The sequence below is a fragment of the Rhizobium beringeri genome, from assembly GCF_004306515.1.
Lineage (GTDB): Bacteria > Pseudomonadota > Alphaproteobacteria > Rhizobiales > Rhizobiaceae > Rhizobium > Rhizobium beringeri.
The window spans coordinates 1,547,712-1,659,550 of sequence record NZ_SILG01000001.1; the positions used below are offsets into that span (position 1 = coordinate 1,547,712).

The 111,839-nt window shown below is 60.5% G+C and carries 110 protein-coding genes and 8 tRNA genes (1 of these 118 only partly in view); 70 read left to right on the forward strand and 48 right to left on the reverse strand.

Annotated features, from left to right (window positions below):
• The first annotated feature begins 13 nt into the window (after positions 1-13).
• Genes ELH03_RS07920 through ELH03_RS07935 form a run of 4 tightly spaced genes read left to right on the forward strand, consistent with a single transcriptional unit; the run spans position 14 to position 3,810 of the window.
• Positions 14-1,843 carry a TRAP transporter large permease gene (locus ELH03_RS07920; protein WP_128410325.1) on the forward strand — a complete coding sequence of 610 codons (1,830 nt, stop codon included), beginning with the start codon at positions 14-16 and terminating at the stop codon, positions 1,841-1,843.
• 16 nt (positions 1,844-1,859) lie between these two features.
• Positions 1,860-2,858, forward strand: coding sequence for a TRAP transporter substrate-binding protein (locus ELH03_RS07925; RefSeq protein ID WP_128404523.1), 999 nt, complete (start codon positions 1,860-1,862; stop codon positions 2,856-2,858).
• A 41-nt stretch (positions 2,859-2,899) separates the two neighbouring features.
• Entirely contained in the window at positions 2,900-3,154 is a 255-nt protein-coding gene (locus ELH03_RS07930; protein WP_233942182.1) for a hypothetical protein, read from the forward strand.
• Positions 3,151-3,810, forward strand: a complete 660-nt coding sequence (locus ELH03_RS07935; protein ID WP_018073338.1) for a peroxiredoxin — start codon at positions 3,151-3,153, stop codon at positions 3,808-3,810. The genes ELH03_RS07930 and ELH03_RS07935 overlap by 4 nt, the downstream gene beginning before the upstream one ends.
• A 67-nt stretch (positions 3,811-3,877) precedes the next feature.
• Here ELH03_RS07935 and ELH03_RS07940 read toward each other — a convergent pair whose 3' ends face one another.
• Together ELH03_RS07940 and ELH03_RS07945 are read right to left on the reverse strand one after the other, a co-directional pair.
• Positions 3,878-4,648, reverse strand: a complete 771-nt coding sequence (locus tag ELH03_RS07940) for a gamma-glutamyl-gamma-aminobutyrate hydrolase family protein (protein WP_128404524.1) — start codon at positions 4,646-4,648, stop codon at positions 3,878-3,880.
• A gap of 174 nt (positions 4,649-4,822) precedes the next feature.
• On the reverse strand, positions 4,823-5,545 hold the full coding sequence (locus ELH03_RS07945) for a glutathione binding-like protein (protein WP_128404525.1): 723 nt from the start codon (positions 5,543-5,545) through the stop codon (positions 4,823-4,825).
• Between the two features lie 221 nt (positions 5,546-5,766).
• Between ELH03_RS07945 and ELH03_RS07950 the strand changes: the two genes are divergently transcribed.
• Both ELH03_RS07950 and ELH03_RS07955 read left to right on the forward strand, forming a co-directional pair.
• Complete coding sequence (locus ELH03_RS07950) at positions 5,767-6,726, forward strand: lytic transglycosylase domain-containing protein (RefSeq protein ID WP_130658832.1); 960 nt, start codon at positions 5,767-5,769, stop codon at positions 6,724-6,726.
• Positions 6,727-6,819: 93 nt separating this feature from the next.
• Positions 6,820-7,776 (forward strand): NAD-dependent epimerase/dehydratase family protein, encoded by a 957-nt coding sequence (locus tag ELH03_RS07955; protein WP_197729754.1) that lies wholly within the window; start codon positions 6,820-6,822, stop codon positions 7,774-7,776.
• A gap of 20 nt (positions 7,777-7,796) precedes the next feature.
• Here ELH03_RS07955 and ELH03_RS07960 read toward each other — a convergent pair whose 3' ends face one another.
• The 6 genes from ELH03_RS07960 to ELH03_RS07985 form a co-directional block, all read right to left on the reverse strand.
• Positions 7,797-9,062, reverse strand: a complete 1,266-nt coding sequence (locus ELH03_RS07960) for a glycerate kinase type-2 family protein (RefSeq protein ID WP_128410323.1) — start codon at positions 9,060-9,062, stop codon at positions 7,797-7,799.
• A gap of 165 nt (positions 9,063-9,227) precedes the next feature.
• Positions 9,228-10,625, reverse strand: coding sequence for a dipeptidase (locus ELH03_RS07965; protein ID WP_128410322.1), 1,398 nt, complete (start codon positions 10,623-10,625; stop codon positions 9,228-9,230).
• Between the two features lie 17 nt (positions 10,626-10,642).
• Positions 10,643-11,701: an ABC transporter ATP-binding protein gene (locus ELH03_RS07970; protein ID WP_128402567.1), complete on the reverse strand. Its 1,059-nt coding sequence runs from the start codon at positions 11,699-11,701 to the stop codon at positions 10,643-10,645.
• Between the two features lie 7 nt (positions 11,702-11,708).
• Positions 11,709-12,500 carry an ABC transporter permease gene (locus ELH03_RS07975; protein WP_128402566.1) on the reverse strand — a complete coding sequence of 264 codons (792 nt, stop codon included), beginning with the start codon at positions 12,498-12,500 and terminating at the stop codon, positions 11,709-11,711.
• Entirely contained in the window at positions 12,497-13,321 is an 825-nt protein-coding gene (locus ELH03_RS07980; protein WP_128402565.1) for an ABC transporter permease, read from the reverse strand. The genes ELH03_RS07975 and ELH03_RS07980 overlap by 4 nt, the downstream gene beginning before the upstream one ends.
• Before the next feature lie 114 nt (positions 13,322-13,435).
• Positions 13,436-14,476 (reverse strand): ABC transporter substrate-binding protein, encoded by a 1,041-nt coding sequence (locus ELH03_RS07985; protein WP_128410321.1) that lies wholly within the window; start codon positions 14,474-14,476, stop codon positions 13,436-13,438.
• A 73-nt stretch (positions 14,477-14,549) separates the two neighbouring features.
• Between ELH03_RS07985 and ELH03_RS07990 the strand changes: the two genes are divergently transcribed.
• Positions 14,550-16,568, forward strand: coding sequence for an adenine deaminase (locus ELH03_RS07990; protein WP_128410320.1), 2,019 nt, complete (start codon positions 14,550-14,552; stop codon positions 16,566-16,568).
• 109 nt (positions 16,569-16,677) lie between these two features.
• Positions 16,678-16,977: a DUF6074 family protein gene (locus ELH03_RS07995; RefSeq protein WP_024320638.1), complete on the forward strand. Its 300-nt coding sequence runs from the start codon at positions 16,678-16,680 to the stop codon at positions 16,975-16,977.
• A 36-nt stretch (positions 16,978-17,013) separates the two neighbouring features.
• On the opposite strand, the gene ELH03_RS08000 is transcribed toward ELH03_RS07995, so the two are convergent.
• On the reverse strand, positions 17,014-18,102 hold the full coding sequence (locus ELH03_RS08000; RefSeq protein ID WP_128402562.1) for an extracellular catalytic domain type 1 short-chain-length polyhydroxyalkanoate depolymerase: 1,089 nt from the start codon (positions 18,100-18,102) through the stop codon (positions 17,014-17,016).
• Between the two features lie 221 nt (positions 18,103-18,323).
• On the opposite strand from ELH03_RS08000, the gene ELH03_RS08005 reads away from it, so the two are divergent.
• Positions 18,324-18,731 (forward strand): low affinity iron permease family protein, encoded by a 408-nt coding sequence (locus ELH03_RS08005; protein ID WP_128402561.1) that lies wholly within the window; start codon positions 18,324-18,326, stop codon positions 18,729-18,731.
• Between the two features lie 95 nt (positions 18,732-18,826).
• On the opposite strand, the gene ELH03_RS08010 is transcribed toward ELH03_RS08005, so the two are convergent.
• The 3 genes from ELH03_RS08010 to ELH03_RS08020 form a co-directional block, all read right to left on the reverse strand.
• A complete protein-coding gene (locus tag ELH03_RS08010) occupies positions 18,827-19,186 on the reverse strand; it encodes a low affinity iron permease family protein (RefSeq protein WP_128402560.1) in 360 nt (119 codons plus the stop codon).
• A gap of 151 nt (positions 19,187-19,337) precedes the next feature.
• Positions 19,338-21,455, reverse strand: coding sequence for a catalase (katE, locus tag ELH03_RS08015; protein WP_128410319.1), 2,118 nt, complete (start codon positions 21,453-21,455; stop codon positions 19,338-19,340).
• 192 nt (positions 21,456-21,647) lie between these two features.
• A complete protein-coding gene (locus ELH03_RS08020) occupies positions 21,648-22,544 on the reverse strand; it encodes a hypothetical protein (protein WP_128410318.1) in 897 nt (298 codons plus the stop codon).
• 333 nt (positions 22,545-22,877) lie between these two features.
• Between ELH03_RS08020 and ELH03_RS37880 the strand changes: the two genes are divergently transcribed.
• Positions 22,878-23,057, forward strand: coding sequence for a hypothetical protein (locus ELH03_RS37880; protein ID WP_128402557.1), 180 nt, complete (start codon positions 22,878-22,880; stop codon positions 23,055-23,057).
• Positions 23,058-23,260: 203 nt separating this feature from the next.
• On the opposite strand, the gene ELH03_RS08030 is transcribed toward ELH03_RS37880, so the two are convergent.
• A complete protein-coding gene (locus tag ELH03_RS08030) occupies positions 23,261-23,515 on the reverse strand; it encodes a hypothetical protein (RefSeq protein ID WP_018241779.1) in 255 nt (84 codons plus the stop codon).
• A gap of 183 nt (positions 23,516-23,698) precedes the next feature.
• Positions 23,699-23,773, reverse strand: a tRNA-Asn gene (locus tag ELH03_RS08035).
• 117 nt (positions 23,774-23,890) lie between these two features.
• Here ELH03_RS08035 and ELH03_RS08040 point away from each other — a divergent pair.
• Together ELH03_RS08040 and ELH03_RS08045 are read left to right on the forward strand one after the other, a co-directional pair.
• Positions 23,891-24,208 (forward strand): hypothetical protein, encoded by a 318-nt coding sequence (locus ELH03_RS08040; protein ID WP_128402556.1) that lies wholly within the window; start codon positions 23,891-23,893, stop codon positions 24,206-24,208.
• A gap of 96 nt (positions 24,209-24,304) precedes the next feature.
• Positions 24,305-24,628: a hypothetical protein gene (locus ELH03_RS08045; RefSeq protein WP_128402555.1), complete on the forward strand. Its 324-nt coding sequence runs from the start codon at positions 24,305-24,307 to the stop codon at positions 24,626-24,628.
• Here ELH03_RS08045 and ELH03_RS08050 read toward each other — a convergent pair.
• On the reverse strand, positions 24,625-24,963 hold the full coding sequence (locus ELH03_RS08050) for a KTSC domain-containing protein (protein WP_128402554.1): 339 nt from the start codon (positions 24,961-24,963) through the stop codon (positions 24,625-24,627). The genes ELH03_RS08045 and ELH03_RS08050 overlap by 4 nt on opposite strands.
• A 261-nt stretch (positions 24,964-25,224) precedes the next feature.
• Between ELH03_RS08050 and ELH03_RS08055 the strand changes: the two genes are divergently transcribed.
• Positions 25,225-25,298, forward strand: a tRNA-Cys gene (locus ELH03_RS08055).
• Positions 25,299-25,364: 66 nt separating this feature from the next.
• On the opposite strand, the gene ELH03_RS08060 is transcribed toward ELH03_RS08055, so the two are convergent.
• A complete protein-coding gene (locus ELH03_RS08060) occupies positions 25,365-25,667 on the reverse strand; it encodes a hypothetical protein (protein WP_128410317.1) in 303 nt (100 codons plus the stop codon).
• Between the two features lie 486 nt (positions 25,668-26,153).
• Here ELH03_RS08060 and ELH03_RS08065 point away from each other — a divergent pair, with 486 nt between their 5' ends.
• From ELH03_RS08065 to exoR, 6 genes are all read left to right on the forward strand, one after another.
• Positions 26,154-26,819 carry a protein-L-isoaspartate O-methyltransferase family protein gene (locus ELH03_RS08065; RefSeq protein ID WP_197727728.1) on the forward strand — a complete coding sequence of 222 codons (666 nt, stop codon included), beginning with the start codon at positions 26,154-26,156 and terminating at the stop codon, positions 26,817-26,819.
• Positions 26,820-27,151: 332 nt separating this feature from the next.
• Positions 27,152-28,012 carry a PopZ family protein gene (locus ELH03_RS08070; RefSeq protein WP_128410316.1) on the forward strand — a complete coding sequence of 287 codons (861 nt, stop codon included), beginning with the start codon at positions 27,152-27,154 and terminating at the stop codon, positions 28,010-28,012.
• 115 nt (positions 28,013-28,127) lie between these two features.
• On the forward strand, positions 28,128-30,971 hold the full coding sequence (locus ELH03_RS08075) for a valine--tRNA ligase (RefSeq protein ID WP_128410315.1): 2,844 nt from the start codon (positions 28,128-28,130) through the stop codon (positions 30,969-30,971).
• A gap of 395 nt (positions 30,972-31,366) precedes the next feature.
• The gene (locus ELH03_RS08080) at positions 31,367-32,641 is read left to right on the forward strand and encodes an OmpP1/FadL family transporter (protein WP_128402550.1); all 1,275 of its coding nucleotides are present in this window, start codon (positions 31,367-31,369) and stop codon (positions 32,639-32,641) included.
• Positions 32,642-32,870: 229 nt separating this feature from the next.
• A complete protein-coding gene (locus tag ELH03_RS08085; protein WP_128402549.1) occupies positions 32,871-33,341 on the forward strand; it encodes a hypothetical protein in 471 nt (156 codons plus the stop codon).
• Between the two features lie 19 nt (positions 33,342-33,360).
• A complete protein-coding gene (exoR, locus tag ELH03_RS08090; protein WP_003558862.1) occupies positions 33,361-34,164 on the forward strand; it encodes an exopolysaccharide production regulator ExoR in 804 nt (267 codons plus the stop codon).
• A gap of 15 nt (positions 34,165-34,179) precedes the next feature.
• Here exoR and xth read toward each other — a convergent pair whose 3' ends face one another.
• Positions 34,180-34,971 (reverse strand): exodeoxyribonuclease III, encoded by a 792-nt coding sequence (gene xth, locus ELH03_RS08095; RefSeq protein ID WP_128402548.1) that lies wholly within the window; start codon positions 34,969-34,971, stop codon positions 34,180-34,182.
• Positions 34,972-35,199: 228 nt separating this feature from the next.
• Positions 35,200-35,532, reverse strand: a complete 333-nt coding sequence (erpA, locus tag ELH03_RS08100; protein ID WP_003538958.1) for an iron-sulfur cluster insertion protein ErpA — start codon at positions 35,530-35,532, stop codon at positions 35,200-35,202.
• A 222-nt stretch (positions 35,533-35,754) separates the two neighbouring features.
• On the opposite strand from erpA, the gene ELH03_RS08105 reads away from it, so the two are divergent.
• The 13 genes from ELH03_RS08105 to ELH03_RS08165 all read left to right on the forward strand — a co-directional run bounded on the left by ELH03_RS08105 (position 35,755) and on the right by ELH03_RS08165 (position 51,385).
• Positions 35,755-36,972 carry a deoxyguanosinetriphosphate triphosphohydrolase gene (locus ELH03_RS08105; RefSeq protein ID WP_128410313.1) on the forward strand — a complete coding sequence of 406 codons (1,218 nt, stop codon included), beginning with the start codon at positions 35,755-35,757 and terminating at the stop codon, positions 36,970-36,972.
• A gap of 65 nt (positions 36,973-37,037) precedes the next feature.
• Entirely contained in the window at positions 37,038-38,795 is a 1,758-nt protein-coding gene (argS, locus tag ELH03_RS08110; protein WP_128402546.1) for an arginine--tRNA ligase, read from the forward strand.
• 62 nt (positions 38,796-38,857) lie between these two features.
• On the forward strand, positions 38,858-42,151 hold the full coding sequence (locus ELH03_RS08115) for an SPOR domain-containing protein (RefSeq protein WP_197729987.1): 3,294 nt from the start codon (positions 38,858-38,860) through the stop codon (positions 42,149-42,151).
• Between the two features lie 114 nt (positions 42,152-42,265).
• Positions 42,266-43,279, forward strand: a complete 1,014-nt coding sequence (gene nagZ / locus ELH03_RS08120; protein WP_128410310.1) for a beta-N-acetylhexosaminidase — start codon at positions 42,266-42,268, stop codon at positions 43,277-43,279.
• Between the two features lie 18 nt (positions 43,280-43,297).
• Positions 43,298-44,155 (forward strand): segregation and condensation protein A, encoded by an 858-nt coding sequence (locus tag ELH03_RS08125; RefSeq protein WP_018241794.1) that lies wholly within the window; start codon positions 43,298-43,300, stop codon positions 44,153-44,155.
• Positions 44,152-44,868, forward strand: a complete 717-nt coding sequence (scpB, locus tag ELH03_RS08130; protein WP_128402543.1) for an SMC-Scp complex subunit ScpB — start codon at positions 44,152-44,154, stop codon at positions 44,866-44,868. The genes ELH03_RS08125 and scpB overlap by 4 nt, the downstream gene beginning before the upstream one ends.
• Before the next feature lie 182 nt (positions 44,869-45,050).
• The gene (locus ELH03_RS08135; protein ID WP_017960199.1) at positions 45,051-45,242 is read left to right on the forward strand and encodes a twin-arginine translocase TatA/TatE family subunit; all 192 of its coding nucleotides are present in this window, start codon (positions 45,051-45,053) and stop codon (positions 45,240-45,242) included.
• A 51-nt stretch (positions 45,243-45,293) separates the two neighbouring features.
• Positions 45,294-45,905: a Sec-independent protein translocase protein TatB gene (tatB, locus tag ELH03_RS08140; RefSeq protein ID WP_128402542.1), complete on the forward strand. Its 612-nt coding sequence runs from the start codon at positions 45,294-45,296 to the stop codon at positions 45,903-45,905.
• A complete protein-coding gene (tatC, locus tag ELH03_RS08145; protein ID WP_128402541.1) occupies positions 45,902-46,729 on the forward strand; it encodes a twin-arginine translocase subunit TatC in 828 nt (275 codons plus the stop codon). Before tatB ends, tatC begins: the two co-directional genes overlap by 4 nt.
• Positions 46,730-46,830: 101 nt before the next feature.
• A complete protein-coding gene (serS, locus tag ELH03_RS08150; protein WP_128402540.1) occupies positions 46,831-48,114 on the forward strand; it encodes a serine--tRNA ligase in 1,284 nt (427 codons plus the stop codon).
• Between the two features lie 4 nt (positions 48,115-48,118).
• Positions 48,119-48,892 carry a 5'/3'-nucleotidase SurE gene (surE, locus tag ELH03_RS08155; RefSeq protein WP_128402539.1) on the forward strand — a complete coding sequence of 258 codons (774 nt, stop codon included), beginning with the start codon at positions 48,119-48,121 and terminating at the stop codon, positions 48,890-48,892.
• Positions 48,889-49,542: a protein-L-isoaspartate(D-aspartate) O-methyltransferase gene (locus tag ELH03_RS08160; protein ID WP_003558888.1), complete on the forward strand. Its 654-nt coding sequence runs from the start codon at positions 48,889-48,891 to the stop codon at positions 49,540-49,542. Before surE ends, ELH03_RS08160 begins: the two co-directional genes overlap by 4 nt.
• Before the next feature lie 244 nt (positions 49,543-49,786).
• Positions 49,787-51,385, forward strand: coding sequence for a peptidoglycan DD-metalloendopeptidase family protein (locus tag ELH03_RS08165; RefSeq protein ID WP_128402538.1), 1,599 nt, complete (start codon positions 49,787-49,789; stop codon positions 51,383-51,385).
• A gap of 146 nt (positions 51,386-51,531) precedes the next feature.
• On the opposite strand, the gene ELH03_RS08170 is transcribed toward ELH03_RS08165, so the two are convergent.
• A complete protein-coding gene (locus ELH03_RS08170) occupies positions 51,532-52,404 on the reverse strand; it encodes an ATP-binding protein (protein WP_130766218.1) in 873 nt (290 codons plus the stop codon).
• A gap of 310 nt (positions 52,405-52,714) precedes the next feature.
• Here ELH03_RS08170 and yajC point away from each other — a divergent pair, with 310 nt between their 5' ends.
• From yajC to ELH03_RS08195, 5 genes are all read left to right on the forward strand, one after another.
• Positions 52,715-53,062, forward strand: a complete 348-nt coding sequence (gene yajC, locus ELH03_RS08175; protein WP_003558894.1) for a preprotein translocase subunit YajC — start codon at positions 52,715-52,717, stop codon at positions 53,060-53,062.
• A gap of 45 nt (positions 53,063-53,107) precedes the next feature.
• Positions 53,108-55,648: a protein translocase subunit SecDF gene (gene secDF, locus ELH03_RS08180; protein ID WP_128402536.1), complete on the forward strand. Its 2,541-nt coding sequence runs from the start codon at positions 53,108-53,110 to the stop codon at positions 55,646-55,648.
• 4 nt (positions 55,649-55,652) lie between these two features.
• A complete protein-coding gene (locus tag ELH03_RS08185; protein ID WP_018481191.1) occupies positions 55,653-56,039 on the forward strand; it encodes an Mth938-like domain-containing protein in 387 nt (128 codons plus the stop codon).
• Positions 56,040-56,041: 2 nt separating this feature from the next.
• Positions 56,042-56,899: a phytoene/squalene synthase family protein gene (locus ELH03_RS08190; RefSeq protein ID WP_128402535.1), complete on the forward strand. Its 858-nt coding sequence runs from the start codon at positions 56,042-56,044 to the stop codon at positions 56,897-56,899.
• A gap of 71 nt (positions 56,900-56,970) precedes the next feature.
• A complete protein-coding gene (locus ELH03_RS08195; protein ID WP_112902768.1) occupies positions 56,971-57,438 on the forward strand; it encodes a hypothetical protein in 468 nt (155 codons plus the stop codon).
• 110 nt (positions 57,439-57,548) lie between these two features.
• Here the strand turns inward: ELH03_RS08195 and trmFO are convergent, their stop codons facing one another.
• From trmFO to ELH03_RS08210, 3 genes are all read right to left on the reverse strand, one after another.
• Entirely contained in the window at positions 57,549-58,982 is a 1,434-nt protein-coding gene (gene trmFO / locus ELH03_RS08200) for a methylenetetrahydrofolate--tRNA-(uracil(54)-C(5))-methyltransferase (FADH(2)-oxidizing) TrmFO (RefSeq protein WP_128402534.1), read from the reverse strand.
• A gap of 166 nt (positions 58,983-59,148) precedes the next feature.
• The gene (locus ELH03_RS08205; protein WP_003573524.1) at positions 59,149-59,292 is read right to left on the reverse strand and encodes a DUF1127 domain-containing protein; all 144 of its coding nucleotides are present in this window, start codon (positions 59,290-59,292) and stop codon (positions 59,149-59,151) included.
• Positions 59,293-59,585: 293 nt separating this feature from the next.
• Entirely contained in the window at positions 59,586-59,732 is a 147-nt protein-coding gene (locus ELH03_RS08210) for a DUF1127 domain-containing protein (RefSeq protein WP_003558908.1), read from the reverse strand.
• Between the two features lie 871 nt (positions 59,733-60,603).
• On the opposite strand from ELH03_RS08210, the gene ELH03_RS08215 reads away from it, so the two are divergent.
• From ELH03_RS08215 to ELH03_RS08235, 5 genes are all read left to right on the forward strand, one after another.
• A complete protein-coding gene (locus ELH03_RS08215; RefSeq protein ID WP_128402533.1) occupies positions 60,604-61,707 on the forward strand; it encodes a DUF2157 domain-containing protein in 1,104 nt (367 codons plus the stop codon).
• On the forward strand, positions 61,704-62,294 hold the full coding sequence (locus tag ELH03_RS08220; RefSeq protein WP_128402532.1) for a GDYXXLXY domain-containing protein: 591 nt from the start codon (positions 61,704-61,706) through the stop codon (positions 62,292-62,294). Before ELH03_RS08215 ends, ELH03_RS08220 begins: the two co-directional genes overlap by 4 nt.
• 153 nt (positions 62,295-62,447) lie before the next feature.
• Positions 62,448-62,532, forward strand: a tRNA-Leu gene (locus tag ELH03_RS08225).
• A gap of 200 nt (positions 62,533-62,732) precedes the next feature.
• Positions 62,733-64,217 (forward strand): trigger factor, encoded by a 1,485-nt coding sequence (gene tig, locus ELH03_RS08230; RefSeq protein ID WP_018241811.1) that lies wholly within the window; start codon positions 62,733-62,735, stop codon positions 64,215-64,217.
• 175 nt (positions 64,218-64,392) lie between these two features.
• A complete protein-coding gene (locus ELH03_RS08235; protein ID WP_105005831.1) occupies positions 64,393-64,815 on the forward strand; it encodes a nuclear transport factor 2 family protein in 423 nt (140 codons plus the stop codon).
• A 136-nt stretch (positions 64,816-64,951) separates the two neighbouring features.
• Here ELH03_RS08235 and ELH03_RS08240 read toward each other — a convergent pair whose 3' ends face one another.
• The 5 genes from ELH03_RS08240 to map form a co-directional block, all read right to left on the reverse strand.
• Positions 64,952-66,721 carry a B12-binding domain-containing radical SAM protein gene (locus tag ELH03_RS08240; protein ID WP_130766219.1) on the reverse strand — a complete coding sequence of 590 codons (1,770 nt, stop codon included), beginning with the start codon at positions 66,719-66,721 and terminating at the stop codon, positions 64,952-64,954.
• Positions 66,722-66,882: 161 nt separating this feature from the next.
• Positions 66,883-67,692: an endonuclease/exonuclease/phosphatase family protein gene (locus tag ELH03_RS08245; protein ID WP_197729988.1), complete on the reverse strand. Its 810-nt coding sequence runs from the start codon at positions 67,690-67,692 to the stop codon at positions 66,883-66,885.
• A gap of 58 nt (positions 67,693-67,750) precedes the next feature.
• Positions 67,751-69,157, reverse strand: coding sequence for a Si-specific NAD(P)(+) transhydrogenase (gene sthA, locus ELH03_RS08250; RefSeq protein WP_128402529.1), 1,407 nt, complete (start codon positions 69,155-69,157; stop codon positions 67,751-67,753).
• A 118-nt stretch (positions 69,158-69,275) separates the two neighbouring features.
• Positions 69,276-70,103 carry a RadC family protein gene (radC, locus tag ELH03_RS08255; RefSeq protein ID WP_130766220.1) on the reverse strand — a complete coding sequence of 276 codons (828 nt, stop codon included), beginning with the start codon at positions 70,101-70,103 and terminating at the stop codon, positions 69,276-69,278.
• Between the two features lie 7 nt (positions 70,104-70,110).
• Positions 70,111-70,947 (reverse strand): type I methionyl aminopeptidase, encoded by an 837-nt coding sequence (gene map, locus ELH03_RS08260; protein WP_012757260.1) that lies wholly within the window; start codon positions 70,945-70,947, stop codon positions 70,111-70,113.
• 248 nt (positions 70,948-71,195) lie between these two features.
• Between map and ELH03_RS08265 the strand changes: the two genes are divergently transcribed.
• From ELH03_RS08265 to ELH03_RS08270, 3 genes are all read left to right on the forward strand, one after another.
• Positions 71,196-71,855 carry a TetR/AcrR family transcriptional regulator gene (locus ELH03_RS08265; RefSeq protein ID WP_128404784.1) on the forward strand — a complete coding sequence of 220 codons (660 nt, stop codon included), beginning with the start codon at positions 71,196-71,198 and terminating at the stop codon, positions 71,853-71,855.
• Between the two features lie 130 nt (positions 71,856-71,985).
• A complete protein-coding gene (locus tag ELH03_RS37335; protein WP_164902173.1) occupies positions 71,986-72,159 on the forward strand; it encodes a hypothetical protein in 174 nt (57 codons plus the stop codon).
• Entirely contained in the window at positions 72,156-72,488 is a 333-nt protein-coding gene (locus ELH03_RS08270) for a DUF6105 family protein (RefSeq protein ID WP_018445606.1), read from the forward strand. Before ELH03_RS37335 ends, ELH03_RS08270 begins: the two co-directional genes overlap by 4 nt.
• Here ELH03_RS08270 and ruvX read toward each other — a convergent pair.
• A complete protein-coding gene (ruvX, locus tag ELH03_RS08275) occupies positions 72,425-72,919 on the reverse strand; it encodes a Holliday junction resolvase RuvX (protein WP_128410303.1) in 495 nt (164 codons plus the stop codon). The two genes, ELH03_RS08270 and ruvX, sit on opposite strands and share 64 nt — an antisense overlap.
• Positions 72,920-73,098: 179 nt before the next feature.
• Between ruvX and ELH03_RS08285 the strand changes: the two genes are divergently transcribed.
• The 5 genes from ELH03_RS08285 to ELH03_RS08305 all read left to right on the forward strand — a co-directional run bounded on the left by ELH03_RS08285 (position 73,099) and on the right by ELH03_RS08305 (position 76,487).
• Positions 73,099-73,803 (forward strand): metal-dependent hydrolase, encoded by a 705-nt coding sequence (locus ELH03_RS08285; RefSeq protein WP_128404788.1) that lies wholly within the window; start codon positions 73,099-73,101, stop codon positions 73,801-73,803.
• Positions 73,804-73,871: 68 nt separating this feature from the next.
• Positions 73,872-74,159, forward strand: a complete 288-nt coding sequence (gatC, locus tag ELH03_RS08290) for an Asp-tRNA(Asn)/Glu-tRNA(Gln) amidotransferase subunit GatC (protein WP_003558942.1) — start codon at positions 73,872-73,874, stop codon at positions 74,157-74,159.
• Between the two features lie 57 nt (positions 74,160-74,216).
• Positions 74,217-75,698, forward strand: a complete 1,482-nt coding sequence (gene gatA / locus ELH03_RS08295; RefSeq protein WP_128404789.1) for an Asp-tRNA(Asn)/Glu-tRNA(Gln) amidotransferase subunit GatA — start codon at positions 74,217-74,219, stop codon at positions 75,696-75,698.
• Complete coding sequence (locus tag ELH03_RS08300) at positions 75,689-76,189, forward strand: GNAT family N-acetyltransferase (protein ID WP_130766221.1); 501 nt, start codon at positions 75,689-75,691, stop codon at positions 76,187-76,189. Before gatA ends, ELH03_RS08300 begins: the two co-directional genes overlap by 10 nt.
• A gap of 22 nt (positions 76,190-76,211) precedes the next feature.
• On the forward strand, positions 76,212-76,487 hold the full coding sequence (locus ELH03_RS08305; protein WP_128404791.1) for a hypothetical protein: 276 nt from the start codon (positions 76,212-76,214) through the stop codon (positions 76,485-76,487).
• Between the two features lie 50 nt (positions 76,488-76,537).
• On the opposite strand, the gene ELH03_RS08310 is transcribed toward ELH03_RS08305, so the two are convergent.
• Complete coding sequence (locus ELH03_RS08310; protein WP_011651684.1) at positions 76,538-76,795, reverse strand: YjhX family toxin; 258 nt, start codon at positions 76,793-76,795, stop codon at positions 76,538-76,540.
• A 310-nt stretch (positions 76,796-77,105) separates the two neighbouring features.
• Between ELH03_RS08310 and ELH03_RS08315 the strand changes: the two genes are divergently transcribed.
• Complete coding sequence (locus tag ELH03_RS08315) at positions 77,106-77,615, forward strand: GNAT family N-acetyltransferase (protein ID WP_128404792.1); 510 nt, start codon at positions 77,106-77,108, stop codon at positions 77,613-77,615.
• Between the two features lie 13 nt (positions 77,616-77,628).
• Here the strand turns inward: ELH03_RS08315 and ELH03_RS08320 are convergent, their stop codons facing one another.
• Positions 77,629-77,931 carry a DUF1294 domain-containing protein gene (locus tag ELH03_RS08320; protein ID WP_128404793.1) on the reverse strand — a complete coding sequence of 101 codons (303 nt, stop codon included), beginning with the start codon at positions 77,929-77,931 and terminating at the stop codon, positions 77,629-77,631.
• A gap of 129 nt (positions 77,932-78,060) precedes the next feature.
• Here ELH03_RS08320 and gatB point away from each other — a divergent pair, with 129 nt between their 5' ends.
• The 5 genes from gatB to ELH03_RS08345 all read left to right on the forward strand — a co-directional run bounded on the left by gatB (position 78,061) and on the right by ELH03_RS08345 (position 81,606).
• Entirely contained in the window at positions 78,061-79,563 is a 1,503-nt protein-coding gene (gene gatB / locus ELH03_RS08325) for an Asp-tRNA(Asn)/Glu-tRNA(Gln) amidotransferase subunit GatB (RefSeq protein ID WP_128410302.1), read from the forward strand.
• Between the two features lie 3 nt (positions 79,564-79,566).
• Positions 79,567-80,070, forward strand: coding sequence for a GNAT family N-acetyltransferase (locus ELH03_RS08330; protein ID WP_128404795.1), 504 nt, complete (start codon positions 79,567-79,569; stop codon positions 80,068-80,070).
• A gap of 4 nt (positions 80,071-80,074) precedes the next feature.
• Positions 80,075-80,548 (forward strand): GNAT family N-acetyltransferase, encoded by a 474-nt coding sequence (locus ELH03_RS08335; RefSeq protein ID WP_128410336.1) that lies wholly within the window; start codon positions 80,075-80,077, stop codon positions 80,546-80,548.
• A 103-nt stretch (positions 80,549-80,651) separates the two neighbouring features.
• Positions 80,652-81,050, forward strand: coding sequence for an NADH:ubiquinone oxidoreductase subunit NDUFA12 (locus tag ELH03_RS08340; RefSeq protein ID WP_033182512.1), 399 nt, complete (start codon positions 80,652-80,654; stop codon positions 81,048-81,050).
• A gap of 115 nt (positions 81,051-81,165) precedes the next feature.
• Complete coding sequence (locus tag ELH03_RS08345) at positions 81,166-81,606, forward strand: DUF2155 domain-containing protein (RefSeq protein WP_027684885.1); 441 nt, start codon at positions 81,166-81,168, stop codon at positions 81,604-81,606.
• Between the two features lie 87 nt (positions 81,607-81,693).
• Here the strand turns inward: ELH03_RS08345 and ELH03_RS08350 are convergent, their stop codons facing one another.
• From ELH03_RS08350 to ELH03_RS08375, 6 genes are all read right to left on the reverse strand, one after another.
• Positions 81,694-82,623, reverse strand: coding sequence for a DUF2167 domain-containing protein (locus ELH03_RS08350; protein WP_105005847.1), 930 nt, complete (start codon positions 82,621-82,623; stop codon positions 81,694-81,696).
• 76 nt (positions 82,624-82,699) lie between these two features.
• On the reverse strand, positions 82,700-83,311 hold the full coding sequence (gene aat, locus ELH03_RS08355; RefSeq protein WP_130766222.1) for a leucyl/phenylalanyl-tRNA--protein transferase: 612 nt from the start codon (positions 83,309-83,311) through the stop codon (positions 82,700-82,702).
• Positions 83,312-83,318: 7 nt separating this feature from the next.
• Positions 83,319-84,674, reverse strand: coding sequence for an acetyl-CoA carboxylase biotin carboxylase subunit (gene accC / locus ELH03_RS08360; protein ID WP_197727731.1), 1,356 nt, complete (start codon positions 84,672-84,674; stop codon positions 83,319-83,321).
• Positions 84,675-84,678: 4 nt separating this feature from the next.
• Positions 84,679-85,149: an acetyl-CoA carboxylase biotin carboxyl carrier protein gene (gene accB, locus ELH03_RS08365; RefSeq protein WP_128410448.1), complete on the reverse strand. Its 471-nt coding sequence runs from the start codon at positions 85,147-85,149 to the stop codon at positions 84,679-84,681.
• A gap of 20 nt (positions 85,150-85,169) precedes the next feature.
• Positions 85,170-85,607, reverse strand: coding sequence for a type II 3-dehydroquinate dehydratase (gene aroQ / locus ELH03_RS08370; protein WP_011651695.1), 438 nt, complete (start codon positions 85,605-85,607; stop codon positions 85,170-85,172).
• A gap of 262 nt (positions 85,608-85,869) precedes the next feature.
• Positions 85,870-86,628: a DsbA family protein gene (locus tag ELH03_RS08375; RefSeq protein WP_027684879.1), complete on the reverse strand. Its 759-nt coding sequence runs from the start codon at positions 86,626-86,628 to the stop codon at positions 85,870-85,872.
• A 211-nt stretch (positions 86,629-86,839) separates the two neighbouring features.
• Here ELH03_RS08375 and ELH03_RS08380 point away from each other — a divergent pair, with 211 nt between their 5' ends.
• Complete coding sequence (locus ELH03_RS08380; protein ID WP_130766223.1) at positions 86,840-87,997, forward strand: pyridoxal phosphate-dependent aminotransferase; 1,158 nt, start codon at positions 86,840-86,842, stop codon at positions 87,995-87,997.
• 39 nt (positions 87,998-88,036) lie between these two features.
• Here the strand turns inward: ELH03_RS08380 and ELH03_RS08385 are convergent, their stop codons facing one another.
• Positions 88,037-89,377 (reverse strand): tlde1 domain-containing protein, encoded by a 1,341-nt coding sequence (locus ELH03_RS08385; RefSeq protein WP_130766224.1) that lies wholly within the window; start codon positions 89,375-89,377, stop codon positions 88,037-88,039.
• A 206-nt stretch (positions 89,378-89,583) separates the two neighbouring features.
• Positions 89,584-91,419 carry a PHA/PHB synthase family protein gene (locus ELH03_RS08390; protein WP_222313395.1) on the reverse strand — a complete coding sequence of 612 codons (1,836 nt, stop codon included), beginning with the start codon at positions 91,417-91,419 and terminating at the stop codon, positions 89,584-89,586.
• A gap of 148 nt (positions 91,420-91,567) precedes the next feature.
• On the opposite strand from ELH03_RS08390, the gene ELH03_RS08395 reads away from it, so the two are divergent.
• The 5 genes from ELH03_RS08395 to recJ all read left to right on the forward strand — a co-directional run bounded on the left by ELH03_RS08395 (position 91,568) and on the right by recJ (position 97,096).
• Positions 91,568-91,981, forward strand: a complete 414-nt coding sequence (locus ELH03_RS08395) for a hypothetical protein (protein ID WP_128405285.1) — start codon at positions 91,568-91,570, stop codon at positions 91,979-91,981.
• A gap of 221 nt (positions 91,982-92,202) precedes the next feature.
• Entirely contained in the window at positions 92,203-93,420 is a 1,218-nt protein-coding gene (locus ELH03_RS08400; protein ID WP_024320683.1) for an LL-diaminopimelate aminotransferase, read from the forward strand.
• A gap of 61 nt (positions 93,421-93,481) precedes the next feature.
• Positions 93,482-94,807, forward strand: a complete 1,326-nt coding sequence (locus ELH03_RS08405; RefSeq protein WP_128405286.1) for a homoserine dehydrogenase — start codon at positions 93,482-93,484, stop codon at positions 94,805-94,807.
• A 160-nt stretch (positions 94,808-94,967) separates the two neighbouring features.
• Entirely contained in the window at positions 94,968-95,213 is a 246-nt protein-coding gene (locus tag ELH03_RS08410) for a hypothetical protein (RefSeq protein WP_128405287.1), read from the forward strand.
• Positions 95,214-95,293: 80 nt separating this feature from the next.
• On the forward strand, positions 95,294-97,096 hold the full coding sequence (gene recJ, locus ELH03_RS08415; RefSeq protein WP_128405288.1) for a single-stranded-DNA-specific exonuclease RecJ: 1,803 nt from the start codon (positions 95,294-95,296) through the stop codon (positions 97,094-97,096).
• Between the two features lie 24 nt (positions 97,097-97,120).
• Here recJ and ELH03_RS08420 read toward each other — a convergent pair whose 3' ends face one another.
• A complete protein-coding gene (locus ELH03_RS08420) occupies positions 97,121-99,100 on the reverse strand; it encodes a CgeB family protein (protein ID WP_130658855.1) in 1,980 nt (659 codons plus the stop codon).
• Positions 99,101-99,411: 311 nt separating this feature from the next.
• On the opposite strand from ELH03_RS08420, the gene ELH03_RS08425 reads away from it, so the two are divergent.
• Positions 99,412-100,521 (forward strand): DegT/DnrJ/EryC1/StrS family aminotransferase, encoded by a 1,110-nt coding sequence (locus ELH03_RS08425; protein ID WP_128405290.1) that lies wholly within the window; start codon positions 99,412-99,414, stop codon positions 100,519-100,521.
• Positions 100,522-101,070: 549 nt separating this feature from the next.
• Here ELH03_RS08425 and ELH03_RS08430 read toward each other — a convergent pair.
• The 5 genes from ELH03_RS08430 to gloA all read right to left on the reverse strand — a co-directional run bounded on the left by ELH03_RS08430 (position 101,071) and on the right by gloA (position 103,419).
• Positions 101,071-101,145: transfer RNA gene (locus ELH03_RS08430), tRNA-Glu, on the reverse strand.
• A gap of 177 nt (positions 101,146-101,322) precedes the next feature.
• Positions 101,323-101,397, reverse strand: a tRNA-Glu gene (locus ELH03_RS08435).
• A 76-nt stretch (positions 101,398-101,473) separates the two neighbouring features.
• A tRNA-Glu gene (locus ELH03_RS08440) sits at positions 101,474-101,548 on the reverse strand.
• 197 nt (positions 101,549-101,745) lie between these two features.
• Positions 101,746-102,813 (reverse strand): YcbK family protein, encoded by a 1,068-nt coding sequence (locus ELH03_RS08445; RefSeq protein WP_130766225.1) that lies wholly within the window; start codon positions 102,811-102,813, stop codon positions 101,746-101,748.
• A gap of 165 nt (positions 102,814-102,978) precedes the next feature.
• On the reverse strand, positions 102,979-103,419 hold the full coding sequence (gene gloA, locus ELH03_RS08450) for a lactoylglutathione lyase (protein ID WP_018073425.1): 441 nt from the start codon (positions 103,417-103,419) through the stop codon (positions 102,979-102,981).
• 195 nt (positions 103,420-103,614) lie between these two features.
• On the opposite strand from gloA, the gene ELH03_RS08455 reads away from it, so the two are divergent.
• Positions 103,615-104,193, forward strand: coding sequence for a cold-shock protein (locus tag ELH03_RS08455; protein ID WP_128410457.1), 579 nt, complete (start codon positions 103,615-103,617; stop codon positions 104,191-104,193).
• Between the two features lies 1 nt (position 104,194).
• Positions 104,195-104,683, forward strand: coding sequence for a DUF192 domain-containing protein (locus ELH03_RS08460; protein ID WP_130658856.1), 489 nt, complete (start codon positions 104,195-104,197; stop codon positions 104,681-104,683).
• A gap of 60 nt (positions 104,684-104,743) precedes the next feature.
• Here the strand turns inward: ELH03_RS08460 and ELH03_RS08465 are convergent.
• Positions 104,744-104,820 (reverse strand) — tRNA-Pro (locus ELH03_RS08465).
• Between the two features lie 670 nt (positions 104,821-105,490).
• Between ELH03_RS08465 and ELH03_RS08470 the strand changes: the two genes are divergently transcribed.
• From ELH03_RS08470 to ELH03_RS08480, 3 genes are all read left to right on the forward strand, one after another.
• Positions 105,491-105,796, forward strand: a complete 306-nt coding sequence (locus tag ELH03_RS08470; protein ID WP_128405293.1) for an ETC complex I subunit — start codon at positions 105,491-105,493, stop codon at positions 105,794-105,796.
• Positions 105,797-105,853: 57 nt separating this feature from the next.
• Positions 105,854-105,930, forward strand: a tRNA-Arg gene (locus ELH03_RS08475).
• Positions 105,931-106,098: 168 nt separating this feature from the next.
• Positions 106,099-106,674 (forward strand): DEAD/DEAH box helicase family protein, encoded by a 576-nt coding sequence (locus ELH03_RS08480; protein ID WP_128405294.1) that lies wholly within the window; start codon positions 106,099-106,101, stop codon positions 106,672-106,674.
• A gap of 228 nt (positions 106,675-106,902) precedes the next feature.
• Here ELH03_RS08480 and ELH03_RS08485 read toward each other — a convergent pair whose 3' ends face one another.
• Entirely contained in the window at positions 106,903-108,975 is a 2,073-nt protein-coding gene (locus tag ELH03_RS08485; RefSeq protein WP_128405295.1) for a choice-of-anchor Q domain-containing protein, read from the reverse strand.
• A gap of 602 nt (positions 108,976-109,577) precedes the next feature.
• Between ELH03_RS08485 and ELH03_RS08490 the strand changes: the two genes are divergently transcribed.
• Positions 109,578-110,417 (forward strand): isocitrate lyase/PEP mutase family protein, encoded by an 840-nt coding sequence (locus tag ELH03_RS08490; RefSeq protein WP_128405296.1) that lies wholly within the window; start codon positions 109,578-109,580, stop codon positions 110,415-110,417.
• Positions 110,418-110,737: 320 nt separating this feature from the next.
• Here the strand turns inward: ELH03_RS08490 and ELH03_RS08495 are convergent, their stop codons facing one another.
• Entirely contained in the window at positions 110,738-111,028 is a 291-nt protein-coding gene (locus ELH03_RS08495) for a DUF982 domain-containing protein (RefSeq protein WP_018241867.1), read from the reverse strand.
• A gap of 400 nt (positions 111,029-111,428) precedes the next feature.
• Here ELH03_RS08495 and ELH03_RS08505 point away from each other — a divergent pair, with 400 nt between their 5' ends.
• Complete coding sequence (locus ELH03_RS08505; protein ID WP_003559012.1) at positions 111,429-111,608, forward strand: hypothetical protein; 180 nt, start codon at positions 111,429-111,431, stop codon at positions 111,606-111,608.
• Positions 111,609-111,747: 139 nt separating this feature from the next.
• Here the strand turns inward: ELH03_RS08505 and ELH03_RS08510 are convergent, their stop codons facing one another.
• Positions 111,748-111,839: the 3' portion of a hypothetical protein gene (locus tag ELH03_RS08510; protein WP_128410533.1), read on the reverse strand. Its footprint extends 220 nt past the window's final position; only the last 92 of its 312 coding nucleotides appear in the window; its start codon lies off the right edge, out of view; it ends in the stop codon at positions 111,748-111,750.

The following is a 111,839-nucleotide window of genomic DNA, read 5'->3' on the forward strand; positions in this document are numbered from 1 at the left end:
GAAGGTAAGTTTTGTGGCCACCAGTGAATTTCATCCGATCGAACGGGCTGCTCCGGACAGCGGGGTGGCAGCGCGCCTGCTGCGGGCGATCGAGGCGATTCTCGGCATTGCCGCGGCCCTCGTTCTGGCCGTGCTGCTCTTGATGGTGCTCGTCACAGTCTGCCTGCGCTATTTCTTCAGCGCCGGCTTCATTGGTGCCGAGGATCTCGGCATCTGGCTGCATGTGGGCCTGATCGCGCTCGGCGCGCCGCTCAGCCTTAACAGCGCGCTTGCCATGCGCCTCGACGTCTTCGTCAAGATGCTGCCGGAAAGCCTGCAGAAGGTCACGCCGATCGGCGCCGATGTTTTCACGGTGCTTTCGGCACTGATTCTGAGCTTCGGCGGCAGCGAGATCATGACGATGCTCGGCGGCGTCTCACCGACGCTCGGCGTGCCGGAATGGATCCGCTTCGGCTTCCTCGGCGCCGGCGGCGCGCTGATCCTCGTCGTGCTGCTTCTGCAGCGCATCGCCGAAGGCAAGATCCTGCCGGTTGTGATCTCGCTTGCCGTCGGCGTTGCGCTCTATGCCGGTATCCCGCATGTCGCGCTCGATCTCGATTGGCCGCCGAGCATCTTCCTCGGGCTGATCGCGGCAATCGGTCTCGTGCTTGCTGCGCCGCTACCGCACGCCTTTCTTGCCGCAGCCTATGTCGTCATCGCCTTCGGCAGCAGCCTGCCGGAGCCGGCGATCGTCTCAGCCACCGTCACCGGCATATCAAAATTCCTGCTGCTCGCCATTCCGTTCTTCCTGCTCGCTGGCGGTCTCCTCACTGCCTCCGGCGTCGCCAACCAGCTTGTGCGCTTCGCCGCCGCCATGGTCGGCCACCGCAGGGCCGGACTGGCGCAGACGACACTGCTCACCAGCGTTCTCTTTTCCGGCGCCTCCGGCTCGTCGGTCGCAAATGCCGCTTTCGGCGCATCGACCTTCCAGCCCGAGCTGGTCAAACACGGCTATCGGCCGGCGCAGGCGGCGGCGATCATCGCCTCGACATCGGTTCTCGATAATGTCATCCCGCCGTCGATCGCCTTCCTGATCCTTGCCACCGCGACCAATCTTTCCGTCGGCTCGCTGCTCGTCGGCGGCTTCTTCGCCGGCGGCCTGATGGCCATATGCCTGGCAGTCGCTATCCATCTGACAGTCAGCGAACAGGTGCCTTTGCCTCGCGCAAACGCCAGACAGCGCTGGCAATCGGCGGTCCAGGCGATTCCGGCCTTCGGGCTCGGCGTCATCGTCGTCGTCGGCATCCGCATCGGCATCGTCACGACCACAGAGGCGGCAGCGCTTGCAGCTTTCTACACACTGCTGCTCGGCATCGGCGCGCGCCTCGGCATTATTTCACTTTATGCCGCTTTTCGTCAGGCGGCTGTGGAGGCGGCAGCGATCGGTCTCCTCATTGGCACGGCCGGCCCCTTTGCTTTCCTGCTGGCGGTCGACGACGTGTCCGGGCTGATCTCGCATCTGACGACAGCACTCGGTGGCAGCGCGATTGCGGTCATCCTGCTGTCGAATGTCATTCTGCTGGTCGTCGGTCTCGTTCTCGATATCGGCGCCGCGATCCTGCTCTTCGGCCCGATCCTGCTGCCGGCAGCGGTTGCCGCCGGCATCGATCCCATCCAGTTCGGCGTGATCATCGTCGTCAACCTGATGATCCACGGGCTGACGCCGCCCCTCGGCATGCTGATCTTCGTCGTCAGCGGCGTCACGCGCATTCCCGCCTCAGAGCTCTTTCGGGCGGTGGTTCCCTATCTGCTCGCCCTCCTGGTCTCGCTCGCAATCCTCTGCGCTTGGGCCATCATCTCCTAGTAAACAGGACAACCCCATGGACAATCTCAACCGACGCAATTTCCTGAAGACCGCAGCTCTCGCCGGAACGGCGCTTGCAGCGCCCGCTTACGTCCGCACAGCCGCTGCCCGCACGACGACGATCACGATCGCTTCGCTGCTCGGCGACGACAAGCCGGAAACGAAGATCTGGGTGAAGATCGGCGAATTGGTCGAAGCGAAGCTTCCCGGCCAGTTCAAGTTCAATATCGTCAGAAACGGTGCGCTCGGCGGCGAGAAGGAAGTGGCCGAAGGCGTGCGCCTCGGCTCCATCCAGGCCAGCCTTTCGACGGTCTCATCGCTCTCCGGCTGGGCGCCGGAACTGCAGATCCTCGATCTGCCTTTCCTCTTCCGCGATGCCGACCATGTCCGCCGGACCGTTGGCGGCGATGTCGGCGCCGATCTCAAGCAGAAACTGCAGGCGCAGAATTTCGTCGTCGGGGATTTCATCAATTACGGCGCCCGCCATCTCCTGACCAAGGAACCGGTGACGCGGCCGGAGCAGCTCAAGGGCAAGCGCATTCGTGTCATCCAGAGCCCGCTGCACACCAAGCTCTGGAGCGCATTCGGCACGACGCCGATCGGCATTCCGATCACCGAGACCTATAATGCGCTCGCAACCGGTGTCGCCGACGCGATGGATCTGACCAAATCGGCCTATGCCGGCTTCAAGCTCTATGAGGTCGTGCCTGACATGACCGAGACCGGTCACATCTGGGCATCCGGCGTCATCTATTATGCCTCGACCTTCTGGGCCGGTCTCAATGATGAGCAGAAGGCGGTGTTCCAGCAGGCCTCCAGCGAAGGGGCCGCCTATTTCAACCAGCTGATCGTCGACGACGAGTCCAAATCCGTCGAGACGGCGCTTGCCAACGGCGGAAAGCTCTTGAAGCCGGAAGCCTTCGAGGAATGGCAGAAGGGCGCCCAGGGTGTGTGGGACGATTTCGCGCATGTTGTCGGCGGCATCGACAGGATCAAATCCGTCCAGGCCGCCTAAGCGAGCGGCGGGCGGTTCTCCTGCCGCTTTTGACGAGACCGATGGAAAAACCATCGGTCTCTTCGTCGCGCGCACTTGCCGGAAAAATAATGCCGGAGCAGGCCGGAAATCGAAAGAGCATGCCTTCGGTGATCGTGGTATATAACTTACTTAAAATCCTGGAATGGGAAGTTTTTACCTTCGGCCGGTGCGATCCTGTTGACCGCAATCTCGCGACCGCTTCCGGCGGACGGATCCCATGGCCTCGATTTGAGACGAACAACATTGAACACAAGGCTTTGGAGGGCCGACCATGAGCTTACGCATCAACGATATTGCCCCCGATTTTACCGCCGACACCACCCAGGGACCGATCAGCTTCCATGAGTGGATCGGCAACGGCTGGGCCGTCCTGTTCTCGCATCCGAAGAATTTCACGCCTGTTTGCACGACCGAACTCGGCGCCATGGCCGGCTTGGCGGGGGAATTTTCCAAGCGTGGGGCCAAGGTCATCGGCATCTCCGTCGATCCTGTGGAAAGCCATGCCAAGTGGAAGAACGACATCAAGACCGCCACCGGCTTCGACGTTGAATATCCCTTGATCGGTGACAAGGACCTCAAAGTCGCCAAGCTCTACGACATGCTGCCGGCCGGCGCCGGCGAGAGCTCGGAAGGCCGCACGCCTGCCGACAACGCGACGGTGCGTTCGGTCTTCATCATCGGTCCCGACAAGAAGATCAAGCTGATCCTGACCTATCCGATGACGACGGGCCGCAATTTCAATGAGATCCTGCGCGCCATCGACTCCATCCAACTGACGGCCAAGCACCAGGTGGCGACACCAGCGAACTGGAACCAGGGCGAGGACGTCATCATCACCGCCGCGGTTTCCAACGAAGACGCGATTACGCGTTTCGGCTCCTTCGATACGGTTCTGCCCTATCTCAGGAAGACCAAGCAGCCGACGGCCTGACTGCTGCTTTCAAGCCATTCCACAAGCCGCCGCGAAAGCACTTCGCGGCGGCTTTTTACTGATCAGACTAAGCGATGGCTTTATGGGCTCTCACCGCATCGCCGAATGCCTGAAACAGCGCACGATTAACAGGGTTGGTTTGGGGATCGTATTCGGCATGCCATTGCACGCCGAGCGCAAATCCCGGCGCGTCTTTGAACCGTATCGCCTCGATCGTCCCGTCCTCGGCTATGCCTTCGGCAACGACCCTCTCGCCAAGTTCGAGGATGCCCTGTCCATGCAGGGAGTTAACCCGGATCGTCTCCCGGCCGAGGATGCGCGCAAACATCCCGTCCTGGGTAAGTCGAACATCGTGACGATCGCCGAAAACGATGGCGGGATCGGGATGGATCTCGCCGGTCTCCAGGCGCGGCATCCGGTGGTTCATGCGTCCTGGCAATTCCCGGATTTCAGGATGCAACGAGCCGCCGGCCGCGACGTTCATTTCCTGAAAACCTCGGCATATGCCGAAGACAGGAACGCCCCGTGCAACACAGGCTTCGATCAACGGCAGTGCCAGCTCGTCACGATCCTCGTCGTATGGCTCATGCTTGGGATCCGGCACCATGTTGAAGCGGCTGGGATGGACATTGGCCCTGGCGCCCGTCAGTAGAACGCCATCGACGATGGCCAGCAGCTCCGTGATATCGGTCAGTTTAGGATTGCCGGCAAACATCAGCGGCAAGGCTTCGGCGACATCGGCCACGGCTCGCAGATTATTTTCTCCGACAAGCTGGGCCGCAAATCGGCTTTCGACGATGCGGGCGTTCCCGATGATGCCGATTACAGGTCTCGTCATTGCTGGCCACACCCCAAGTCGCAACGCCAGCCGCTGCCCAAACCGTCAGGATCCGCGGGCAGGTGATCTGGAACGCCGCGAAGCGGGAACCGGCCTTTGGCTGGCTGCGGGCTCGGTTGTCACTATGGATATCCTTTGCCGCGATGACGGTGCAAGAGCTATTGCAGCCGATGCTCAATCCGGAACGGGAAGGGCGCGCTGGTTGTAGAGGATCTTGCGGATGCGTGCCTGTTCCTCTTCTGAGAGCTTGCTGTTGTCGGTGCTAAGATCGGCGCCGACCGCAAGGCCGCGCTGGACGCCAGGTCTTGCGCTGACCTCCTCGAACCATCGCTTGAAATGCTTGAATTCGGCGATGTCCTGACCCTGCGCCTGCCAGTTGACGGTCCAGGGATAGCTGACGATATCGGCGATGGTGAATTCGTCGCCGGCAAGGAAGCGCCGGTCGCGTAGCCGCATGTTGAGAACGCCGTAGAGACGGTTGGCTTCGTCGGTGAAGCGCCGCACCGCATAGGACTGGTCGCCTTCGCGATCGCCAAGGCGACGGAAATGACCGGCCTCGCCGAGTTTCGGCCCCTGGTTGGCCATCTGCCAGATCACCCATTGCGTGACCTCGTATTTGCCGCGCAGATCCTGCGGCCAGAATTTGCCGGTCTTTTCGGCGAGGTAGAAGAGGATGGCGCCGGATTCGAAGACGCTCAACGGACCGCCGCCATCGGCAGGCTCGTGGTCGACGATGGCAGGCATGCGGTGATTGGGGTTGAGTCTGAGATAATCAGGCTTGAACTGGTCGCCCCGGCCGATATTGACCGGCACCAGCCGGTAGGGTGTGCCGGTTTCCTCCAGGAAGATCGAAAGCTTCTTGCCGTTCGGCGTCGGCCAGTAGTGGAGATCAATCATCTGCGTATCCTCGTTTGCTCGGGATTTCCTGGCAAACAGGATGACGCTACGACCATGGCAGGTCGAATATGTTTGTTCCAAAATCGATGGCGAAATTAGAAACCTGTGACCGTCCGTGCCAACAACTGAAGTGCAGATATGGAAATGGGGAAGCGTCGCGCCTTGATCGATGGTATCTAGAATCCAGCATCGCGATGGACGTTCAAACCTCATGAGATCCGATGACACGCCGAAAACGTCAGTCCGACATTGGGAAGAGATCGGCCAAGGCCATGCTTTCGCTCTGTCTTCTGTTTTCCCAAGTGGACACGATCATGGCTCAGCCGGAAGGAAGCGCTGGGGCGCCGGCCTGTCTCTATTCAGGTCCTTCGGCGGCGGGTTCGGGTGAGACGCTCTGCATCCGGAGAGATAGTTTCAACCGCGACCTTTGCGTCGCGATCGAGCATTTCGCCAGCGCCAATCAATTGCCGCCGGATTATTTCGCCCGTCTCATCTGGCGGGAAAGCACCTTTCGCCCCGATGCTGTCAGCTTCAAGGGAGCGCAGGGGATTGCACAATTCATGCCCGGAACGGCGAAACTGCGCGGTCTTGAAGACAGCTACCAGGTGTTGGAAGCCCTGCGGAAATCGGCGCAATATCTTGACGAATTGCGCAATCGTTTCGGCAATCTCGGCCTTGCCGCCGCCGCCTATAATGCCGGCGAAAACGGACTTTCATCTTACCTTACGTCAGGGAGATTACCTTACGAGACGCGCGGCTACGTCCTGGCAATCACCGCGCATTCAGTCGAGGAATGGAAGGATAACCCGCCGGAAGATGCCGCCGCTCCGCTCGACAAGGACAAGTCCTTCCTCGATGCTTGCGTGGCGCTTGCGGAGAGACGGACGTTGAAGGAGACGCCGCCCTGGCGTCAGGAGGGTGAGTGGGCGCCCTGGGGCGTCCAGCTTGCGGCGAATGCGAATGTCGCGGTGGCCCGGCGCATGTTTCTCGATGCCGTGCAGGGTCTGCCCGCGCCCCTGAATGCGGAGCAGCCGCTGATCCTGCGCCAGCGCGATCGCAGCTTCGGTTTTCGCCCACGTTATGCCGCCCGCATCGGCCGGCAGACACGCATAGAAGCCAACAACCTCTGCAGCCAGATCCGCAAACACGGCGGCACCTGCCTAGTGTTCAAGAATCGATAGGGGCGCGGTCCAGCCCTTTGATCACGAAAAGTCTGCTTGCAGGATCACCTGAGGGCGCAGCATATTCGACACGGAAATACCAAGGGAGGAACGATGATGCGGGTTTTGGTAATCGGGGCAACGGGCCATGTCGGAACCTATCTCGTTCCCCGTCTGGTGGAAGCCGGTCACGACGTCGTCACGATCAGCCGCGGCACGGCAAAGCCTTATACGGCAAACCACGCCTGGGCTGCCGTCGATCGGCGTCAGATGGATCGGGCCGCCATGGAGCGGACGGGTGATTTCGGCCCGGCCGTGCGTGCTGTGAAAGCCGACATCGTCATCGACATGATCTGCTTCTCGCTGGAAAGTGCAGAGCATCTGCTGACGGCGCTGTCGGGCCATGTCGGTCACTTCCTGCATACCGGCACGATCTGGACGCATGGCCACTCGACTGCCGTGCCGACACTGGAAGAGGCGCCGAAATCTCCCTTCGGCGATTACGGGACGCAGAAGGCGGCGATCGAAACCTACCTGCTGCAGCAGGCAAGGCTTAGCGGATTTCCGGCAACCATCATCCATCCCGGGCATATTGTCGGTCCCGGCTGGGCGCCGCTCAATCCGGCCGGCAATTTCAACCTGCAGGTCTTTTCAACCCTTGCCCGCGGAGAGACCCTGGCGCTGCCTCATTTCGGCTTGGAGACCGTTCATCACGTCCATGCCGATGACGTGGCGGCGATGTTCATGGATGCGATCGCCAACTGGAATGCGTCGACCGGCGAAAGTTTCCACGCGGTTTCGGAGCAGGCATTGACCCTTCGCGGCTATGCCGAATCCATGTCTCGCTGGTTCGGGCACGAGCCGAAACTCAGCTTCGCCCCATTCGACGCCTGGGCCGAAAGTCAGACGGCTGAGGATGCGAAGGCGACCTGGGAACATATTGCCCGCAGCCCGAATTGTTCGATCGCAAAAGCGGGACGCCTGCTGGGTTACGTCCCAAGATACACCTCCCTGCAGTCGGTGCAGGAATCAGTCGGCTGGCTGGTCGAGCAGGGGCGGATCGAGACCTGATCCGCCAGCGCCGCCGCGTCCTAACGGATCAGGATGGCCCTGAAATCATTGACATTGGTTCCGGTCGGGCCGGTTTCGAAGAGATCACCGGTGGCCGCAAAGCCAGAATAGCTGTCATTGCCGTCGAGCAGCCGGCGCGGATCGAGCCCTGCGGCGCGAAGGCGCCTTGCCGTGCCGCCATCGGCAAAGGCGCCGGCATTATCCTGCGAGCCGTCGATCCCGTCCGTGTCGGCGGCGAGGATATGAATGCCCTCCTGTCCGTCGATCGCAAGCGCCATGGCGAGCGCGAATTCGCCGTTGCGTCCGCCCTTGCCACCTTTCGCTTTCAGCGTCACCGTCGTCTCGCCGCCGGAAAGGATGACGACCGGCTTGGAAAACGGCCTGTCGCGGGCTGACACCTCGCGGGCAATCGCCGCATGCACCAGCGCCACGTCACGCGATTCCCCCTCCATCGCATCTGAAAGGATCGCCGGCTCGATCCCCTGCGATTTCGCCAGGGCCGCCGCGGCCTCCAGCGACACGCCGGCCGAGGCGATAATATGATACTCGTGGCCTGCGAAGACAGGATCGTCGGGCCGCGGTGCATCGGCCTTCGGCGAGTTCAGATGGTCGAGTGCGGCCTGCGGCAGCTGCAATCCGTATTGCCGGATGATCTCGCGCGCATCGTGCCGTGTCGAACCATCAGGGACCGTCGGCCCGGAGGCGACATGGGCCGGGTTGTCGCCGGGAATGTCGGAGACGATCAGACTGACGACCCTCGCTTTGGTCGCTGCTGCAAGTCTTCCGCCCTTGATGGTGGAGAGATGCTTGCGCACGACATTCATCGCCGAAATCGGCGCGCCCGAGGCAAGCAGCATTTCGTTGAGTGCAATCTCGTCTTCGAGGGTCAGTCCGTCCGGCGGAGCGGGCAGCAGCGCCGAGCCGCCGCCGCAGATCAGCGCGATCACCAGATCGTCTTCCGTCAATCCGTTCACCGTCTCCATCAGCCGCGTTGCGGCGGCAAGCCCCGTCGCATCGGGTACCGGATGGGCGGCCTCGATGATCTCGATGCCGCGTGTCTCGCAGCCATAGCCATAGCGGGTGACCACCAGACCCTCGAGCGCTCCGTCCCAGACGCTTTCGAGCGCCTGCGCCATCTGCGCCGCGCCCTTACCGGCGCCGATCACCACGGTCCTTCCCTTCGGCCTATCGGGCAGATGCGCCTTGATGCCGGTCAGCGGATCGGCGGCGCGAACCGCCGCGTCGAACAGGCTTTTCAGGAAATCGTGGGGAGCGGTTATCGTCATCGGTGGTCTCTGCTGCCTCGGTGTCGATGGGGATGTGGGATTGTCCGTTATTCTCGGCCTGCAGCATCAGCAGGGTGCGCTGGCCGCACCACAGCCTACGGCATAATTCCTCAAATCGGAATCGTTCGAAGGATAAATTACGCAGCAATTCAAAGTGCTACAGCGTCAGTCGGCGAGGGCCGCCAAGATGCGAACCCAGGATCGTATGCCTTTATGGAAGCTGGAGAGATCGTATTTTTCGTTCGGGCTGTGGACGCGGTTGTCGAAGCGGGCGAAGCCGACCAGGAGGGCATCGCATCCGAGCCGGCGTTTGAAGTCGCCGACGATGGGGATCGAGCCTCCCGTGCCGGCAAGGGCAGCTTCGCATTGCCATTCTGTCGAAAGCGCCTGAAGCGTCCTGGTGAGAAACGGACTATCGATCGGCATGACGGTTGCCGGCGAAAGCCCGTAATCCCTGAAGTTGACCGAACAATCCCTGGGGATACGTGCGCGCACGTGCCGCTGGAAGGCATCGCGGATCGCCTGGGGATACTGTCCTTCAACCAGGCGAAACGAAATCTTGGCGCTTGCCTTCGCCGGAATGACCGTCTTGAAGCCTTCGCCTGTATAGCCGCCAATCATACCGTTGATCTCGCAGCTCGGCCGCGCCCAGATCTGTTCGAGGACGGAACGGCCTGCCTCGCCGGCCGGATCTTTCAGGCCGATATCGCCGAGAAAGGCCTCCTCGTCGAAAGGCAGTCTTTTCCACAACGCCTTGATGGCGTCGGGGAGCTCTTTCACGCCATCATAGAACCCCTCGACCGCAACGCCGCCATCGGCTCGCCGCAGGCTCGAAACGACGTCTGACAGCACTTGCAGCGGATTGCGCGCGGCATTGCCGAACATGCCGGAATGCAGGTCTAGATTGGCGCAGGTGACCTCGATTTCCGTGGTGTAGATACCGCGCAGCATCGTCGTGACGGCTGGCGTTTCGCGATCCCACATATCCGTGTCGCAGACGAAAACCGCATCGGCCTTCAACTCGTCCGCCGTGGCATCCAGAAAGGGTGCGAGGCTCGGGCTGCCGGCCTCTTCCTCGCCTTCGAACAGCATACTCACCTGCACCGGCAGTTTTCCGGTGACGCTCTTCCAGGCGCGGCAGGCTTCGACGAAGGTCATCAACTGTCCCTTGTCGTCGGACGCGCCGCGCGCCACAATCGCGGTATCGCCATTCGGCATGGCTTCCATGCGCGGCTCGAACGGATCGCTCGTCCACAGCGCCAGCGGATCGACCGGCTGGACATCGTAATGGCCGTAAAACAGCAGATGCGGTCCGGACGCCGCCTTTTCATGGGCGACGACCATCGGATGGCCCGTCGTTTTGCGCACCGATGCTTCGAAGCCGATCGCAGTCAGATCCCGGCTCAACCATTCGGCAGCAGCCCGGCAGTGATCGCGATAGGCCGGGTCTGTCGAGACGCTCGGAATGCGGATCAGCTCGAAAAGCCGCGCCAGGCTACCGTCGAGGCATTGGTCCACATGGGCAAGAACGGCATCGATATCTTGGTCCATGGCACTAGTCATCGTCTCTCCTCAGCGTTTCAATCTTCCGGATCGAGAATGCAGCATTGCTCTGCTACAGGTGTCAGCACGGCGGACGCCCCTGTTTCCAGTGGATCGGACAGCGCCCCATTGGCGGTGATCTCTCCCGCGGCTGTCGTGCATTTGTACTGATAGGCCCGGCCGAGATAGGTGCGCGTGCCGAGCACGGCCGCGATGCCATCACCGTCACGGCTGACGGCAAGACCGTCTGCACGGCAGGCCAGCACGAAGTCGTCCTTGATCGGCCCGAATGTTTCCTGGGACAGCTGCAGCCGCGCTCCGCCCGTTGTTTCGGCGGTCACAAGCGCGCCGTTGCGCGCGGTCACCTTCATGCCGATCAGGTTCTCGAATCCGACGAAGCGAGCGACGAAAGCATTGGCCGGCTGGCGATACAGCACCTCCGGCGCATCGAGCTGCATGATGCGCCCGGCATTCATGATCGCCACCCTGTCGGAGATCGAGAATGCCTCCTCCTGATCGTGGGTGACGTAAAGTGATGTCGTGCCGTTGGCGCGTTGGAGCTGTCTGATTTCGACGCGCATGTCGATCCTGAGCTTTGCATCCAGATTGGAAAGCGGCTCGTCGAACATCAGAAGCGGAGGCTCGATGACCAGTGCCCGGGCGAGAGCCACGCGCTGTTTCTGGCCGCCTGACAGGGCCGATGGCAGCCGGTCGGCGAAGGCCGAAAGGCCGACGCGGTCCAACATCGCCATCGTTCTTTTCGCCCGTTCCGGCTGGGGAATGCGACGCTGCCTCAGGCCGAAGGCAACATTGTCCTGGACGCTCAGATGGGGAAAAAGCGCGTAGTTCTGAAAGACCAGGCCGATGTCGCGCGCATGCGCGGGAAGGCCGGTCAGGTCGCGCTCGCCGAGCTTGATGCTGCCGCTGCTCGGCTGCAGAAAACCGGCCACGAGGCGCAATGTCGTCGTCTTTCCGCAGCCGCTGGAGCCGAGCAGGGACACCAGCTCCCCGGCCATGACTGAGATCGACAGGTCCTTGAGCACCTGCGTGCTACCGTAATGGGCGGAGATAGAATCGATGGTGAGGGATACGGTCAAGAGTGTTCTACTTTGTCAGGAAGGTGAGACCGAGCGTGGCTTCGACGATGGCCATGACGCCGACTGTCACGAACATCAGCAGCACCGATACCGATGCGATCGTCGGATCGAAGAACTGTTCCATATGTGCAAGGATCTGGATCGGCAGCGTCGAGATGCCCGGCCCGGTCAGGAAGACCGAAACCGACACGTCGTTGATCGAGGTGATGAAGGCGAGGATGAAGGCGGCAATGACCCCGGCGCGGATATTCGGCAGGACCACGGTCAGGAAGGTCTTCAGCGGCGAACAACCCAGGCTGATCGCCGCCTCCTCGACGGAAAAATCGAAGGCCGCCAGGCTGGCGCCGACGACACGCACCGAATAGGGCAGGATCAGCAGGGCATGGCCGACAAGCAGGCTGATGAAGATCGGCAGCCCGAGGCCTATCGTGACCGATTTCATCAGCGAGAAGCCGAAGACGATCTCCGGCACCAGGATCGGCAGGACGAAAATGGTGGAAAGCCAGCGCGGCAATTCCACCCGGTAGCGGTTGATCGCATAGGCCGCCGGGACGCCGATCAGCAGGGACAGCGCCGTGCCGAAAAAGGCGACCTGCAGGCTGGTGAGCGCGGTCGTGCGGAAGGCCTCGATCTCGAAGATATTGACGAACCATCGCAATGTCAGGCCCTGCGGCGGGAAAGTCAGATAGGTCGTGTCGCTGACGGCTGCACCGATGATGATGACGAGCGGCGCCAGCAGGAAGAAGAAAACGCAGGCCGCGAAGGCGGCAAGGATCGGGTGAATGCGCCTGTCCATCACACCGCCATCGGATTGAGCCGGCGTGCGATGCGGCTCATGATGAGGACGACGCCGAGCGTCAGCACCACCATGATGGCGGCAATCGTCGATGCGCCCACCCAGTCGAAAGTCACCATGGCGCGCTGGTAGAGGAAGGTCCCCATCATCATCTGCTTTTCTCCGCCGAGCAGTTGTGGTGTCGCATAGGAGGTGAAGCTGCCGGTGAAGACCAGGACCGCGCCGACGATGAGGCCGGGTGTCGCGAGCGGCAGGATCACCTGAAAGAATGTCATCAGCGGTCTCGCGCCGAGCGAGGCGGAGGCATCGATCAGATCGCGCGGGATGCCTTCAAGCACCCCGACCAGCGTCAGGATCATCAGGGGAACGAAGAGATAGACCATTGCGACGATCACCGAGCCTTCGGTGTAAAGCATCGAAAGCGGCTCACTGACGATGCCGGTCGAGATCAGCATGGCGTTCAGGATGCCGTTCTTCCCGAGAATGATCAGCCATGCGAAGGATCGGACGACAACGCCGGTCAGCAACGGAAAAACCGCCGCGATGATCATGATGCTCTTTGCGCGACCGGGCATCTGCGCGATGACATAGGCGGTGATGAAACCCACGGTGAGGGAGATCGCCGTCGTGACCAGGGCGACTTCCAGCGTCCGATAAAGAACCGCCCGCCGAAAACCGCTGCTGAAGAATGTCACATAGGGCGCAAACACGCCCTTCGGTTCCGCAAACGTCGCGGCGATGGTGATGGCCACGGGAACGATGAGAAGCACAACGACCGCAATCGTCGCTGGCATCGTCAATCCCCATCTGGCAAAATGCTTCATCTTAAAACTCGTGGCATGTCCTGATATCGGGAGCGCCGCATCTCGGATTCGAATGTGCGGCACTTCCATGTCTGGCAGTCAACTGGCCTCAGGTCAGGCCGGGATATCAGGCACTTACTGACCGAAGACTTCGTTCCAGCGATCGATCCAGTCGGCCTTGGCAGCATTCATCTTGGCATAGTCGATGCGGGTGAGGCTTGCGACCATATCCGGGCCATAGGTCCAGATCTTCGCCTGGTCCGGCGTCAGGCTGACCTTTGTCGAGATTGGCGCGTCGACGCCTTGTTCGGCTTCAGCCTGCTGGACTTCTTTGGACAGGATGAAGTTGATGAACTGATGGGCGAGTTCGACATTTTCGGAACCCTTTGGGATGTTGACGGTGTTCAGCGTCGCGATGTCGCCGTCCTTGAGCTTCGCCCATGTCATCGTCGGAACGGCCGCCTGCATCGATGCCAGGGTAAAGTCCTGGGCCAGCGCTACGCGCACTTCGCCTGTTGATATCAGGTTCACCAGCTCCGAGCCGGTGTTGTAGTTCTTGACGACATTGGGCTTCAGCGCCTCGATTTCCGAGAAGGCCTTGTCGGTGTCTTCATAGGCATCCGCGCCGCCATGCTTGCCGGCTTCCAGCACGACCAGCGGGCCGGCCGTAGTGGTGATGCCGGGCAGGGAGACGGAGCTTTTCAGGTCGTCGCGCCACAGGTCGCCCCAGGCGGTGATCGGCGGATTGACCTTGGCGGAATCATAGACGATGCCGACGCGCCCAATCGTGTAGGCGGGACCATATTTGCCCTGAGGAGCCTTGCCCAGCTCGTAGATATCCGCGAGGTTGGGGATCTTCGACGCATCGACTTCCTGGAACAATCCCTGTTCGATACCGAGCTGCGAGAAGCTGTCGGTGAGATAGATGACATCGACGCCCTTGCCATCGCGCAATTTCAGCTTGTTGAGCCGGTCGGCATTGTTGCCGGTCTCGAACACGATCTCGCAGCCACAGATCTTCTTGAAGGGCGTGATGATGTTCGCATTCATCTTCTCGCCGTTATAGCCCCACCAGGAGATGGTCAGCGTCTTCGATTGCGCATGTGCGGCAGCGGTGCCGCCGATGGCGGCCAGCAGCGCAAGAGACAGGATTCGGGCAAAATGGCTGGCCTTCATGAGCAATGTCCTTCTGTGAAAAACGGCGTTGATAATCGGGATCATACCCCCTGGATTTGAGGGATACTATTTTTTGATCGGCCGGGTCGCAAGCTCAATAATTGGGCAAATACGCTCTTGTGCCGGGAATTTTCCAAGACCGGAGCATCGCTTTACACATCGGCGTGTGGTCTTTACGGTCCGGCGGTTCCAGCATCTTACGGGCATTTCATTCATGGCCACTTCACGCACTGCTCTTCCCGACGATCTGCTGATCAACGCGTCCGACGAGGTTCTGACGCGCCAGGATCTTGTGCTGACGGCGCTCGGACGCCGGCCCGCCGACAGGCTGTTGCGAGTGGGCAGGTTGCTTGATGTCCATTCGAGGACATGGCTCGACGATCAGGAGATCGTCATCAAGGGGCGCCGGATCGCCTATGTCGGCCCCGCCGGCAGTTACGCAGGCGAGGTGAGCGAACGGTTCTCCGAGCCGGATCTTGCGGCCGTGCCGGGCTTCGGCGAGGCGCATAAACATATTGAAAGCTCCCATCTGACGCCTGAGTGGGAGGCGGCTCTGGTGATGCCGCATGGCGTGACCTGGACATGCGAGGCGAGCCACGAATTTTCTAACGTCAACGGCGCCCGCAATCTGGAATTCTGGCTGGAGGCGCGCCGGCGCGGATCGCCGATGAAAATCTTTCCCCTGCCGGGCTCCGCCGTCCCTCCGACCGCCTACGAGTGGGGTGGCGGCTGGTTCGGCTACGATGAGCAGAAGGCCTTCCTTTCCGAAAGCCTGATGGTCGCCGGGCTCGACGAGGTCATGGACTGGCCGTCCATATCCGATCCCGGCAATCCTTCCTACGATCGTCTCTGGGGCATGATCGGCGCGACTTTCGAGCAGCGCGGCGTGGTCGAAGGCCATGGTGCCGGACTGCGCGACATGGCCTCGATCAATGCGTTCGCCGCAGCGGGTCTCGCCTCCGATCACGAAGGCTGGTTTCTCGATGAGATCTGGCAGAAGCTCCTCCACGGTCTTTTCATCGAGCTCAGGCCGCATTCCCTGCCGGAGGTCATCCGCGGGCTGATCGACAAGGGGCTGACGGACTGGTCGCAGATCGCTCTGGTGACCGACGACCGCAGCGCCTCGGACACACTGAAAATCGGTGCGACCGACCACAATGTCCGCCTCGCCATTGAAAACGGCCTTGCGCCGGAGACAGCCATCCAGTGCGTCACCCTCAATCCGGCACGCCATATGCGGCTGACGCCGTGGGTCGGATCGATCGCACCGGGCCGTTTCGCCGATTTTGTTCTTCTCAGCGACGTCGCCAGCCTGTCGATCGAAAAAGTATGGGCGGACGGGCGTCCCGTGTCCGAGGGTGCGACCTTCATTGGCGTGCGTCCTGAAATCGATTGGCCGCAATGGGCGACGCGCACCGTGAAAATGGACAGGACGGTCACGGCTGACGATTTCCGTATCGAGGCGCCGTCGAACCGGACCACGGTCAACGCAGCACTTTTGCGGCCGTTTCACTGGCACGACGATTTCATCACCATGGAATTGTCGGTGGAGGATGGCGCCGTACAGCGGGATCCCGCGCGCAATGTCACCAAATTCTCGATTGTCGACCGGTTCTCCGGGGAGGCCAAGGTCTCCAGGATGTTCTGGCTGGGCACCGGACCACGCACGCCGGAGACGGCGCTCGCTTCCACGCTCGGGCACGACAAGCACAATATCTGGACTGTCGGCTCATCGGACGAGGCGATGGCGATATCAGTCAATGCCCTGAACGAGCAGCAGGGCGGCTGGGCGCTGGTCTCCGGCGGCAAGATTCTCGCCCGCGTCCGCTACGAGGTTGGCGGCCTGATGACGGCGCGTTCTGCCGAAGTGCTCGATGCGGAGATGCAGGCCCTTTATGCGGCCGGCGCCGGGATCGACTGGATGTACGAGCCGACCTTCTCGCCCCGATGGTGGCCGGGATTTCCCGAACGCCTGTCGTTTGCGACGCTGACCTGCTCGCCCTGGCGCTGGGTCCTGGTCGCGCCCTCGGAGCTGGCGCCGGAGGGGTTCGTGAACGTGCTCACTGGCAAAACCCATCCGATCGTCTGGTGACGTTGTGGCCCGCCAAAATTCCACCTGATTGATCTTCTTACTGCAGCAAATAGAAAGCATTAACCATAGTCCCGTAGACAACGAACAGGATCAATGGAACCTGTGTTCGATGGCTACTGAAATGACCCGCCGGCCTGCCGGCGCCAATGAAGGCAGAATTATTGCCTTTCCCGCTGGAACCGGAACTGCGAATATTGAGCGCTGCGCTCGCGAACTCGGCCGGCGGCATGGCGCAGATGCGATAGAATTCTGGAAGGCCGAATGCCGCAGGCTTGCCGATCAGCTTCTGGCGGCCGGGATGCCGGAGAGCGATGTCGGTCAGCGGGTGCTGCAGTTTCAGCAAGACGTCCAGAGCGAACTCGTCTTCAGCCATCAAAACGGACCACTGCCCAAGTCTCAAAACCGATAGTGGTAATCTCGCCGATCGCCGTGCGATGCCCTGCGATTAGCGCATCAGCCCAGCGGACCGGAGGGCATCTTCAATGACCTTCTGAATGCCGCCACGATCGCTACCTGTGCCGAATGGGTCTGCGGCGTTTTCCGGTTGCGCAGAGGGTTTCGCGTTGCGCCGCTTTTCAAATGAGGGAACCAGACCCCAGGATCTGGCAATTTCGACGGTCGAGGAAATTCCGACATCAAGCATGAAGGGGCCGCTTGCTCCGTAGCCGGTGCCGACATCGAGTGGCGTGCCGTGATCCATCCCGGCAATCGTATAGAGCTCGATCACTTCGACACCGTGAGCATCGGTCCAAACCTTTCGCTGATGTCGTCCGATATCTTCGACGCGCGCCGGCGATGCGTCGACGCCGTGGATATTTTTCCATTGCTCCACGATCGCATTCGCATTGGATGGCACGACGGTTCTGTCTGCGGTTCCCTGCCATATTGCTAATGTCGGCCATCGGCCCTTGTGCCCTGAAGCGTTTCTCAACCGCCGTTCCAGCTCTTTGGCAGTCGGGCCGCCATGGCCGCGCATTCGGTCGAACGCCTCGGGAATAGTTGCAGCACTTGCATATGGCAGGCCGGCAATGATCGCGCCGCCCGCAAAAACCTCCGGATAGGTGGCGAGCATGGCGGCTGTCATGGCGCCGCCGGCCGAAAGCCCGGTCACGAACACGCGCCTGCTGTCGATACCGTGTTCCGCAACGACTTTTGCGATCATCTGGCGAATGGAAAAGACCTCGCCGTGATCCCGGCGGATGTCCTCCGGGTTGAACCAATTGAAGCAGAGATTTGGATTGTTTGCCCTTCGCTGCTCGGGAAACAGCAGCGCAAAGCCATAATCCTCGGCCAATCGCGACCACCCCGATCCGATATCATAGCCGGCGGCAGTCTGGGTGCAGCCGTGCAGGACGACGACCAGGGGCATGTCTTTCCCGCGCTTCGACGGCAAATAGGTGTAGGCCGCTAAGGCGCCTGGGTTTGAGCCAAATGCGTCCAAGGCGACGATATCGGCGTCTTCCTGCATAGGTTGGGCGCGAAGGGTTCCTCGCAGCGCAGCAAGGCGTGCGAGGGTGTCTGACATAGATCTCATAAAAGTCTCCGCCAATCAGCAGCCGGGATGGCGGTGATGCTGAACTAAACGCGTCACTCTACGAAAAGGTTGCTGCGGTGCACAATGTTTTTCGATGGTGCAAACGGATGGGCGTCCGACTGCTGGGATTGAGCTCGGCGGCGCGAGGAACTTCGGGCCAGATGTGGAGTTGATGTTGTCGATTGACAGCATTGACGCTGCGACCCAATGAGGCCTTTCAGATGTCGAACAAATCCAACTTCTTCTCTTCCTTTGCGACCGCCGTCGCCGATCTCTCGGGAAAGCCGTTCACCTTCGTAGCGGCTTTGGCGCTGGTCCTTGTCTGGGCGGTTTCCGGCCCTTTTTTCGGCTATTCAGAAACCTGGCAGCTCGTGATCAACACCACTACGACCATCATTACCTTCCTGATGGTGTTTGTGTTGCAGAACAGCCAGAACCGTGACGGAAAGGCTCTGCAGGCCAAACTTGACGAACTCATCCTGACGAGCCAGGCGGCCAACAAGTTTGTCGGCATCGAAAAGCTGGACGAGAGCGAACTCCGGGAAATGAGCAAGACCCTCGCCGAGAAAGCCGAATGCGTTGAGGAAAAGGCGGATGAGAAATCTGCCGCAGAGGCAGCGTCTGCCTAAGGCATGTCGCGCAAAACTGTGAAGCGGTTTTGCGCGACATGCGTAAAACAAAGACCTAAAGCGCGAGGAGCGAATCTGAACGAGTGCGACGTGCTTTAGGTCGAGGTCTCTGAAGTTTGGCCGTGGTGTTGCTGGCGCATTCCCTCTATCGCGTCGGCATCTTTCTTCTCAGCCGCAATCCAGTGGTTTCCTGCCTCGCTCGATCGGATCAGTTCGTCGAGCTTGGCATGGAGCGCCGTCATGTCCCGGTTTTGGGAGTGCTGCACCAACAGCAAGATAAAAAATATAATGAGGGTACCGACCATATTAGTCAGCAGAAACCACTGCCTTGGGAAGGAAAAGCTGAGACCCACTGCCGTCCAAATGGCTGTGAACGCGATCAGCGTGACAGGGACCACACGATGGCCTGCCCATAGGACGGCCAAGTCAGAGATCTGTCGAAAGTGCCAGCGCATACGGCTCTCCACAGCGCGTAAAACTGAAGATGGAGCAGCTTCCATCACCTCAGCTCAATAAATAGGGCTCGGCCAACGACATAAAACCCGCGTTTCCGCGGGTTTTATTCTGACGACTAACCACTCTCGTGCGGAGATGACGACGAGACGGTCAATTCAATTTGACCGATGGCTCCCGACCCCAGATCCGCAGTTTGCCAAGCGCCTTGATGAAGACGCTGACATCTTTCGCCGCTCCGAGCGCAATGACGCCCTCATCCAGGGAATCGGCAATTCCGGCCTTCTGCATGAGCGGCAGCGCTGTTTCTACATAACCGATGAACTTGCAGTGCACGAAGGCATCCGCCACGAAATCGCGGGCCGTGGCCTCCTTCAGCAGATCGCCGGTTCCCTCGGCTGAGGGGAGGAGGGCGACGGCGTCGTAAAGCACCGAAGGTCCGCCGTCGATCATCTGATGCGCCTCGATCCAATTGCCGTCCGAGAGTGTCACGCCGCCGATCTTTGGCGCGATCACCTCGAACGTTGCCCTCTGCTCGGTGATCTCGGCAAGCAGCGCCTTGAAGATAGCGGCATCAGCGCCATCGCTGACAAGAATGCCGAGCTTGCGTCCTTCGAACCGCTTCGGACCTTGCTCTATGATGCTGAGCGCCGGCGACGGCTCGAGATCCTGCCTCGTCGGCATGGCGGCATCGGCAGGCTTCGGCATCGATTTGAAGCCGAGTGCGTGGCCGACCTTGCTGGCCAGCGTCTCATCGATGTTCATCAGATGCGAGACCATACGCTCACGAATGACCGGCGTTTCGACCTTGCTCAGTTCGAAGATCAGCGACGCAGCGATATGGCGTTGCTCTGGCGGAGTCTGGCTGATGTAGAACTGTCGGGCCTGGCTGTAATGATCGGCAAAGCTTTCCGGCCGCAGCCGAACCTTGGGACCCTGCTCCTCGGCCGGGAAGTGCCGGTAGCCCTGAGCCGGGGATTCCCGCGGCCCCTGATTCCAGGAATTCGGCTGGTAATTGACGCGTCCGACAGGATTGCGCATCGCCATGTGGCCATCCTGCTGAAAATTGTGGAAGGGACACTTCGGCGCGTTGATCGGCAGATGGGTGAAATTCGGACCGCCCAGACGTTTCAACTGCGTATCGAGATAGGAGAAGTTTCGTCCCTGCAGCAGCGGATCATTGCTGAAGTCAATGCCGGGAGGAACATTCTGCGTCATGAACGCGACCTGCTCGGTCTCCGCAAAGAAATTCTCGGGCATTCGGTCGAGCACGAGACGGCCGATCGGTTTGACCGGAAGGATCTCCTCCGGGATGAGCTTCGTCGGATCGAGGATGTCGAAGTCGAACGTGTCGGCGAAGTCCTGATCGAAAAGCTGCACACAGAGCTCCCATTCCGGGAAGGCTCCCGACTGGATCGACTGCCAGAGGTCGCGGCGATGGAAATCCGGATCGGCCCCATTGATCTTGACTGCCTCGTTCCAGGCGACGGACTGCAGCCCGAGCTTCGGTTTCCAATGGAATTTGACGAAGGTCGATTCATCCGCTGCATTGACGAAGCGGAAGGTGTGAACGCCGAAACCCTCCATGAAGCGGAACGATCGCGGAATGGCCCGGTCCGACATCACCCACATGATCATGTGCATGCTTTCAGGCGTGAGGGTGATGAAGTCCCAGAAATTGTCATGCGCCGACTGCGCCTGTGGAAATTCCTTGTCGGGTTCCGGTTTTACGGAATGGATGACGTCGGGAAATTTGATCGCATCCTGAATGAAGAAGACCGGGATGTTGTTGCCGACCAGATCCCAATTCCCCTGCTGGGTGTAGATCTTCACTGCGAAGCCACGCACGTCACGCGCCAGATCGAAGGAACCCTTGCTGCCGGCAACGGTCGAAAACCGGACAAAGGCCGGCGTCTTTTCGCCGGGCCGCTGGAAAAGATCGGCCCGGGTATAGGCGGCCAGGGATTCATATGTTTCGAAGTAGCCATGGGCGCCGTAACCGCGCGCATGCACCACCCGCTCGGGAATGCGCTCGTGGTCGAAATGAAAGATCTTCTCACGGAAGTGGAAGTCGTCGATGAGGGCAGGGCCACGGGCGCCAACGCGAAGCGTATTCTGATCGTCGGAAACGGGGCCACCTTGCGCTGTGGTCAGCACCGGCATGCCGTCTTCGGCAAACTGATGAAGCTCGCCGCCTGCACCTCGCTGCAGTTTCTGATCATGGATCGTTGCTTTGTCCGAGGGCGAGGTTTGGGAGGTCTTCTTGGCCATCTATATTCTCCGGAAAGGGTTTTACCTAACCGAAGCTCCCCAACGGCCACATGTTCCGCTCAATGCGAAATAAACCGCCACTGAGAAAAAGGCCTGGGGGCAGACGATGATCCAACCACAGCAGAGCCGGGGATGGCCCTACATAAAGGGGGCGCGTGGCCTTTCGACCCTGCGCCCCGATTTCCATCGATCTTAGATCCGGGAGGTAATGATGAGATCTTCCTCTTCGTCGCGTTGCGACCCACCAAACGCTGCGGCGGCAGCAGCGATGAAAGCCCCGATCAGAAGTGACAACGCGCCGAGCAATGCCGTGGTGGAGGCAGCCTTGCGTGCTTCATCGGCGGCTTTCTGCGCGGCGACCTTGGCGTCGTCGATGCGCTTCAGCACGGTGTCGACCCGAGTGCGTGCATCGGCTTCGGAAAGACCGGTGCGAGCAGAGACGATGGTGGCAAGATAGGCCTTGTCGTCATCCGGGATCTGGCCGGCGGCAGCACCGTTGAGGAGGATGCGGGAGACCTCGGCCGTTGCAGCAGTATCATCGGATGTTGCTCCTGCACGGGCCTGTTCAGGACGCAGCAAAGCGTCGGTAAAATAGGCGGTGGGCAGATCCGCGGCCGATGCCGTCGATGACGCCGCCGTACCTGCGGCGGTGGCTGCCGAGCCGACGGCTTGTGCGCCCGCACCGGCAAGAGAGGTCAGCGACGAGGCTAGAAATCCGGCGACGAAGATCGTCGCCAGCGCCCAGCTGATGAAGCCATGCGCGGTGTCGCGGAAGAATACCTCGTCGGTATGGACAGCCGCCCACTTCGTGCGCAGCCGGCCGGTGATATAGCCTCCGAGCCCGGAGGAGAGCCATTGGACGACAACGAGCCAGATCGCTGCCGTCACCCCGACCGTGCCGAGCGAGCTGCTTTGCCCCGACCAGGGCGACACCATCGTCAACCCCACCCCGGATCCAAGCAGCAAAAGAATGAGGGTCACTCCGATGGCAGCAGCGGCGCCTCCGAAGATAGGCCCCCATGTCATGGCGGATTTGGAGGATTCGACCGGAGTAGCAATCTCTCCGGAACCTGTCATTGAAACCGACATGATCTGTCCCTATCGCATAAACAGAGCAAGAAGGATGATGATCGGCAGTGGAACACCAAGCAGCCAAAGCAGAATACCGCGACCCATGAAAGACCTCCTGTCAGAAACTGACGTTACGTGGTTGATGCCACTCAACTTTGAACCACGGTCTTTGTTCCCGGCCGGCTTGGTCATCGACGATCCTCATGCGGACTGATCGAGATCGATAAGAATCTTGCGTTCGGAGCTGACGTCCGGCGATGAGAGCGCCATATCTTGAGGGACAAGGTGATCTTGGCAGGAGAGAGCAGAAGCTCTCGTCACTCGGTCACAGCCTAAACTGGAGAGGCATCGATGAACAAATTTCGGGCATTTGTAGCAGCCGGAGCAATCAGTCTTGCCACCATGACTTCGGCCTGCTCGACACCGCCGAATTCATATGGCTCGGCATCGGGATATCAGCCGGGAGATTCAATGAACCCGGCCTGCGCCGATGGATTCCGACCCGGCGACGGCCGTTCGTGCAGCTATTAAAGGTGGCCGTCTCTTTGCCCGTCCAAGAAGCGGGATCGTGCGGAGCGACTGGCAGGCGCTCCTTAAGCGGTCATCGCCATAGCGGATCAGAGGGCTCGACCGATTTGACGCTGGCTGGATTGCCGACGATGAAGGGCACGAGTGAGGCAGATCCAGATGCTGACCTCGCCAGCCGGTTCTTATTTGACTGCCAATCTACCCCATTACCGTTTTTTCCGGAGGTCACCTGGCAAAGCGTCAATGAGTTGATGCACTTTTCCGGTGGCGAATACGATGTCCTCGCGCGGCAGATGGACAGTTATCTCAATCTCTTCCCACCTGCCGCCATGGTCTTTTGCGAACCTGACGGCGGCTTCCAAAGACGTGAATTGCACGGCCGGTGCGTTGGCGGTCCAGAACTGCACGCTGCAGTCTGCCGCACTGTAATCTAAAAATGCTTTTTCAGGATCTAGCGCCATGGCCTTGCTGTACACCGCCGGCGTTTGGTTGGCTAGTGAATGCCTACCCGTCGCAAAAAGCGCGTTGTCCGCGATGCCCAACGCGAAAAGCCCTCATGGGAGCATTCAAAAGCGGGGAGGGACAGTGGGGACGAAAACGCCTGCTTTCGGATTTATCAACGAAACAGGCGATTACTTGAAAAATGGCTCCCCGGGCCGGATTCGAACCGGCGACCTGTCGATTAACAGTCGAATGCTCTACCGCTGAGCTACCAGGGATCACTGCTTGGCGCGGTGTGAGTGGGCTAATACAAACGCTTTCCCGATTTGCCAAGCGGTTTTTTCAAAAAAGTGAAATGAACTTGTATTTGGGGTGCCTGCGCCCATCTCTGGGGAATGACAAACGTGAATGATCGTCAGGAGACGAGAAGCGGCGAGAAGCGCAAGGCACGGGCAGTGCGCTTCGGCATCGATCATGCAAGCGGCAGGCTTGTGCTCGGCTCTTTCAGCATCGGCATGCCACGCTCGCGCATCGCGCGGATGGCGCTCGGCATGGCCCTCATTTTCTGCGGCGTGTTGGGTTTCCTGCCCATCCTCGGCTTCTGGATGCTGCCGCTCGGCTTCCTCGTGCTCTCGCACGATCTGCCGTTCGCGCGCCGGCTTCGGCGGCGGCTGGCGGTCTGGTGGCACAGGCGGCGAAAACCGGCTGGCTGATCGGCAAGGAGGGCGTGGAACTGTGGGTCGCTTTTCGCATTCGTGGTTTATGGAATGTAAAATGCAAAATCGCGTCACAATGGTCCAGGTGAGGAAATGAAGGTATCTTTTGTTGTCGTCCTGTCGGCAGCGGCACTTCTGTCAGGCATCTCTGCCGAGGCCCAGGTAGACAGCGGCGGTTTCGACGCTCGCGGCATCTGTCGCCGTCCCGAAGGCTGCGTGGTCGATCACGGTCAAGGCGGCAGCTACAACGGGCCTCGCAACTATCGCAATTTCAACGGCCGGAATGAGCGCGATGGGAGGAACGACCGTGAGCGGGACAATCGGCGCTACCGTTCTCAGAACAGGAGCGACAATTTCGACGCCGGAACCAGCCGCCTTGTCGCAGGCCTTGAGATTGGGCTGCAAATTCGCGTCTAGTTGGATCTGAGTTCGCTTTCCTCGAAAGTTCCGCCGTGGTCCGGATCGAGGCCGGTCGTCATCAGCAGGCTCAAGGCGGCAAGGAGAAGGACGAGCTTCACTGCGTAGGACGCCACGGAGGCCGGTTGTCGAGGGCCCGGTGATACGCGAGACGGCGCTATATAGTACTGGTAATAGAAATATGGATCGTCCGTTTCCAGCAGGTTCTGGTGGACGTGCGGCGGAATATCCGCATGTTTCACCGGCGGAGAACCAGGGAATTTTACATGCAGATCCCGGGTTTCGGCGTCGTATGCTGCACGCACGCGCTTCGATTTGAGGGCAGCCCAATCCATCTCAAGCTCCTATACCCTCCCGTGGTAATTGAGTCCCGGACGGTGATCGAAGTCAAGTCAAGAATTTGTTTCAAATGCCATCATTGGCAGGAAATGGGGCATCGTCACGGCCGTGGAAATTCCAGCCCGCGCCCGCTCCGTTTCGGGATGGAAAAATGGTCGTTTCGGCAACCGCGGAATAGCGTTTTTCCGAAATGCCCTCTTGCGATTTCCTTACGATCATTCTAAACGCTCGCCACGGCTCAGATAACGAGCGCGTGAGGCCTCGTGGCGGAGTGGTGACGCAGAGGACTGCAAATCCTTGTACCCCGGTTCAATTCCGGGCGAGGCCTCCAACAAATTCCACATGTACAGAATCTATACGAAACGCTGCTGGCGGTGCGGCATCGGCGTTTGCGATGCTACCAGACCCGCTGGCCGGGCGAAAAATCGAACTGTGGCGGATTGATTCCCGTGAGGCGGTAGAGTGCCCTCATGCCGCCTTTGCGGATTTCAGCCTGATATTCCAGATCGCTCAATTCAGGCCCGTCATCGATTTCGGGGCCGACGCCAAGTAGCCGTCGCATGCCCTGCGGCGATATGCGGGTGAAGCTGCGAATGTCGCCGTTGCTGTATTTGATCAGCAGCAGGCGGACCTCGGCGTTGTAGTGAAGCGCTTCTATACCGCGCGATTGGATCAGAAAGGTTTGCATGCGCACACCCATAGCGGGAGGTGAGGGCGCTGCAACATAATGGTTGACGTAACGTTAATGCGTATGCGGCTGTCGAGGGCTGGATTTCAAAAGGAAAGAACGCATGTCAGACCAGCGCTCGCCGACATGAATTGCCGCAGACGCGATGCGGGGGATATCTCCGAGTGCGCTTCGGCGCCCTATCGCCTCCAGGTCGTTTCGCCGTCCAGCAGCCCGCAGCAGAATATGCCAATGAGCGCTGCGACGATGAAAAAGTCGAACAGCGTGAAATATTCGAAAATCGCAGACATGGCCTGCTCCTCCTATTTCCTCCGATGGAGATCATAACATGAAGGGGCGGAAGGTTCCACGCTGGAGTTGCAACGTCCATCCTGTCTTCTGTGGCACGGAAGAGGCGCCGGCCGGATTCTTTTCGCCGGCGGCTGCCAAGCCTTGAAAGCATCCGTGGCGGAGATTAAGAGACGAGGGACAGGAACCGCTTTTTAAGAGCGAGAGGACATGATGGATTTCGAAGCAGCGCGCGCAAAGATGGTCGATACCCAGGTTCGCACGACGGACGTTACCTCGCATTCCGTGCTGACGGCGTTTCTCACGGTGCCGCGTGAGACTTTTGTGCCGGAGAAGGCGAAGCTGCTGGCTTATATCGACAACGATGTCGAGATCTCCGCCGCTGCACCGGGAAAGCCGGCCCGCTTCCTGATGGAGGCGTCGCCACTCGCCAAGCTGCTGCAGCTGGCCGCGATCACCAAGGATGATTTCGTGCTCGAAGTCGGTTGCGGCACGGGTTACACATCGGCGCTGCTGTCGATCATTGCCGGCTCCGTCATCGCGCTTGAATGCGACGAGACGCTGGCCGCCGAGGCAAAGGCGCAGCTTGCCGGCTACGCCAAGGTTGAAGTCGTGACGGGCCTGCTCGAAAATGGCTACGCTGCCGGCGCTCCTTATGATCTGATCTTCGTCAACGGCGCCGTCGAAGAGGTTCCGGCGGCCCTTCTCGGTCAATTGCGCGATGGTGGCCGCCTGATCACGGTCGAAGGTTATGGCAATGCCGCCCGCGCCAAGGTCTTTGTCGCCGAGCGGGGCGCCGTTTCGGAAAATGTCTTCTTCAATGCCTCGGTCAAGCCGCTGCCGGGTTTCGCCAAGGCGCGCGAATTCGTTTTCTGACATCGTTCTTATCGACGAAATTCAGCGACGGGCGCCATCGGCGCCCGTTTTTTATCGATGCCGCTGGAAAGCCTTCACAAACATCATTTACGTTGACGCGACCACGGCGGACCGGATGGAGGCTGTGCGCTAAAGTTCTGTTTCATGGATGTCGCCGCCGCAAAAACGCGACAGGCTTTGCGGGTGGCAAACATTGGGTAACAAAACTGTGCATGGCGGCATTCATTTGATTCGCGATGATTTTTTTCACGCCTGGGGTATTCTAAGGTCGTGGTGATTCGGATGAATGCTCCACACCATCCGGTCGTTGTTTTGGGATAACGGGGATAGAAATGGCTCAGCCAAGTGTAGCGCGTGAACCGTCCATGGAAGAAATTCTGGCCTCCATCCGCCAGATTATCGAAAGCAATGAGCCCGGCGCCGGCAAGGCGATTTCCGCATCCCTGCCGCCGGTCTACGGCGCCGACGAGGATGAGAACGGCTCCGAAATACATCTGACGGTCGACGACACCTATGCCGGCGTGGAATTCCCCGAGCCGGTCATGCGCTCCTCCGATCCGCGTTTCGTCGCCGCCAATTCGGCCGGCACCGCCCCCGAAGCAGAAGTACCGGCCCGCGCGCTGTCGCTTGCCGATGTCGCCGCCCGCGTGCGCGCCGCCTCCGAGCGCAGCGCCGTGCAGGCCGGTCAGGCCCTGCGTGAAATTCCGAGCGGCTTCCGTCAGCCCGAACCGCAGCCGGCCGTGATGCCGGAACCGCCGCGCGCCGCAGCACCGCCACCACAGCCTATTTTCCCCGCTGCCGCAGCGCCCACTCAGCATGTTGCGATCCAGCGGCCAGCCGAGCCGGTGCTTGAGGAAACGCCTGGGGTGGCCGTCGCCGAGTCGGCGCCTGCCGTCGAAACAGCGCCGCCGGCTATGGAGCCCGCTCAGTCTTCGACCGAGCGTTTCCTGCCGAGCGTTATGGACGAGGTCCAGCCGACGCTGCTTTCCGAGGATGCCGGCCTGCAGATCAGCCGCTCCTTCGAGGAACTCGCCGCGGCAATCGACGGCGCAGAGCGCCGGTCGCTGGACGAGATCGCAGAGGACATGCTGCGCCCGATGCTACGCGAATGGCTTGATGATAATCTGCCGACACTGGTCGAGCGGTTGGTGCGCGAAGAAATCGAGCGCGTGGCGCGCGGCCCGCGCCGCTGATCGGATTGCTTTTTCCTGAAAAGCCGCTCCGGTCTCCGGGGCGGCTTTTTTATTGACTTGGCCGTGACCATCCTATTTACAAACGCCACCCTCGAACCTCGAAATTGGTCAGAAAATGCTCGACAAGACCTATGATTCCGCCGCCGTCGAACCGAAAATCGCCGCGATATGGGACGAGGCGGATGCCTTCCGTGCCGGCGCGAACGCCAGGCCCGGGGCTGAGACCTTCACCATCGTGATCCCGCCGCCGAACGTCACCGGTTCGCTGCACATGGGCCATGCGCTGAACAACACGCTGCAGGACATACTGGTCCGCTTCGAGCGGATGCGCGGCAAGGACGTGCTCTGGCAGCCGGGCATGGACCACGCCGGCATCGCCACGCAGATGGTCGTCGAGCGCAAGCTGATGGAACAGCAGCTGCCCAGCCGCCGCGACATGGGCCGTGAAGCCTTCATCGACAAGGTCTGGGAGTGGAAGGCTGAATCGGGCGGCCTGATCTTCAACCAGCTGAAGCGCCTGGGTGCATCATGCGACTGGTCGCGTGAACGTTTCACCATGGACGAGGGCCTGTCGAAGGCCGTTCTCGAAGTTTTCGTCACGCTCTACAAGGAAGGGTTGATCTACAAGGACAAGCGCCTCGTCAACTGGGATCCGAAGCTGCTGACGGCGATCTCCGACCTTGAAGTCGAACAGCATGAGGTCAAGGGCAATCTCTGGCATCTTCGTTATCCGCTCGAGCCGGGTGTCACCTACCAGTACCCGATCGCTTTCGACGAGGAAGGCAAGCCGACCGAATGGGAAACGCGCGACTATCTGGTCGTTGCCACCACGCGTCCGGAAACGATGCTGGGCGATACCGGTGTTGCCGTCAATCCGGAGGACGAGCGTTACAAGTCGATCATCGGCAAGCATGTCATCCTGCCGATCGTCGGCCGCCGCATTCCGGTCGTTGCTGACAGCTACGCCGATCCGACGGCAGGTACCGGTGCCGTCAAGATCACGCCGGCGCATGACTTCAACGACTTTGACGTCGGCAAGCGGGCAGGCCTGCGCTCGATCAACATCCTGAATATCGACGGCACGATCACCATCAAGGACAATGAGGATTTCCTCGAAGGCCTCGACAATCCGGCGGCACTGCATGGCGCCTGGGACCGCCTGGAAGGGCAGGACCGCTTCTATGCGCGCAAGGTCATCGTCGAGATTTTCGAAGAGGCCGGCCTTCTCGACAAGATCGAACCGCACAAGCACATGGTCCCGCACGGCGACCGCGGCGGCGTGCCGATCGAGCCGCGGCTGACCGAACAATGGTATGTCGACGCCAAGACGCTCGCCGAACCGGCGATCGCCTCGGTCCGCGAAGGTCGCACCAGGATGGTGCCGAAGAGTTGGGACAAGACCTATTACGAATGGATGGAAAACATCCAGCCCTGGTGCGTCTCCCGTCAGCTCTGGTGGGGTCACCAGATTCCCGCCTGGTACGGCCCGGACGGTCAGGTCTTCGTCGAAAAGACTGAGGAAGAGGCGCTGCAGGCGGCGATCCAGCATTACCTCTCGCATGAGGGGCCGATGAAGGCCTATGTCGAGGATCTGCTCGAAAACTTCAAGCCGGGCGAGATCCTGACGCGTGACGAGGACGTGCTCGACACCTGGTTCTCCTCAGCACTCTGGCCCTTCTCGACGCTCGGCTGGCCGGACGAGACGCCGGAGCTTGCACGTTATTACCCGACCAACGTTCTTGTCACCGGCTTCGACATCATCTTCTTCTGGGTCGCCCGCATGATGATGATGGGCCTGCACTTCATGAAGGACGAGGATGGCGAACCCGTCGAGCCCTTCCAGACCGTCTATGTTCACGCGCTAGTGCGCGACAAGAACGGGCAGAAGATGTCGAAATCGAAGGGCAACGTCATCGATCCCTTGGAACTGATCGACGAATATGGCGCCGATGCGCTGCGATTCACCCTGGCGATCATGGCGGCGCAGGGCCGCGACGTGAAGCTCGATCCGGCCCGCATCGCCGGCTACCGCAATTTCGGCACCAAGCTCTGGAACGCCACGCGCTTCGCCGAGATGAACGGCGCGAAGAGCGACCCGCATTTCGTACCGGAAGCCGCCGAACTCACCATCAATCGCTGGATCCTGACGGAACTTGCCCGTACGGAACGTGACGTTACGGAAGCACTCGAAGCCTTCCGCTTCAACGATGCTGCCGGCGCGCTCTATCGCTTCGTCTGGAACGAGGTCTGCGACTGGTATCTCGAGCTTTTGAAGCCGGTCTTCAATGGCGAGGACGAGGGCGCCAAGGCCGAAGCCCAGGCCTGCAGCGCTTATATTCTCGAAGAGATCTACAAGCTGCTGCATCCCTTCATGCCCTTCATGACCGAAGAGCTCTGGGCCCATACGGCAGGCGAAGGCAAAGAGCGCGACACACTGGTCTGCCATGCCGAATGGCCGGCGCCGTCCTATGCCGACGACGGGGCCGCCGACGAGATCAACTGGCTGATCGATCTTGTCTCCGGCATCCGCTCGGTGCGCGCCGAAATGAATGTGCCGCCGTCGGCAACAGCGCCGCTCGTCGTCGTCAAGGCCAACAACCTGACGCGTGAAAGGCTGTTCCGCCACGACGCCGCCATCAAGCGACTTGCACGCGTCGAGGCGATATCGCTGGCTGACGATGCGCCCAAGGGTGCCGCTCAGATCGTCGTCGCTGAAGCGACCATCTGCCTGCCGCTCGGCAATCTGATCGACCTTTCCGCCGAAAAGGCTCGTTTGGAAAAAGCGATTGCCAAGATGGAAGGCGAGATCTCCCGCATCGACGGCAAGCTCTCCAACGAGAAGTTCGTCGCCAACGCCAATCCCGAAGTGGTCGAGGCCGAGCGCGATCGGCTTGAGGAACTGAAGGGGCAGATCGCAAGCCTGAGGACCGCTCTTTCCCGGATGAGCGAAGCCGGGTAAGTTCACGGACCCATTTGGTAAGTTATTTCAAAGACGCGCCCTCCGCCGGCGCGTCTTTTTTTGTTGTGATTCGTGCGGTTCGCGCGTTAAACGGCACTTTTCAGCATTTCATCCTGTGGATTGCTCTCATGCGAACCTCCAGCGGGCGAAAACTGCCACTGTTGTCGGATTGATACAGCTTCTGCAATGTTTGGAATGAAAACCCAAAAGCCCACCTGAAATTCGATAAGCCTGGAATAAAATTTTATTAACCAGGTTTTTTGACGTGTCCGTCAATTTCTTTACGTAAGTTAGCCACTGCAATGCCTGGGAGCGCTGCCGTGGGGCGCGTTGCCATATCACGCGAACGCTTACTAGAGTGGGGTCACATCAATTGCTGGAGTGGGGGAGACACAATGGCATCTCGTAGGTTTTCCAAGGGCATAACATCGCTCGTTCTTCTTTCGTCGCTTGCATCGCCGTCCTTCGCCGGTGGTCTGGAGCGCGGCGGATACAATATCGACCTTCTCTTCGACAATTCGAGGTTCGCCGTCCAGTCCGGCGCGACCTATGTCATGCCGCAGCGCAAGCTGAAGAACGTCAAGGACACCGATGCCACCGATGGCCTCGGCACGAACGGCATTGGCGGCGGTTCGACCACGGCGGATGATACCGAGGATTACTGGATCCCCTATCTCGGGGTGAAGGTTGGTCTCGGCGACTCCATCGACTGCATGGGCGATTTTTCGACACCCTTCGGTGCACACACCAATCCCGGCGCTGATTGGCTGGGCGTCAACGACAACATCGAAACCAAGATCAGCACCCGCAACTACGGCGCCACCTGCTCCTATCGTTTCGATATGGGCCCCGGCCAGCTTCGCCTGATCGGCGGCGGCTTCTATCAGACGGTCGATGGTTTCAAGACACGCCTCGTCGCGCCGATCACAGGGGCGGCCGCGCTGGTCTATGACGGCACCGGCCGTCTGGATCTTGCCGACCAGGCCATGGGATGGCGGGCGGGTATCGCCTACGAAATCGAGGAATATGCCTTCCGCGCCAGCCTGGTCTACAACAGCAAGGTCAAGTATGACGATCTCACCGGCACGGTCGACCTGACCGAGGTGCCGAAGGCCGCCAATCCTGCCAATCCCTACCTCGGTGTGGTGACGCCGGTCTATGGTTCGGCTGAGGCGCCGGATTCCGTCGAACTCAAGCTGCAGAGCGGCATTGCGCCCGACTGGCTCGCCTTTGGTTCGGTCAAGTGGACGAACTGGAGCGTGCTGCAGTCGATCGCCTTCTGCCCGAAGGCCACCAAGGGCGTCGTCGCCTGCTCCGCCAGCAGCCAGCTCACCTCGCTCGATCTCTTCTATCGCGACGGCTGGACGATCAGCGGCGGCGTCGGCCACAAGTTCAATGAGCAATGGGCCGGCGCCCTCAGCCTGACCTGGGATCGCGGCACGAGCCAGGGCTACGGCGCTCAGACCGACACATGGACGCTCGGCGCAGGTGTCTCCTATACGCCGGTGGAGAATGTCGAGTGGCGTCTGGCCGGCGCGCTCGGCATCATGACCGGCGGGGAATCCGGCACCTACGTCTATAATGGCCGGACCTATGGCAACGACGTCTCCTATTCCTTCGGCGACGATCTGGTGGCGGCTCTTTCCACCAGCGTAAAGGTCAAGTTCTGATCCTGCGATCCAAGTAGAAGTCTTCAAGCCCGGCAGTTTGCCGGGCTTTTCTTTGGGCGGTCGGCAAGACAAATCGACGTTCCAATTTGTGACGATTCAGCAACACATTTTTACGACGTTTGGCGTATGGTGGCGGTGGGGTGAATTTGTCCATTTCCCGCCACAAAGAGGGCGCAGCGCTATTTGCAGGCGAGGAGATGGCAGGCGTACGGTGCGTGTAAATAGTAGCATGGGTCGATTTTTTTCCGGGTACATCAGATCGTACGGCGCGATTGGCGACATTCGTTTGATTGCGGTCGTTTCGCTTTCCGAACAAGGCAGTTCCGGCCGCCAATCCGGCCTCGCGATGAAGTCGTCGATCCGTTCATTGTCGCTGTTTTCGACCCGCTCGGATGAGCAGCCCGGCTTTGCCGAAAATGTCGATACCGGTTTCGTCACATTTACCGTTTACGAATGCGATAAAGGCGGGAAGGCGAATACCGCACCTGCCGAAAGAGTGCCACGGAGATTGCAGTCGAGCCATGCCGGGAGCCGGGTGGTTCTGAAGGATGGACTGAGAATATCCCCTTTGAGAAAAGGCCAGTGGGCTGGATGCGACGCGGGTAAAGGAGCCATGGAGCTCGCCGCGGGATCGCTCGCCTCGAAGAAATACATCCGCGGGATGCACGGTGCGAGCGCCGTTGCCGCCTGCCTGAGATGAGCGAAAGAAATCGGTTGAAATGGTGACGTCCGAGTTCAAACTGTTCAAATTCATGCTGATGGGCATGTCGATAGCCGTAGCGCTGGCACTGTCCGGTCCGTGCCGTGCATTCGACATCAAAGGTGGCGTCAGCAAGGAATCCGGACCCTTCGATCTCTTCAAGTTCGGCTTCAAAGCCTATAAGAACGGCCAGAAGGAAGAGGCGGTCGAAGCCTATAAATACGCCGCCGAAAAGGGCCACACCGGCTCGCGCTGGGCGCTCGCCAACATGTATGCCGATGGTGACGGTGTCACGCAGGACGATTTCGAAGCCTTCAAGATCTACAGCGAGATTGCCCAGCAGGGCGTCGAACCCGGCTCGGAAGATACCGGCTTCTTTGTCAATGCGCTGCTCTCGCTCGCCAGCTATTACAAGCACGGCATTGCCGGCAGTCCGGTCAGGATCGACCTCAGCCAGGCGCGCCAACTTTATTTCCAGGTGGCTTCCACCTTTGGCGTCCCCGAGGCGCAGTTCCAGCTGGCGCAGATGATGCTGGCCGGCGAGGGCGGCAATGCCAGCCCGCAGCAGGCGAAGAAATGGCTGAACCAGGCACGCAAGAGCGGCCATCCCGGCGCCATGGCGGTCTTCGGCAATATTCTGTTCGATGAAGGCCAGACGGCCCGCGGTCTGGCGCTGATGACGGCAGCACTCGACCGCTGCAAGCCCAAGGACTGCAGCTGGATGGAAGCGCTGCAGGAGCAGGCCTTCTCGGTTGCGAACGAGGCCGACCGCCGCACGGCGGTATCCCTCTCGCACACCATCGCGAGCGGTTCCGACGACTAAGCGCCTATCGGGCGCTCAGCCCGCGAAATCGAAATAAGCGATGACAGGCACGTGGTCGGACGGCTTTTCCCAGGCCCGCACATGTTTTTCGATCGCAGCCGATGTCATCCGGTCGGCAGCTTCCGGCGACAGCAGCAGATGGTCGATACGGATGCCGTTGTTCTTCGGCCAGGCGCCAGCCTGATAATCCCAGAAGGAATAGAACTGCGTCGCATCCGTCGTCGCGCGCACCGCATCCGTCAGCCCGAGATTTTCGAGCCTGCGGAACGCCTCCCGCGTCTGCGGCAGAAACAGCGCATCGTTTTCCCAGACCTTGGGATCGAAGCAGTCGTGCGGTTCCGGGATGACATTGTAATCGCCGGCAAGAACCAGCATGTCCTCATAGGCCAGCCGTTCGGCCGCGAACGTCCGCAGGCGCTCCATCCAGGCGAGCTTGTAGGGATATTTCTCCGTTTCGACAGGATTGCCGTTCGGCAGGTAGATGCAGCAGACGCGCAGGATGCGCATGTCGGACAGCGTGAACGCCGCTTCGAGGAAACGCGCCTGTTCGTCCAGCGGATCGCCTGGCAGGCCGCGGTTCACTTCGAAAGGTGAACTCTTAGAGAGGATCGCGACGCCATTGAAGCCCTTCTGGCCGTGCGTCTCGACATGATACCCGAGCGCCTCGATCTCCAGCCGCGGGAAACCTTCGTCGACCGTCTTGATCTCCTGCAGGCAGACGATATCCGGATCGGAATCCTTGAGCCATTGCGTGAGATTGTCGATGCGCGCCTTGACGCCGTTGATGTTCCAGGTCGCGATCTTCATGGCTCTGTCCCGTTCCGCATAATGCATGTCGCCCAGAAGTGTGCAGCGGTACTGGGATAACGACAGGCATAAAAAACAAAGAGCTAAAGCGCACCGCATGAATCAGCGTCGATGCAGCGCGCTTTAGTGCGCTTCTTTTATCGCGGTCTTTCACCGGCGGACAAGACGATAAACCGGCCGGAAGGAATTCTTCGGCCGGTTTGAGGGGGAGTCCGTGCGTTTAGACGTTCAAATCGAGAAACTGGTGCCACAGCCGCAGCTTGCCACCGCATTCGGGTTCTTGATCTGGAAGGATTGGCCAAGCAGATTGTCGACGAAGTCGATCTCCGAGCCCGCCATGTAGACGAGCGAAAGGCTGTCGATCAGCACCTTGGCATCGTTCTTTTCGACGATGATGTCGTCGTCATCAGCGCTGTCGGCAAGATCGAACTTGTAGGAAAAGCCCGAACAGCCGCCGCCTTCGACGGAAACGCGCAAGGCGCTCTTGCCGGCTTCGGCGCCGACGATCGCAGCGATACGCTTTGCCGCGGCATCTGAAAGGGTTACACTTGTATCCGTCATGTTTCCTCCTGCCGGGGTCAAGATCCGGAGAGAATGGGTTTTGGCACTTGAATGTTCAAATGCCTGATATCAAACAAACTTACCATGATCTTCGCGAAAAGGCGATGATGCGCCGAAGCGATTAAGAAAGCGCCTCTTTGCCGTTTCATCGAGCTATAGGTATGAAGAGCGATAAGCGGCGTCAATGGGCAGATGCGGCAACATGCAGGATGACGGTGAAGAATGACGATCGATACGCGTGCTTTGGGTTTCGGCAGCAGTGAAAGGGCGGTCTATGCGGCCGACCCCTGGACGACGCGCGGACGGCTCTATCAGGAGGACGGCAGCCCGACGCGCTCCGATTTCCAGCGCGACCGCGACCGCATCGTCCACACCACAGCCTTCCGGCGGCTGAAACACAAAACCCAGGTCTTCATCGCCCAGGACGGCGATCATTACCGCACCCGGCTGACGCATACGATCGAGGTGGCGCAGATCGCCCGCGCTCTTGCCCGCGCCCTGAAGCTCGACGAGGATCTGGCCGAGGGCGTGGCGCTCGTGCACGATTTCGGCCACACGCCGTTCGGTCATACCGGCGAGGACGCGTTGCACGAGGTGCTGCTGCCCTATGGCGGCTTCGACCACAATGCCCAATCGCTGCGCATCGTGACCAAACTGGAGAGGCGTTATGCTGAATTCGACGGCATCAACCTGACATGGGAAAGCCTCGAAGGTCTCGTCAAGCACAATGGTCCGCTTCTGACGCCGGATGGAGTCGGGACGCGCGGCCCCGTTCCTCAACCGATCCTCGATTATTGCGAACTGCACGATCTCGAGCTTGCAACCTATGCCAGCCTCGAGGCCCAGGTGGCGGCGATCGCGGACGACATTGCCTATAATACCCACGATATCGACGATGGCCTGCGTTCCGGTTATCTGACTTTCGACATGCTGGAGGAAATCCCGTTTCTTGCCGCGCTGATGGCCGAGGTGCGGGAGCGATATCCGCATCTGGAGGCCAGCCGCTTCACCCATGAGATCATGCGCCGTCAGATTACCCGCATGGTGGAAGACGTGATCGGCGTCGCGCAACAGCGCCTGTCGCTCTTGCGCCCTGAGAGCGCAGCCGACATCCGCGGTGCCGGCCAGGTTATCGCCAGCTTTTCCGAGGGAATGGCCGAGACCGACAGGCAGATCAAGGCGATGCTCTTCAAACGCATCTACCGCAATCCCGATATCATGCGCATCCGTGCCGGCGCCGCCCAGATCGTCACCGATCTTTTTGCCGCCTACATGGCCAATCCGAAGGAGATGCAAAGCCATTACTGGGTCGATCATATCGCCGGCCTGTCCGACGCGCCGAAGGCTCGCCATGTCGGCGATTATCTCGCCGGCATGACCGACACCTATGCCATCAGCGCCCACAGGCGGTTGTTTGACCACACTCCGGATTTGCGATAGGCAGCGGTCGCCCACGCCGAGGGCCGATTTGAGCCTTTGGCACAGCCTATGCATGGAAGAGTGCGATGAACCTTTTTACCGACTTCGAAGCCAGGATCAAAACCGCCCTTGAACAGATCGATCTGGTCAGGGAAAAGCGATCCGAGCTCGATTTCGGCCGCATCACCGTCGAGCCGCCGCGTGACGCGAGCCATGGCGATGTGGCGACCAATGCCGCAATGGTGCTGGCAAAACCGCTCGGAACCAACCCGCGCGCGCTGGCCGACGTCATCATCGCCAAGCTCAAGGAGGATGCTGACGTCGCCGACGTCTCGGTCGCGGGTCCCGGCTTCATCAACATCCGTCTCGCCGTCGGCTACTGGCAGCGGTTGCTCGCCTCGATGATCGGCGCCGGCACCGATTACGGCCGCTCGACGCTTGGCAAGGGCAAGAAGGTCAACGTCGAATATGTCTCGGCCAATCCGACCGGCCCCATGCATGTCGGCCATTGCCGTGGCGCCGTCGTCGGCGACGCGCTCGCCAACCTGCTGGCTTTTGCCGGTTACGGCGTCGAGAAGGAATATTACATCAACGATGCCGGCTCGCAGATCGACGTGCTCGCTCGTTCCGTCTTCCTGCGCTATCGCGAAGCGCTCGGCGAAAAGATCGGCGAAATCCCCTCGGGTCTCTATCCCGGCGACTATCTCGTGCCCGTCGGTCAGTCGCTTGCCGCCGATTACGGCGTGCGGCTGCACAACATGCCGGAAGACCAATGGATGCCGATCGTCAAGGATCGCACCATCGATGCGATGATGGTGATGATCCGCGACGATCTGGCGGCGCTGAACGTCCATCACGACGTCTTCTTCTCCGAGCGCACCCTGCATGCCAATGGTGCAGCCGCGATCCGCACGGCGATCAACGACCTGACCTTCAAGGGTTACGTCTACAAGGGCACGCTGCCGCCGCCGAAGGGTCAGCTTCCCGAGGACTGGGAGGATCGCGAACAGACACTGTTCCGTTCGACCGAGGTGGGCGACGATATCGACCGGCCGCTGATCAAGTCGGATGGCTCCTATACCTATTTCGCCGCCGACGTCGCCTACTTCAAGAACAAGTTCGACCGTGGTTTCGACGAGATGATCTACGTGCTTGGCGCCGACCATGGCGGTTACGTCAAGCGCCTGGAAGCGGTTGCACGCGGCGTTTCGGACGGCAAGGCGAAGCTGACGGTGCTGCTCTGCCAGCTCGTCAAGCTCTATCGCAACGGCGAGCCGGTGAAGATGTCGAAACGCTCAGGCGATTTCGTCACGCTTCGGGACGTCGTCGAAGAAGTCGGCCGTGATTCGGTCCGGTTCATGATGCTTTACCGCAAGAATTCCGAACCGCTCGACTTCGATTTCGCCAAAGTGACGGAACAATCGAAAGATAATCCAGTCTTCTACGTGCAATATGCGCATGCTCGCTGCATGTCGGTCTTCCGGCAGGCGAGGGAGGCTTTTCCCGACCTCGATGTTTCGCCCGAGAATCTCGCGCAAACTGTTGCAGGCATTGGCGATCCGGCCGAATTGCAGCTCGTCGCCAAGCTTGCTGAATTCCCGCGTATCGTCGATGCTGCGGCCCAGTCGCAGGAGCCACATCGCGTCGCTTTTTACCTCTACGACCTCGCCAGTTCCTTCCATGCGCACTGGAACAAAGGTAAAGATCAGCCAGAATTACGATTTGTTAATGATAAAAACCGAGAATCAAGTATTGCCAGACTTGGGCTGGTGTACGCCGTCGCGTCGGTTTTGAAGTCGGGACTCGCCATTACAGGCACTGCCGCACCGGACGAAATGCGATAACGTCACCATTTCCCCACAATGCGCTGGCATTTGAGCGTTGGCGTTTGCGAGTGGGAATAGGCATGGCTGATAAACAACTTGCGTATGATACGCGCGGAAAAAACGATCTGTTTGCCGACGATGATCCGTTGGCTGAACTTGCCCGGATCGTCGGCTTCGAGCCGCGTGTTGCGGCGAATACGGTGACTGAGACCGCACGCCGCGAGCCCGCCCTCGATCTCGAAGATGAGCTTGGGCGCGAGTTCGATCGCTACGATTCGCCACGTCCGCTCGCAGAGCTCGACCGGCCCGCCGAGCCGATCTCTGATGATGTCACTCCTGAAGATTACGTCGAGCCCGTCCTCGACGCTTCTCCCGCCGCCGAACGTGCGGAGGTTCCGGAGCCGGTTTCCGTCGCCCCCGTGGAGGCTGAAGAAGTCGAGGCTGAAGAAGAAGTAGCTTTGCCCGCCGCAGGGAATGGGGACGCATCCGCCGCCGACTGGGCGGAGCAGCTTTCCCCCGAGCCCGAGGCATCGGTGCAATCGGCCTTCGGCGGTGCGCGCGACCTGATCGAGGAGCTCGAGCTGTCGATCGGCGCAGCACCCGTTTCTTCGCTGCCGCAGCCCGCCAAGGCGCCGCAATGGTCGGCTGCCAGCATCAGGCTGCCGCTTGCCAATTTCCATGCACCGAAGCGCGAGGAGCCGGTTGTTTTGCCGGAGCCTGTGGCCGAAACGGTCGCAGCACCGGTTGCAGAGGCACCGTCCGCCGATCTTCCTGTGGTCGAACCGCAACCTGTCATCGAGCCGCCGGCGGCCGTCGCCGCTATCGAGCCTTCCGAGGAATTCGAATCCGCTTCACCGTCGCTTGGCTTCCCCGCCGAGCTCGATCGCCATGATGAAGTGATCGCATCGGAAGAGACTGCCGAGGCCGAAGAATTCGTCGAGATCGAGGAAGAGCTGCAGGATTTCGGGTCCGATGCCGGTTTCGATCTAATCGCCGCCGCCGTCGAAGGCGAGATCCAGGCCGATGCCGCGCTGACCGAGGTCGTGCCTGATGTTCCGCACACCGCCGGCACTTTCGATCTTGACGATCTGCTCGCCGACGTCTCGCGTTATCCGGTGCCGCAACGTGCCAATCCGACGCCCGTCTCGCCGCAGCCCGCATCGATCGAGGCAGCGCCCGTTTCTGCTGCCCCCATGGCCGTCGCACCTGTCGAGCCCAAGGTGATCGCGCCCGCACCGCTCGCCGCAGCACCCGTCCCGACTGCTCTGATCGAACCGGCTCCGGTCTATGCTGCCGAAGCCGCAAGGCCGATCGCGCCGCAGCTTGCCGAGGTCGTTGCGCCTCAGCCTGCCGCAACGGCATATTCGCGGGCGCCGCAGCCGGTGCCGGAAGCCGACGACCCCTTTGCCGGCCATGATTTCGAGCTGGATCTTGCCGGCATCGAGCTGGAACTCGCCGATCTCGATTTCTCCGAGCCGGCCGAGCCAGCGCCGCAGCCAGCGCCGCCAGCACATGCTCCCCAGCCGGCCGCTGCCGTCGCTACTCCTCGGCCCGCGCCTGTTTTTGCGCCTGAGCCGCCAGCTCCTGCTTTCCAGCAGGCCGCTGCCCCCGCACGGTCCGCTCCGGCCTTTGTTCCCGAGCCACAGGCTCCAGCTCCGGCTCCGGCTTTTAACTGGGCGGCTGCCTCCGACTCCACCGAAGACCTGCCATTCGATCCGGCGATGATCTCCGATCCGGAGGATCGTCCCGAGACCGTCGACGACATGCACGTGCCGACGCTGCCGCCGGTCGAGCAGCCCGCGCCGGTCGCGAAAACTGCTGATTTCGATTTCGATCTCGACGCAGAGATCGCCAGCTTCTTTGAACCGGCCAAGCCGCGGCAAACGCCGACGCCAGTCCGGGATACGGCTGCGGCCGCGGCACAGCCGGTCAAGCCCACCATCGCCGATGGCCTCGATGATTTCGAACGGGCGCTGGAGGAGGATTTCCGCCGCAGCGTGCGTGAGCCGGTCGAGCGCCGCGAGACCTCCGAGGTTCGTATCGAATCGGCAAGCCAGGCCGCTGATTTCAGCCGCGCCCGGTCGATGCGCCGGCTGCTTGCCGGGGCCGTCGTGCTCGTGGTCTTCGCCGGTGTCGGTTATGGTGTCTATTCCTCCGTCTGGAACGGCGAGGGGCTCGGCATTGTCGCGTCCGGCGAGCCGCGCGTGATCACCGCCGATAAGGAGCCGGTCAAGGTCGTTCCGGAAAATCCTGGCGGCAAGACCGTGCCGAACCAGGATAAGGCCGTTTACGACCGTGTTGCGGGTTCTGCCGAAGAGCCGAAGCAGAAGGCGCTCGTCTCTTCCGACGAGGCGCCCGTCGATGTTGTCCAGCGCACGCTGACACCGGAATCGCTGCCTGAAGACGACGAGAACGCCAACGCCGATGATCAGGTCACGCCGACTGCGGTCGGTGAGACGGAGGATCCGCGTCTGCTGCCGAACCAGGGCAATGCCGATAACGCTTCGGCAAGCGACGCCGACAAGACGCCGTCTGTTTCGCCGCGCAAGGTCCGTACGATGATCGTCAAGCCTGACGGTACGTTGGTTGCCCGCGAGGAGCCGGCGCCCGTCGATCAGCCGACGCCGTCTGCTCAGGCGACACAGTCTGCCCAGGCGACACAGTCTGCCCAGGCGACACAGTCTGCCCAGGCGACGCCGTCTGCCCAGCCGACGCCGCCGGCTCAGCCGCCGTTGACGGCCCAGTCGACCCCGTCCGCGCAATCGACCTCGCCCGTGCCTCCAGTCGGCGGAACGGCCGCAAGCTTCCCGGCAAGCGCCGAGGTTGCTTCCGCCGATACCCGTACTGCAGCCCCCGCCGAAACTGCGCCGGTACAGCCGCCGCTCGCCGGCAGTGCCGATGCGCAGGCCGCAAATTCCGCCCCGGTCGCTCCGCCGGTGCGCCCGGTCAAGTCCTCCGCGATTGCCGATACCGCGCCGATTCCGACCGCGCGTCCGGCCGACCAGCCCGTCAACGTCGTTGGCACCGTCACCGAGAAGGGCAATGTCCGGCCGCCCGTACAGCAGTCGAAGACGACTGAGGTCGCGGCCGCAGCTCCCGTCGCCGCAAAGCCACTGCAGGCCGCATCCGCCGGCGGCTACGGCATCCAGATCGCCTCACTGCCTTCGGAAGACGAGGCGACCAAATCCTACGCCAATCTGTCGAAGAAATTCGCCAGCGTGCTTGGCGGCCGCAGCCATGAGATCCGCAGGGCCGATATCGCCGGCAAGGGTACTTTCTACCGTGTCCGCATTCCGGCCGGTTCCAAGGACGAGGCCGCAGCACTCTGCGAACAGTATCGTGCGGCGGGCGGAAGCTGCCTGATCTCCAAGTAGATCGGTTTTTTGAATAGAATATGAGAGCGGCGGGCCGGATCGGCCCGCCGCTCTTTTTTGTGCATCAGGCCCGACCTTGCTCGCATTTGGCCGGGCGCCGTCTATGATTCTCACATGACCGAATCAAAAGCGATGATCCTTGGCTGCAGCGGCCTTGCCCTCACATCCGAAGAGAAAGCCTTTTACCGGGGCGAACGGCCCTGGGGCTTCATCCTCTTCGGGCGCAACATCTCCGAAGCACGGCAGATCACCGATCTCGTCGCCGAACTGCGCGACAGTGTCGGCTGGCATGCACCGGTGCTGATCGACCAGGAGGGCGGCCGCGTTCAGCGCATCCGCCCCCCCGTTCTGGCGCGTTATCCTTCCGGCCAGGCGCTCGGCGATCTCTATCGCCGCGATCGCGTGCTCGGCCTACGCGCCGCCTGGCTGATGTCGCGGCTGCACGCCTTCGACCTTTCGAGCCTCGGCATCGATGTTGATTGCCTGCCGGTGCTCGATGTGCCCGTCGAGGGCAGCAGCAAGGTCATCGGTGACCGCGCCTATGGCGGCGATCCCGAAACCGTCATCGCGATGGGGAAAGCGGCTGCCGCAGGGCTGAAGGCCGGCGGCCTATTGCCTGTGATGAAGCATATGCCCGGCCACGGTCGCGGCTTTGCGGATTCACATCTGGAGCTGCCTGTCGTCACCGTCTCGCGCGATGAGCTGGAGCTCCATGATTTCCCGCCCTTTGTCGCGATGAAGGACGAGTTGATGGCGATGACCTGTCATGTCGTTTTCGCCGCCATCGACCCGGACAATCCGGCGACGACCTCGCGCAAGGTGATCGACGGGATCATCCGCGAACACATCGGCTTTAACGGTCTGCTGCTCTCCGACGACAGCTCGATGAATGCTCTTTCCGGCACGATCGGTGAACGCGCGGCGAATATCATTGCAGGCGGATGCGATATCGTGCTGCATTGCAACGGCAATATGGACGAGATGCTAGATGTCGTGGCAAATGTTCCGCCGCTCGCCGGCATATCGCTTGCCCGCGCAAAAGCGGTGGAAGCAGGCTTCGCGGCGCCGGATATTGCCGATGAAGCGGAATTGAGGGCGGAATTCGAGGCGATGTTTGCGACGGTGTGATCGTAAGGGAGCAGCTAGGTGAGCACGGTCAAGGGCACGGAACGTCCGCAGGCGGCGACGCCGATGGACAAGTTGTGGCAGGATAACGGTGCCGAGCGCGCCAGCCACGAGCCGGCGCTGGTGATCGACGTCGCCGGCTTCGAAGGCCCGCTCGACCTGTTGCTCTATCTCGCTCGCAACCAGAAGGTCGACCTGTCGCGCATTTCGGTGCTTGCGCTGGCCGAGCAATATCTGCTGTTCATCGAAAGCGCCCGGCGTATCCGCATCGAGCTTGCCGCCGACTATCTCGTCATGGCAGCCTGGCTTGCCTATCTCAAGTCGAAGCTGCTCATTCCCCAGCAGGTCAAGGATGACGGCCCTTCCGGCGAGGAACTGGCGGCAACACTCGCCTTCCGCCTGAAACGTCTCGAAGCCATGCGCCAGGCGGCAGACGGCCTCGTCAACCGCAACCGCCTCGGCCGCGATATCTTCGTGCGCGGCGCGCCCGAGCATATTCCCGACCGGCAGCAATCCGCCTATGCGGCGAGCCTTTACGATCTCCTGACCGCCTATGCGGCGCTGCGCCAGCGCCATGCCGTCACCCAGGTGACGATCGAACGGCGCACCGTCTGGTCGCTGACCGATGCCCGCGAGCTGCTGACCCAGATGATAGGCGAGATCGGTGACTGGACGGCGATGGAACATTATCTGCTGCGTTATCTCGCAGCGCCCGAGGAACGCGTCACGGCAATCGCCAGCGCTTTTGCCGCCTCGTTGGAGCTGGTGCGCGAGGGCAAGCTCGAAATCCGCCAGGACGGCGCCTTTCAGCCGATATACATGCGCCGCGGTCCGAAACATGCCACGCTGCAGGTGGTGGAACAGGAGCGGCCGGTTTGATCGACCTGAGGGGCGAAGAAGATTTCGAAGGCGATTTCGAAGACAGGGGCCGCGACCTGCAGGCCGAGATCGAGGCCGAGCGCATCGCCGAGGCGCTGGTCTTCGCCTCCTCGCAGCCGGTCTCCGAAGGCTTCCTCGCGGAGCGCCTGCCCGAAAAGACCGACGTGCATGCAATCATGCTGCGCCTGAAGGAGCAATATGCGCCGCGGGGCGTCAATCTCGTGCAGGTCGAAGGCGCCTGGGCCTTCCGCACCGCCGCCGACCTGTCCTTCGTCATCCGCCGTGATGACAATGAGGTGAAAAAGCTTTCGCGCGCTGCACTGGAAGTGCTGGCGATCATCGCCTATCACCAGCCGGTGACACGTGCCGAAATCGAGGATATCCGAGGCGTCCAGACCTCGCGCGGCACGCTCGACGTGCTGATGGAAGCCGGCTGGGTGCGGTTTCGTGGCCGCCGGCGCACACCGGGCCGGCCGGTGACATTGGGCACGACCCGCGATTTCCTCGACCATTTCGGTCTCGAAGAGCTGCGTGACCTGCCCGGTCTCGAAGAGTTGAAGGGAGCGGGCTTGCTGTCAGGCCGGATTCCGGCGAACTTCAATATTCCCTCGCCGTTGATGAACGACGAACTGACCGAGGACGAAGACCCGATCACCCAGATGGACCTCGAGGAACTGGGGTTGTTGGCGCCGCGCGGCACCTCTGAAGATTGAGGGGCTTGCGTCTTGCTTTTGCCATGCATGGCGAAAACAATGGAGCCAGCACTTTTCGATGGGTCGATGGCTTGTCACAAAGGGCGATACCGTGACATTAAGCTCAATCCAAAGGGCTTGATGTTGGAAACGGTGTCGGAAATCCTTACATCGTGGGAACATAGAAACAGGGAGTTAGCGTAATGGGTGGTTTTAGCATGTGGCACTGGTTGATCGTTCTGGTCATCGTGCTGTTGTTGTTCGGTCGCGGCAAGATTCCGGAACTGATGGGCGACGTTGCCAAGGGCATCAAGAGCTTCAAGAAGGGCATGACGGACGAAGACGCGCCGGACACGGCAAAGACCGTCGATCACAAGGCCGACGAAACGAAGTAACCAAGTCCGGGAAAAAGCGCAGCCCCCGCGCTTCCCGTCCAGGAGCCTTGCATGTTCGATATTGGCTGGACCGAGCTTTTGGTCATCGCGGTCGTACTGATCGTGGTCGTCGGTCCCAAGGATTTGCCGCCGATGCTGCGCGCTTTCGGCAAGATGACGCAACGCGCCCGCAAGGTGGCGGGTGAATTCCGTGCGCAGTTCGATGAAGCGTTGCGCGAAGCCGAGCTTGACGATGTCCGCCAGACGATCAGCGACGCCCAGAAGCTCAACCCGGTCAACAGCCTACGCGAGGCGATGAACCCGCTTCGCCAGATGGGCAACGAGATCAAGGCCGACCTGCAGAAGGCGACCACGGTCACGGAGAACAAGACCGAAGTGCCGCCCGATGCTGTTGCAGCCCCGACGCCGTCGATGAGCCTGCCGGAAACACCGCCATTGGTCGCGACACCTGCGCCGTCGGAACCCGTCGCAGCAGCGATCGTGCAGGCTGATATGGTTGCCGCCAAGCCGAAGGCCGTGCGCAAGCCGCGCGTCAAGGCTGCCGATAAGCTCGATGCTGCGGCTGCCGTTGCCGTGCCGGTGGAAAAGCCGAAACGCACGACGGCAGCCAGGAAGCCTGCAACGCCGAAGAAGCCGGCGCAGACGAAGAAGGACGAGGCATGAGCGGTGATATCGAAGACAAGCCGCAGCCGTTGATCGAGCACCTGATGGAGCTGCGCACGCGGCTGATGTGGTCGATCGGCGCGTTTTTCGTCGCTTTCATCGCATGCTTCTTTTTTGCCAAGCATCTCTTCAACTATCTGGTCATTCCCTACAAGACAGCGGTTCAGTGGGCGCATCTCGACGTCGAGAAGGCCCAGCTCATCTACACCGCGCCGCAGGAATTCTTCTTCACCCAGGTCAAGGTGGCGATGTTCGGCGGCCTTGTGGTCGCTTTCCCGATCATCGCTGCCCAGGTCTACAAGTTCGTGGCGCCGGGTCTCTACAAGAATGAGCGCCAGGCTTTCCTGCCGTTTCTGATCGCCTCGCCGGTCCTGTTCCTGATGGGCGGCGCGCTCGTCTATTTCTTCTTCACGCCAATGGTCATGTGGTTCTTCCTGTCGATGCAGCAGGCGCCCGGTCATGACGAGATAGCAATCTCGCTGATGCCGAAGGTTTCGGAATATCTGAGCCTGATCATGACGCTGGTCTTCTCCTTCGGCCTCGTTTTCCAGCTTCCCGTCGTCACCACGCTGCTTGCCCGTGTCGGTCTTCTGACGTCGCAATGGCTCGCCGAAAAGCGCAAATTTGCCATCGTCCTCGCCTTCGTCGTCGCCGCCGTGCTGACGCCGCCGGATCCGATGTCCCAGATCGGCCTTGCGATACCGACGATCCTTCTCTACGAGATTTCCATCTATGCGGCGCGACTCGTGGAGCGCCAGCGTGCCCGGCAGGCGGTCGAAAAGGACACCGGATCCGCGGACGTTGCCAAGACGGACAGCGTCTGAGCGGCGATCCCAATCCCCCTTTGTGAACGCTGCTTAACATCCGGTCGAGGTCCGATCAGGCTTTGGCCGGGCCACCTCTGTTGCAACGACCTGGAACGACGATGCTCGATATCAAATGGATCCGTGAGAATCCCGAAGCGCTCGATGCCGCCCTTGCCAAGCGCGGCGCGGAGCCTCTGGCCCAAACTCTCGTTGCCCTCGATGAAAAGCGGCGCTCCGCCGTGCAGAAGGCGCAGGACTTGCTGTCCCGCCGCAACCTCGCCTCCAAGGAAATTGGTGCGGCGATGGCCCAAAAGAATAGCGAGCTTGCCGAGAAGCTGAAGGCCGAGGTCGCCGAATTCAAAACTCTCCTGCCGGCGATCGAGGAAGAAGACCGGCAACTGACGGCCGAACTCAATGACGCGCTCTCGCGCATCCCGAACATCCCCTTCGACGACGTTCCGGTCGGCAAGGACGAGCATGACAATGTCGTCACCCGCACCGTCGGCGAAAAGCCGCGCTGGAACCACGCGCCGAAGGAGCACTTCGAAATCGGCGAAGCGCTCGGCTATATGGATTTCGAGCGCGCCGCCAAGCTCTCCGGCTCACGCTTCACGGTTCTGACCGGGCCGCTCGCCAGGCTCGAGCGCGCGCTCGGCCAGTTCATGATCGATCTCCACACCAGCGAGCACGGCTATACCGAAGTCAGCTCGCCGCTGATGGTGCGCGACGAGGCCGTCTATGGCACCGCCCAGCTGCCGAAATTCGCCGACGATCTCTTCAGGACGACGGACGGCCGCTGGTTGATTCCGACGGCTGAAGTGACGCTGACCAATCTGGTGCGCGAAGAAATCCTCGATCAGGAGAAGCTGCCGCTCCGCTTCACCGCGCTGACGCCGTCCTTCCGCTCGGAAGCGGGCTCCGCCGGCCGCGATACGCGCGGCATGCTGCGCCAGCATCAGTTCTGGAAATGCGAGCTCGTTTCGATCACTGATGCCGAGAGCGCCGTTGCCGAGCATGAACGCATGACCGCTTGCGCCGAGGAAGTGCTGAAACGCCTCGGCCTGCATTTCCGCACCATGACGCTTTGCACCGGCGACATGGGCTTCGGCTCGCGCAAGACCTACGATCTCGAAGTCTGGCTGCCCGGGCAGAATGCCTTCCGTGAAATCTCCTCCTGCTCGGTCTGCGGCGATTTTCAGGGTCGCCGAATGAACGCGCGCTACCGCGGCAAGGAAGACAAGAGCAACAGGTTCGTCCACACGCTGAACGGTTCCGGCACGGCCGTCGGCCGCTGCCTGATCGCCGTCCTTGAAAATTATCTGAACGAGGATGGTTCCGTCACGATTCCGGACGTTTTGCTGCCTTATATGGGCGGATTGACCAAAATCGAACGGGCGGCTTGAGGCGATGCGCATCCTGCTTACGAATGACGATGGCATTCACGCCGAAGGCCTTGCCGCGCTGGAGCGGATCGCGCGCACGCTGTCCGACGATGTCTGGATCGTGGCGCCCGAGACCGACCAGAGCGGCCTTGCCCATTCGCTGAGCCTCTCTGAACCTCTGCGGCTGCGCAAGATTTCCGAAAAGCATTTCGCCCTGCGCGGCACGCCGACCGATTGCGTCATCATGGGCATCAGGCAGGTGATGGACATCAAACCGGATCTGGTCCTGTCCGGCGTCAATTCAGGCTCGAACGTTGCCGACGACGTGACCTATTCCGGCACGATCGCCGGCGCCATCGAAGGCACGATGCAGGGCGTGCGCTCGTTTGCGCTGAGCCAGGCCTATCTCTATGAGGATGGCGCGCGCATCGTGCCCTGGGAGGTCTGCGAGACGCATGCGCCGGCTCTTCTGGAAAAGCTGATGGTCCTGGACCTGCCGGAGGGTACGTTCCTCAATCTCAACTTCCCGAACTGCCGTCCCGACGAAGTCAATGGCGCCGAGGTGACCATGCAGGGCAAGCTCGCCTTCAATCTGCAGGTCGACGCCCGCTCCGACGGCCGGGGCTTTCCTTACTACTGGCTGAAGTTTGGCGAACGCGCCGGCGCCTTCGTTGAAGGCACCGATATTCACGCCCTGAAGCATAATAAGATTTCGGTAACGCCTTTGAAACTGGATCTGACCGATTATTCCGTGACGGACCGCGTGGCGCGGGCCTTGGGATACGGAGCACAAGTTTGACGGCAAGACTGGCGGAGAAGGAGGGCTTTGCTGCGCTCGTCCTCAGATTGCGTGCCGAAGGCATCTCCGACCTCGATCTGCTGACGGCGGTCGAGCAGACGCAGCGCTCACTGTTTGTGCCGCCGCAATTTGCCGACGACGCCTATTCGAGCCGGACGATACCGATCGAATGCGGTTCCTTCCTTGAAGGCATCGATTTTGCCGTCCGCATCCTGCATCACTTGAAGCTCAAGCCGGGCCAGCGCGTCCTGGAGATCGGCACCGGAAGCGGCTTTACCGCCGCCGTCATGGGCCGCATGGCCGAGCGTGTCCTGTCCATCGACCGCTACAAGACGCTGACGACGGCAGCGCAGCGGCGCATGGAATCGCTTGGTCTGCGCAGCGTCATCATTCGCCATGCCGACGGCAGTGCCGGCATGCAGGGCGAGGGCACCTTCGACCGCATCCTGGTGACGGCGGCCTTCAACGCGATGCCGCGCTTTTATACCGACCAGCTCGTTTCCGGCGGCTCGATGATCGCGCCGCTCATGATTTCCGAGAACGAGTGTCGCATGGTGCGGCTGACGAAAACCGGCAGCCGTTTCGAACGCGAGGAACTGTTCGAAGCACCCTATCTGCCGATCGTTCCGCGTCTTGCTTCGCTGTTGTAGGGCCTCGCTGCCGTAGGCGTAAATGTTTCCGGCCGGATCGGCCTGAAATCTGAATATGCATCACAATCAGAAAAGCCGCTCGCAGTTTTCGGCATCATGCTCTGCGCACTACGATTTTTCACCCGTAAGCCTATGGTTATCAACTTCTCAAAAATATCGCACTGATTCCAGCATCTTAACCGCGTGGTAATACTAACGCGTTTTAATAGACTCACAAATGGTTGCGTTCTCAGTGGGTCGAGTCATGCGTTTCAGTCTTTCGCCAAAGTTCGGGAAGTCGGCCGGTAATCTTCTGGTTGTTGGCCTGCTGGCAAGTGCCGCAACGGGCTGCAGTTCCGATGTGACACGGTTTGGCGGCTTGTTTTCCTCCTCCGGGCAGGACCAGATCACCACAAGTTCCATTCCGCGCAGGAATATCAACGGTTCTCAGGGCGATCCGGTGCCGCGCGCCGATCTCGGCGGTTCGGCCGTTGCCAGCCAGTCGGGCTACGGCGGCGGCAATGACGCACTGAACCAGCCTTATCCCGCACGCCAGGGTTACGATCCGACACGCACGTCGAGCTCGAGCGCACGTCTCGCTTCCGCGCCGGTCACGGTGCAGCGTTCAGAGCTGGCCGCGCCGACGGCCGTTGCTCCGTCCCGGCAGCGGGAAAAGGAAGTCGCGCTCGCCCAGCCTTTCCCAGCTGCGCCGCAGGCCGAAAAGCCCCGTTTGGTGGCGCCGGCGGCACCCAAGGTGATGCCCGATACGCTGACGACCGGCACGACGCCGAAGGTTTCCGGCTGGTCCGCGACCAACGCGCCTTCGGTGACGCTGCGTCCGGGTGAAAGCATCGCCACGCTCTCCAGGCGTTTCGGCGTTCCGGAAAAGGAAATCCTGCGCGTCAATGATCTGAAGACGGCATCTGCCGCCCAGCCAGGCCAGGCGATCCTCATCCCGACCTTCAACGGCGGCAATGCCGCCAAGGCGGCATCGCAGGCGGCTGACCTTTCCAAGCCCGGCAAGATGCCGGAGGCGCCGAAGGCGCCTGAGCAGAACGTTGCCGTCATTCCAGGCGCCAATTCGGCCCGCGACAAGACGCTGGCGAGTGCCGATGCCACCGGCAAGCTTCCCGCCGGCGCCGGCAAGGATCCGAAGGCGCCTGCCGGCACCTATGTCGTCAAGCAAGGCGATTCCCTGGCAAAGATCGCCAAGGCGACCGGCAGCAATGTCGATGACCTGAAGGCCGCCAACAATCTTTCGGCCAGCTCGCTCCGCATCGGTCAGGCCCTGAAGATCCCGAACGGCACCGCCGACAATATCAAGACCGCCTCGATCCCGGCCGAGAAGGTCGATCCGAAGCCGACTCAGCCGGCAGCAGCCCAGCAGACGGCTTCCGTGCAGCCCTATAAGGCACCGGCCGCCACCCAGACCGTCGACGATGCCGAGAAGAAGTCGGACGTCAGCTCCGCCGCACCGGAATCGACCGGCATCGGCAAATACCGTTGGCCGGTGCGCGGCCAGGTCATTGCCTCATACGGCGCCAACGTCAACGGCAACCGCAATGACGGCATCGACATCTCGGTACCGCAGGGCACGCCGATCAAGGCCGCTGAAAACGGCGTCGTCATTTATGCCGGCAACGGCCTGAAGGAACTCGGCAACACGGTTCTCGTCCGTCACGACGACGGCACCGTCACCGTCTACGGCAACGCCGACACGCTGAGCGTCACCCGCGGCCAGAAGATCCAGCGCGGCCAGACCGTCGCCGTCTCCGGCATGAGCGGCGACGTCAAGCAGCCGCAGGTCCATTTCGAGGTGCGCAAGGACGCGTCCCCGGTCAACCCGATGACTTTCCTGGAATAGGTATAGCGTACCAGGAAACGCAAAAGCCCGGCCACCAGCCGGGCTTTTGTCATTTAATGGATGTCGCGCAAAAGTGCGCAGCGGTTTTGGGATAAACGACAAAGACCTAAAACGCGTCGCGTGATTTCGGATTGAAGCGACCCGCTCTAGTCCCGGTCGATGTGAACGCGCATACGCCCGGCTAGGTCCTGGATATACTGCCAGGCGACGCGGCCGGAGCGTGCGCCGCGCGTCGTTGCCCATTCCAGCGCCTCGGCATGCATCTTGTCGCGTTCGAGCCCGAGCTTGAAGTGATCGGCATAGCCGTCGATCATGCCGAGATAATCCTCCTGGCTGCATTTGTGGAAGCCGAGCCAGAGGCCGAAGCGGTCGGAAAGCGAAACCTTTTCCTCGACCGCCTCCGACGGATTGATCGCCGTCGACTGCTCGTTTTCCATCATGTGGCGCGGCAGGAGATGGCGCCGGTTGGAGGTGGCGTAAAAGAGCACATTGTCCGGCCGCCCCTCGACGCCGCCGTCGAGTGCTGCCTTCAGCGATTTGTAAGCGGTGTCATCGTGATCGAAGGAGAGATCGTCGCAAAAGACGATCACGCGGTACGGCGTGTCCTTCAGGAGGTCGAGCAGATGGGGGAGGGTGGCGATATCCTCGCGATGGACTTCGACCAGTTTCAGCAAGACGCTGCTTTCGCGCCTGACATCCTCGTGCACGGCCTTGACCAGCGAGGATTTGCCCATGCCGCGCGCGCCCCAGAGCAGCACATTGTTGGCGGCATAACCCTCGGCGAAACGCACCGTATTCTCATGCAGGATGTCGCGCACGTGATCGACGCCGCGGATGAGCTTCAACGCCACCCGGTTCGGTCTCGTGACCGGCTGCAGATGCTGGCGCAAAGGCGCCCAGACGAAACAGTCGGCAGCATCCCAGTCGTTGAGGGCAGGTGCCGGTCCGGCAAGACGCTCGACGGCGTCTGCGAGCCGTCTCAGTTCGGCGAGCAGGGCTGTGTTGATTTCCTCGGTCATCGGTGGCCTCCTGATTTCTCACTGCGGGAATCCGCTTTGATCTTTCGATGCCGCTAATGCATGTCGCCCGGAAGTGTGGAGCGGTTCCGGGATAACGACATGCTTGAAAACAAAAGAGCTAAAGCGCGTCGCATCTATCAAGTTCGATGCGACGCGCTTTAGCATGGCGTTTTGACGGCGGAAAGGTTATGAGGCAGCGGAATCGGTACTGTTTCCGGCTGTTTCTGTTGCATTCATCGAAGCGGTAACTATAGTCCGGCAACCTGAAAAGAGAGGCGGAGTTCCGCCGCCCAAGCCTGAGGAGTTTAGCATGTTCATCACCCCGGCGTTCGCCCAGAGCGCGACCGATACTGCAACGGGATTCGGCGGTTCCGGTTTCGAAATGATCATCCTGTTCGTGCCACTGATGGTCGTCTGGTACTTCCTGCTGATCCGTCCGCAGCGCGCACAGGCAAAAAAGCGTGAGGAGACCCTGAAGGCAATTCGTCGCGGCGACCAGGTCGTCACCGGCGGCGGTCTCGTCGGCAAGGTCACCAAGGTCGTCGACGAAAAGGAAGTCGAAGTCGAGATCGCTGATGGCGTGCGCGTGCGCATCGTCCGCAGCGGCATCTCCGAAATTCGCGTCAAGGGTGAACCGGTCAAGGCCGACGCGGCGTAACAAGCGATAACGGCAGGACCGCCGGATCGGAAGATCGTCGAGAGAATGTTGCATTTTTCCCGCTGGAAAACACTTCTGATTTGGCTGGCCGCGTTTGCGGCCATTGCCATTGCTGCGCCCAATCTGCTGACTGAGGCGCAGCGATCCTCCCTGCCAGACTGGTTGCGGCACGACCGCGTAATGCTTGGTCTCGACCTGCAGGGCGGCTCGCATATCGTTCTGAAGGTCGAGCGTTCCGATATTGTCAAGGACCGCCTGGAAGAGGTGGTCGCGAATGTGCGCAACGCGCTGCGCGGCGCCGGCATCCGCTATACCGGGCTGACCGGCAATGACCAGACCGTCACCGTCCGCATCACCGATCCGGCCCAGACACAAGCGGCGGTCGATCTCTTGAAGCCTTTGACGACGGCTGGCGGACATGCGGGACCTGAGGTAGCGCTGCAGCAGGGCGAGGAGGGGCAGCTCTCGCTGCAGATTTCTGACGCCGGCATTACCGCTGACGTTGCCTCCGCGCGGACCCGGTCGCTCGATATCGTTGGCCGCCGCATCGCGGGATTCGGCTATGATGATTTCCTCGTTCGCCCCGATGGCGCCGACCGCATTGTCGTGCAGGTGCTGGGATCGGTCGATGCTGAGCGGCTGAAGAACATCCTCAACCAGCCGGCCAAGCTTTCCTTTCATCTGATCGACGAAAGCATGTCGGGGCAGGAGGCGCTGAACGGCCGCTGGCCGGCGACATCGCAGGTGCTCTATTCCCTTGACGATCCGCCAGTACCTTATCTGGTCGATCGCACGGCTTTCGTCACCGGCAGCAACATGGTCGATATCGAGCCTGTCGTCGATCAACAGACGCAGGATACCGCGATTGCCTACCGTCTCGATGCGGAAGGTACGCAGCGGCTGGCGCAGGCGACGGGGCAGAATATCGGCAAGCACCTGGCCATCGTCTTCGACGACCAGGTGATGTCGTCACCGGTCATCGATGCGGCGATCGCCGGCGGTGAGGGTCGGATTACCGCAAACTTCTCCGAAGATGGCGTCCGCGACCTTGCGATCATGCTGCGCGCCGGTGCCTTGCCGGCGACGCTGACCAGCGTTGAGGAACGCAGCGTCAGCCCGAGATTCGGCGCCGATTCCATCTTCAGCGGCCTTGTTGCCGGTCTCGTCGCCGTCGTGCTGGTCGCGGCACTGATGATCGCGCTCTATCGCATCCTCGGCGTCATCGCCGTCGTCTCGCTCTTCTTCAACCTGATCCTCATCGTCGCGGTGCTGAGCCTTGCCGGCGCGACGCTCACCTTGCCCGGGATTGCCGGTATCGTGCTGATTGTCGGCATGGCCGTCGACTCGAACGTTCTAATCTACGAGCGTATCCGCGAAGAGGAGAAGATCACCCATTCCTTTGCGGAGGCCGTCGGCCGCGGTTTCTCACGCGCATTTGCAACGATCATCGACGCGAATGTGACGATCTTCATCGCCGCCATCATCCTCTTTTTCCTCGGCAGCGAATCCATCCGCGGTTTCGCGGTGACGCTGGCGGTCGGCATCCTGACGACTGTTTTCACGGCTTTCACGCTGACGCGCTCGATCGTTGCCGTCTGGCTGAGCGCGCGCCATCCCCGACATCTGCCAAAGAGCGTTCTGGCGCATCTTTTCGAACACGCCAATATCCGCTTCATGGGAATCCGCCGCTATGTCTTTACGGCGTCGGCGGTCATCTCGCTGATCGCCATGGCCGCCTTTGCCACCGTCGGCCTGCATCTCGGCATCGATTTTACCGGCGGTTCGCTGATCGAGGTGACGGCGAAACAGGGCAATGCCGATATCGCCGATCTCCACTCGCGCCTCAATGATCTCAACCTCGGCGACGTCCGCGTCGAGCGCGCGGGCGGACCGTCGAACGCGCGGATCCGCATCGCTTCCCAGGGCGGCGGCGAGAATGCCGAGCAGTCGGCGGCGACGCTGGTGCGTGGCGAGCTCCAGGAGGACTATGACTTTCGCCGCGTTGACGTCGTCGGACCCGCCATCTCGGGCGAATTGACGATGATGGCGACGCTCGGCATGCTTGCAGCACTTGCGGCGATCCTGATCTACATCTGGATCCGCTTCGAATGGCAGTTCGCGGTCGGTGCCATCGTCGCAACGCTGCACGACGTCATCATCATGCTTGGTCTCTTCGTCCTCACCGGTATCGAGTTCAACCTGACGAGCATCGCCGCCGTGTTGACCGTCGTCGGTTATTCCCTGAACGACACGGTCGTGGTCTATGACCGAATGCGCGAGAATCTCAAGCGATACAAGAAGATGCCGCTGCCGATCCTGATCGATGCCTCGATCAACCAGACGCTGTCGCGCACCGTTCTGACCGCGGCGACGACGCTGACCGCCTTGCTGGCGCTCTTTCTCTTTGGGGGCGAAGTCATCCGCTCCTTCACCTTTGCGATGCTCTTTGGCGTCGCTCTCGGCACTTTCTCTTCGATCTATATCGCCGCTCCTGTCTTGATCGTCTTCCGGCTGCGGCCGGAGGCTCCCGACGGGGAAGAGAGCAACAAGACGGATGCTGGTGTAAAATCCGGCACGGTGGTTTGAAAACATGGCAAAAGGCATAGAAATCCGCGCGGCGCATTTCCCCGGGCGCGCTCCGATCGATGCTTACGGCAATGGCGGCTTTCGCTTTGCCGACATGTCGCATCGTGGCTCCATCCTTTGCCTGCCCTCCGGCATTCATGGCTGGGACATGGATATGTCGAAACCGCTGTCGCCTGAAAATTTCCGCCGCGTGCTTGATGAGGCGGCCGACATCGAGGTTCTGCTCGTCGGTACGGGAACCGAGCTCCGCCGCCTGCCCGAGGAATTGAAGCTGGCGCTGAAATCGCGCGGCATCTCCTCCGATCCGATGAGCACCGGCGCTGCAGTGCGCACCTTCAATATCATGCTCGCCGAGCAACGTGCCGTCGCCGCGGCGTTGATTGCGGTCTGACGATGACTGAGGCGCATATTGCGACGAACCAGGAGATCTGCCTGGCGATGCTGCGTGACAGCGATCGCGACCGCTATCTCGCCTGTCTGCTGTCGCCGGAGGAGAAGCGCGGCGCGCTTGCGGCTCTCTATGCCTTCAATGCCGAGCTTGCCCGCATCCGCGATCTCGTGCACGAGCCGTTGCCCGGGGAGGTGCGGCTACAATATTGGCACGATCTTCTGGAGGGCAGCGCACACGGCTCGACGGCGGCCAATCCCGTCGCCGCGGCGCTTCTGACCGCAATCGAAACGCACCGCCTGCCGCGCAAGACGCTGATCGACATGATCGAGGCCCGCACCTTCGATCTCTATGACGATCCGATGGAGACACGTCTTTCGCTTGAAGGCTATGCCGGCGAAACGGCATCCGCCCTGATCCAGCTCGCAAGCCTCGTGCTTTCGCCGGAGGAGGCCGCATGCTCGGCCGACGCCGCCGGTCATGCCGGCGTTGCCCAGGCGGTCGCCGGGCTGTTGCTGCTGATGCCGCTGCATCGCCGCCGCGGCCAGATCTATATTCCGCTGCAGATCCTGTCCGCCACCGGTCTTGACCGCGATGCCTTCCTCGCCGGAAAAGACAGGCCGCGCATCTCTGCCGCCATCGAGGCCTTCGCCGGTCTCGGTCGCGAACATCTGGCAAAGGCGAGGGCGGCGGGGTCGATTGCGCCGACTGTTTTTCCAGCCTTCCTGCCGGCGACGCTTGCCGAACCGGTGCTCATCAGGGCGCAGAAACGGGGCGCCTTGCTGTTTGACCGGCCGCTGCAGCCGCCGCAATGGCGCCGCCAACTGCGGATGGGGCTGGCTGCAGCACGCCGAAAAATCTGATATCGGTCAAATTCGCGCAAGTCTCGCGCGTTACAAGGCTTCCACCGCTACCCTTTGAACGGAGACTCGGCGTGGGCATTATCGTCTGGTGCGTCCTTTTCGCCATCGTCATTTTCATTGCTTTCGTGGCAACGCGCATGGCCGCGCAGAACAAGGAAGACGGCCTGCATGACACGGGCCTCGCCATCATCGAATTCGGTCGCGCTTTTCCGAACGAGGCGATCCGTCAGCTGCAGGCGACGGAAAACGGCCAGGCCGTCTTCGTGCGCCTGCACGACAACAAGGCGGGCTTCATGCGCAACATGTCGCGCCATTTCGCCTGCCATCTGATCGAGCCGGGTCGGGTGCGCGTCGTGGGATCGGAAACGGGCAGGGGACTGGTGATCGACTTCCTCGATGCACCCTATCACAACGGCGATTTCGAATTCGCTTCCGCCAAGGAAGCCTCGGAGGTTTCGCTCTGGCTGCTCGGCAATTATATCGCCGAGCCGGATAAGGATCTGCCGCCCGGCAATATTTCGGCGGCGAACAAGCAGTAATGCATGTCGCCCAAAGTGTGCAGCGGTTTGCCGGGACGGCAAGCATAAAAGCAAAGACTTCAAGCGGGTCGCATGAGCGGGGTCCGATGCGACGCGCTTGAAAACGCCGGTCAGGCGCTTTCGGCAAGCGTCGATTCTTGACCGAGCCAGGTCGCGCAGTCGGCAAGGGCGCGCCGCGCGATCAACTGCCGCTTCATGATCGTCTTGTCCTTGCCGCGGAAGCGCTTGACGCCTTCAGGTTTGACGATCGAACCCGGCTGGAGCTCCGGAAACAGCCCGAAATTGATGTTCATCGGCTGGAACGATCGTTTGCCCGGCTCCTCGTCGGTGACTATGTGCCCACCGGTGATATGACCGAGCAGCGAGCCGAGCGCCGTCGTCGCCGGCGGTAGCGAGATCGCCTCGCCCTTGCGTTCTGCGGCGGCGAAACGCCCGGCCATCAGCCCGACGCTGGCGCTTTCCACATAACCCTCACAGCCGGTGATCTGGCCGGCAAAACGCAGGCCGGGCCGCGATTTCAGCGTCAGTGACCGGTCGAGCAGGGTGGGGGAGTTAATATAGGTATTGCGGTGCAGGCCGCCGAGACGGGCAAATTCCGCATTTTCCAGACCCGGGATCATCCGGAAGATATCCGCTTGCGCGCCATATTTCAGCTTCGTTTGGAAGCCGACCATATTGTAGAGCGTGCCGAGCGCATTGTCCTGCCGCAGCTGCACGACGGCATAGGCCTTGACCGTCGGATTATGCGCGTTCGTCAGCCCCATCGGCTTCATCGGCCCGTGGCGCAGCGTCTCGCGGCCGCGTTCGGCCATCACCTCGATCGGCAGGCAGCCGTCGAAATAAGGCGTGCCCTCCCATTCCTTGAAACCGACCGTGTCGCCTGATATCAGCGCGTCGACGAAGGCATTGTATTGCGCCTCGTCCATCGGGCAGTTGATGTAATCTTTGCCGGTGCCGCCGGGCCCGACCTTGTCGTAGCGCGACTGATACCAGCAGATATCCATGTCGATGCTCTCGCGGTAGACGATCGGCGCGATGGCGTCGAAGAAGGCGAGCGAATCCTCGCCGGTTTCCGCCTGGATGGCGCTCGCGAGCGACGGCGCCGTCAGCGGTCCGGTGGCAACGATGGCAAGATCCCAGTCGCGTGGTGGCAGGCCGGTGATCTCTTCGCGCACAACGGTGATGAGCGGGTGGTCATGAACCGCCTTGGTCACCGCCTCGGAGAAGCCGTCACGATCGACGGCGAGCGCACCGCCGGCCGGTACCTGGCACCGATCGGCAGCGGCCATGATCAGCGAGCCCGCCATGCGCATCTCTGCATGGATGACGCCAACGGCATTGCTGGTGGCATCGTCGGACCGGAAGGAATTGGAGCAGACAAGTTCGGCAAGGCCGTCGGTTTTGTGCGCATCCGTGCCGCGCACCCCGCGCATTTCATGCAGGATGACCGGAACGCCGGAACTGGCGATCTGCCAAGCGGCTTCCGAACCGGCAAGCCCGCCGCCGACGACGTGGATAGGGGAATAGGAGGAGATCGTGTTCATCCCGGGCTGATATCATGTCGGCCGGTGCGATCCAACACCCCGGAATCAAAAACGGCGCCTTCGTGGCCCAGCACCCCGAAATCAAAAACGGCGCCTTCGTGGCCCAGCACCCCGGAATCAAAAACGGCGCCTTCGTGGCGCCGTCTTGGAAGCATCGTACTCGCTATTAGCGGAACGAGCGGGATGCAATATTGCGGATGTCGTAGCGGCTAACGCCGATATCGGACAGGGTCTGGTTGGAAAGGCCGCCGAGTTCGTTGAGCGTACGACGGTAGCTGAGCCAGCTTTTTGCAATGCGGATCGGGTTCATTGTCTTCTTCCTATGTCCGCGGGACGGCGGGATCGCTATCTCTCTGCGGTTGATGTTTATATAGGCGAGAACCGTCCTATTGTGCAGTGCAAATAAAAGGCGTCTGCCATGCAATTGTGCAATGTGATGCTCGACAATTAGGCGATGAATATTTTTTGAGCGGGCTAATCAAGCGGAAAAACCTGCAGCCGCCGCGCCCACCATGTGCAGATAAAAGAAAACGCCCGCTGTGGGTACAGCGGGCGTTTCGATCGAGAACAATCGTGCTTGGGAGGAGCAGCGATCGCCTTGAATTAGCGGGCAGAAGCCTCACGGGCAACGCGATGGATGTCCGAACGGTCGATGCCGAGATCGTGCAATTCGCGGTTGGTCATGCGGCCGAGTTCCGTGACGGTCTGACGATACTTGCGCCAGTTATTGAAAGAGCGAGAGAAGTTCATGTTAAGCCCCTTTCCGAGGGTTTCATCTGCCAGCAGCCACCGATCGGCGCTGACCTCTATTTGATGACCAGAATATATGTTGCGGCGCGAAAGACTAAAACAGCCAAGTTTTCAGATCACCCATGCAAAGCATGCATTGCTCAGAGGGTATTTGACGCAGACTTACCGCTTTTTGGTCAACGAATAGGCAGAATGACCTTTAGGAAAGCAGTTCAAATTGGAGGGGCGAATGGGGTGCCACAGCGGAAAGCGCTGCTCCCTCCGCTAGTTCCGCCCGTCCTTCCGCTACAAAGAGGCGTTCCGCTTCGGATGGATGTCGCCCATCCCTTCGCAGAGTTGGTGGGGCGGCGTGACGACAATGTGGCATGACGGCGCCATCCGACGAAAACCCTCAAGCCGCCAATGCTTTAATACAGCTTTGGCTAAGCAAAAACGCCCGCCGGGGGAGGATCCGGCGGGCGTGTTATGGTGACTGACAACTGGGAGGAGGAGTGTTGCCAGTCTATCGCAGCGCGCTGGGAGGAGGAGTGCGCGGCTGCGAATCTCGTCACGGACAAAGCATCCGCGGGCATCCGACTGGAGCCGGGCCGGGGCGCCATCCCCGCGCTTCGATGTCCTAATCAATAGTATGACTAATGAGTATTGTGCAGTGCAATAAATTCATGGGGGACATGCAAGGATCGCATGCCTCTCCGTCCATAGGCTTATATTAGCGCTTATGACGTTAGCGGCCGGTTAACACTCGATACTATTTAGACCAATGAGGAACTTGTATATTTATCGCAACAGCGTTTGCGAACACCCGTGCTGCGTCTATAACGGCGTGAGCCGCAGCGCCGCAGTCGACGTTGCGGAAATCAAGGGGTTGAGCATGTATCGCGGCAGATTGGAGCGGGATCTCTCGCTCTGGGTGGGCAAGGGCCTGCTCGCGCAGGAAACGGCAGGTGCGCTTCTCGCCGAATATGACAGCCGCCCGGCAAGCTTCAGCCTCGGCAGGGTGCTGATGGCGCTGGCGGCGGTGCTGCTTGCCGCTGCCATCCTGCTGGTCGTCGCCTCCAACTGGGAAGCTATCCCGCGCCTTGTCCGCGTCGGCGGCATCCTTGCCCTGATCTGGTTGGTGCATATCGCCGCTGCCCGGATGCTTGCCCACGGCGCGACAGCGGCCGCAGGTGGCTTGCTGGTCATCGGCGCGATGAGTTTCGGCGGCGCCATCTCGCTGGTCGGGCAGATGTATCACCTCTCCGGCGACGAGCAGACGGTGATGTATCTCTGGTTCGCGATCGCGACGATCTCGGCGATTCTGTTCCGTTCGGGCGCCGTGGCGGTCGTCGCGGGCTTCCTCTCCTGGGCGTCGTTTGCTGTTTATCTTGAGAACAACGACACGCATTGGATAGGGTTCGATCCCTGGATGGCACCTCTCATGGCGGTGATCGTCATCGGGCTGGTGCGGTATACCGGCGCCGAGCGGGCCCGCCATCTGGCCTATCTGCTGCTGATCGGCTGGCTCGCCTGGCTCTACACTCTTTATGAGGAGATCGCCGTGGCGCTCGCCTTCGCGATCGGCGGAATGGCGGCCTTTGTCCTGACGGCGGTGCCGCTCCCGCGTATTGCCTCCTTGGTCAGGAGCGCCGGTGCGGCGCCGGCCTTCTACAGCTTCCTTGTCGCCGCGATCGGCTTCCTGCTGCTGCATATCGAGATCGAGGATGGCTGGCGGCTGGTGGTGCTCGGAGTGGCGACGCTTGCCGCTTCCGTGCTGGCGATCGCCCTGCACGGCAGAGATAACGGCGCGGTGCGATATCTCGCCTATACGACCTTCGCCGCGGAAATGCTCTATCTCGCCTCCGTCACCGTCGGCTCGATCCTTGGTACGTCGAGCCTCTTCCTCTTCTCCGGTCTCGTGGTCGCGCTGGTCGCCTGGATGGTCATCCGTCTCGAACGGCGGTTTTCGGCGAATGCCCAGGGGGAACGCGCATGAGCTCGTTCATGGCAAGGCTGCAATCCGGTAAGGGCTATCTGCTTTCGGCCATCATCGTCGCCGGTCTGCAGACCCTTATCCTCGGCACGATCATCCAGAGCCGGGCGTCCATCCTCAGCGACGGCGCCGAGGTACTGCTGAAGACGGCGCCCGTCGATCCGCGCGATTTCTTGCGCGGCGATTATGTCGTCTTGAACTACGACATTTCCTCAGTGCCGGTTCAGACGGTTTCCGGCGGGATTCCGGCCGAGGCCGGCGAACGGGTGCTATGGGTCCGGTTGAAGAAGCAGGAGGACGGTTTCTGGACCGTCACCGAATCGTCCTTCCACGAGCTGCCTCCGCAGCCGGAGACGGTGATCCTGCGCAGCCTGCCATTTTATAGCGGCGGACTTGCCGCCGGCGACAGCATGCGTGTCGAATACGGCATCGAGCGCTACTACGTTCCTGAAGGCAAGGGCAAGCCGATCGAGGAGGTCCGCAACGACGGCAATGTCGCAATATCAGTGCGTGTCTCGGCGGCGGGAAGCGCGCAAATCCGCAGCCTTCTCGTTGACGGCAAGCCGGTTTACGACGAGCCGCTTTACTGATCCGACGGCACTTCGGAGGAGGGCGGCTCCAGGGCCGCAAGTCCCCTGTCATTTGCCGTTCATTTTTCCTTTGCCTCGACCAAATCGGGTGATATAGAGACGCCGCGCTCCGGAAGGCCTCATGCGCAGGCATAGGCATGCGGTTTTGTGAACGCGGGTATGGTGAAATTGGTAGACACGCCAGATTTAGGTTCTGGTGCCGCAAGGCGTGGGAGTTCAAGTCTCTCTACCCGCACCAAGCTGTTTGCAGGCGGGAGACTGAAATCGGTTGGCTTAGGGCAGCCGAGAGTTGTCCCGAATAGCCCGCGAGTGCCGTTCCCCTTTGGGTGGAATGATACAGGAATTGGGAAAAGCCACGCGCGGCAGGATCGCCGGCGTCGTGCTCATCGAAACGAACGGCGTCTGGGCACGGCCGCCACGAAATGAAGGTAGGAAGACATGCAGGTTATCGAAACGCTCGCTGAAGGGCTGAAGCGCGAAATCAAGGTCGTAATCCCGGCCAAGGACATGCAAGACAAGATGAATGAGCGTCTTGCCGATGTGAAGGACAAGGTTCGCATCAACGGCTTCCGTCCGGGCAAGGTACCCGCTGCTCACCTGAAGAAGGTTTACGGCAAGTCGATCATGGCCGATCTCGTCAACGAGATCGTTCGCGAGCAGCCGGCCGCCATCCTGTCCAGCCGCGGCGAGAAGTCGGCCACGCAGCCGGAAATCGCCATGACGGAAGACAAGGACGAAGCCGACAAGATCCTCGCCGCCGAGCAGGATTTCGAATTCACGCTCTCCTATGAAGTGCTGCCGCCGATCGAACTGAAGTCGGTCAAGGGCATCAAGGTCACGCGCGAAGTCATCGACATCTCGGACGACGAAGTCAACGAGCAGGTCCTGAAGGTCGCCGAAAGCGCCCGCGCCTACGAGACCAAGACCGGCAAGGCCGCGAACGGCGACCGCATCACCATGGATTACGTCGGCAAGGTTGACGGCGAAGCCTTCGAAGGTGGTACCGACCAGGGCGCCGAACTGGTGCTCGGCTCCGGCCGCTTCATTCCGGGCTTCGAAGACCAGCTCGTTGGCGTCAAGGCCGGCGTTGAGAAGACCATCACCGTGACCTTCCCGGCCGACTACCCGGCCAAAAACCTCGCCGGCAAGGAAGCGACCTTCGACGTGTCAGTCAAGGAAGTCGCAGCACCTGCCGATGTCGAGATCAACGACGAACTCGCCTCCAAGCTCGGCATCGAATCCGCCGATCGCCTGAAGGAAATCGTCCGTGGCCAGATCGAATCACAGTACGGCTCGCTGACCCGCCAGAAGCTGAAGCGTCAGATCCTCGACCAGCTCGACGAAATGTACAAGTTCGAGACCCCGAACTCGCTCGTCGACGCCGAATATAACGGCATCTGGAGCCAGGTGAACAACGACCTCGCCCAGTCCGGCAAGACCTTCGAGGACGAAGACACGACCGAGGAGAAGGCTCGCGAGGAATACAAGACGCTCGCCGAGCGCCGCGTTCGCCTTGGCCTCGTACTCTCCGAAATCGGCGAAAAGGCCGGCGTCGAGGTCAGCGAAGACGAGATGCAGCGCGCCATTTACGATCAGCTGCGCCAGTATCCGGGCCAGGAAAAGCAGATCCTGGAATTCTTCCGCAGCCAGCCGGGTGCCGCCGCTTCGATCCGTGCACCGATCTTCGAAGAGAAGGTCATCGATCATCTGCTGACCGAAATCGACGTCACCGACAAGAAGGTGACGAAGGAAGAGCTGCTCGCCGAGGAAGAAGGCGAGGCCAAGGCCGAGACCAAGAAGGCCGCGCCGAAGAAGAAGGCTGCCGCCAAGGCCGAAGCAGCTGACGCCGGTGAAGGCGAAGAAGCCGCACCGAAGAAGAAGGCTGCTCCGAAGAAGAAGGCGGCTGACGAAAGCGCCGAATAATCGCTTTTCAGTTCAGAAGTTTGGAAGGCCTCGCCATCGTGCGGGGCCTTTTTCTATTATCCGGGGCAGTTCATTCTCGCCGCCTACTCCATTGTGCCTATTCGTTCGGAACAACAAATAGTTGCATTAAAGTATAATTAGATGCAAATTTCGCTGATGGTGGAGGGACCTGAAAATGACTGCAAAGTATGACATGAAGAAGCTCGTCGAAGAAATCTATGCTGTGCGTGACCGCGGCGATGTCGAAGCTACGCTGGCGCTGATCGGCGAGGATTGCACATTTCGCATGGTCGGCAGTACACGGATGGCGCCTTTTTCGACTGAATCAAGCGGGCATGCTTTTCGCCAAGCGATAACGCAGCTTATCACAGTGTGGGATCTATCGAATATCAGGACAGCCGGCATCTATGTGGACGAAGATGAGCATATGGTCTTTGCCCACCGCGAAGGCGAGGTCAGGCACATCCCATCGGGCGTGAGCTTCCATACGGAATTCGTCGACAAGATCCATTTCCGAGATGGGAAACCGGTCAAGATCGTCGAATTCGTCGACACGCTGCAAGTGGCCGAGACGACCAAGATGATCCAAGTCGCTTAAACGGCCACCAAAGTCGGAGCGTTCAAAGCGCGTTGTCAAACTTGATTCATGCGACGCGCTTTAGCGACATGCATTGGCTTAGAGTTTGATGCCGCCCATGTTTTCGGGCGTCAGCCGCCGTTGCAAGAATTGCCGCTCAATGCGCGGTCAATTGCGCGACTTTCCTGACATGGCTGACGGCTGCGGCACCGCCGGCGGTCTGTGTGAAGAGGTGGAGCGTTTCCTCTTCGTCGTCGGCAACAGGCGTCAGGGCCTGATCCATATAGGTCTTCGACTTCGCATCCCTTGAAATCAGGAATGCCGAAATCGTCAGGCCAATGATCGTGCCGGCGAGCGAAGCATGTTTTCTGAAGGTTTCCCAGGCAAAACGCGGCCAGAAGACCAGCGGATTCTCGCGCGGCAGGTCCGGGCGCCGCTCTCCCGGCGTCTTCAGGCGCAGCAGGCCGCTTTGCAGCGGATGCACGTTTTCCAGCGGCACGGTGGTCGCGAAGGAGACGAGAACCTTGACGAGCCTTGCGAGCGGTACCCCGGTCGCCACGGCGCGGCGCAGCAGCGTCTTCATATGATCGCGCGAATAATAGAGCGACCAGGCCTCGTGGTAGATGTCTTCCCATTCCTGCTTGCTCATTTTGGGATGCGCGGTGCAGACGTGCTCGACATCGTAGATATTGAGATCGGCATCCATTTCGATGCCCTTCTTCCACAGGACCTGATGGTCCTCGGAACCGGGCAGCGGCGTCAGGATGAAGAATTCGATGACGTCGAGCGGCAGCTCTTCCTGGATGATCGCGATGTCGCGGCGGATCGATTCCGGCGTATCAGCCGGGAAGCCCAAGATATAACCGGCAAGCGTCATGATACCCTGTGCCTTCCAGGCGAGCAGCATCTTGCGGTATTCGGTGATCTTGTTCTGGTTCTTCTTGGCGGCGGTCAGATTGTCCGGATTGACGTTTTCGAGGCCGATGAAGACGCGGGTGACACCGGCGCGCCTGGATTTCTCGATGAAGTTAGGGATCTTGTGGCAGAGCGTGTCGACCTGGATCATCAGGCCGAGCGGAATGCCGTCCCGCTCCTTGAGCTCGATCAGCCGGTCGAAGATCGCTTCCCAATCCTTGTTGCGGGCGAAATTGTCGTCGGTGATGAAGAATTTGTGGATGCCCTGCGCCCAGTTCATCCGCACCAGCTTTTCGACATCGTCGGCCGAACGGAAGCGCGACTTGCGTCCCTGCACATTGATGATGGTGCAGAACGAGCACTGATAGGGGCAGCCGCGCCCGGCATCGAAGCTGGTGCTGAGCCCGAGCGTGCGCTGGATATTGTCCTTCGGCAGGAAGGGAACCGGCGTGCCGCCGATGCCGGGAAGGTCGTTCATGAAATTGTAGAGCGGCTTCAGTTCGCCGGCCGCGGCATCGCGCAGCACCATGTCGAGCCGGCCCTCGGCCTCGCCGGCAAACATCGAGATGCCCATGTCGCGGCAGGCGTCGAGCCCGACCGCCTGGCCATCCAGCATCGACAGGCAGCCGGAAACATGAAAGCCGCCGATCGAAACCGGCAGGCCGGCATCTCGGAACGGCCGGGCGATATCGAGGGCGCGCGGATATTGGTTGGTCTGGACGCCGACGAGCGCGATCATGCCGAAATTGTCGTGACGCTTGAACTGCGCCATCAGTCCGGCGACATCAATCCGCGTATTGGTCTCGTCGATGACGGTGATGTCGATCGCCGTATCGTCTCCGAGCACCTTGCGCTCCGCGCATTCGGCGGCGATGCCATAAAGAGCCGCAAGCGAATTGGAGGGGATCATCGCCCGCCACCAGCGGATGACGTAGCCGTCATCGTCATAGTGCGACGGCTTGATCAGGATCAGCTGAAAACGTCGGCGCGCAGCTTCTAAGACATGGGACAAGAGTATCTATCTTTCTTTAGAAGCTTTTGCCCGAGGGCAAAATGGCGTTGAAGGCATATGGCAGGCACGGCGTATCAATGCCATTTATGAGGGTTCAAACTAAGGCGCAAAAAACGGCAAGGCGCGCAAACGCTTCGCGAAGTGTATCATTCCTCAATATACTACCCGATATCGAGCAGCAATGCGCGATGGTCGGAGACTTCGGGCGCCTTGACCACCTCGAATTTGGCAACCTTCACCCCTGGGGTCACCAGCATGTAGTCGGCAAAGCGGCCCTGCTTCAGATAGTAGGAGGTTCGCGTGTCTACAAGACCGTTTCCGGTGACGAGATCCGAAAGTCCGAGTCTGGCGAGAATCGCAAAGGTCGCGCTGTCGGGCAGCACGTTGAAATCGCCGCAGACGACGAGCCTTTCATTGCCGGGCCAGACGCGCTGGATGAGCCCGACCAGCGCTGCGGCCTGTTCTCCGCGCGCTGCGGTATCGCCCTTGCCTGCGGGATCGCGCAGGCCATGCATGTGGGCGATGGTCGCGGTAGAAGCGTGCTCATGGCTGAAGAGGCGGATGCAATGGGCGTTTCGCGGCCGCGGATGTTCGCCCCAGCCATCGGCGGAAAAACGGCCATGCACGAAATCCAGCCCCTGGGCGATGACGGAATGCGTTTTACGCACGAAGGTCGCCAGCCCGAATTCGGCGGCAATGACGGTATCGCCATCGAAAAGCTCGCCTTTCGAGGTCGGGCAGAAGAAGCCGTCGTGGCCGGGCAGGGCGGTGCTGATTTCGGTAAAGAGATTGAAGCGCTGCGGCAACTCGACATCGCCGTCCCGATAGACCGACCAGCCGCAGCCCGTACCCGGCGCCCGCAGCACCTCCTGCAGGCACAGCACATCCGGATCGGCCTCGGTAACGTAGGCAATCAGGGCCTCATGCAGCCTGCCGCCCCATGCGTTCAGCGAAATGATGCGCAATGTCATTCGGCTCCGTTTTGGCGGCCGGATTTAGACGACAGCTCTGCCGTTTACGCGACGCACCTTAGAGTTCCGACTTGATGTCGCCCATCCGGTTCCAGGCATCGAGCCCAGCGATCTTGTAGGCTTCGGCGAGCGTCGGGTAGTTAAAGGTGTTTTCGACGAAATATTCGACGGTCCCTTTGAGATTGAGCACCGCCTGGCCGATATGCACCAGCTCGGTGGCGCCTTCGCCGACGATATGCACGCCGAGCAGGCGGCGCGTCTTCAGCGAGAAGATCAGTTTCAGAAGCCCGGTGTCGAGGCCCATGATATGACCGCGCGACGTCTCGCGGAAGCGGGCGATGCCGCATTCATAGGGAATGCCGCGCTCCTTCATCTCCTCTTCGGTCAGGCCGCAGGTCGAAATCTCCGGCACGGCATAGATGCCATAGGGGAAATATTTCGGCGGCTCCTTGGCGACCGCGCCGACCGCGACGCGGGCAGCGATGCGGCCCTGTTCCATCGAGGTCGAGGCAAGGCTCGGAAAGCCGACGACGTCGCCGGCGGCGTAGATGTTGGCAACCGATGTCTGGAAGGTTTCCGGATTGACCTTGAGACGGCCGCGACTGTCGGCTTCGAGGCCGATAGCCTGAAGGTTCAGCGCATCAGTCGCCCCCATGCGGCCGGCGGCGAAAAGCACCATGTCGGTCGTCAGGCGCCGGCCACTGTCGAGCGTCAGTTCGACTTTGCCGTTTTCGAGCCTCTCCACCTTGTCGGCCTTCTGGCCGAGCAGCAGCTTCATGTTGCGGTCGCGCAGCTGGTAGGTAAAATCCTCGATGATTTCCTTGTCGATGAAGTCGAGCATTGTCGCCTTCGGGTCGATCACGGTGACGGCGGTGTCGAGCGCGCTGAAGATCGTCGCATATTCGATGCCGATGACGCCAGCGCCGATGACGACCATCGAGCGCGGCAGGTCCTGGATGTCGAGCAGTTCGTCGCTGTCGAGAACGGTCTTGCCGTCGAAGGGTATGTAATCTGGGCGGAACGGCTTTGTGCCGACGGCAAGCAGCACGCTGGCGCCGGTGACCTGCGTGGTCTCGCCGTCATCCTTGATCACCTGCAGCGTCGACGCATCGATGAAGCTCGCCTTGCCGCGAATATGCTGCACGCGGTTGCGGGCGAACTGGTGTTCCAGCACCTCGACCTCGTGGTTGAGCGTAATCAGCAGGCGGCGGCGCAGGTCATCTGCACTGATCTCTTCCTTGACGCGGTAAGACCGGCCATAGAAGCCGCGTTCGCGCCAGCCGGAAAGATTGAGTGCGGTCTCGCGCAGTGTTTTGGAAGGAATGGTGCCGGTATGCACGGACACGCCGCCGACGCGTTTGCCCTGCTCGATGACAAGCACTTTCTTGCCGAGTTTTGCCGCCTGGATCGCGCCGCGGCGCCCTGCGGGACCGCTGCCCACCACAACGAGATCGTACTGAAGCATCATCAAGCCCCGGATTGGAAAGGAATCATTTTGCAACGCAAAATGTCGCCCGTCCATCGTTAGCCGGTCAATGTTACAGATTGTTTTACGGCCGCCGATTCCGCCGCACCTGTGCCTTTCAGATCAGCTTCAGCCCCTTCAGGCTGACATGGCCATCCTTGCCGATGATGACGTGGTCGTGGACGGTGATATCGAGCGCCTTGGCGGCATCGATGATCACCTTTGTCATGTCGATGTCGGCGCGTGACGGTGTCGGGTCGCCGGAGGGATGGTTGTGGACGAGGATCATCGCCGTTGCCGAAAGCTCGAGCGCGCATTTCACCACCTCGCGCGGATAGACCGGCGTGTGGTCGACCGTGCCGCGGCCTTGCACCTCATCGGCGACCAGTACATTGCGCTTGTCGAGGAAGAGAATGCGGAATTGTTCGCGGGTCTCGTGCGCCATGGCGGCATGGCAATACTGGATGACCGAAGACCACGAGGACAGGACCTGTTTGCTCCTGAGCTCGCTCTTCAAGGTCCGGTGGGCGACAGTCGAGATCAGCTTCAGGTCGAGCGCCACGGCCTCGCCGACGCCCTTTACCTCGGTCAGCAGCGCCTGAGGCGCACCGAAGACACCGGAGAGCGAGCCGAACCGCTCGATCAGCGCCTTGGCGATCGGCTTGGTGTCGCGCCGCGGGATCAGGCGAAAAAGCAGCAGCTCGAGGATTTCGTAGTCGGCAAGCGCGGTGTCGCCCAGCTCGCGGAAGCGATCGCGCAACCGCTCGCGATGGCCGTGATAATGCTCAGGGACGGCGAGCGAGGCGGGCAGGGCGGTCCTTGCATTTGGCACGGACGATTTTTGCGGCCGTCCGCCAAAAAACGAGCGTTCGTCGGCGGCAATGGGCTCTTGCGTCTCGAAAGGCAGCTCGTCGTCGGAAGATGTCGAAACGGGGCCTTTCGCCATCGAATCGTCACCCGTTGTGCGATGGCAGACCGGGGCGGTCGAGCCCACCCGGCGACAGCGTGAAGATCTCGCAGCCATCGGAAGTGACGCCGACGGTATGTTCGTACTGCGCCGACAGCGAGCGGTCGCGGGTGACCGCCGTCCAGCCGTCGGCCAGCACCTTCACATGCGGCCGGCCAAGGTTGATCATCGGCTCGATGGTGAAGATCATGCCCTCGCGCAGCTCCGGCCCCTCGTTGGCGCGGCCGTAATGCAGGATATTCGGCGAATCGTGGAACAGCCGGCCGACGCCATGGCCGCAGAAATCGCGCACCACCGAACAGCGCTCGGCCTCTGCATAGGTCTGGATCGCCTCGCCGATCGCGCCAGTACGGGCGCCCGGCCTGACGGCGGCAATGCCGCGCATCAGGGATTCATAGGTGACCTCGAGCAGTCGCTCGGCAGCACGCTTCACGACGCCGACGGGATACATCCGGCTGGAATCGCCATGCCAGCCGTCGAGCACGAAGGTGACGTCGATATTGACGATATCGCCGTCACGCAGCGGCTTGTCGTTCGGAATGCCATGGCAGACGACGTGATTGATCGAGGTGCAGGTCGATTTGGTGTAGCCGCGATAATTCAGCGTCGCCGGATAGGCGCCGTGATCCATGCCGAAATCGAAGACGAACCGGTCGATCTCATCGGTCAGCAGGCCGGGCTTGACGATGTCGGCAAGCGCATCGAGGCAGCGCGCGGTCAACTGGCATGCCCTGCGCATACCCTCGAATGCTTCAGCGTCATAAAGCCGGATGGCGCCCGTATTCTTCGGGGGCGCGGTAGAGGCTTCGATATAGTTCACCATTGCAGGGCCTTAGCGGAGATTATTAGATTTGTTCATAATGCAGCTATGCCGGGTTCGTCCATCACGATCAACCGCCAGGATGAGATTTCTGAACGGATCCGATCAGCCCAGCGTGCAGCTTTCCACATCCGTTCGACGGACAATCATCGGTCTGGCTGGAATATCCACAATCTTCCCAAGGAGATAGGATTGATTGCATGAAGCCTCCCCGCTACTCACCGATTGGTGACAGCGGGGAAGGGTCGGTCATGCTGAATGAAGCGGTAAATCTTGAAAATTCACCCGGGGTCGGTGGAGAGCCGGAACGGCGCGTGCGTGATCGCGGGGCCACCGAGCGCGCAATCCTTGCCGCCGCCAAGGGCCTGCTGGCCGAGGAAGGCTTCCAGAATTTCGGCATCAATGCGGTTGCCCGCCGCGCCGGTTGCGACAAGCAGCTGATCTATCGCTATTACGGCGGCCTCGACGGCTTGGTAGAGGCGATCGGCGCCGATCTCGGCACATGGGTGAAGGATCGCATCCCGGAAGACGCCGGCGGCATGTTTCTGCTCACCTATGGCGACCTGATGGAGCGGCTGTCGCTTCTCCTCCTCGACGCCTTGAGAAACGATCCGCTGATGCGCCGCATCCTCGCCTGGGAGATTTCGGAAAACACCGAACAGGTGAGGCGGCTGTCCGAGGCGCGTTCGAAGGCGCTCGCCCTGTGGCTGGAGCGCATGCGCGGCTCGCTGGCGCCACCGAAGGGCGTGGATGCGGCTGCCGTCAACGCCGTCGTCATCGCGGCGATCCAGCACCTCGTACTGGCCGCCGCAGCCGGCGGGCAATGCGCCGGCCTGTCGCTGAAGACATCAAAGGACTGGGAGAAGGCGGCGACGGCGCTGAAGCGCATCGTGCGCGGCGTCTACGGCTGACACCTGCCTCATCCACAGGGGGCGGGCGCCGCGTTAACCTTAACAAATGGTTTACGTTGCGTGGGGCTGGTTGAGCCGACAGTGTGGCTGTGAGCAGAGATGTATGAGTAGAAGCCCCGAGTTGACTCCCATGGGAACCAAGATCGCTAAAGCCGCGTTTCTCATGACGGCGATGATGTTTTTCGCAGTCCTGGCGCTGGATATCGCAATTCCCGCGCTGGTGCTTTGCATCATGGCATTGTCGATCTGGTTGGTCTCCCTCGATCTGCCCGTGGCACGCAAGCATGGAGGAGAGGCCGCATGAAGTGGTTTCTGATCTTCTGGGCCGGCCCCATCGTCTTTCTGGGCGGATGGTACTGGCTCTCCTATTATGACATGAGTTTCGGCATCTTCATGTTCACGCGGCAGGTCCATGACCTGACCTTCGAGCTTTATGGCAAGGCGCTCGGCATTCCGCCGGAGACCATCCCGCCGCTCGTTGCCCGCGCGATCGCGGTGGACAGCCTCGTCGTCTTCGCCATCCTTGGCCTGCGCAAGCGCAAGTCGATCATCGCTTGGTGGAAGGCACGTCAGGCGCTGAATTCATCTCCATCAGACCTTGCCAGCAAGGAAAGCCTGTCGAGCGCGCCCTGAAGAATGAAGCTTGCCGCGGCCGAATCAATCCGTTCGGCCCGCTTGGCGCGCGAAACGTCCATTTCGAGCAGCGTCCGTTCGGCCGCAACCGTCGAAAGCCGCTCATCCCAGTAGACGAAGGGCAGCGCTGTCTTCTGCTCCATATTGCGCACGAAGGCGCGCGTCGCCTGCACGCGCGGACCTGCCGATCCATCCATGTTCATCGGCAGGCCGATGATAAAGCCTGCGACCTTTTCCGCTATCGCGAAATCCAGCAGCGCCTGGGCATCGATGGTGAACTTGACGCGGCGGATCACCGTGCGCGGCGTGGCGAAGCGCCGTCCGAGATCGGACATCGAAAGCCCGATCGTCTTGGTGCCGAGATCGAGGCCGGCAATTGCCTGTCGCGGGGCAAGAGTGTCGGCCATTTCCTCGATTGTCAGCACCGTCATCGCCGTTTCATCCCGTCAAAACAAATTGAAGTCGCCGCCGCTTTTCTTTGCGGCCGCATAAGATATGTCCTTAGGGCATGACGCCGAAAAGTGTGAGCGGTTTTCGGACGACATCATGCCCTCATTCTTTGATGTGGCATCGAAACCGGCTTTGCATCACGTAATAAAGGAGACATTTCATGAAGATCACCTGGCTCGGCCATTCCGCCTTCCGCATCGAGACAGCAAAGGCGAAGATCCTGCTCGACCCATTCCTCAGCTATAACGCCTCCTTTTCCGGCCAGGATATCAAGGATGTTTCCGCAGGCATCACCCACATCCTGCTGACGCATGGGCATGGCGATCATGTCGGCGATACCGTGGCGCTCGCCAAGGAAACCGGCGCCGTCGTTCTCGCCAATGCCGATCTCGCCGCTTGGCTCGGCTCCAAGGGCGTCGACAAGATAGAGATGGGCAATACCGGCGGCACGATCGCGCTCGGCAGCTTCTCGGCGACCTTCACCAATGCACTGCATTCCTCCGCCCAGATCACCGAGGACGGCGTCTCGCATGCGCTCGGCAACGCCAACGGCCTGATGCTGCATTTCGACGACGAAGCCTCGATCCTTGCCATGGGCGACACCGACATCTTCTCCGACATGGCGCTGATCAACGAATTGCACCAGCCTGATATCGGCTTCGTGCCGGTCGGCGACCGCTTCACCATGGGCGGCGCGGTGGCAGCACTTGCCTGCCGGCGTTATTTCAACTTCAAGACCGCGATCCCCTGCCATTACGGCACCTTCCCGATCATCGAGCAGACGGCCGAAAAATTCGTTGCCGGCATGGAGGGATCGACGACGGATGTGAAGGCAATCAAGCCTTCCGAGAGCCTGTCGATCTGACGAAACCCCGTTGCACACGGCGGACATGGTCTTTATAGCGGGTAGGAAAATCCTATCCGGAGAATGCCATGTCCGTCGATCTTGCCACCGTGAAGCGCGTCGCCCGCCTTGCCCGTATTGCCGTCTCCGAGGACGAGGCAAATCGCATGGTCGGCGAGCTGAACGGCATCCTTGGCTTCGTCGAGCAACTCTCCGAAGTGAATGTCGACGGCGTCGAGGCGATGACCTCGGTTACCCCGATGGCGATGAAGAAGCGGACCGATGAGGTGACCGACGGCAGCAAGGCAGCCGATATCGTCGCCAATGCGCCCGTCACCGACCACAATTTTTTCCTGGTGCCGAAAGTCGTCGAATAAGGCTTCGAAGCCTCTTTCCGACCCTGTTGCCATTTCCAGATCTGAAGCGAAAACACAATGAGCGAACTCACCAGCCTGACCATTGCCGAAGCCCGCCAGAAGCTGCGCGCCAAGGAAATCACCGCGATCGAGCTGACCGAAGCCTATATCTCGGCGATCGATGCGGCCAATGGCCGGCTGAACGCCTATATAAAGGTCACGCCGGATCTCGCCCGCGTCATGGCGAAGAACTCCGACGAGCGCATCGCCGCCGGCAAGGCGGGCGACCTCGAAGGCATTCCGCTCGGCATCAAGGATCTCTTTGCCACCGTCGGCGTTCACACCCAGGCCTGCAGCCACATTCTCGATGGTTTCGAGCCGCGTTATGAATCGACCGTGACGCAGAACCTCTGGGATGACGGCGCCGTTATGCTCGGCAAGCTGAACATGGATGAGTTCGCCATGGGCTCCTCCAACGAGACTTCGCATTACGGCGCGGTGATCAATCCCTGGCGTGCCGCAGGCTCCAACCAGCAGCTCGTGCCCGGCGGCTCCTCCGGCGGTTCGGCTTCAGCCGTCGCCGCGCATCTTTGCGCCGGCGCAACCGCGACCGATACCGGCGGCTCGATCCGCCAGCCGGCCGCCTTCACCGGCACCGTCGGCATCAAGCCGACCTATGGCCGCTGCTCGCGCTGGGGCACCGTTGCCTTCGCCTCCTCGCTTGATCAGGCAGGCCCGATCGCGCGCGACGTGCGCGATGCCGCGATCCTTTTGAAGTCGATGGCAAGCGTCGACGCGAAGGACACGACATCGGTGGATCTGCCGGTGCCGGATTATGAGGCAGTCCTCGGCCAGTCGCTGAGGGGCATGAAGATCGGCATCCCGAACGAATACCGTGTCGACGGCATGCCCGACGAGATCGAAACCCTCTGGCGCCAGGGCATTGCCTGGCTGAAGGATGCCGGTGCCGAAATCGTCGACATCTCGCTGCCGCACACCAAATACGCCCTTCCGGCCTATTACATCGTCGCTCCGGCCGAGGCATCTTCGAACCTCGCGCGCTACGACGGCGTGCGCTACGGCCTGCGTGTCGACGGCAAGGATATCGTCGACATGTATGAGAAGACGCGGGCCGCGGGCTTCGGCAAGGAAGTCAAGCGCCGCATCATGATCGGCACCTATGTGCTGTCGGCCGGTTATTACGACGCCTATTACATCCGCGCCCAGAAGGTCCGCACGCTGATCAAGCGTGATTTCGAACTCGCCTTCGACGCCGGCGTCGACGCCATCCTGACGCCGGCAACGCCGTCGTCGGCCTTCGGCGTTGCCGATGAGAATCTCGCCGCCGATCCGGTGAAGATGTATCTGAACGACATCTTCACGGTGACGGTCAACATGGCGGGCCTGCCCGGCATCGCCGTGCCCGCCGGCCTCGATCACAAGGGCCTGCCGCTCGGCCTGCAGTTGATCGGCAAGCCCTTCGATGAAGAAACCCTCTTCAAGACCGCTCATGTCATCGAGCAGGCGGCCGGCCGGTTTACGCCGGCCAAGTGGTGGTAACGGACCTAACGATCCGAAAGATAGCGGCTGCCGACCACGAGGTGGTCGGCGCCCTCGGCTTTGCCGCATGGGCCGCAAGCGATGCCTTCGGGGACAGCTATCTCGATCCCGATGTGATCGCCAGGGTGCGGCACGAGTTCGCCATCTTTCCTGAGGAAACGAAAGGTGAGATCTTCGTTGCCGAACGGGGCGAGACGATCGTCGGCTGGGGCGCGCGTGAAAACCAACCGAACTATATGTCCGACCTCTGGGTGCATCCCGATCATCAGGGTAAGGGCGTCGGCCGGGCTCTCCTGCTTCATTTGTGTGAGGTGATGGCCTCAGAGGGGTTGGCGATTGCCAGGCTCGACACGCATGCCGGGAATGAGGGCGCGATCCGGCTCTACGAACGCTGCGGCTTCACCATTGTTTGGCGCGGCCGCGAATTTTCCGAGAGCATGGGCGTGGAACTTGAAAAGGTCCATCTGGAGAAGCGGTTGGTTGACCGATAGCGGGAACCAGCAAGGAGGTCTTATGGCGAACAGTGATCTTGTGCGATTGATCGAGGCAATTGATCGTCTTGCTGCCGGCGGTTTCACCATGGGCGCGGATTGGCAATCGGTCCACGACATCTGCCAACACCACGAAGGCGAACAGCCGTTCGACTGGGGGCACGCCCTTTGCCATCGCATCGAGGGCGATGACTGGAATGCCGATTACTGGTATCGCCGCGCCGGCAGGACGCGCGGCACGGGCACGATGGCCGACGAGTGGTCGGCGATGCGGACGGAACTCTCCGCAAAGGCTTGAGGCGATACCCCTGACCGCGCCCGTTCGAGACGCGGTCAGGAGTGCCACTATTACCTGTTGTTCAGCTGCGACCTGACCAGCCTCAGCCCTCTTTCGGTGATCCGGTAGGGCTGGCCGCCTGACGACTTGATTGCCCTTAGCCGCTTCAGCCTGCGAAAGAGATCGAGGTCGACGCCGGGATAGAGCCAGCCGTCGCGGGTGAAACAACTGACCGCCTCGATCTTCCTGTCGTCGTCGCGGGTAATTTCAATGCGGCCGCCCTGGGCCATGAGATGCAGGATGCGCTGCTCCGTGCGAGAAATGTCCATGTGTTGAGATCCGGTGTCGCGCCCGGCAGGGCGCACAAAAACGATCTGGCGCTCATTCGAACGTCAGGGCTTCGTTTTTTCGGGCCCATGCGCGCAAGCGAACTTGCGGGCAGGGCCTTTACCGGGTCTCAGGCAGGCTCAACATAAAACACCTCGATAGGGTTTATTATTCAGCCCGGAAAATTCGGTCAAGAGCGTGGTCTCAGGTCAAAACCCGTCGAAAACCTTACTTTTGGTCGATCATCCCTTTGGAGGTACTGGTAAATTCCGCGACTCAATGGTCTAGTTGAGGGGTAACGCGGAGGTGTCGTTGATCCACATTCGCAATGCCCGCGACGGTGAAGCGGAGCTGTTGAGCGAGATCGGGCTGAGGGCCTGGCAAAATGCGATGGCGTCGATCGGCGAATCGGACGCGATGATCGATGCAGCGCGCAACGCCTTTCGGAACTTCGTGGAAAACGACTGGTTGACCATCACCGTCGTCGAACAGAACGGCCAGGTCGCAGGCTGGGCGGCGCGCGAAGGATTGGACGAAACCATCTCGGATTTCTGGATCGATCCCGCCTTCACCCGCCAGGGCCTCGGTTCGGCCCTTCTCGTCCGTGTCGAAAAGGAGATCGCCGATCAGGGCCTCGAGAAGGCGGCGATGCAGACCCATTCCGGCAATAGCGAGGCGATCGGCTTCTTCCAGAAGCACGGCTACAGCATTCATTGGCTCTCGGTTGCCTACAATCCGAAGCTCGACCGTGACGTGCCCTCCGTTGGACTGACGAAACAGCTCGTTTCGGATAGCCAAGGTGCGTATGGGCTGGAATTCTGATGCTTCAAAAATCCTAAAGAAGGAGAGGGCTCCATTGCGGCAGGAAGGCCATCACAGCAATCAGTGCGCCGTGCAGGATGAGGATCGCCGCCAGGATTGACCGGAACGGCTCCTTTCTCGTCTTGTGCCGCAGCAACTGCTGTGCAGCCAGCGCGCCAAGGCTGCCGCCGATCAGCGCAAGGATGAGAAGCGTGCGCTCGCTGATGCGCCACCTGCCGTGGCGCGCCGCCTGCTTGTCCATGAAATAGATCGAGAACACCAAGAGGTTCAGCGCCAGAAACAACAAGGCCGATTTGATAATATCGATCGTCGTCATCGGGAAACCCTACCGTGGCTGCGTTAACGAACGGCAAAACGGCGATGCGGACCACGGCGAAAGCCTTGCACCGGCACGCCATTTCCTTTACCTCACCAATGGAAAAGAACAGCCTGCAAAGAGCATCAGATGACCCTTGTCGACGTCCGCACGCCTGATCCGAAACGCTTCATCCCCGGCGCTACCGGCGACTGGGAAGTCATCGTCGGCATGGAAGTCCATGCCCAGGTGCTGTCCAATTCGAAGCTCTTCTCCGGCGCTTCGACGGAATTCGGCAAGCCGCAGAATTCGAACGTCTCGATGGTCGACGCCGCCATGCCCGGCATGCTGCCCGTCATCAACGAGGAATGCGTCAAGCAGGCTGTTCGCACCGGCCTCGGCCTGAAAGCCCAGATCAACAAGCGCTCGCTCTTTGATCGCAAGAACTATTTCTATCCCGACTTGCCGCAGGGCTATCAGATCTCGCAGTTCAAGGATCCGATCGTCGGCGAGGGCAAGATCGTCATTTCACTCGGGCCCGATCGCCAGGGCCAGTTCGAAGACATCGAGATCGGCATCGAGCGCCTGCATCTGGAGCAGGATGCCGGCAAGTCGATGCACGACCAGCACGCCACCATGTCTTATGTCGATCTCAACCGTTCCGGCGTCGCACTGATGGAGATCGTCTCCAAGCCTGACATGCGCTCGTCCGACGAGGCCAAGGCCTACATGACCAAGCTGCGCTCGATCGTGCGCTATCTCGGCACCTGCGACGGCAACATGGACGAAGGTTCGATGCGCGCCGACGTCAACGTCTCGGTCCGCCGTCCGGGCGAGGGTTTCGGCACGCGTTGCGAGATCAAGAACGTTAACTCCATCCGCTTCATCGGCCAGGCGATCGAATATGAAGCTCGCCGCCAGATCGGCATTCTGGAGGAAGGCGGCAAGATCGATCAGGAGACCCGCCTCTTCGACCCGAACAAGGGCGAGACGCGCTCGATGCGCTCCAAGGAGGATGCGCACGACTATCGTTATTTCCCCGATCCGGATCTGCTGCCGCTCGAATTCGACGATGCCTTCGTCAAGGCGCTCGAAGCCGATCTGCCGGAACTGCCCGACGACAAGAAGGAGCGCTTCGTGCGTGAGCTCGGCCTGTCGATCTACGACGCCTCGGTGCTCGTTTCCGAAAAGGCGATCGCCGACTATTACGAAGCAGTCGCCGAAGGCCGTGACGGCAAGATGGCCGCCAACTGGGTGATCAACGATCTGCTCGGCGCCCTGAACCGCACCGGCAAGGACATCGAGCAGACGCCGGTTTCGCCGGCCCGGCTCGGCGCCATCATCGATCTCATCAAGGCGGGAACCATATCCGGCAAGATCGCCAAGGATCTCTTCGAGATCGTGCTCACCGAGGGCGGCGATCCCGCCGAGATCGTCGAGGCGCGCGGCATGAAGCAGGTGACGGATACCGGCGCGATCGAAAAGGCCGTAGACGAGATCATCGCCGCCAATCCCGATCAGGTCGAAAAGGTCAAGGCGAAGCCGACCATGGCAGCATGGTTCGTCGGCCAGGTGATGAAAGCGACCGGCGGCAAGGCCAATCCGCAGGCTGTCCAGGCCCTCGTCAAGGCGAAGCTCGGCATCGAGGAATAAGCGGTGTATTTCGTCCGCACCGCCGGTGAGCGCGACCTGGAGAAGGTGCGCGCCCTGCTGGCGGAGAGCTTTCACGCCACCTATGACGGCCTGCATGGCGCAACCAAGGTCGATGATCTGATCATCCATCTCTTTTCGCCGGCGGCGCTGAAGGCGCGGCTGATGCGAAAGGATGCCGAATTCCTCGTTGCCGACGACGGCCGCAATATCGGCGGCATGGGTTATGCGGCAATGTCGCAGGCACTGACGAAGACGGTCATGCTGCATCTCCTCTACGTCAGGCCGGCGCTGCAGCGCCAGGGCATCGGCCGCGATATCTTCGCCGAGCTCGAAACCTGCTTCCCGGATGCGGAGATCATGCGTCTCGAAGTCGAGCCGCAGAATGCGGCGGCGATCGCCTTCTATCTCACGCACGGCTTCACCGAGATCGGCCGCAACGAGAATAGCGGAGCCGGGCAATCCGGCATTCCGGCGCTGATCTTTGAAAAGCCGCTCGAAGGGCATTGAAGCCGTGGTGGTCGAGTTGCCCAACATTGTCGTTCGCCAGGCAAGCAGGGAAGATCTGCCGGCGCTTGTGGCAATGTTTGCCGCCGATGCGCTTGGCGGTCATGGCGATACCACGGAAGCTGAAGCCTTCCCGGATTATCTCAGGGCCTTCGCCGTCATCGAGGCTTCGTCCGACCAGACGCTTTACGTTGCAGAGCGCGGCGGCGAGGTCGTCGGCACGTTCCAGACGATGGTGACGACCTCGCTCACTGGCCGTGGCTCCTCGGCGATGATCATCGAGGCGGTGCAGACGCGTGCCGATATGCGCGGGCAGGGGATCGGTGCCGCGATGATCGAGTTCGCCATAGCCGAGGCAAAAGGCCGCGGTATCAGGCGGGTAGCGTTGACCTCGAATGCGGTGCGTAGGGATGCCCATCGTTTCTATGAAAGGCTGGGCTTCAAGCCCTCGCATCTGGGCTTCAAGATGGCTTTGAAATGACCCGTGGCTGTCGTGGAATCGCTGGACAATTCGGCTTGACGACGGCATAAGCGAGGAAACGAATTCTGGTTTGGCTCGCATCTGGCGGGCACAAGGAAAAGACATGTGGAATCTTCTGGTTCAGACCTTTACCTGGTGGAACGGTCAGACGATGGGCACGCGTTTTGCGACCTGGCGTTTTGGCAAGCGCGTCGGCGAGGATGAATTCGGCAATGTCTACTACGAAGGCGGCATGTCTTCCTATGGTCTGCCGAAGCGCTGGGTGATCTACAAGGGTTATGCCGAAGCCTCCGCCATTCCTCCGGGCTGGCATGGCTGGATGCATCATCGCACCGATGTTCCCCCGTCCAAAGAAACCTACGTCGCCAAGGAATGGCAGAAGGCACACCGTCCCAACCACACCGGTTCGCCGCAGGCCTATCGTCCGCCGGGCTCCATCGCCGTTCCGGGCGAACGTCCGCGCGTCACCGGCGATTATGACGCCTGGACGCCGGGCAACTGAGACGGCCCGACCGGGCGATCCCAAGACCCGGCTTTTGGCCACAATTGACCTTTACCCGCAGGTTGGCCGCGCTTGACCGCGGCCGTGAACTGAAAATGTCTGGAGACGGGTACACATGACGCTCTTCACGCGGAACAAGGTCCTGCGTGCCGCCGGATCGCTGCTGGCGCTCTCGGCCCTGCTTCCGCCAGTTGCGGCAAATGCCGCACGCATCGAAAATCCGGTTGCCGTCTTCTCCGGTCTCGACAAGATCACCGGCCGCATCACGACGTTCGACGTTTATGTCAATGAGACGGTACAGTTCGGCGCGCTGCAGGTGACACCGAAGGCCTGTTATTCGCGCGATCAGTCGGAAGCGCAGAAGATCGACGGTTTCGTCGAGGTCGACGAGATCACCCTCGACCGCAAGATCCGCCGCATCTTCACCGGCTGGATGTTTGCCGCCAGCCCCGGCCTCAATGCCGTCGAGCACCCGATCTACGACGTCTGGCTGAAAGACTGCAAGACGACCTCGGACGTCCCGGCTCCTGACGGTACCAAGGCGACAGCCCGCTAACACCTCTCATCACGCCTTACAGTGCCGCAGGTCTTTTCAGACGCGCGGCGCTGTAACACGTTGAATTACGCAGTAGCCTGGGTGAGCCTATGCGGTGGGTGTCTTGTTCCTGCTGAAAAGGCCCTTGGCAAAGCGAAGCGCACCCGCGAACACGATGAAGACGAGGACGCCGGCCTTTTTGAAGAAGGCGAGGGCGAGTGCCAGCAATCCCACCTTGGCGGCAATCTTGGCGCCCGCGCCCGCAGCAATCATTCCCGCCATCCCATAGGCCGCGATCTTGTCACCTTCGACGTAGTCGGTATAGGCCATTCCCTTGTCGAACTGCACGAGCTTGGTGACGGACGGAATGACGTCCTCGATCTCCTTCAACTGAGCGAGGCCGGCGACGAAGTCGAATTGGAATACACCCTGGCGGCCGAGCACGCGCACGGAATAGTTCAGCGTGTGCTGTGCCTGCGTGTCATCGCCGAACACCAGATCACGCGCCCAATGCATGGCATGCGCCGATGTGTCGTAGTGCGGCGTGGAAGCCCAGCCGACAAGCGTGATCTTCTGAAAACCCTGCTTTTCGCGTTCGACGTTGTTTTCTCTGATGGAATCTTTGATGTTTTGCAGCAATTCGTCGTAATTCGTCGTGGCGGCGTCGACATCCGAGACGTAGCCGTCGGCGCTGTATTCCACGATTGAGCCCCAGGCCTCGACATCGGTCGGTGCGTATTTCGCCGGGAAGATCATCCCCATCGTTCCCTCCGCCGCCGCCGGAGGATTTCCCCAGATGTCGACGAGCACCCTCTTCGTGTCGGCAGGGCTGAGATAGTAGAAGTCGGCGGGCACGTTCAGCGTTGCCTTGGCTTCAGGCAGCTTGATCACGCCCTGCTGGAAATCAAGCTTCTCCAGCAACGGCTTTTCCGCGTCGGAAAAATCGGTCCTGTTCGGGAACATGTCCTGATATGGGCGTGCGCCGGCTTGACCGGCAAACAAGGTCAAAAGGATCGCGGCTGCAAAATATCGTTTCAAAATTCTATCCCCCGTTGCATTTTGCAAACCTAGCCAAATCGGCTGATAAATCAACGCATGGACGAATTGATCGCGATTAAAACTTAAGGTGCGGCGACTCCATCGCTGCAGAAAGCATCTCGGCATAGTCGGCCTTCGGAACATCGATCGCCCCGAACGTCTTCAGGTGCTCGGTGGTGAACTGGGTGTCGAGCAGGGTGAAGCCCCTTTCCCGCAGCCGGTCGACGAGATGGACGAGGCAGATCTTCGAGGCATCCGTCCGGCGCGAAAACATGCTTTCGCCGAAGAAGGCCGAGCCGAGCGAGACGCCGTAGAGGCCGCCGACCAGCTCATCGCCCTCCCAGGCTTCGACCGTATGGGCATGGCCCATGTCGAAGAGCGTCGAATAAAGTGATCTGATCGTCCTGTTGATCCAGGTGCTTGGGCGCCCGGATGTTTCCTCCGCACAGGCCGCGATGACCTGATCGAACGCGTGATCGAAACGGATCTCGAAGGATTTCTTGCGCACCGTCTTGGCAAGGCTCTTCGACACATGGAAATGGTCGAGCGGCAGCACGCCGCGCAGTTCCGGCTCGACCCAGAAGATCTCCGGGTCGTCGGCGGATTCGGCCATCGGGAAGAGGCCGATGGAATAGGCGCGCAGGAGAATTTCAGGGGTGATGCCTGGTGACTTCCTGCGCGATGCCATTCCCGTCCTATGCCGCCGGTGTGTTGGCGAGGTAGTGTTCCAGCCAGTGGATGTCGTAGTCGCCGTTGGCGATATCCTGGTTGGAGACGAGATCCTGGAACAACGGCAGCGTCGTATTGATGCCGTCGACGACAAATTCGTCGAGCGCCCGGCGCAGGCGCATCATGCATTCGACGCGGGTACGGCCATGCACGATCAGCTTGCCGATGAGGCTGTCGTAATAAGGGGGGATCTTGTAGCCCTGATAGGCACCGGAATCGATGCGCACGCCAAGGCCGCCCGGCGCGTGGAAATGCGTAATGGTGCCGGGCGAAGGCACGAAGGTGCGCGGGTGCTCGGCATTGATGCGGCACTCGATGGCGTGACCGGAAAAATGCACTTCGTCCTGCGTCACCGAGAGACCACCGCCGGAAGCGACGCGGATCTGCTCATGCACCAGGTCGATGCCGGTGATCGCTTCCGTTATCGGATGCTCCACCTGCAGGCGGGTGTTCATTTCGATGAAATAGAACTCGCCGTTCTCATAGAGGAATTCGATCGTGCCGGCACCGCGATATTTCAGCTTCTTCATGGCGTCGGCGCAGATCTGGCCGATCTTCATGCGCTGCTCGACGTTGAGCGCCGGCGAATTCGCCTCTTCCCAGACCTTCTGATGGCGGCGCTGCAGCGAGCAGTCGCGCTCGCCGAGATGGATGGCATTTCCTTCGCCATCGCCAAACACCTGGATTTCGATGTGGCGCGGTTTGCCGAGATATTTTTCCATATAGACGGCATCGTTGCCGAAGGCGGCTGCCGCTTCCGTGCGCGCCGTCGACCAGGCCTCGATCACGTCGGCCTCGCTCTTGGCGACTTTCATGCCGCGTCCGCCGCCGCCGGCCGTTGCCTTGATCAGCACGGGATAGCCGATTTCGGCGGCTGTCTTCAGCGCATCCTCTTCGGTCTTCACTTCGCCGTCCGAGCCTGGAACGACGGGAATGCCAAGTTCCAGTGCCGTCGTCTTCGCGGTGATCTTATCGCCCATGATGCGGATATGGTCCGCCGTCGGTCCGATAAAGGTGATGCCGTGGGCTTCGAGGATATCGGCGAACTTGGCATTCTCCGACAGAAAGCCGTAGCCCGGATGCACGGCGTCAGCGCCGGTGATCTCGCAGGCGGCGACGATCTGGTGGATGTTGAGATAGCTCTCACGCGAGGAGGGCGGGCCGATGCAGACACTCTCGTCGGCAAGGCGCACATGCATGGCATCGGCGTCGGCGGTGGAATGAACCGCGACGCAGGCGATGCCGAGCTCCTTGCAGGCCCGGAGCACGCGAAGGGCGATTTCCCCGCGATTGGCGATGAGGATTTTCGAAATCATGGGCATGGGCCTATTCGATGACGACGAGGGCTTGGCCGTATTCGACGGGATGTCCGTCATCGACGAGGATCTCGGTTATCTTGCCTGATTTCGGCGAAGGGATCTGGTTCATCGTCTTCATCGCCTCGATGATGATCAGCGTCTGGCCTTCCTTTACGGTTGCGCCGACTTCGATGAACGGACGCGCGCCCGGAGCCGGCGCCATATAGACGGTGCCCACCATCGGTGCATTGACCACATTGGCCGGGTTGCGGCCGGGAGCTGCGGCCGGGGCGGCAGCGGCTGCCGCAGCGGCGGCTGCAGGCGCGGCATAACCAGGTGCTGCGATCGGCGCCTGGACATATTGCGGCGTGCCGGCGCGCGAAACGCGGATGCGCAGGTCATCCTGCTCGACCTCGATCTCCGTCAGATCCGTTTCGTTGAGAATATTGGCGAGATCGCGGATCAGTGCCTGGTCGATACCCGATTTCTTTTCAGCCATGGTGTTGCCCTGTCTTCTTCTTATGCCGTGATGTTCTTCAGCGCGTGGAGCGCCAGGATGTAGCTGTGAGGCCCGAAGCCACAGATCACGCCTTTGCATGCCGGCGCGATCATCGACTTGTGGCGGAATTCTTCCCGTGCATGCACGTTGGATATGTGGAGCTCGACGACGGGAATGGAAATAGCGCGGATCGCATCGTGCAGCGCGACCGATGTATGCGTATAGGCGCCTGCATTGATGGCAACGCCCACGGCCTTTTCGTCCGCCTCATGGAACCAGTCGACGAGCGTGCCTTCGTGGTTACTCTGGCGGAAGTCGATATCGAGGCCGAGTTCGCGGCCTGCGGCCTTGCAATCTGCCTCGATGTCCTTGAGCGTCTTGCCGCCATAAATGCCGGGCTCTCGTTTACCCAGCATGTTCAGGTTGGGCCCGTTCAGGACAAAAATCGTTTGCGTCATCGAATGTTCCGTAAAATGTACGACGGCAACCTATAGACTCCGCGAAGGCTGAATGAAAGCCCTTACGGATTAGCCAGCGGCAATCGTGCCACATTTGTCCACATGGTTGAAACACTTCGATTTTGGCGATTTGATGGGCTGCCGGGAGCTCAAGCATGTCGCGCAAAAGTGTGCAACGGTTTTGCGACAATGACATGCGCAAACATAAATATCCAAAGCGCGAGGAGCGCAAACTGAAAGATTGCGACGCGCTTTGATTTGCTCAGCAGGCGGTCTTGCCGCAGCTGCGCATGTTCTTGACCTTGGCTTCGAGATCGTCGAGCCCGACGGCGCCCGGTACCAATTCGTTGCCGATCACATAGGACGGCGTGCCGCTGATGCCGAGAGTGGAGGCGAGCTGGTAGGTCGCCTGGACGATTCCGTCATTCGGGCTCTTTGCCATCTCGGCGCGGATCTTGTCCTCCTTGACGCCGAGCGAAGCGGCGACCGCGATCGCTGTTTCGTCTGAGGCACGGCCTTCGGTGCCGAGAAGGGCGACGTGGAAATCGGCATATTTCTCCGGTGCCAGCTTGCGGAAGGCGTCGGCCACCTTGTGGGCGGCGACCGAATCCGGCCCGAGGATCGGGAATTCCTTGAGGACGAAACGGACGTTCTTGTCCTTCTTCAGCATAGCCTGCATGTCGGGAAGCGCATGACGGCAGTAGCTGCAATTATAATCGAAGAATTCGACGACAGTGACATCACCCTTGGGATTGCCGAGCGTGACGTCGTTCTTCGAATCGAAGATGTCGGTGGTGTTCTCTTCGATCGCCATATTGGCCTTCACCAGGCGCTGGGCTTCCTGCTTCTTCTGCAGCGCATCCTGGACTTCCAGCATGATCTCGGGATTCTCGATCAGGTATTGCTTGATGAATTCGCCGAACTCCTTCTTCTGCTGGTCGTCGAGCGCTGCCGCCGGAAGCGGAAGGGCGATCGATGCGGCAAGCGCCAGTGCGGTGAAGGTCTTCGGGAAGAATGCCATGATATCCTCGTCATCGGCGGTATGGTCGTCTCTTCGTCGAGAAGGCCGTCGCCGGGTTAATGGACTTGAATGCGTCGCGTCAAGGTACGGTGCGTTCGGTTCTGCTCAAACAGGAATTTTTCATCCCCGCGCGGCCCTCGCGGGATTGTGATGAGCCGATTAATGCGGCAATTGTCGGGCCGCCATTGAAGAAGCTGAGCGAGAAACGATCTTGTTTTCCATATCGAAACGCAGCGAAGTCGAGCCTTTTCATGCCATGGACGTCTTGGCGGAGGCGACGAAGCGGCGTGCCGCCGGCCATCCCGTGATCTCGATGGCGGTCGGTCAGCCCTCGCATCCGGCACCTCAAGCAGCACTCGAAGCGGCGCGCACAGCCCTTACCGAAGGCCGGATCGGTTATACCGATGCGCTTGGAACGGCGCGGCTGAAATCGGCGCTCGCCTGGCACTACAAGGATCGCCACGGCTTGGAGATCGATCCCACGCGTATCGCCATCACCACCGGTTCCTCGGCGGGCTTCAATCTCTCCTTCCTGTCGCTCTTCGATGCCGGCGATGCGGTGGCGATCGCAAGACCCGGTTATCCCGCCTATCGCAATATCCTTGGCGCGCTGGGTCTGAAGGTCCTCGAAGTGCCCGTAACGGCTGAGACCCACTTCACCCTGACGCCGCAAAGCCTCGAAGCGGCGCAGAAGGAAAGCGGCATGACGCTGAAAGGCGTGCTGCTCGCAAGCCCCGCCAACCCGACCGGCACGGTGACCGGCCGCGATGGGCTGAAGGCGCTTTCGGATTACTGTGCGGCCCATTCCATCGCCTTCATCTCCGATGAAATCTACCACGGGCTGACCTTCGCCGGCGAGGAGACGAGCGCGCTGGAACTGACCGACGAGGCGATCGTCATCAACTCCTTCTCCAAATATTATTGCATGACCGGTTGGCGAATCGGCTGGATGGTGCTGCCGGAACGCCTGGTGCGGCCGATCGAGCGGGTGGCGCAGAGCCTCTACATCTCCCCGCCCGAGCTCTCCCAGATCGCCGCCACGGCCGCTCTTGGCGCTGGCGCCGAGCTCGATCGTTATAAGGCGAGCTATGCCAACAACCGCGACTTGCTGATGCGGCGACTGCCGCAGATCGGGTTTTCGATCGCGTCGCCGATGGACGGTGCGTTCTACGCCTATCTCGACGTCACCCGCTTCACCAATGACAGCATGGGCTTTGCCAGACGCATGCTCGCGGAAATCGACGTCGCCGCAACGCCCGGTCTGGATTTCGATCCGCTGGAGGGAAATCGAACGCTGCGTCTGTCCTATGCAGGCTCGCAAGCGGAGATCGCCGAGGCGGTGGAGCGAATCGCAGCCTGGTTGAAGTAACGTCCGCGGCCGGGCAAGCGGCAGTGCGCTCTTCAATCCTCAGCTGCGTCGCGAAAACAGCGAAGCAAAGGTCGAAGACGGTTTGTCGTTCAGCCGGGGAACCACCACGAGCTGCTTGATGTCGCCACGCTTGTAGGCGGCGAGGAAACGGCGGTAGTCCTTGAAGGAGACACAGCCGTTGGAATCGCCGTTCTTGCCGAGCATGTAGGTGTGAGCCAGCAGGCCGACACGATCATAGATGGCGTCCGAACCCTCGACCGGCGTCAGCCGCAGCGCCTCGACGCCATGGAAAAGGCTCTCGCGCATGGTGAGGACATAGGTGTGCGGCGGCGTCGGTCCGCGCATCTTCTTGTTAACGAAACGCGGGTTGTCACGCATCTTGCCGAGCCCGGAATGGGCCTCGAGCCGCTCGCCGTTCGGCAGATAGACGGTGCTGTTTTCGATGTCGTAGATCGCCACGCCTGCGCGCAGCTTCGGCGAGAAGACCGGCTTGTCGTAGCGCGGTACTGCGTCGTCCTCGTCATCCTCGATCGGCGAGTTCGGCTGGGCATAGGCAAGAGCAGGCTCGCCAGCGCGCTGCGTACCCTTGGCGGCCGGCGCCGGTTTGCCGACGAGGCCATCAGGACGTGCCATCGGCAACGGCACCGAACCTTCATCCGGCGCCAGCACGAGATCGAAGGGTGGCGCGTCGTCGGCGGCAGCAACGACCACCGGTGCAGGTTCCGATGCAGGAATGGAGGCCGTTTTGACAGGAGGTGTGGTCGGCTCAACCGGAGCCGGCGCGATTTGCCCGGATCCAGCATCGGCAAGCGCAAGCAGAGCCGGGAGTTCGGCTGCGGCGACGGCCTCCTTCGAGGGAACGATGATCCGGTTGCCGTCGTCTTCTTCCGTCTCTGCCGAGGCGAGCTCGACCGGCGGCGGCGCGATCACATCGTCCTTGCGGAATTTGACGCTGTCGGAAATCGCGGCCACCACCGGCTGCTCTGCAGCCATGGCGAGCCGATTGTTTTTGGCGAGAACCGCGAGCGCCGTTGAAGCGGCGGCGGTCTTTTCGGCATGGGATTGAATGAGGCTCGCCGTCAGCGGTACCCTCGGCTTCGCATCGAAGGCGGCCAGCCGGTCGGCCTTGCCGACATGGATCAGCCGCTCATGGCGCGGTGACGGAGCCACCTTCGGCGCAGTGCCGACCTGTGCCAGGCGATCGGACGGAGAATAGGGAGTGGCTATCGAGTGCATCGTCGCGAAGGTCGCGATCAGCCATGTGGAGGTCAGAAATCCGGCGCCGACAACACCGTAAAGGAAACCGCGAGATCTGCGCCAACGGAAAGCAGATCCGCCAAGAAGGGTGACGTCATCGAACGTCCCGACCGCACACGCCATACTACACTCGTCTTTCAAACTCGCTACGCAGGCCGGCGGCACTGACTGACTTAACTTCGCCGGGGCCGGTACAGGCGCAAATGGGCCGAATTTAGACCACCCACGACGTCCGACTGTCTCGCAAGGATGACGAATTATGGTTTCTAATTTGTTTACGCGGCGTTGCAGTTTCTCACGACGTCTCAAAAAGAGATGCGTTGGGCTTCTCAGGCGCGCTCCATCACATAACTTCCCGGCGCTTCCTCGATCGCGTTCAACGCATCGCCGCCGGGTTTGCGGGCGGGCACGCGTCTGCCGTCATGCGTCTCGATCCAGGTCTGCCAATGCGGCCACCATGATCCCGGAGTCTCCGTCGCCTGGTCGAGCCAGGTCTCGTAGTCGCCCTTGGCGGGGCCGCCCGTCCAGAATTGATACTTCTTCCTGTCGGGCGGGTTGACGACGCCGGCTATATGTCCCGAGCCGGTCACGACGAATTCCACCTTGCCGCCGAAGAACCGGCTGCCGAGGAAGACGGACTTGGCAGGTGCGATGTGATCCTCGCGGGTGGCGAGATTATAGATCGGGATCTTCACGTCCTTCAGCGACACGGGCTTGCCATCGAGGATCATCTCGTTCTGCGTCAGCGCATTGTTGAGATAGCAATTGCGCAGATAGAAGGCATGGTTTGCCGCCGCCATGCGGGTCGAATCGGCGTTCCAGAACAAGAGGTCGAAGGGCAGGGGATCCTGGCCCTTGAGGTAGTTGTTGACGAAATAAGGCCAGATCAGTTCCGAGGCGCGCAGCATGTTGAAGGCCATCGACATCTTCGTGCCGTCGAGATAGCCGGCCGCCTGCATATGCTCTTCGAGCGATTCAAGCTGCTCCTCGTCGACAAAGACCTTGAGGTCGCCGGCATGGGTGAAATCGACCTGGGTGGTGAAGAGTGTCGCGGTCTTGATGCGCTTGTTCTTCTCCTTGGCATGCAGCGCCAGTGTCGCGGCCAGCAACGTGCCGCCGACGCAGTAGCCGACGGCGTTGACGTCCTTCTCGCCGGTCGCCTTCTCGATTGTATCAAGCGCGAAATCGATGCCCTCGCGGGCATAGGCCGTCCAGTCCTTCTCGGCGTGGCGCGCATCCGGGTTGACCCAGGAAATGACGAAGACCGTCTGACCCTGGTCGACGCACCATTTGATGAAGGATTTTTGCGGGTTGAGGTCGAGAATATAGAACTTGTTGATCCAGGGCGGGCAGATCAGCAGCGGCCGCTTCAGCACGGTTTCGGTCGAAGCCTCATACTGGATGATCTGGCAGATGTCGTTCTGGGCGATTACCTTGCCTGGTGTCAGCGCCATGTCGCGGCCGACGGCGAATTTCGTCATGTCGGTCTGACGAAGACGAAGGTCGCCATGTCCGGCAGCGATATCCTCGGCGAGCATCTTCATCCCACGCACCAGATTGGCGCCGCTGGTCGCGATCGTCTCGCGGTAGAGCTGCGGATTGGTGGCGATGAAATTGGTCGGCGAAAGCGCTGCCGTGATCTGCTTCACGTAGAAGCCGGCCTTGTGCTTGGTGTGCTCGTCGAGGCCATCGGTCTCCGACACCATCTTTTCCACCCAGTCGGCCGTGACGAAATAGACCTGGCGGAGAAAATCGAAGAACGGATTCTTTTGCCAGTCCTCGTCCGAGAAGCGCTTGTCCTTGCGGGTGTCCGGCTCGGGAGGCGTGGGATCGCCCTGCATTCGCTGCATCGAGCGCATCCAGATGCCGAAGAACGAGGACATCAGCTGCGTCTGTGCCTCGAAGGTGCGGCGCGGATCGGAAATCCAGTATTCGGTGACCTTGGAAAGCGTCTTGACCATGTCGGTCATCGGATCGACGGTGCTTTCGGTGATCTCGCCGCGTTCGCGCGGCGCAAGCCAGGCAGACGCTGCTTGTCCGAGATTTTCGAGCGCCCGGGCGAAATTCATCGCCATGGCCTCAGGATCCTTCAACAGATAGGGATCGAGATCGGTCGCGTCGAAGCCGGCCTTGCCGCCATTCTCCTGCTTGCTGTCGGTCACCATTTCCTCCGGCGGCAGCACCACTCTTTTTATCCGTTCGTTGTACATCGTGATCGAACGAGAAAACAAGTTCCACCCGCATCGGCTCATGCTATTGCTTTGTGGCTGCGACAAATTTAACAGTCGAAGCAGTCAAAACTGGATTTGAGGCATGACGAAGAACGGCATTCGGCGCATCGCAACCTTCAACCGCACCGCACTGATCTGCGCCGCGGCGGCGATGGCCCTTGCCGGATGCAATCTGACGGCGGAACAAAAGGCCGCTGCCGCTGCCAAGCGAGCGGCGCCGACCGCCGTCGTCATGCCGACCACCAAGGGCGAGGCGGTCGAAGGCGGCCTTGCGAAGTCGCCGGACGGCTATCCGAATTTCGGCGCGCCGCTGACGGCCGCCAACGTCCAGATGAGCGACGAGCAGGCTGCCGAACTGCAGCATCAGCTGACGGCACTTGCCGCTCGGCGCAAGGCCGGCACAATCTCGGAAGCCGAATATCAGGCCAAGGTCACCGAAATGCGGCGTCTCGCCGCCGAGCACGGCACTGATACGCTCTCCGAAATCTCCAAATAGACCTTGCCTTTCAGGCAATTTGGACGCAAAGCCTTCCGGATGGATCGGAAGATACAATTTTCCCGATAAAGCGCATTACGCGGCCTTTCCGTCAAAGATTTGCCGCGTCGCTTGGGTCTGATGAATACGGCGTTGCGATTCTGAAGTTCGTGTCGCAGCCGCCGGGAGACGGAACGAACTTCGATTGCGGCCCGAAATGCCGCCTTTCCATGGGGAATGAGATGGAAGAGTTTCACAAAGTCCGGCGTTTGCCGCCTTATGTTTTCGAACAGGTCAACCGTTTGAAAGCAAGCGCGCGAGCGGGCGGCGCCGATATCATCGATCTCGGCATGGGAAACCCCGACCTTCCCACTCCCCAGTCGATCGTCGACAAGCTGTGCGAAGTCGTGCAGGATCCGCGCACGCACCGTTATTCCTCTTCCAAGGGCATTCCAGGCCTGCGCCGCGCCCAGGCCGCCTATTACGCCCGCCGTTTCGGCGTCAAGCTCAACCCGGATACGCAGGTGGTCGCCACCTTGGGCTCCAAGGAAGGCTTCGCCAACATGGCGCAGGCAATCACCGCGCCTGGCGACGTGATCCTCTGCCCGAACCCCACCTATCCGATCCACGCCTTCGGCTTCCTGATGGCGGGCGGCGTGATCCGTTCCATGTCGGTGGAGCCGGATGCAAGCTTCTTCGAGCCGCTCGAACGCGCGGTCCGGCATTCGATTCCGAAGCCCTTAGCGCTGATCCTCAACTACCCCTCGAACCCGACGGCCTTTGTCGCGACGCTCGATTTCTACAAGGACGTCATCGCCTTTGCGAAAAAGCATGACATCATCGTGCTTTCCGACCTTGCCTATTCGGAGATCTACTTCGACGGCGCTCCGCCGCCGTCGGTTCTCGAAGTGCCAGGCGCAATGGACGTGACCGTCGAGTTCACCTCGATGTCGAAGACCTTCTCCATGCCCGGCTGGCGAATGGGCTTTGCTGTCGGTAACGAGCGGCTGATCGCCGCGCTCACCCGCGTCAAGTCCTATCTCGACTACGGCGCCTTCACGCCGATCCAGGTGGCGGCGACACACGCGCTGAACGGCGACGGCTCCGACATTGCGGAAGTCCGCAACGTCTATAAGCGCCGTCGCGATGTCATGGTCGAAAGCTTCGGCAAGGCCGGGTTCGAGGTGCCGCCGCCGGCTGCCACCATGTTTGCCTGGGCGAAGATCCCGGAAAAGTTCCGTCACCTCGGTTCGCTGGAATTCTCCAAGCTGCTGGTCGAGAAGGCCGACGTCGCCGTTGCCCCGGGCATCGGATTCGGCGAGATGGGCGACGACTACGTCCGTCTGGCACTTGTCGAGAACGAACACCGTATCCGCCAGGCTGCGCGCAACATCAAGAAGTTCATGTCGACGGCTGACGAGACAATGCACAACGTCATCTCGCTGAACGCACACCGCTAATCCAACCGTTGGGCAGCCGCGTCAAGCGGCTGCCGCCACACAGACATTTCAGGATCGATCCATGGCAGATGCCCTCAAAATCGGCATTGCGGGCTTGGGCACCGTTGGCGCCTCGCTTGTCCGCATCATTCAGCAGAAGAGCAACGAGCTTGCCGTCACCTGCGGACGTCCGATCACCATCACGGCGGTTTCCGCGCGTGACAAGGCGAGGGACCGCGGCATCGATCTTTCCACCGTCACCTGGTTCGACCGGCCGGAAGAGCTTGCCGAAAAGGGCGATATCGACGTCTTCGTCGAGCTGATGGGCGGCGCCGAAGGAGCTGCCAACATCTCTGTACGCGCCGCACTCCAGCGTGGTCTCCATGTCGTGACAGCCAACAAGGCGCTGCTTGCCTATCACGGCGTCGAGCTTGCGACGATCGCCGAGGAGAAGGGGTCGCTGCTGAACTTCGAGGCGGCGGTCGCTGGCGGTATCCCGGTCATCAAGGCGCTGCGTGAATCGCTGACGGGCAATTCCGTGTCGCGCATCTATGGCATCATGAACGGCACCTGCAATTACATCCTGACCAAGATGGAGAAGGAGGGGCTTTCCTTCGCCGAATGCCTCAAGGAAGCGCAGCGGCTGGGTTATGCCGAGGCTGATCCGGCCTTCGATATCGAGGGCAACGACACGGCCCACAAGCTTTCCATCCTGACGACGCTCGCCTTCGGCAATCAGATCGCGGCCGACGACATCTATCTCGAAGGCATCACCAATATCTCGATCGAGGATATCCACGCTGCCGCCGAGCTCGGTTATCGCATCAAACTCTTAGGCGTTGCCCAGCGCACCGATACCGGCATCGAGCAGCGCGTCCATCCCACCATGGTGCCGGTCGATTCGGTCATCGCCCAGGTCGACGGCGTCACCAATGCGGTGGCGATCGAATCCGACGTACTCGGCGAACTGCTGATGGTCGGCCCCGGCGCCGGCGGCAATGCCACGGCCTCGTCCGTGCTCGGCGATATCGCCGATATCGCCAAGAGCCAGCCGGGTGCCCAGCGCGTGCCGGTGCTCGGCCATCCCGCAACGACGCTGGAACCCTACCGCAAGGCGCAGATGCAGAGCCACGAGGGCGGCTATTTCATCCGCCTGACCGTGCTCGACCGCACCGGTGTCTTTGCCAGTGTCGCAACCCGCATGGCGGAAAACAACATTTCGCTGGAATCGATCGTCCAGCGCTCCAAACAGCACCTGGCGCCATCGCACCACCAGACGATCATTCTCGTCACCCACGCAACGACGGAAGAATCGGTGCGCAGGGCGGTCGCCTCGATCAAGTCGGAAGGTTATCTCTTCGGCGAGCCGCAGGTCATTCGCATCGAACGGCCGAAAGAGGAAGGCTGAGCTTTTTTCCCGTCCCGGAGGACCGTTGAGCCGCCCTGTCTCTGCAGGGCGGTTTTTCTGTTATTTGTTCAACCTTCCGTTACAGAAGCCTATATTAACAGATACCGAAATATTGATATAACTAAACCTAAGATGGTGAGTCGTCTGGGTGGAGAATTTCATGAGTAAGGACAGCCACGCCGGGAAGGGGTATGGCTACCCGAGCGACGTGCCGCCGAACCATCCTGATATGCTTGAGGAAATCCTCAAGCCGGCCTATCGTGAAATTCCTCAAGAGGTCTCTGATGAGGCTGATGACGAGGAAAACACGGAAGGCCGCAACTGGGCTATTCTGCTGACGCTGTTTTCGTTCCTGCTGGTGCAGTTCGCCGGCATCGCCATGATCATCTGGGCGGTGTTTTGGTAAAAACCCGTGTCTGCAAATCCATCGCTATGTTATCTCCGCTGCTCCTGTAGAAAGAGCAGATGAAGTCAGCGGAGTGTGGCATGGCAGATCTCGTCGATCCGGTACAGCGCGCGTTTCTCGGTGTGGAGAAATCAGTGCTCGACAATCGCTGGGTGGCGCGGCTCGACCAGGCAGGGCAGAACCGCGCGCTGGCCATGTCGCAGATCCATGGATTGCCGGATCTGATCGCCCGGGTGCTCGCCGGGCGCGGCGTGACAGTGGACGAGGCGATCGAATTCCTCGATCCGACGATCCGCAGCCTGATGCCCGATCCCCATAAGCTGACCGATTGCGAAAAGGCCGCAATCCGCCTGGTGAGTGCCATCGAGCGCGGCGAGAGCGTCGCGATCTTCGGCGACTACGATGTCGACGGCGCGGCCTCCTCGGCGCTGATGTACCGTTTTCTCAGCCATTTCGGCGTCAGGGCGAATATCTATATTCCCGATCGCGTCTTCGAAGGTTATGGCCCCAATCCGGCGGCGATCAATCAGTTGATCGACAATGGCGCCCAGCTGATCGTCACTGTCGATTGCGGCTCCACCAGTCACGAGGCGCTAGCCGCCGCTGCCGTGCGCAATATCGACGTCGTCGTCATCGATCACCACCAGGTGACACATGAACTGCCGCCCTGTCATGCCCTCGTCAACCCGAACCGTGAGGACGATCTCTCGGGGCAGGGGCATCTCTGCGCGGCCGGCGTTGTCTTCATGGTCCTGGTCGCAACGCTCAGGCTGCTGCGTGCGGCCGGCAACAAGCGCATCCTGGCGATCGACTTGCTGCAATGGCTGGATATCGTCGCACTTGCAACGGTCTGCGATGTCGTGCCGCTGAAGGGCCTCAACCGCGCCTATGTGGTGAAGGGCCTGGTCGCTGCCCGGCACCAGAGCAATGCCGGGCTTGCCGCACTCTTCCGCAAGGCGGGGCTTGCAGGCCCGGTGACACCCTATCATTTCGGCTTCCTGATCGGTCCGCGCATCAATGCCGGCGGGCGGATCGGCGATGCAGCACTCGGAAGCCGCCTGCTGACGCTCGACGACGCCGGCGAGGCGGAGGTGATCGCGCAGCGCCTCGACGAGCTCAACCGCGAACGCCAGGCGATGGAGGCCATCATGCTGCAGGAGGCGGAAGCCGAGGCGCTCGCCGAATATGGCGACGGCGAGGGCGCATCCGTCATCGTTACCGCCCATGAGAAATGGCATCCCGGCATCGTCGGGCTGATTGCGGCGCGGCTGAAGGAAAAGTTCAAACGGCCCGCCTTCGCGATCGCCTTCGATCCCTCCGGCCGCGGCACCGGCTCGGGCCGCTCGATCAACGGCTTCGATATGGGCAGGATGGTCCGGGCTGCGGTCGATGAGGGGATCCTCGTCAAAGGCGGCGGCCACGCCATGGCCGCGGGGTTGACGGTCGAGCGCGCCAATCTCGGCAGGCTGCGGACCTTCTTCACGGAGAAGGCCACAAAGACCGTGGCCAGCCTTGTCGCCAACGAGACGCTGAAGATCGACGGCGCGATCGGTGCAAGCGGTGCCACCCTCGAACTCATCGACCGCCTGGAGGCCGCCGGCCCCTATGGCTCTGGCCACGCCCAGCCGCTCTTCGCCGTGCCGGCGCATCGTCTGCGCGATGCCCGCCTGGTCGGCGAGAAACATGTGAAGGTGACGCTGGAGGCCATGGACGGATCGCGACTCGACGGCATCGCCTTCCGCGCCGCCGATACCGCGCTCGGCAATCTTCTCATCAATTCACGCGGCGCCAGCCTCCATGTCGCCGGTTCGCTCGGTGCCGACCACTATCAGGGCGCGCGCCGCATCCAGCTGCGCGTCTGCGACGCGGCTCCGGCGCGGTAATCTGCCAGTCGGAAGAGAGTTTCGTCAGGTACACCCGGCGGTCATGACGCTCATCAGCATGTCCGCTTGCGACCGGCTTTGCATGGCCGCAAAGCCCTTCGCGGCGATGGAATCACGCTCGGCGATATCTGCGATCAGCTTGTGGCAGCGCTCGATCATCTTGTCATAGGGCTCGACCGCCAGGCCGCCGCTAAAGGGCTGGAGATCCGGGTCGCGGATATCGCCTTCGGTCAGCACGCAGACGCGATTAGCGAGCAGATAGGAAATGCGCACGATCTCGAAGACGCCGCTCGCATAATGATGAATGTTGATGACGATCTTGGAACGGGCAATCGCCGCATCGCGTTCCGCGCCATAGATGTTGAAGAGGTGCGCGACCTTGAGCCCGCCTTGCTCCAGCGTCTTCAGGATATGGTGGCGGCGTTCGTTCATCGAGCCGTAGAAGAGCACGTCGATATCTTTGACGGGGGCGTGCTTTATTTGGCTGAGGCAGCGGCTATAGCCGATTTCGAGCACGCCAGCATGATCAATGCCCTTGGCGGCGAGATTTTCCCGGTTACGCGGGCTGTAGTCGAGAACCGGAAGCGACTTCAGGATCGAGGTGTAGCGCGAATTGATCCAGATGCTTTCTTCGGACACCTGCTCAAGATTGATGACGACGCTGTCCTTCGGCAGATGGCTGACGATTTCGGCTGGGAGAAGGTTGCCGCCGTAGATGATCGGCGCACGGCCGGCGAACGCGTTCATGTCGCGGACAATCGGTGCCGAGCCGCCGAGTTCCTCGAAGGCGCCCTGCAGGCCGAGCGCGACTTCGTCGAAGGCGTGGCTGTGATTGTAGTTGGCGGGCGTCACGATCCAGATGCAATGACGGTCCTTGTGCGCCTGCCATCCGCCGGCAAAGGGTTGCAACGGGTTGCGGAGCGGCTGCTCGATCTTCGGCGCGGCGGGTATTGCGGGCCTTTCCGTCCGTACCGGTTGCTGCGGCACTGGAGAGGCGCCTGAAGCCTGCGGAGCATAGGCGCGCATCAATTCGCGGCGGCCGATGAATTGGCCGCGCGGCATCCAGGCCGGCGGATCATCAGCGCCCCAGATCAGGTGCGGCTGCTTGATCAGCGGCTGGCGGCCTTCCTGCCACGAGGTCAGGAGAGCCTGGTCACGGCTCTGCAGAAAGGCTTCCTTGGCGGCGAAGAGACCATGCAGCATACGGCCGAGGCGGACACCGAACTTCCATTCGAAATCGGCAACGGTCGGTACGAAGGCGGCGATCTTCATTCCGGAGGCGGCAGCCTGCTGGACATAGAGCCCGAGCAGACGCTCGATCACGAAGGGGCGCATCTTCGCGTTGGCATCGCGTGAGTAGTGAGCCACACCGGCATAGGCGGTCCCCGCCGGCGTGCCGGCGTGCGCTTGGTTTTCCAGTGATTCGAGAATGCGTTCGCAAAAGGCGAAATACCCGGACCAGAATTTCCGGTTGCCGCAAAAATAGTTGCAGAACATGAAGGCAGTCTTGTCCTGCGGCGGCGCGATCGGATGACCGAGCTCCTGGATATGCAGGAAGATCGGGTCCATGCCGGGATGACCGCCAAGCAGCGAATGTTCCCAGACGTTGCTGTAGATCGCCGCGTGGCCGATCAGCGGATTGTAAAGATAGGCGTCCGCACCTTCCGCTCTGGCCTTTTCCGCCTCCGTGACAAAGGACGGGAAGCTCGTCACCGACTTCATCTCGAATTTGCTGGAGAGCAGCCCCCAGAACACGTCGTCGCCGAGGCCGATCGCCTCGTGATGCTGATGCAGGATGAGGAAGAGCTCATATTCGCGGGTCGTAGCCTGCGTATTGAACGAGATGTCGAGCGGCACGGCAGCCGAGTCCACCTGGCTGCGCTGCGAAGGGTCGAGATAAGGCTGATAGACAATGACGGACCCCGTGCCGGCAGCTTTCTCCGTGAGAAGCGCCAGATCAGGAAGACCGGCCGGCAGAGCGGAAATGGGCTGATTGATCGTCAAGGAATCGTCCTTCGTGCATGGCCGCCGTCTCCATGATTCACGAAACGGCATTCGGGCTGGTTTGGGTGCCGACTATTGGACGTGAAGCTTGCGCCACACTGTTGGCAGGAACTTCGCTAGAACAGGATGATTTTAGGCCCGATCGGCCTGAAATCTGAATCCTGTTCTAAATCATATAATTAGAGCATGATGTCGCCCGAAAACCGCTCACACTTTTCGGCATCATGTTCTGGTCAGCCTGGGAACAGGTTAAGCCGTGATGTTCGTACCAGGCCCATTGCGCGATAATGCCCAACCTCCTGGACGGCGTCATGAAAAACGAAAAGATCTATGTAACGAAGCCCAGCCTGCCGCCGCTCGAAGAATTCATTCCGTCGCTGGAAGCGATCTGGAACAATCGCGTCCTGACCAATGGCGGGCCATTCCACCAGCAGCTGGAGCAGGAGCTCTGCAACCATCTCGGCGTGAAGCACATCAGCCTCTTTTCCAACGCCACGGTCGCGCTGCTGACGGCGCTTCAGGCGCTCCGCGTCACGGGCGAAGTCATCACCACGCCTTATTCCTTCGTGGCCACTTCGCATTCGCTTCTCTGGAACGGCTTAAAGCCCGTCTTCGTCGACATCGATCCGGTGACGCTCAATGTCGATCCAGCGAAGATTGAGGCGGCGATCACGCAGCAGACGACGGCGATCATGCCGGTGCATTGCTACGGCCACCCTTGCGACGTCGATGCTATCCAGAAGATCGCCGATCTCTACAATCTGAAGGTCATCTATGACGCCGCCCATTCCTTCGGCGTGGAAGACGAGCGGGGAAGCATTCTCAATCACGGCGACCTTTCCATCCTGAGCTTCCATGCGACGAAGGTTTTCAACACATTCGAAGGCGGGGCCATCATCTGCCCTGATGTCAAGACAAAGACCCGCATCGACCAGCTGAAGAACTTCGGTTACGTCGACGAAGTGACCGTGGTGGCGCCAGGCACGAACGGCAAGATGAGTGAGTTCAACGCTGCGCTCGGCCTGTTGCAGCTGAAATACATCAAGCTCGCGCTCGAAAGGCGTGGGTTGATCGACAGTGCATATCGTGAGCGGCTCCGCGGCGTGGCCGGCATAGAATGCCTGAACCGTTCCGGCGAGACCGTCTCCAACTTCTCTTATTTCCCGATCCTCGTACGCCCTGACTATCCCATTTCACGCGATGGGCTCTATGAACGGCTGAAGGAAAACAGCATTCATCCGCGCCGCTATTTCTATCCGCTGATTTCAAGCTTCTCGATGTACCGCAGCCTGCCTTCCTCGCAGCCCTCGAACCTGCCGGTCGCAACCGAGGCCGCACAACAGGTGCTCTGCCTTCCCATCTATCCGGACATGGAGATGGAGATCGTCGACAAGGTCTGCGCGCTGATCGAGTCGGCTTAAAAACACGGTATTCCGACAGTCATCTCGCACCGCAGATCGAAAGTATCTGCGGTGCGAGATCGTGCGCCAATAGACCGGCTAGAGCATGATGCCGAAAAGTGTAAGCGGTTTTCGGGCGACATCATGCGCTAATTATATGATTTAGAACAGATTCAGATTTTAGGTCGACCAGGCCTAAAATCATCCTGTTCTAGCCGCCTCACTTGTCAGCAAAGACTTGAAGCGCGAGCTCTGCCTTCCAGATAAGAAATCGCGAGCCGGCGCATTGCATGGCTGCTCATACGAAAGCGACGTGACCATCGATCACGCCGCTTTCTTCATCTCATAGACGCCAGATTAAAGTGCCAGTTGCGGAAGTCGGATGAGAAGCATCTCTCCAGCCTCTGCCGGCCAGAGCGGTGATCGGCGCTCCGAACGACCGAAGCACACCACTTACCATGGTCACAGAGCGCGGAAGTTACGCGAGGCCTGCGCAGAAGGAGAGGCACAAGCGGGCAAATAAGGCCGCTGATCTGGCCCGAATAGATGGATAAATTTCTGGAAGAAAAGTGGCACGCCCTAGGGGAGTCGAACCCCTCTTCCCAGAATGAAAATCTGGTGTCCTAACCGATAGACGAAGGGCGCTTCCTTCGTGGTGGCGCCCTTATAGTCAGCACCTTCGAAAGCCGCAAGCGCCAAGGCGCGAAAAAATCATCGTTTTCGCCGATTTATTTCGGCTGTGGAAAAACCTGGTATCATGAGGCAACGGTGCCGGGAAAGATAAGCCAGCGGACTGGTTTAGGCGCCATTACCCAAGCCCGATGGTACGCCCTAGGGGAGTCGAACCCCTCTTTACAGAATGAGAATCTGTCGTCCTAACCGATAGACGAAGGGCGCGCAGCCAGCCTCGTTAAAATAGGAGCGCGCGCCGGCTTCTGCAAGCGGATGTGATGGCTTCTATGTGGAGAAAAAGTGGCACGCCCTAGGGGAGTCGAACCCCTCTTCCCAGAATGAAAATCTGGTGTCCTAACCGATAGACGAAGGGCGCTTCCTTCGTGGTGGCGCCCTTATAGTCAGGCGTTTTGAATCCCGCAAGCGGCAATTGCGGTTTCTTTCAAAAAAATGACAGGAAATCCGAGTGCGCTCGAGAAGCCGATTATTGATGCTGAATCAATAGGCTGCCGGTGGTTTCTTTATCGAGACGAGGCGGTGCTGCCGTAACGTAATGCGAAAATCGCGCGGTGGTCAGATCGCTCTTGCGGTCGTTATCGGCGCGCGTTTGCCGCCGCAGCCCCAGTTCCAGTCGCGGGTTTTGCCGGTATCGAGGTGGACCGAATCCGTGTGGCAGTATGTGCCAACGCCGCCGCGGTCCGGCAACGAGCGGATATAGGCGGCGATATCCCATTTCGTCACGCCGTCGATCTGGATGTCGGCGGCCTCGCAGCTCTTGTGCATCGATTCGTCAGCGCCGCCGACGAGGCGGTTGTGCTCTTCGTCGCGATAGCCGGAGGTGACGATAACAGGTCGGCCGAAATGGCTTTCGACCGTCTTGATCACTTTTAGCAGGTCAGGCTTGAAGCAGCCGACCTCGACCTTGTCGTTCTGGAGATCCAGCCCGTTCGGCGCGATACGCGTCATGCCGGGCAGGGCCGCCTTGTGCAGCAGGCCGGAAAGACTGCCGAGCAGGTTCTGCTTCGGCGCGCTGTAGAGCGCATTCATCGTCGAGGCCGGAATGCTGCCCGTCGTCAGCGACGCCGTTTGCACGGGCGCAAGCTGCGTGCTGCTATTCTGCGAGGATTGCTGCGGCAGCACCGGTTCTGCCGGCTGTGTGGGCACGGGTGGCTGGCTGTAGACGCTGCTTCGCGCCGGTGCTGCACCTTCCACCGGCGCATAGGCCTGCGGCTGAATGACGGTGGACGTGCTGTTGTTCTGCGGTGCCGGTTGGTGATCGGAAAAGATGCTCACCGCCTGCGCGTTGATCCGGGTCGACTGCAGGACCAGCCCGCCGATATTGGCAGGCGCCGCCGTTGCCGAACCGGCGGGCGGGGCGGCGGCATTCGGATCTTGTGCCACGACCTGAGGCGCGCCTTGGGCGCCGGAGACGTTGACGAGCCGGGGATCTGTATAGACCGAACGTGGGGCAGGGCTTGCAGGTCCTGCCGTGGCAAGCTGTGGTGCTGCGGCTTGCGCCGCCGGAACCACCGCTGTCGAATCGAGCGCCTTCTTGTCCGACGCGCAGCCGGACAGCGCCAGCACCGAGGTGGCGATTAGCAAAGCGCCCGTTACGGGCATCCGCATCTGCATGTTACGCAAGCGACGTCTCCAGTTGATGCGGAAAATCGGCGAAAAACGCTTCTCTTCCGCTTCGAGTCGCCAGGAGATTGCCTGCGGGGCCGGATCGCGGCAAGCGCCGAGGCGCCGGCCGGACCCGAAATCGAAAAAGCCGCAAGCCTCGCAAAAGCCTTGCGGCGAAAACCCTTACCAGGCGCCGGTATTGCCCATCGAGGCCCAGGGTTCGGCGGCCGGAAGCGGGCTGCCCTTTTGCAGGATTTCGATCGAGATGCCGTCGGGCGAGCGCACGAAGGCCATGTTGCCGTCGCGCGGCGGCCGGTTGATAGTGACGCCGTTGTCCATCAGATTCTGGCAGGTGGCGTAAATATCGTCGACCTCATAAGCGAGGTGGCCGAAATTGCGTCCTCCGCTATAATCTTCCGTGTCCCAGTTGTAGGTCAGTTCGAGGCAAGGAGCTTTTTCGCTGCGCGCACGGTCGAGATCGTCGCGAGCAGCCAGAAAAACCAGGGTGAAGCGGCCTTTCTCGTTTTCGTGGCGGCGAATCTCCTCCAGCCCGAACAGCGTGGTATAAAAGGCGAGCGAGGCGTCTAGGTCTTTGACGCGTACCATTGTGTGGAGATAACGCATTCTATCTACTCCTTTATTGGGGCTGGCTTTTTTCAGCGAGCCGAGGTCAGCTTCGGGCAAGTCATCTTTATAAAATGTGCAGCTGGGAATAACCGAAAACTAGGACTTGCGCTTATCCGTTACCAAGATGTTAATCTTGATTTGAAGAATCAGTTAACCGTAACAGTGTGACGCGTATTCGAGGGGCTGGCGACAATGGCTGATAGGATTTCATCGAACGAATACTCCGACCTCGACGAGCTATCGGGAGAGGCGGTCGATCTTGTTGAAATCACCGGCGTCGTCAAGTGGTTCGACGTCGCCAAGGGTTTCGGCTTCATCGTGCCCGACAACGGCTTGCAGGATGTTCTCCTGCACGTGACCTGCCTGCGTCGCGACGGTTACCAGACGATCCTCGAGGGAACGCGCATCGTCGCACTCATTCAGCGCCGCGAGCGTGGCTACCAGGCTTTCAAGATCCTCTCGATGGACCAGTCGACCGCGGTTCATCCCTCGCAGCTGCCGCCGGTGCGTACCCATGTGCAGGTCACCGCGACGAGCGGGCTCGAGCGTGCGCTGGTCAAGTGGTTCAACCGCACCAAGGGCTTCGGCTTCCTGACGCGCGGCGAGGGCACGGAAGATATCTTCGTGCACATGGAAACGCTCCGCCGTTTCGGCCTGACGGAACTGCGCCCCGGCCAAGTGGTCCTCGTCCGCTTCGGCGACGGCGAAAAGGGCCTGATGGCCGCTGAAATCCATCCCGACGCTCCGAGCCCGGCCAGCCGGTCGCACTGATATGCACGGCCTTGTCCTGTTTCATGCCATCAGAAGCGCCATCTTGGCGCTTTTTTTCATGGTCGCGCTGCCGGCTTTGGCCGAGGAGCAGATGCGGTTCGACAAGGAGCCGTTGCTCATCCAGACCGCTGCGGGCAAGGTGCTGCATTTCACCGTCGAGATTGCCTCGACCCCTGATCAGCGCGCCCACGGCCTGATGTTTCGCAAGGTTATGGCCGACGATGCCGGCATGATCTTCGATTTCGACGAGCCACGGCGCGTCACCATGTGGATGGAAAACACCATCCTGCCGCTCGATATGCTTTTTGCCGACGACACCGGCACGATTCGCCACATCAAGGAAAAGGCAGTGCCCTATTCGCGCGACATCATCGATTCGATGAGCGCGGTGAAATACGTCGTCGAACTCAATGCCGGCATCGTCGCCAAACTGGGAATCAAGCCTGGCGACAGGATCGTCAGCGCCACGACGACGAAGAAGGCGAAGTAACGCGCGCGACCGCGAGCAGCGGTGCGCCTGTCAAGGAATTCGAAATATCGGGATATTGAATGGTCGGAGTGGAGAGATTCGAACTCCCGACCCTCTGGTCCCAAACCAGATGCGCTACCAGACTGCGCTACACTCCGTGCCGTGAATGGCAGGGGAGATACACGGTTCACTTCGCCGTCGCAACCCATAAATCCAGCTGTAGCCGAAGATTTCTCGCCGGACCTGTGGATGCAAGACAGAAAAATCTTGATAGGTCGCCGGTCTGCTTGCCGGGCGCACGAGTCGGTCTGCCTGGCGCAATTGTACGTCAGGACAAGGCTGCTTCAACCGTGAGCGATCAGGCCGATATATTGGGCGTAGCTGATGGCAACGTAGAAGAACGCCGTGATGCTCGCCCCAATCACAATGGCATTGAATTCCGCCGAACGTTTGATCATGAATGCAAATCCACTGAAAGCCATTGAGCCGTAAACTAGTGCCGAGGGCTGGCAGCGGCAATCGGGTTGTGATCAAAACATGAGACAATCGGTAATATTGCGCAATCCGGGTGGAAATCCGAGGGTTTCAAGAGATGGCTGCCGCCATGTCCGTCGATATCCTTGTTTCCCAAACGCATCGGTTCGTTATGGAGTCGCCAGCCGCGTTGTATACCGCCTTTTTTCTTGAAAAAGCGGGGATTCGCGGCTAAGCAAAATTCATCTCTTTGCGTTATCTTCAACGATGATGCAAAAGGCCCGGCACGGGTCGGCAACGAGATTGAGACCATGAAAGGCGGGCGCTGCCCGCATAGTCGGAGACGCCGCAGTCATGTCTGCCAAGATCTATCGTCCAGCCAAGACCGCCATGCAGTCCGGCAAGGCCAAGACCCATCTCTGGGTGCTCGAATTCGATCAGGAGTCGCCGCGCAAGATCGATCCGATCATGGGCTACACATCCTCCGGCGACATGCGCCAGCAGGTGAAGCTCACCTTCGAAACGCAGGAACTCGCCGAAGCCTATGCGCAGCGCAACGGCATCGAATACCGGGTCATCGCGCCGAAGGACCCGACACGCCAGGTTGTCGCCTATCCCGACAATTTCCGCTATACCCGCACGCAGCCCTGGACGCATTGAGATTTCTCGTCCAGATATGCCGCATCCGGCCGCGCTTTCCGAACGCGGCCACCAGACGGCCCCTTAGCTCAGCTGGATAGAGCACCTGCCTTCTAAGCAGGTTGTCGCAGGTTCGATTCCTGCAGGGGTCGCCATTTTTCAAGTGTCCATCCATGCAGCATGCCGTTCGCCAAACAGGTAGAGCGGCTTCCGTAAAACGAAGTTGCTGGGCCGTGGACCGTCTATCCGATTGGAACACGCATTTACGGCCATGTCTTCGGGCGACATGATTATCAACGAAAACTATGTAGGTGTCGCGAAAGATGGGTGTCCGCATCGTGCTCATAGGCTTCCCGGGCGTTGGGAAGTTGACCATCGCGAAAGAGTTGAGCGCCATGGTTTCGGCAAAAATTGTCGACAACCACTGGGTCAACAACCCGATTCTGCGTCTGCTGGATGAGGATGGAACGGCCCCGCTTCCAAAGGGAATATGGGAGTTTACAGGTCGAGTTCGACAAACCGTCCTTGATGCAATCACCGCTTACGCGCCGTCCGCCAATTTCATTTTCACGCATGCCGGCTTGGAGGGTGATGAGCGGAGCCTTCGTACCTTTCAACAGGTCGCCGGTGCTGCCGAAGCCTGCGACGCCGTTTTGGTGCCGGTGCGATTGCTGTGTGATGAAGAGGAGCTGGCTCGCCGGGTTTCGAACCCCGAGCGACGCCAAAGGTTGAAATCCACGGATGTGGCAGCCTCGAGGGATCGCAGTCGGAGGGCGGGGGTTTTCGATCCACTCCACCCAAACACATTGGTGCTCGACGTCACTTCCGCATCACCGGGAAAAACGGCCATCGCGATCCGAGAGCATATTCTAAAGGTCCTTGGCGACCTGTCAGCCTGAAATTCGTCGGAGTTGATTCTATCCGCGCTACGATCGTCGATACGCCTGATGGCGGGAGGTGAGGCGTTCTGACGAGCTATCGGTTTACGCAAAGCCGGCCCGAAAGGCCGGCTGACGCCTGCCGAAAAATCGCAGCGCGCGGATGGGGCTCCCTCATCCGCGCGCCGAAGTAGCCGACTTTTGCGGCCAGCGTGTTGTGGCGATCGGACGACCGCCACAACGCTATCGTTACAGGAGAAAATCGCCTGCCCCCAGGTGGACGAGGCCCTTCAGCTGAACCTCGAAGTCATGGATGCCGTCGCCGTTCGTGTCGGCCTGGATAACGGTAACATCGCTCGCGGATCCGGCTTGGTCGTCATAGTGCCAAGCGAGCGCGCCAGCCTTGTGATCGAACAAGGCATTCTCCTGTGCCTGGAAATGGAAGGTACCATTGCCCGCCGCAGAGCCATTCGCATCGATCGCCGAGATGTCGATCTTATCGACGCCGTGCTGGAAGTCGGTGATGACGTCGCGGTTCAAGCCGGATCCGGTTTCCGTCGGTGCCTTCAAGATAAACGTATCCTCACCGATGCCACCGGTCATAATGTCCTTTCCGGCACCACCAATGAGGACATCATTGCCGGCGCCGCCGTCCAGCTTGTCCGCGCCAGCCCCGCCAGTGAGAACGTTGCCGCCGCCGTTGCCGCCGGTCAGTACGTCGTTGGAGCTTGAGCCGGTCAAGTTTTCGATGCCGGCGATCTTGTCGCCGGTCGCCTGACCGCCCGATGCGACCTTAGTCGCCAAGTTGACGTTGACCGCGTCGGAGCCCGCATAGCTGGCCGTGTCATTGCCAGTACCGCCGTCGAGCACGTCCGCGCCGGCCCCGCCCTTCAACACGTCACTACCGCCGAGACCCTTGAAGATTTCGTTGCCGCCGTTGGACTGGCCGGTGTGCGGCAGGATGTCGTTACCGTTGGTGCCGATGAATTCCTTTGTCGGCGCCGTTGGCGTTGTCGGTTGCGTCGGCGTGGTCGGCGTTGTCGGTTCCGTCGGGGTGGTTGGCGTTGTCGGATTCGTCGGCGTGGTTGGCGTTGTCGGTTCCGTCGGGGTGGTTGGCGTTCCCGGTGTCGCACTGGAGCCCGATTCGTAGGCACCCATATCGACAGTTCCAACGACGCGAGCGTGGCCGTCCAGATCGACCGAGCCGACGCCGTACTTGGCGGTTCCGCCGTCGATCGCTGCCGAGCCGGAGCCGAGGTGGAAGTTGTCGCTCGCTGCTCCCAGGAATTTCGGGTCGATGCCGAGCTTGTTGCCGTTCGCCGTGCTCGGCATAGCGTTGCCGCCGTCGGTCTTGACCGAGGCCTGGCCGGCCGTGCCGTTGTAGGTGTCGTTGTTGGCCCAGACGACGTTGGCGTTGGTATAGCCGCCGTACGACGTGTTATCGACCGCAGTGTTGTTCTTGTTCACCGACGGGTCGGCTACGGCGATGTTGTTGATCCAGGTGTTGTTGCTCGACTGCGCGTTGCTGAGTTCGCCGCGCCAGGTGCCGTCGTTCAGCAGGTCCTGATTGTTGTGGTATGCGGTGTTGTTTTTCACCGTGACGGAGTCGCTCCAGGTAACTTGGATGCCTTTGCTGCCGTTCTCATAGACGAGGTTGTTATCGACCAGGGTCTTAAACGTGTAGTTCGGATGACCGCTCGTCTGCGTGCTCTGGAAATCGTCGATGATGATGCCGTTGCCATCGGTGTGCGCACCCGACTTCGTGACGTTGTCGTGCGAGATGTTGTTCCGGATGATGTTGCGGAAGCTGCCATCGTCCGGCGCCCCGGTGATATTCCGGTTCTGGTAGAGAGAGATGCCTGAAAACCAGCCAGAACTCGCATTTTTGTAAGTCTCGTTCCCTTCGATCGTGATGAAGTCGGATCCGGCGAAGGCGATGCCGGACGCACCGTTGTCGTGGGAAACGTTATTGGCGATCCTCACATGGTGGACGCCATCACCAACAATGCCGTGCGAAGCGCTCCCGTAGACCTCGAAGCCCTCGACCGCCACATAGTTAGCAGTGATGTTAATACCATTTGCGCCGCCCGACGCTGAGTGGATCACCGCTCCACCCGGTACCTCCGACCGCAAGGTAATGTAGCCGGCGGCGGAACCATCCTTGTACATGTTCACCGACTCATTATAGACGCCGGCGCGCACCACAACCTCGTCGCCGGGCTTAAGGTCCGACGCCATCGCGTCGCTGATCGTGTGAAAAGGAGACGTGGCACTGCCGTTACCGCCGCCGCTGCTGCTCGAAGCTACGTAGTATGTCGTCATGGTCTTGTTCCTCAACCTTAGCGTTGTCTTTGCCGGTTAATATTTTTAGTTAATCAGGCGTTACGGCGGCAGGTTATAGGGCGACGTTTTGGAGGGTGCAACAGCAACGAGACAGTAAGTGCTTGAGAAACATAGCCATATTGCTGCCACATTATCCAAATCGATCTGAAGTTACGTTTTGAAATATTTGGTGAATTTCGAGTCGCCCAAATTGTGGCAAAATATATGTCTCGCTTACCGCGAATTATTCTTTCTGCAACTATAGCGAAACGCCTCTATTGAAAACATTAGAAAAACCTAGTGGGCGTGACTGGATTCCTCCCGTCAAAGACAGAATCGACATTTTTTTCTGAAATTAGCAATTTTGGGCAGCGTCGCCTTAAAGATGCCCGCAGGCAGCCCTGGACGCATGGAGATTTCTCGTCCATATGCCGCATCCGGTCGCGCCATGAGTCGCAGCCGCCGGACGGCCCGTGAGACTGACTGAAAGGCGCCCCAAGAGCCATCGTCGCTATTCTCTCCAAAGCAAGTTCGCGGAGCGTGTTCACATTTCGTTCTCGTGGTGTTAGTCTCACCTTCAGTGACGGGCGAGGGGAGGCCTTATGGATCAAAGGGGCAAGTTTGAGCGACTGAAGGCGCTTCACCAGGGCGATAGGGCTTTTGTCATCCCCAACCCATGGGACGCCGGTTCGGCTCGCCTTCTCGCGAGCCTTGGCTTCGAGGCGCTCGCGACGACCAGCGCGGGTTACGCCTTTTCCAAAGGCAAGTTGGATTCATTTGCGAGCCTTGGACGGGATGAGATCCTTGAGAACGCCGCCGAGATCGTTGGCGCTGCTGATCTTCCTGTCTCTGCCGATCTTGAAGATGGCTTCGGTGCGTCGCCAGAAACCTGCGCGGAAACCATCCGCTTGGCCTGTGAAACCGGACTTGTAGGCGGATCAATCGAAGACGCAACAGGCAATCCTGCTGCCCCGATCTACGAGCTGTCGCAAGCCGTCGAGCGCATCCATGCTGCAGCAGAGGTCGCACGCGGTCTGCCTTTCCTTCTAACAGCGCGGGCGGAGAATTATCTTTGGGAGAGACCCGATCTGGACGACACCATCGAACGGCTGCAAGCATTTTCGGCCGCTGGGGCAGATGTGCTTTACGCTCCCGGCTTGCCTGATATCGAGGCAATCAGAACCGTTTGTGGGGCCGTGGACAAGCCAGTCAACGTGGTCATGGGTTTGAAAGGGCGAAAGTACTCGGTTGCCGAACTGTCGAGCGTCGGAGTACGCCGCGTGAGTGTCGGCGGCTCTTTCGCGCGGGCCGCGCTGGGTGCGTTGATGCGTGCCGCTATGGAGGTCAAAACAGCCGGTACGTTTGGATATGCCGACGACGCGCTCTCCGCTGCATTCGCCAGCCAACTGATGTCCCAGGAGAAGCGCCAGGACAGGCTGTGAGTTGGGCAGAAACCAAAGTCGAGAAGCAAAGATTCCGTCAAGGGACCGCTGCGGCAGTTAGTCTGTCTGCAGCAGGCCGCCCCGGACGGAACGTCACGGTGACTTTCTTCGCGCGGATGAAACCATCCAGCCCGTAACAGGGCTGGCGGTCGCGGCTCGATCTGGGAGGGGCTCATAGAACCCGGTGCATCCCGCACCTCCCCAGTCCTTATACGAGGCGGGCTGCAGCTTTCCGCCATCCGTTCAAGCCCGTGTATTCGGCTTCGGCGATCAGCGTCGGCTGCGCGCCTATTGCGTCCTGCCGGATCCAGGCAGTGATCTCAGTGAACGACCGAGAGGTAGCGGATGCCGGCTTCATCAGCCGCTCTCATCAGCGCTTCCCGTGCGGCGTTTGGGGGCGTGGTGCCGCGAATGGCGTCGAGGCATGTCCTCACCGCCACGACATACTCCTCGCCATCATCCCCAGGCCATTCGGAAATGAGCATGGTGGCCGCGTCGCCGAGGGTCCGGACCACGCTGTATTTATCTTGGCCGCTCATGAGGATCCTCAGTGCGGGAAACTGATGCGATGTGTACCGATTCATGACATTTGGTCCTTGCATCATAAACATATTAGTAACTCTGCAAGAAGTGTTCCAACCGGAACTGCAGTATGATCATCCTCTGGCAAAAGCAGTCGGCAATGCCTCTCCCGCCAGAAGCCGGGAACTTGTTTTAAACACATTGCCGTCCTATTGATTCTTCTATCGAAATTGCTTGTCGAGCTTGGTTTGCGCCCTGGCGTCCCAGCTGATCTTTCCTTTCAAAATCGATTTCTGCGCCGTCCGGCAGCCGCCGGAGGGTGATTATCATGCCGGTTGAGGGGGAATCGTCATGAACGCAGGCAATTCTTTGATCGACGCAAGCCTCCGCCAAACACCCATCGTCGCTGCCTGATATGCCTTCGGTCTTTGACCGCGGATGTCAGTGGCGGCATTCCGGCTGGGTTTTCCAGCCATTGAGGAGAATTTCATGAGCAAGACCAATGCAGAGGCACTGTTGCGCAAAGCGCAGCGCCAGGTTGCCAATACCAGCGGCGGTGGCCATCTCGGCGGCACCAACTTCGGTCAGGGCAATGACGCAAAGACCTCGTCCGGAAGCGGCAATCGCCCGGCAGGCAAGGGTCGGCCACCAGCTGGCGGCAAACGCTGACGACAGCGCCGTGCGTCCTTTAAGGCGCGCAAAAGACGCTGTAGCGCTTTGAATGGCTGCATCGCGATTGAAGACAACCCCGCCAAAATGGCGGGTTTTTTGTTTGAAGGCATATGGCGGTGGAACTGCGCGGCTCTTCTCAGCGATCCAGGAAATGATCGAAGTAGATCTGGGGGATGGGGTAGGCGTAGACGCCTCTGTCGACGAAGCTGCGCCTATAGAGGCAATTTC

Bases quoted from the DNA above. Each gene is read 5' to 3' on its own strand.
- ELH03_RS07925 (WP_128404523.1), top strand. From the start codon at position 1,860: ATGGACAATCTCAACCGACGCAATTTCCTGAAGACCGCAGCTCTCGCC.
- ELH03_RS07930 (WP_233942182.1), top strand. From the start codon at position 2,900: ATGGAAAAACCATCGGTCTCTTCGTCGCGCGCACTTGCCGGAAAAATA.
- ELH03_RS07935 (WP_018073338.1), top strand. From the start codon at position 3,151: ATGAGCTTACGCATCAACGATATTGCCCCCGATTTTACCGCCGACACC.
- ELH03_RS07940 (WP_128404524.1), bottom strand. From the start codon at position 4,648: ATGACGAGACCTGTAATCGGCATCATCGGGAACGCCCGCATCGTCGAA.
- ELH03_RS07945 (WP_128404525.1), bottom strand. From the start codon at position 5,545: ATGATTGATCTCCACTACTGGCCGACGCCGAACGGCAAGAAGCTTTCG.
- ELH03_RS07950 (WP_130658832.1), top strand. From the start codon at position 5,767: ATGACACGCCGAAAACGTCAGTCCGACATTGGGAAGAGATCGGCCAAG.
- ELH03_RS07955 (WP_197729754.1), top strand. From the start codon at position 6,820: ATGATGCGGGTTTTGGTAATCGGGGCAACGGGCCATGTCGGAACCTAT.
- ELH03_RS07960 (WP_128410323.1), bottom strand. From the start codon at position 9,062: ATGACGATAACCGCTCCCCACGATTTCCTGAAAAGCCTGTTCGACGCG.
- ELH03_RS07965 (WP_128410322.1), bottom strand. From the start codon at position 10,625: ATGACTAGTGCCATGGACCAAGATATCGATGCCGTTCTTGCCCATGTG.
- ELH03_RS07980 (WP_128402565.1), bottom strand. From the start codon at position 13,321: ATGAAGCATTTTGCCAGATGGGGATTGACGATGCCAGCGACGATTGCG.
- ELH03_RS07985 (WP_128410321.1), bottom strand. From the start codon at position 14,476: ATGAAGGCCAGCCATTTTGCCCGAATCCTGTCTCTTGCGCTGCTGGCC.
- ELH03_RS07995 (WP_024320638.1), top strand. From the start codon at position 16,678: ATGGCTACTGAAATGACCCGCCGGCCTGCCGGCGCCAATGAAGGCAGA.
- ELH03_RS08000 (WP_128402562.1), bottom strand. From the start codon at position 18,102: ATGAGATCTATGTCAGACACCCTCGCACGCCTTGCTGCGCTGCGAGGA.
- ELH03_RS08005 (WP_128402561.1), top strand. From the start codon at position 18,324: ATGTCGAACAAATCCAACTTCTTCTCTTCCTTTGCGACCGCCGTCGCC.
- ELH03_RS08010 (WP_128402560.1), bottom strand. From the start codon at position 19,186: ATGCGCTGGCACTTTCGACAGATCTCTGACTTGGCCGTCCTATGGGCA.
- katE (WP_128410319.1), bottom strand. From the start codon at position 21,455: ATGGCCAAGAAGACCTCCCAAACCTCGCCCTCGGACAAAGCAACGATC.
- ELH03_RS08020 (WP_128410318.1), bottom strand. From the start codon at position 22,544: ATGTCGGTTTCAATGACAGGTTCCGGAGAGATTGCTACTCCGGTCGAA.
- ELH03_RS37880 (WP_128402557.1), top strand. From the start codon at position 22,878: ATGAACAAATTTCGGGCATTTGTAGCAGCCGGAGCAATCAGTCTTGCC.
- ELH03_RS08030 (WP_018241779.1), bottom strand. From the start codon at position 23,515: ATGGCGCTAGATCCTGAAAAAGCATTTTTAGATTACAGTGCGGCAGAC.
- ELH03_RS08040 (WP_128402556.1), top strand. From the start codon at position 23,891: ATGACAAACGTGAATGATCGTCAGGAGACGAGAAGCGGCGAGAAGCGC.
- ELH03_RS08045 (WP_128402555.1), top strand. From the start codon at position 24,305: ATGAAGGTATCTTTTGTTGTCGTCCTGTCGGCAGCGGCACTTCTGTCA.
- ELH03_RS08050 (WP_128402554.1), bottom strand. From the start codon at position 24,963: ATGGATTGGGCTGCCCTCAAATCGAAGCGCGTGCGTGCAGCATACGAC.
- ELH03_RS08060 (WP_128410317.1), bottom strand. From the start codon at position 25,667: ATGGGTGTGCGCATGCAAACCTTTCTGATCCAATCGCGCGGTATAGAA.
- ELH03_RS08065 (WP_197727728.1), top strand. From the start codon at position 26,154: ATGATGGATTTCGAAGCAGCGCGCGCAAAGATGGTCGATACCCAGGTT.
- ELH03_RS08070 (WP_128410316.1), top strand. From the start codon at position 27,152: ATGGCTCAGCCAAGTGTAGCGCGTGAACCGTCCATGGAAGAAATTCTG.
- ELH03_RS08075 (WP_128410315.1), top strand. From the start codon at position 28,128: ATGCTCGACAAGACCTATGATTCCGCCGCCGTCGAACCGAAAATCGCC.
- ELH03_RS08080 (WP_128402550.1), top strand. From the start codon at position 31,367: ATGGCATCTCGTAGGTTTTCCAAGGGCATAACATCGCTCGTTCTTCTT.
- ELH03_RS08085 (WP_128402549.1), top strand. From the start codon at position 32,871: ATGGGTCGATTTTTTTCCGGGTACATCAGATCGTACGGCGCGATTGGC.
- exoR (WP_003558862.1), top strand. From the start codon at position 33,361: ATGGTGACGTCCGAGTTCAAACTGTTCAAATTCATGCTGATGGGCATG.
- xth (WP_128402548.1), bottom strand. From the start codon at position 34,971: ATGAAGATCGCGACCTGGAACATCAACGGCGTCAAGGCGCGCATCGAC.
- erpA (WP_003538958.1), bottom strand. From the start codon at position 35,532: ATGACGGATACAAGTGTAACCCTTTCAGATGCCGCGGCAAAGCGTATC.
- ELH03_RS08105 (WP_128410313.1), top strand. From the start codon at position 35,755: ATGACGATCGATACGCGTGCTTTGGGTTTCGGCAGCAGTGAAAGGGCG.
- argS (WP_128402546.1), top strand. From the start codon at position 37,038: ATGAACCTTTTTACCGACTTCGAAGCCAGGATCAAAACCGCCCTTGAA.
- ELH03_RS08115 (WP_197729987.1), top strand. From the start codon at position 38,858: ATGGCTGATAAACAACTTGCGTATGATACGCGCGGAAAAAACGATCTG.
- nagZ (WP_128410310.1), top strand. From the start codon at position 42,266: ATGACCGAATCAAAAGCGATGATCCTTGGCTGCAGCGGCCTTGCCCTC.
- ELH03_RS08135 (WP_017960199.1), top strand. From the start codon at position 45,051: ATGGGTGGTTTTAGCATGTGGCACTGGTTGATCGTTCTGGTCATCGTG.
- tatB (WP_128402542.1), top strand. From the start codon at position 45,294: ATGTTCGATATTGGCTGGACCGAGCTTTTGGTCATCGCGGTCGTACTG.
- tatC (WP_128402541.1), top strand. From the start codon at position 45,902: ATGAGCGGTGATATCGAAGACAAGCCGCAGCCGTTGATCGAGCACCTG.
- serS (WP_128402540.1), top strand. From the start codon at position 46,831: ATGCTCGATATCAAATGGATCCGTGAGAATCCCGAAGCGCTCGATGCC.
- surE (WP_128402539.1), top strand. From the start codon at position 48,119: ATGCGCATCCTGCTTACGAATGACGATGGCATTCACGCCGAAGGCCTT.
- ELH03_RS08165 (WP_128402538.1), top strand. From the start codon at position 49,787: ATGCGTTTCAGTCTTTCGCCAAAGTTCGGGAAGTCGGCCGGTAATCTT.
- ELH03_RS08170 (WP_130766218.1), bottom strand. From the start codon at position 52,404: ATGACCGAGGAAATCAACACAGCCCTGCTCGCCGAACTGAGACGGCTC.
- yajC (WP_003558894.1), top strand. From the start codon at position 52,715: ATGTTCATCACCCCGGCGTTCGCCCAGAGCGCGACCGATACTGCAACG.
- secDF (WP_128402536.1), top strand. From the start codon at position 53,108: ATGTTGCATTTTTCCCGCTGGAAAACACTTCTGATTTGGCTGGCCGCG.
- ELH03_RS08185 (WP_018481191.1), top strand. From the start codon at position 55,653: ATGGCAAAAGGCATAGAAATCCGCGCGGCGCATTTCCCCGGGCGCGCT.
- ELH03_RS08190 (WP_128402535.1), top strand. From the start codon at position 56,042: ATGACTGAGGCGCATATTGCGACGAACCAGGAGATCTGCCTGGCGATG.
- trmFO (WP_128402534.1), bottom strand. From the start codon at position 58,982: ATGAACACGATCTCCTCCTATTCCCCTATCCACGTCGTCGGCGGCGGG.
- ELH03_RS08205 (WP_003573524.1), bottom strand. From the start codon at position 59,292: ATGAACCCGATCCGCATTGCAAAAAGCTGGCTCAGCTACCGTCGTACG.
- ELH03_RS08210 (WP_003558908.1), bottom strand. From the start codon at position 59,732: ATGAACTTCTCTCGCTCTTTCAATAACTGGCGCAAGTATCGTCAGACC.
- ELH03_RS08215 (WP_128402533.1), top strand. From the start codon at position 60,604: ATGTATCGCGGCAGATTGGAGCGGGATCTCTCGCTCTGGGTGGGCAAG.
- ELH03_RS08220 (WP_128402532.1), top strand. From the start codon at position 61,704: ATGAGCTCGTTCATGGCAAGGCTGCAATCCGGTAAGGGCTATCTGCTT.
- tig (WP_018241811.1), top strand. From the start codon at position 62,733: ATGCAGGTTATCGAAACGCTCGCTGAAGGGCTGAAGCGCGAAATCAAG.
- ELH03_RS08235 (WP_105005831.1), top strand. From the start codon at position 64,393: ATGACTGCAAAGTATGACATGAAGAAGCTCGTCGAAGAAATCTATGCT.
- ELH03_RS08245 (WP_197729988.1), bottom strand. From the start codon at position 67,692: ATGACATTGCGCATCATTTCGCTGAACGCATGGGGCGGCAGGCTGCAT.
- sthA (WP_128402529.1), bottom strand. From the start codon at position 69,157: ATGCTTCAGTACGATCTCGTTGTGGTGGGCAGCGGTCCCGCAGGGCGC.
- radC (WP_130766220.1), bottom strand. From the start codon at position 70,103: ATGGCGAAAGGCCCCGTTTCGACATCTTCCGACGACGAGCTGCCTTTC.
- map (WP_012757260.1), bottom strand. From the start codon at position 70,947: ATGGTGAACTATATCGAAGCCTCTACCGCGCCCCCGAAGAATACGGGC.
- ELH03_RS08265 (WP_128404784.1), top strand. From the start codon at position 71,196: ATGCTGAATGAAGCGGTAAATCTTGAAAATTCACCCGGGGTCGGTGGA.
- ELH03_RS37335 (WP_164902173.1), top strand. From the start codon at position 71,986: ATGGGAACCAAGATCGCTAAAGCCGCGTTTCTCATGACGGCGATGATG.
- ELH03_RS08270 (WP_018445606.1), top strand. From the start codon at position 72,156: ATGAAGTGGTTTCTGATCTTCTGGGCCGGCCCCATCGTCTTTCTGGGC.
- ruvX (WP_128410303.1), bottom strand. From the start codon at position 72,919: ATGACGGTGCTGACAATCGAGGAAATGGCCGACACTCTTGCCCCGCGA.
- ELH03_RS08285 (WP_128404788.1), top strand. From the start codon at position 73,099: ATGAAGATCACCTGGCTCGGCCATTCCGCCTTCCGCATCGAGACAGCA.
- gatC (WP_003558942.1), top strand. From the start codon at position 73,872: ATGTCCGTCGATCTTGCCACCGTGAAGCGCGTCGCCCGCCTTGCCCGT.
- gatA (WP_128404789.1), top strand. From the start codon at position 74,217: ATGAGCGAACTCACCAGCCTGACCATTGCCGAAGCCCGCCAGAAGCTG.
- ELH03_RS08305 (WP_128404791.1), top strand. From the start codon at position 76,212: ATGGCGAACAGTGATCTTGTGCGATTGATCGAGGCAATTGATCGTCTT.
- ELH03_RS08310 (WP_011651684.1), bottom strand. From the start codon at position 76,795: ATGGACATTTCTCGCACGGAGCAGCGCATCCTGCATCTCATGGCCCAG.
- ELH03_RS08320 (WP_128404793.1), bottom strand. From the start codon at position 77,931: ATGACGACGATCGATATTATCAAATCGGCCTTGTTGTTTCTGGCGCTG.
- gatB (WP_128410302.1), top strand. From the start codon at position 78,061: ATGACCCTTGTCGACGTCCGCACGCCTGATCCGAAACGCTTCATCCCC.
- ELH03_RS08340 (WP_033182512.1), top strand. From the start codon at position 80,652: ATGTGGAATCTTCTGGTTCAGACCTTTACCTGGTGGAACGGTCAGACG.
- ELH03_RS08345 (WP_027684885.1), top strand. From the start codon at position 81,166: ATGACGCTCTTCACGCGGAACAAGGTCCTGCGTGCCGCCGGATCGCTG.
- aat (WP_130766222.1), bottom strand. From the start codon at position 83,311: ATGGCATCGCGCAGGAAGTCACCAGGCATCACCCCTGAAATTCTCCTG.
- accC (WP_197727731.1), bottom strand. From the start codon at position 84,674: ATGCCCATGATTTCGAAAATCCTCATCGCCAATCGCGGGGAAATCGCC.
- accB (WP_128410448.1), bottom strand. From the start codon at position 85,149: ATGGCTGAAAAGAAATCGGGTATCGACCAGGCACTGATCCGCGATCTC.
- aroQ (WP_011651695.1), bottom strand. From the start codon at position 85,607: ATGACGCAAACGATTTTTGTCCTGAACGGGCCCAACCTGAACATGCTG.
- ELH03_RS08375 (WP_027684879.1), bottom strand. From the start codon at position 86,628: ATGGCATTCTTCCCGAAGACCTTCACCGCACTGGCGCTTGCCGCATCG.
- ELH03_RS08385 (WP_130766224.1), bottom strand. From the start codon at position 89,377: ATGGCGTGTGCGGTCGGGACGTTCGATGACGTCACCCTTCTTGGCGGA.
- ELH03_RS08390 (WP_222313395.1), bottom strand. From the start codon at position 91,419: ATGGTGACCGACAGCAAGCAGGAGAATGGCGGCAAGGCCGGCTTCGAC.
- ELH03_RS08395 (WP_128405285.1), top strand. From the start codon at position 91,568: ATGACGAAGAACGGCATTCGGCGCATCGCAACCTTCAACCGCACCGCA.
- ELH03_RS08400 (WP_024320683.1), top strand. From the start codon at position 92,203: ATGGAAGAGTTTCACAAAGTCCGGCGTTTGCCGCCTTATGTTTTCGAA.
- ELH03_RS08405 (WP_128405286.1), top strand. From the start codon at position 93,482: ATGGCAGATGCCCTCAAAATCGGCATTGCGGGCTTGGGCACCGTTGGC.
- ELH03_RS08410 (WP_128405287.1), top strand. From the start codon at position 94,968: ATGAGTAAGGACAGCCACGCCGGGAAGGGGTATGGCTACCCGAGCGAC.
- recJ (WP_128405288.1), top strand. From the start codon at position 95,294: ATGGCAGATCTCGTCGATCCGGTACAGCGCGCGTTTCTCGGTGTGGAG.
- ELH03_RS08425 (WP_128405290.1), top strand. From the start codon at position 99,412: ATGAAAAACGAAAAGATCTATGTAACGAAGCCCAGCCTGCCGCCGCTC.
- gloA (WP_018073425.1), bottom strand. From the start codon at position 103,419: ATGCGTTATCTCCACACAATGGTACGCGTCAAAGACCTAGACGCCTCG.
- ELH03_RS08455 (WP_128410457.1), top strand. From the start codon at position 103,615: ATGGCTGATAGGATTTCATCGAACGAATACTCCGACCTCGACGAGCTA.
- ELH03_RS08460 (WP_130658856.1), top strand. From the start codon at position 104,195: ATGCACGGCCTTGTCCTGTTTCATGCCATCAGAAGCGCCATCTTGGCG.
- ELH03_RS08470 (WP_128405293.1), top strand. From the start codon at position 105,491: ATGTCTGCCAAGATCTATCGTCCAGCCAAGACCGCCATGCAGTCCGGC.
- ELH03_RS08480 (WP_128405294.1), top strand. From the start codon at position 106,099: ATGGGTGTCCGCATCGTGCTCATAGGCTTCCCGGGCGTTGGGAAGTTG.
- ELH03_RS08485 (WP_128405295.1), bottom strand. From the start codon at position 108,975: ATGACGACATACTACGTAGCTTCGAGCAGCAGCGGCGGCGGTAACGGC.
- ELH03_RS08490 (WP_128405296.1), top strand. From the start codon at position 109,578: ATGGATCAAAGGGGCAAGTTTGAGCGACTGAAGGCGCTTCACCAGGGC.
- ELH03_RS08495 (WP_018241867.1), bottom strand. From the start codon at position 111,028: ATGTTTATGATGCAAGGACCAAATGTCATGAATCGGTACACATCGCAT.
- ELH03_RS08505 (WP_003559012.1), top strand. From the start codon at position 111,429: ATGAGCAAGACCAATGCAGAGGCACTGTTGCGCAAAGCGCAGCGCCAG.